Origin of the sequence: Sinorhizobium arboris LMG 14919 (genome assembly GCF_000427465.1) — a bacterium.
GTDB classification, from domain to species: Bacteria; Pseudomonadota; Alphaproteobacteria; order Rhizobiales; family Rhizobiaceae; genus Sinorhizobium; species Sinorhizobium arboris.
This window is the reverse complement of sequence record NZ_ATYB01000014.1, coordinates 2,290,843-2,402,483: the sequence shown is the minus strand read 5'-3', so window position 1 is coordinate 2,402,483 and position 111,641 is coordinate 2,290,843. Positions and strand designations below refer to the sequence as shown.

112 protein-coding genes and 1 pseudogene (2 of these 113 only partly in view) are annotated in these 111,641 nt (G+C 62.7%); 67 read left to right on the top strand and 46 right to left on the bottom strand.

Annotation, left to right across the window (positions count from 1 at the left end):
* The 4 genes from SINAR_RS0122990 to SINAR_RS0122975 form a co-directional block, all read left to right on the top strand.
* Positions 1 to 622, top strand: partial view of an ABC transporter ATP-binding protein gene (locus SINAR_RS0122990; RefSeq protein ID WP_028001262.1) — the 3' portion only. It extends 266 nt beyond the left edge of the window; only the last 622 of its 888 coding nucleotides appear in the window; its start codon lies beyond the left edge, outside the window; the stop codon is at positions 620 to 622.
* Positions 619 to 1,344 carry an ABC transporter ATP-binding protein gene (locus SINAR_RS0122985; RefSeq protein WP_028001261.1) on the top strand — a complete coding sequence of 242 codons (726 nt, stop codon included), beginning with the start codon at positions 619 to 621 and terminating at the stop codon, positions 1,342 to 1,344. The genes SINAR_RS0122990 and SINAR_RS0122985 overlap by 4 nt, the downstream gene beginning before the upstream one ends.
* Positions 1,345 to 1,369: 25 nt before the next feature.
* Positions 1,370 to 1,714, top strand: a complete 345-nt coding sequence (locus tag SINAR_RS0122980; RefSeq protein ID WP_028001260.1) for a DUF6867 family protein — start codon at positions 1,370 to 1,372, stop codon at positions 1,712 to 1,714.
* A gap of 114 nt (positions 1,715 to 1,828) precedes the next feature.
* A complete protein-coding gene (locus SINAR_RS0122975; RefSeq protein ID WP_028001259.1) occupies positions 1,829 to 2,947 on the top strand; it encodes a branched-chain amino acid ABC transporter substrate-binding protein in 1,119 nt (372 codons plus the stop codon).
* Positions 2,948 to 3,053: 106 nt separating this feature from the next.
* Here SINAR_RS0122975 and SINAR_RS0122970 read toward each other — a convergent pair whose 3' ends face one another.
* Positions 3,054 to 3,506 (bottom strand): MarR family winged helix-turn-helix transcriptional regulator, encoded by a 453-nt coding sequence (locus SINAR_RS0122970; RefSeq protein ID WP_028001258.1) that lies wholly within the window; start codon positions 3,504 to 3,506, stop codon positions 3,054 to 3,056.
* Positions 3,507 to 3,687: 181 nt separating this feature from the next.
* Between SINAR_RS0122970 and SINAR_RS0122965 the strand changes: the two genes are divergently transcribed.
* The 14 genes and pseudogenes from SINAR_RS0122965 to ureG all read left to right on the top strand — a co-directional run bounded on the left by SINAR_RS0122965 (position 3,688) and on the right by ureG (position 12,922).
* Positions 3,688 to 4,686: an alpha/beta fold hydrolase gene (locus SINAR_RS0122965; protein ID WP_028001257.1), complete on the top strand. Its 999-nt coding sequence runs from the start codon at positions 3,688 to 3,690 to the stop codon at positions 4,684 to 4,686.
* A 141-nt stretch (positions 4,687 to 4,827) separates the two neighbouring features.
* Positions 4,828 to 5,000 (top strand): annotated as a pseudogene (locus tag SINAR_RS1000000138335) (D-glycerate dehydrogenase); the annotation flags it as partial.
* A 124-nt stretch (positions 5,001 to 5,124) separates the two neighbouring features.
* Positions 5,125 to 5,958 carry an urease accessory protein UreD gene (locus tag SINAR_RS0122960; RefSeq protein ID WP_028001256.1) on the top strand — a complete coding sequence of 278 codons (834 nt, stop codon included), beginning with the start codon at positions 5,125 to 5,127 and terminating at the stop codon, positions 5,956 to 5,958.
* Between the two features lie 27 nt (positions 5,959 to 5,985).
* Positions 5,986 to 6,288 carry an urease subunit gamma gene (locus tag SINAR_RS0122955; protein ID WP_028001255.1) on the top strand — a complete coding sequence of 101 codons (303 nt, stop codon included), beginning with the start codon at positions 5,986 to 5,988 and terminating at the stop codon, positions 6,286 to 6,288.
* A 112-nt stretch (positions 6,289 to 6,400) separates the two neighbouring features.
* Complete coding sequence (locus tag SINAR_RS0122950; protein ID WP_028001254.1) at positions 6,401 to 6,655, top strand: DUF1272 domain-containing protein; 255 nt, start codon at positions 6,401 to 6,403, stop codon at positions 6,653 to 6,655.
* Between the two features lie 10 nt (positions 6,656 to 6,665).
* Positions 6,666 to 6,971 carry an urease subunit beta gene (locus SINAR_RS0122945; RefSeq protein WP_028001253.1) on the top strand — a complete coding sequence of 102 codons (306 nt, stop codon included), beginning with the start codon at positions 6,666 to 6,668 and terminating at the stop codon, positions 6,969 to 6,971.
* Complete coding sequence (locus SINAR_RS0122940; RefSeq protein WP_028001252.1) at positions 6,968 to 7,387, top strand: lysozyme inhibitor LprI family protein; 420 nt, start codon at positions 6,968 to 6,970, stop codon at positions 7,385 to 7,387. The genes SINAR_RS0122945 and SINAR_RS0122940 overlap by 4 nt, the downstream gene beginning before the upstream one ends.
* A 3-nt stretch (positions 7,388 to 7,390) precedes the next feature.
* Positions 7,391 to 8,041, top strand: coding sequence for a hypothetical protein (locus tag SINAR_RS0122935; protein WP_028001251.1), 651 nt, complete (start codon positions 7,391 to 7,393; stop codon positions 8,039 to 8,041).
* 3 nt (positions 8,042 to 8,044) lie between these two features.
* On the top strand, positions 8,045 to 9,757 hold the full coding sequence (gene ureC / locus SINAR_RS0122930; RefSeq protein ID WP_028001250.1) for an urease subunit alpha: 1,713 nt from the start codon (positions 8,045 to 8,047) through the stop codon (positions 9,755 to 9,757).
* A gap of 363 nt (positions 9,758 to 10,120) precedes the next feature.
* Complete coding sequence (locus SINAR_RS0122925) at positions 10,121 to 10,660, top strand: peroxiredoxin (RefSeq protein WP_028001249.1); 540 nt, start codon at positions 10,121 to 10,123, stop codon at positions 10,658 to 10,660.
* A 188-nt stretch (positions 10,661 to 10,848) separates the two neighbouring features.
* Positions 10,849 to 11,145 carry a putative quinol monooxygenase gene (locus SINAR_RS0122920; protein ID WP_028001248.1) on the top strand — a complete coding sequence of 99 codons (297 nt, stop codon included), beginning with the start codon at positions 10,849 to 10,851 and terminating at the stop codon, positions 11,143 to 11,145.
* Between the two features lies 1 nt (position 11,146).
* On the top strand, positions 11,147 to 11,611 hold the full coding sequence (gene ureE, locus SINAR_RS0122915) for an urease accessory protein UreE (RefSeq protein WP_028001247.1): 465 nt from the start codon (positions 11,147 to 11,149) through the stop codon (positions 11,609 to 11,611).
* Complete coding sequence (locus SINAR_RS0122910) at positions 11,604 to 12,275, top strand: urease accessory protein UreF (protein WP_028001246.1); 672 nt, start codon at positions 11,604 to 11,606, stop codon at positions 12,273 to 12,275. Before ureE ends, SINAR_RS0122910 begins: the two co-directional genes overlap by 8 nt.
* A 35-nt stretch (positions 12,276 to 12,310) precedes the next feature.
* Positions 12,311 to 12,922 carry an urease accessory protein UreG gene (gene ureG, locus SINAR_RS0122905; protein WP_028001245.1) on the top strand — a complete coding sequence of 204 codons (612 nt, stop codon included), beginning with the start codon at positions 12,311 to 12,313 and terminating at the stop codon, positions 12,920 to 12,922.
* A 111-nt stretch (positions 12,923 to 13,033) separates the two neighbouring features.
* On the opposite strand, the gene SINAR_RS0122900 is transcribed toward ureG, so the two are convergent.
* From SINAR_RS0122900 to SINAR_RS0122870, 7 genes are all read right to left on the bottom strand, one after another.
* Positions 13,034 to 16,345, bottom strand: coding sequence for an efflux RND transporter permease subunit (locus SINAR_RS0122900; RefSeq protein ID WP_028001244.1), 3,312 nt, complete (start codon positions 16,343 to 16,345; stop codon positions 13,034 to 13,036).
* Between the two features lie 15 nt (positions 16,346 to 16,360).
* Positions 16,361 to 17,548, bottom strand: a complete 1,188-nt coding sequence (locus SINAR_RS0122895) for an efflux RND transporter periplasmic adaptor subunit (protein ID WP_028001243.1) — start codon at positions 17,546 to 17,548, stop codon at positions 16,361 to 16,363.
* Positions 17,549 to 18,133: 585 nt separating this feature from the next.
* On the bottom strand, positions 18,134 to 19,126 hold the full coding sequence (locus SINAR_RS0122890; RefSeq protein WP_028001242.1) for an ABC transporter substrate-binding protein: 993 nt from the start codon (positions 19,124 to 19,126) through the stop codon (positions 18,134 to 18,136).
* A 130-nt stretch (positions 19,127 to 19,256) separates the two neighbouring features.
* Positions 19,257 to 20,126, bottom strand: coding sequence for an ABC transporter permease (locus SINAR_RS0122885; RefSeq protein ID WP_028001241.1), 870 nt, complete (start codon positions 20,124 to 20,126; stop codon positions 19,257 to 19,259).
* A complete protein-coding gene (locus SINAR_RS0122880; protein WP_028001240.1) occupies positions 20,123 to 21,007 on the bottom strand; it encodes an ABC transporter permease in 885 nt (294 codons plus the stop codon). The genes SINAR_RS0122885 and SINAR_RS0122880 overlap by 4 nt, the downstream gene beginning before the upstream one ends.
* Before the next feature lie 2 nt (positions 21,008 to 21,009).
* Positions 21,010 to 21,495: a GNAT family N-acetyltransferase gene (locus SINAR_RS0122875; RefSeq protein ID WP_028001239.1), complete on the bottom strand. Its 486-nt coding sequence runs from the start codon at positions 21,493 to 21,495 to the stop codon at positions 21,010 to 21,012.
* Positions 21,485 to 22,276, bottom strand: a complete 792-nt coding sequence (locus SINAR_RS0122870; RefSeq protein ID WP_028001238.1) for an ABC transporter ATP-binding protein — start codon at positions 22,274 to 22,276, stop codon at positions 21,485 to 21,487. Before SINAR_RS0122870 ends, SINAR_RS0122875 begins: the two co-directional genes overlap by 11 nt.
* Before the next feature lie 121 nt (positions 22,277 to 22,397).
* On the opposite strand from SINAR_RS0122870, the gene SINAR_RS0122865 reads away from it, so the two are divergent.
* Positions 22,398 to 22,811 carry a cupin domain-containing protein gene (locus SINAR_RS0122865; RefSeq protein ID WP_028001237.1) on the top strand — a complete coding sequence of 138 codons (414 nt, stop codon included), beginning with the start codon at positions 22,398 to 22,400 and terminating at the stop codon, positions 22,809 to 22,811.
* A gap of 51 nt (positions 22,812 to 22,862) precedes the next feature.
* On the opposite strand, the gene hydA is transcribed toward SINAR_RS0122865, so the two are convergent.
* A complete protein-coding gene (gene hydA / locus SINAR_RS0122860) occupies positions 22,863 to 24,317 on the bottom strand; it encodes a dihydropyrimidinase (protein WP_028001236.1) in 1,455 nt (484 codons plus the stop codon).
* 179 nt (positions 24,318 to 24,496) lie between these two features.
* A complete protein-coding gene (locus tag SINAR_RS0122855) occupies positions 24,497 to 25,747 on the bottom strand; it encodes a Zn-dependent hydrolase (RefSeq protein ID WP_028001235.1) in 1,251 nt (416 codons plus the stop codon).
* A gap of 277 nt (positions 25,748 to 26,024) precedes the next feature.
* Here SINAR_RS0122855 and rutR point away from each other — a divergent pair, with 277 nt between their 5' ends.
* Entirely contained in the window at positions 26,025 to 26,666 is a 642-nt protein-coding gene (rutR, locus tag SINAR_RS0122850; protein ID WP_028001234.1) for an HTH-type transcriptional regulator RutR, read from the top strand.
* 1 nt (position 26,667) lies between these two features.
* Here the strand turns inward: rutR and cyaC are convergent, their stop codons facing one another.
* Both cyaC and SINAR_RS0122840 read right to left on the bottom strand, forming a co-directional pair.
* Positions 26,668 to 28,341: an adenylate cyclase CyaC gene (cyaC, locus tag SINAR_RS0122845; RefSeq protein ID WP_028001233.1), complete on the bottom strand. Its 1,674-nt coding sequence runs from the start codon at positions 28,339 to 28,341 to the stop codon at positions 26,668 to 26,670.
* Positions 28,342 to 28,487: 146 nt separating this feature from the next.
* The gene (locus tag SINAR_RS0122840; protein ID WP_028001232.1) at positions 28,488 to 29,387 is read right to left on the bottom strand and encodes a LysR substrate-binding domain-containing protein; all 900 of its coding nucleotides are present in this window, start codon (positions 29,385 to 29,387) and stop codon (positions 28,488 to 28,490) included.
* Between the two features lie 102 nt (positions 29,388 to 29,489).
* On the opposite strand from SINAR_RS0122840, the gene SINAR_RS0122835 reads away from it, so the two are divergent.
* Positions 29,490 to 30,512, top strand: coding sequence for a zinc-dependent alcohol dehydrogenase family protein (locus SINAR_RS0122835; RefSeq protein WP_028001231.1), 1,023 nt, complete (start codon positions 29,490 to 29,492; stop codon positions 30,510 to 30,512).
* A gap of 64 nt (positions 30,513 to 30,576) precedes the next feature.
* Here the strand turns inward: SINAR_RS0122835 and preA are convergent, their stop codons facing one another.
* Both preA and SINAR_RS0122825 read right to left on the bottom strand, forming a co-directional pair.
* Complete coding sequence (gene preA, locus SINAR_RS0122830; protein WP_028001230.1) at positions 30,577 to 31,890, bottom strand: NAD-dependent dihydropyrimidine dehydrogenase subunit PreA; 1,314 nt, start codon at positions 31,888 to 31,890, stop codon at positions 30,577 to 30,579.
* 30 nt (positions 31,891 to 31,920) lie between these two features.
* Positions 31,921 to 33,282, bottom strand: a complete 1,362-nt coding sequence (locus SINAR_RS0122825; protein ID WP_028001229.1) for an NAD(P)-dependent oxidoreductase — start codon at positions 33,280 to 33,282, stop codon at positions 31,921 to 31,923.
* Positions 33,283 to 33,493: 211 nt separating this feature from the next.
* Here SINAR_RS0122825 and SINAR_RS0122820 point away from each other — a divergent pair, with 211 nt between their 5' ends.
* The 9 genes from SINAR_RS0122820 (at position 33,494) to SINAR_RS0122780 (ending at position 43,503) form a co-directional block, all read left to right on the top strand.
* Positions 33,494 to 34,447, top strand: coding sequence for a sugar-binding transcriptional regulator (locus tag SINAR_RS0122820; RefSeq protein ID WP_028001228.1), 954 nt, complete (start codon positions 33,494 to 33,496; stop codon positions 34,445 to 34,447).
* Positions 34,448 to 34,640: 193 nt separating this feature from the next.
* Complete coding sequence (locus SINAR_RS0122815) at positions 34,641 to 35,951, top strand: ABC transporter substrate-binding protein (protein ID WP_028001227.1); 1,311 nt, start codon at positions 34,641 to 34,643, stop codon at positions 35,949 to 35,951.
* A 192-nt stretch (positions 35,952 to 36,143) separates the two neighbouring features.
* Positions 36,144 to 37,016 (top strand): carbohydrate ABC transporter permease, encoded by an 873-nt coding sequence (locus tag SINAR_RS0122810; protein ID WP_028001226.1) that lies wholly within the window; start codon positions 36,144 to 36,146, stop codon positions 37,014 to 37,016.
* 4 nt (positions 37,017 to 37,020) lie between these two features.
* A complete protein-coding gene (locus SINAR_RS0122805; RefSeq protein ID WP_028001225.1) occupies positions 37,021 to 37,851 on the top strand; it encodes a carbohydrate ABC transporter permease in 831 nt (276 codons plus the stop codon).
* Positions 37,852 to 37,881: 30 nt separating this feature from the next.
* The gene (locus tag SINAR_RS0122800) at positions 37,882 to 38,883 is read left to right on the top strand and encodes an ABC transporter ATP-binding protein (protein WP_028001224.1); all 1,002 of its coding nucleotides are present in this window, start codon (positions 37,882 to 37,884) and stop codon (positions 38,881 to 38,883) included.
* On the top strand, positions 38,880 to 39,653 hold the full coding sequence (locus SINAR_RS0122795; RefSeq protein WP_028001223.1) for an L-iditol 2-dehydrogenase: 774 nt from the start codon (positions 38,880 to 38,882) through the stop codon (positions 39,651 to 39,653). The genes SINAR_RS0122800 and SINAR_RS0122795 overlap by 4 nt, the downstream gene beginning before the upstream one ends.
* A 26-nt stretch (positions 39,654 to 39,679) precedes the next feature.
* Positions 39,680 to 41,164 carry a mannitol dehydrogenase family protein gene (locus tag SINAR_RS0122790; RefSeq protein WP_028001222.1) on the top strand — a complete coding sequence of 495 codons (1,485 nt, stop codon included), beginning with the start codon at positions 39,680 to 39,682 and terminating at the stop codon, positions 41,162 to 41,164.
* Between the two features lie 2 nt (positions 41,165 to 41,166).
* Positions 41,167 to 41,835 carry an HAD family hydrolase gene (locus SINAR_RS0122785; protein ID WP_028001221.1) on the top strand — a complete coding sequence of 223 codons (669 nt, stop codon included), beginning with the start codon at positions 41,167 to 41,169 and terminating at the stop codon, positions 41,833 to 41,835.
* Positions 41,836 to 41,919: 84 nt separating this feature from the next.
* On the top strand, positions 41,920 to 43,503 hold the full coding sequence (locus SINAR_RS0122780) for an FGGY-family carbohydrate kinase (RefSeq protein ID WP_028001220.1): 1,584 nt from the start codon (positions 41,920 to 41,922) through the stop codon (positions 43,501 to 43,503).
* 328 nt (positions 43,504 to 43,831) lie between these two features.
* Here the strand turns inward: SINAR_RS0122780 and rsiB1 are convergent, their stop codons facing one another.
* Positions 43,832 to 44,626, bottom strand: a complete 795-nt coding sequence (gene rsiB1 / locus SINAR_RS0122775) for a PhyR-type response regulator RsiB1 (RefSeq protein ID WP_028001219.1) — start codon at positions 44,624 to 44,626, stop codon at positions 43,832 to 43,834.
* Positions 44,627 to 44,790: 164 nt separating this feature from the next.
* Between rsiB1 and rsiA1 the strand changes: the two genes are divergently transcribed.
* From rsiA1 to SINAR_RS0122760, 3 genes are all read left to right on the top strand, one after another.
* On the top strand, positions 44,791 to 44,958 hold the full coding sequence (gene rsiA1, locus SINAR_RS1000000135690; RefSeq protein WP_084617603.1) for an anti-sigma factor RsiA1: 168 nt from the start codon (positions 44,791 to 44,793) through the stop codon (positions 44,956 to 44,958).
* Positions 44,959 to 44,965: 7 nt separating this feature from the next.
* A complete protein-coding gene (locus SINAR_RS0122765; protein ID WP_028001218.1) occupies positions 44,966 to 45,520 on the top strand; it encodes an RNA polymerase sigma factor in 555 nt (184 codons plus the stop codon).
* A gap of 311 nt (positions 45,521 to 45,831) precedes the next feature.
* Positions 45,832 to 47,337, top strand: a complete 1,506-nt coding sequence (locus tag SINAR_RS0122760) for a sensor histidine kinase (protein ID WP_028001217.1) — start codon at positions 45,832 to 45,834, stop codon at positions 47,335 to 47,337.
* Between the two features lie 85 nt (positions 47,338 to 47,422).
* Here SINAR_RS0122760 and SINAR_RS0122755 read toward each other — a convergent pair whose 3' ends face one another.
* The 7 genes from SINAR_RS0122755 to hemP all read right to left on the bottom strand — a co-directional run bounded on the left by SINAR_RS0122755 (position 47,423) and on the right by hemP (position 52,591).
* Entirely contained in the window at positions 47,423 to 47,854 is a 432-nt protein-coding gene (locus SINAR_RS0122755; RefSeq protein ID WP_028001216.1) for a hypothetical protein, read from the bottom strand.
* A gap of 47 nt (positions 47,855 to 47,901) precedes the next feature.
* Positions 47,902 to 48,264, bottom strand: coding sequence for an ElaB/YgaM/YqjD family protein (locus tag SINAR_RS0122750; RefSeq protein ID WP_028001215.1), 363 nt, complete (start codon positions 48,262 to 48,264; stop codon positions 47,902 to 47,904).
* Positions 48,265 to 48,479: 215 nt separating this feature from the next.
* Positions 48,480 to 49,268, bottom strand: a complete 789-nt coding sequence (locus tag SINAR_RS0122745) for a heme ABC transporter ATP-binding protein (RefSeq protein ID WP_028001214.1) — start codon at positions 49,266 to 49,268, stop codon at positions 48,480 to 48,482.
* Positions 49,269 to 49,276: 8 nt separating this feature from the next.
* Positions 49,277 to 50,395, bottom strand: a complete 1,119-nt coding sequence (locus tag SINAR_RS0122740) for a FecCD family ABC transporter permease (RefSeq protein ID WP_028001213.1) — start codon at positions 50,393 to 50,395, stop codon at positions 49,277 to 49,279.
* Positions 50,382 to 51,332, bottom strand: coding sequence for a heme/hemin ABC transporter substrate-binding protein (locus tag SINAR_RS0122735; protein ID WP_028001212.1), 951 nt, complete (start codon positions 51,330 to 51,332; stop codon positions 50,382 to 50,384). Before SINAR_RS0122735 ends, SINAR_RS0122740 begins: the two co-directional genes overlap by 14 nt.
* A 58-nt stretch (positions 51,333 to 51,390) precedes the next feature.
* Entirely contained in the window at positions 51,391 to 52,452 is a 1,062-nt protein-coding gene (locus SINAR_RS0122730; RefSeq protein WP_028001211.1) for a hemin-degrading factor, read from the bottom strand.
* A gap of 10 nt (positions 52,453 to 52,462) precedes the next feature.
* Positions 52,463 to 52,591 (bottom strand): hemin uptake protein HemP, encoded by a 129-nt coding sequence (hemP, locus tag SINAR_RS01000000133800; protein ID WP_028001210.1) that lies wholly within the window; start codon positions 52,589 to 52,591, stop codon positions 52,463 to 52,465.
* A 240-nt stretch (positions 52,592 to 52,831) separates the two neighbouring features.
* Between hemP and SINAR_RS0122720 the strand changes: the two genes are divergently transcribed.
* The 5 genes from SINAR_RS0122720 to hmuQ all read left to right on the top strand — a co-directional run bounded on the left by SINAR_RS0122720 (position 52,832) and on the right by hmuQ (position 55,501).
* Positions 52,832 to 53,266, top strand: a complete 435-nt coding sequence (locus SINAR_RS0122720) for a hypothetical protein (RefSeq protein WP_028001209.1) — start codon at positions 52,832 to 52,834, stop codon at positions 53,264 to 53,266.
* Positions 53,267 to 53,304: 38 nt separating this feature from the next.
* The gene (locus tag SINAR_RS0122715) at positions 53,305 to 54,195 is read left to right on the top strand and encodes an energy transducer TonB family protein (RefSeq protein WP_028001208.1); all 891 of its coding nucleotides are present in this window, start codon (positions 53,305 to 53,307) and stop codon (positions 54,193 to 54,195) included.
* 237 nt (positions 54,196 to 54,432) lie between these two features.
* Positions 54,433 to 54,849 (top strand): DUF2325 domain-containing protein, encoded by a 417-nt coding sequence (locus SINAR_RS0122710; RefSeq protein ID WP_028001207.1) that lies wholly within the window; start codon positions 54,433 to 54,435, stop codon positions 54,847 to 54,849.
* Positions 54,850 to 54,906: 57 nt separating this feature from the next.
* Positions 54,907 to 55,182, top strand: coding sequence for a hypothetical protein (locus SINAR_RS0122705; protein ID WP_028001206.1), 276 nt, complete (start codon positions 54,907 to 54,909; stop codon positions 55,180 to 55,182).
* A 4-nt stretch (positions 55,183 to 55,186) separates the two neighbouring features.
* A complete protein-coding gene (hmuQ, locus tag SINAR_RS0122700; protein WP_028001205.1) occupies positions 55,187 to 55,501 on the top strand; it encodes a heme-degrading protein HmuQ in 315 nt (104 codons plus the stop codon).
* Positions 55,502 to 55,711: 210 nt separating this feature from the next.
* Here hmuQ and SINAR_RS1000000137890 read toward each other — a convergent pair whose 3' ends face one another.
* The 4 genes from SINAR_RS1000000137890 to SINAR_RS0122680 form a co-directional block, all read right to left on the bottom strand.
* Complete coding sequence (locus SINAR_RS1000000137890; RefSeq protein ID WP_234710629.1) at positions 55,712 to 55,936, bottom strand: type II toxin-antitoxin system VapC family toxin; 225 nt, start codon at positions 55,934 to 55,936, stop codon at positions 55,712 to 55,714.
* Positions 55,933 to 56,166 (bottom strand): type II toxin-antitoxin system Phd/YefM family antitoxin, encoded by a 234-nt coding sequence (locus SINAR_RS0122690; RefSeq protein WP_028001204.1) that lies wholly within the window; start codon positions 56,164 to 56,166, stop codon positions 55,933 to 55,935. Before SINAR_RS0122690 ends, SINAR_RS1000000137890 begins: the two co-directional genes overlap by 4 nt.
* Positions 56,167 to 56,294: 128 nt before the next feature.
* On the bottom strand, positions 56,295 to 56,672 hold the full coding sequence (locus tag SINAR_RS0122685; protein ID WP_028001203.1) for a DUF423 domain-containing protein: 378 nt from the start codon (positions 56,670 to 56,672) through the stop codon (positions 56,295 to 56,297).
* A gap of 5 nt (positions 56,673 to 56,677) precedes the next feature.
* Positions 56,678 to 57,070: a globin domain-containing protein gene (locus SINAR_RS0122680; RefSeq protein WP_028001202.1), complete on the bottom strand. Its 393-nt coding sequence runs from the start codon at positions 57,068 to 57,070 to the stop codon at positions 56,678 to 56,680.
* A gap of 141 nt (positions 57,071 to 57,211) precedes the next feature.
* Between SINAR_RS0122680 and SINAR_RS0122675 the strand changes: the two genes are divergently transcribed.
* From SINAR_RS0122675 to SINAR_RS0122640, 8 genes are all read left to right on the top strand, one after another.
* The gene (locus SINAR_RS0122675; protein WP_028001201.1) at positions 57,212 to 57,778 is read left to right on the top strand and encodes a TetR/AcrR family transcriptional regulator; all 567 of its coding nucleotides are present in this window, start codon (positions 57,212 to 57,214) and stop codon (positions 57,776 to 57,778) included.
* A 46-nt stretch (positions 57,779 to 57,824) separates the two neighbouring features.
* A complete protein-coding gene (locus tag SINAR_RS0122670) occupies positions 57,825 to 58,166 on the top strand; it encodes a DMT family transporter (protein WP_028001200.1) in 342 nt (113 codons plus the stop codon).
* Positions 58,167 to 58,342: 176 nt separating this feature from the next.
* Positions 58,343 to 59,398: a dipeptidase gene (locus SINAR_RS0122665; RefSeq protein ID WP_028001199.1), complete on the top strand. Its 1,056-nt coding sequence runs from the start codon at positions 58,343 to 58,345 to the stop codon at positions 59,396 to 59,398.
* 50 nt (positions 59,399 to 59,448) lie between these two features.
* Positions 59,449 to 61,089, top strand: coding sequence for an ABC transporter substrate-binding protein (locus SINAR_RS0122660; RefSeq protein WP_028001198.1), 1,641 nt, complete (start codon positions 59,449 to 59,451; stop codon positions 61,087 to 61,089).
* A 23-nt stretch (positions 61,090 to 61,112) separates the two neighbouring features.
* Positions 61,113 to 62,174: an ABC transporter permease gene (locus tag SINAR_RS0122655; RefSeq protein WP_028001197.1), complete on the top strand. Its 1,062-nt coding sequence runs from the start codon at positions 61,113 to 61,115 to the stop codon at positions 62,172 to 62,174.
* Positions 62,171 to 63,103 (top strand): ABC transporter permease, encoded by a 933-nt coding sequence (locus tag SINAR_RS0122650; protein ID WP_028001196.1) that lies wholly within the window; start codon positions 62,171 to 62,173, stop codon positions 63,101 to 63,103. Before SINAR_RS0122655 ends, SINAR_RS0122650 begins: the two co-directional genes overlap by 4 nt.
* Positions 63,100 to 63,933: an ABC transporter ATP-binding protein gene (locus tag SINAR_RS0122645; RefSeq protein ID WP_028001195.1), complete on the top strand. Its 834-nt coding sequence runs from the start codon at positions 63,100 to 63,102 to the stop codon at positions 63,931 to 63,933. The genes SINAR_RS0122650 and SINAR_RS0122645 overlap by 4 nt, the downstream gene beginning before the upstream one ends.
* On the top strand, positions 63,930 to 64,697 hold the full coding sequence (locus SINAR_RS0122640; RefSeq protein WP_028001194.1) for an ABC transporter ATP-binding protein: 768 nt from the start codon (positions 63,930 to 63,932) through the stop codon (positions 64,695 to 64,697). Before SINAR_RS0122645 ends, SINAR_RS0122640 begins: the two co-directional genes overlap by 4 nt.
* 17 nt (positions 64,698 to 64,714) lie before the next feature.
* Here the strand turns inward: SINAR_RS0122640 and SINAR_RS0122635 are convergent, their stop codons facing one another.
* Positions 64,715 to 65,632 (bottom strand): sugar kinase, encoded by a 918-nt coding sequence (locus SINAR_RS0122635; RefSeq protein ID WP_028001193.1) that lies wholly within the window; start codon positions 65,630 to 65,632, stop codon positions 64,715 to 64,717.
* 134 nt (positions 65,633 to 65,766) lie between these two features.
* Between SINAR_RS0122635 and bglA the strand changes: the two genes are divergently transcribed.
* Entirely contained in the window at positions 65,767 to 67,410 is a 1,644-nt protein-coding gene (gene bglA, locus SINAR_RS0122630; RefSeq protein ID WP_028001192.1) for a beta-galactosidase BglA, read from the top strand.
* Between the two features lie 33 nt (positions 67,411 to 67,443).
* Here the strand turns inward: bglA and ade are convergent, their stop codons facing one another.
* The 8 genes from ade to SINAR_RS0122590 form a co-directional block, all read right to left on the bottom strand.
* A complete protein-coding gene (gene ade, locus SINAR_RS0122625) occupies positions 67,444 to 69,141 on the bottom strand; it encodes an adenine deaminase (protein WP_028001191.1) in 1,698 nt (565 codons plus the stop codon).
* An 87-nt stretch (positions 69,142 to 69,228) separates the two neighbouring features.
* On the bottom strand, positions 69,229 to 70,557 hold the full coding sequence (gene aptA / locus SINAR_RS0122620) for an omega-aminotransferase AptA (RefSeq protein WP_028001190.1): 1,329 nt from the start codon (positions 70,555 to 70,557) through the stop codon (positions 69,229 to 69,231).
* A 91-nt stretch (positions 70,558 to 70,648) separates the two neighbouring features.
* Complete coding sequence (locus SINAR_RS0122615; protein WP_028001189.1) at positions 70,649 to 71,182, bottom strand: ATP-binding protein; 534 nt, start codon at positions 71,180 to 71,182, stop codon at positions 70,649 to 70,651.
* A gap of 155 nt (positions 71,183 to 71,337) precedes the next feature.
* The gene (locus tag SINAR_RS0122610) at positions 71,338 to 71,682 is read right to left on the bottom strand and encodes an ArsR/SmtB family transcription factor (RefSeq protein ID WP_028001188.1); all 345 of its coding nucleotides are present in this window, start codon (positions 71,680 to 71,682) and stop codon (positions 71,338 to 71,340) included.
* A gap of 118 nt (positions 71,683 to 71,800) precedes the next feature.
* Positions 71,801 to 72,544 carry a HugZ family pyridoxamine 5'-phosphate oxidase gene (locus tag SINAR_RS0122605; RefSeq protein WP_028001187.1) on the bottom strand — a complete coding sequence of 248 codons (744 nt, stop codon included), beginning with the start codon at positions 72,542 to 72,544 and terminating at the stop codon, positions 71,801 to 71,803.
* Between the two features lie 90 nt (positions 72,545 to 72,634).
* Positions 72,635 to 73,684, bottom strand: a complete 1,050-nt coding sequence (gene choV, locus SINAR_RS0122600; RefSeq protein ID WP_028001186.1) for a choline ABC transporter ATP-binding protein — start codon at positions 73,682 to 73,684, stop codon at positions 72,635 to 72,637.
* Positions 73,681 to 74,526 carry a choline ABC transporter permease subunit gene (choW, locus tag SINAR_RS0122595; protein ID WP_028001185.1) on the bottom strand — a complete coding sequence of 282 codons (846 nt, stop codon included), beginning with the start codon at positions 74,524 to 74,526 and terminating at the stop codon, positions 73,681 to 73,683. The genes choV and choW overlap by 4 nt, the downstream gene beginning before the upstream one ends.
* Positions 74,527 to 74,684: 158 nt before the next feature.
* A complete protein-coding gene (locus SINAR_RS0122590) occupies positions 74,685 to 75,641 on the bottom strand; it encodes a choline ABC transporter substrate-binding protein (protein WP_028001184.1) in 957 nt (318 codons plus the stop codon).
* 283 nt (positions 75,642 to 75,924) lie between these two features.
* Between SINAR_RS0122590 and SINAR_RS0122580 the strand changes: the two genes are divergently transcribed.
* From SINAR_RS0122580 to SINAR_RS0122545, 8 genes are all read left to right on the top strand, one after another.
* Complete coding sequence (locus SINAR_RS0122580) at positions 75,925 to 76,512, top strand: thymidine kinase (RefSeq protein WP_028001182.1); 588 nt, start codon at positions 75,925 to 75,927, stop codon at positions 76,510 to 76,512.
* 198 nt (positions 76,513 to 76,710) lie between these two features.
* Positions 76,711 to 77,799, top strand: a complete 1,089-nt coding sequence (locus SINAR_RS0122575; RefSeq protein ID WP_028001181.1) for a hypothetical protein — start codon at positions 76,711 to 76,713, stop codon at positions 77,797 to 77,799.
* A 61-nt stretch (positions 77,800 to 77,860) separates the two neighbouring features.
* Entirely contained in the window at positions 77,861 to 79,009 is a 1,149-nt protein-coding gene (locus SINAR_RS0122570; protein WP_028001180.1) for a hypothetical protein, read from the top strand.
* Between the two features lie 3 nt (positions 79,010 to 79,012).
* Positions 79,013 to 80,929, top strand: a complete 1,917-nt coding sequence (locus SINAR_RS0122565) for an AAA family ATPase (RefSeq protein ID WP_028001179.1) — start codon at positions 79,013 to 79,015, stop codon at positions 80,927 to 80,929.
* Positions 80,930 to 81,113: 184 nt separating this feature from the next.
* On the top strand, positions 81,114 to 81,518 hold the full coding sequence (locus SINAR_RS0122560) for an endonuclease domain-containing protein (protein WP_028001178.1): 405 nt from the start codon (positions 81,114 to 81,116) through the stop codon (positions 81,516 to 81,518).
* 84 nt (positions 81,519 to 81,602) lie between these two features.
* Positions 81,603 to 82,892 carry a DUF6638 family protein gene (locus SINAR_RS0122555; protein ID WP_028001177.1) on the top strand — a complete coding sequence of 430 codons (1,290 nt, stop codon included), beginning with the start codon at positions 81,603 to 81,605 and terminating at the stop codon, positions 82,890 to 82,892.
* A gap of 3 nt (positions 82,893 to 82,895) precedes the next feature.
* On the top strand, positions 82,896 to 84,116 hold the full coding sequence (locus tag SINAR_RS0122550) for a DUF2333 family protein (protein ID WP_028001176.1): 1,221 nt from the start codon (positions 82,896 to 82,898) through the stop codon (positions 84,114 to 84,116).
* Positions 84,117 to 84,225: 109 nt separating this feature from the next.
* Complete coding sequence (locus SINAR_RS0122545; RefSeq protein WP_209439311.1) at positions 84,226 to 85,932, top strand: formate--tetrahydrofolate ligase; 1,707 nt, start codon at positions 84,226 to 84,228, stop codon at positions 85,930 to 85,932.
* 192 nt (positions 85,933 to 86,124) lie between these two features.
* Here the strand turns inward: SINAR_RS0122545 and SINAR_RS0122540 are convergent, their stop codons facing one another.
* Positions 86,125 to 86,958, bottom strand: a complete 834-nt coding sequence (locus SINAR_RS0122540; RefSeq protein ID WP_028001174.1) for an extensin-like domain-containing protein — start codon at positions 86,956 to 86,958, stop codon at positions 86,125 to 86,127.
* Between the two features lie 281 nt (positions 86,959 to 87,239).
* On the opposite strand from SINAR_RS0122540, the gene SINAR_RS0122535 reads away from it, so the two are divergent.
* From SINAR_RS0122535 to SINAR_RS0122515, 6 genes are all read left to right on the top strand, one after another.
* Positions 87,240 to 89,471 (top strand): TonB-dependent hemoglobin/transferrin/lactoferrin family receptor, encoded by a 2,232-nt coding sequence (locus SINAR_RS0122535; RefSeq protein WP_028001173.1) that lies wholly within the window; start codon positions 87,240 to 87,242, stop codon positions 89,469 to 89,471.
* Positions 89,472 to 89,570: 99 nt separating this feature from the next.
* Complete coding sequence (gene trpLE / locus SINAR_RS1000000137535) at positions 89,571 to 89,615, top strand: trpE operon leader peptide TrpLE (protein WP_178385068.1); 45 nt, start codon at positions 89,571 to 89,573, stop codon at positions 89,613 to 89,615.
* 114 nt (positions 89,616 to 89,729) lie between these two features.
* A complete protein-coding gene (locus SINAR_RS0122530) occupies positions 89,730 to 91,919 on the top strand; it encodes an anthranilate synthase (RefSeq protein ID WP_028001172.1) in 2,190 nt (729 codons plus the stop codon).
* A 169-nt stretch (positions 91,920 to 92,088) separates the two neighbouring features.
* Complete coding sequence (locus SINAR_RS0122525; RefSeq protein ID WP_028001171.1) at positions 92,089 to 93,009, top strand: cation diffusion facilitator family transporter; 921 nt, start codon at positions 92,089 to 92,091, stop codon at positions 93,007 to 93,009.
* A complete protein-coding gene (gene queF, locus SINAR_RS0122520; protein ID WP_028001170.1) occupies positions 93,006 to 93,470 on the top strand; it encodes a preQ(1) synthase in 465 nt (154 codons plus the stop codon). Before SINAR_RS0122525 ends, queF begins: the two co-directional genes overlap by 4 nt.
* Positions 93,471 to 93,528: 58 nt before the next feature.
* A complete protein-coding gene (locus SINAR_RS0122515; protein WP_167333614.1) occupies positions 93,529 to 94,323 on the top strand; it encodes an APH(3'') family aminoglycoside O-phosphotransferase in 795 nt (264 codons plus the stop codon).
* A gap of 27 nt (positions 94,324 to 94,350) precedes the next feature.
* On the opposite strand, the gene SINAR_RS0122510 is transcribed toward SINAR_RS0122515, so the two are convergent.
* Complete coding sequence (locus tag SINAR_RS0122510) at positions 94,351 to 94,839, bottom strand: GNAT family N-acetyltransferase (protein ID WP_028001168.1); 489 nt, start codon at positions 94,837 to 94,839, stop codon at positions 94,351 to 94,353.
* Positions 94,836 to 95,414, bottom strand: coding sequence for a HupE/UreJ family protein (locus SINAR_RS0122505; protein WP_028001167.1), 579 nt, complete (start codon positions 95,412 to 95,414; stop codon positions 94,836 to 94,838). The genes SINAR_RS0122510 and SINAR_RS0122505 overlap by 4 nt, the downstream gene beginning before the upstream one ends.
* Before the next feature lie 197 nt (positions 95,415 to 95,611).
* Between SINAR_RS0122505 and SINAR_RS0122495 the strand changes: the two genes are divergently transcribed.
* Both SINAR_RS0122495 and leuA read left to right on the top strand, forming a co-directional pair.
* The gene (locus SINAR_RS0122495; RefSeq protein WP_028001166.1) at positions 95,612 to 96,199 is read left to right on the top strand and encodes an ATP-dependent Clp protease proteolytic subunit; all 588 of its coding nucleotides are present in this window, start codon (positions 95,612 to 95,614) and stop codon (positions 96,197 to 96,199) included.
* A 426-nt stretch (positions 96,200 to 96,625) separates the two neighbouring features.
* A complete protein-coding gene (gene leuA, locus SINAR_RS0122485) occupies positions 96,626 to 98,335 on the top strand; it encodes a 2-isopropylmalate synthase (RefSeq protein WP_028001165.1) in 1,710 nt (569 codons plus the stop codon).
* Positions 98,336 to 98,653: 318 nt separating this feature from the next.
* On the opposite strand, the gene SINAR_RS0122480 is transcribed toward leuA, so the two are convergent.
* The 3 genes from SINAR_RS0122480 to SINAR_RS0122470 form a co-directional block, all read right to left on the bottom strand.
* The gene (locus SINAR_RS0122480; RefSeq protein WP_028001164.1) at positions 98,654 to 99,481 is read right to left on the bottom strand and encodes an anti-sigma factor family protein; all 828 of its coding nucleotides are present in this window, start codon (positions 99,479 to 99,481) and stop codon (positions 98,654 to 98,656) included.
* A 3-nt stretch (positions 99,482 to 99,484) separates the two neighbouring features.
* The gene (locus tag SINAR_RS0122475; RefSeq protein WP_028001163.1) at positions 99,485 to 100,000 is read right to left on the bottom strand and encodes an RNA polymerase sigma factor; all 516 of its coding nucleotides are present in this window, start codon (positions 99,998 to 100,000) and stop codon (positions 99,485 to 99,487) included.
* A gap of 214 nt (positions 100,001 to 100,214) precedes the next feature.
* Positions 100,215 to 101,117 (bottom strand): metallophosphoesterase family protein, encoded by a 903-nt coding sequence (locus SINAR_RS0122470; protein WP_028001162.1) that lies wholly within the window; start codon positions 101,115 to 101,117, stop codon positions 100,215 to 100,217.
* Between the two features lie 82 nt (positions 101,118 to 101,199).
* Between SINAR_RS0122470 and SINAR_RS0122465 the strand changes: the two genes are divergently transcribed.
* Positions 101,200 to 101,691 (top strand): NUDIX domain-containing protein, encoded by a 492-nt coding sequence (locus SINAR_RS0122465; RefSeq protein WP_028001161.1) that lies wholly within the window; start codon positions 101,200 to 101,202, stop codon positions 101,689 to 101,691.
* 9 nt (positions 101,692 to 101,700) lie between these two features.
* Here the strand turns inward: SINAR_RS0122465 and SINAR_RS0122460 are convergent, their stop codons facing one another.
* A complete protein-coding gene (locus SINAR_RS0122460; protein WP_028001160.1) occupies positions 101,701 to 102,708 on the bottom strand; it encodes a glutathione S-transferase family protein in 1,008 nt (335 codons plus the stop codon).
* Positions 102,709 to 102,963: 255 nt separating this feature from the next.
* On the opposite strand from SINAR_RS0122460, the gene SINAR_RS0122455 reads away from it, so the two are divergent.
* Entirely contained in the window at positions 102,964 to 103,524 is a 561-nt protein-coding gene (locus tag SINAR_RS0122455; RefSeq protein ID WP_028001159.1) for a GNAT family N-acetyltransferase, read from the top strand.
* 58 nt (positions 103,525 to 103,582) lie between these two features.
* Here SINAR_RS0122455 and SINAR_RS0122450 read toward each other — a convergent pair whose 3' ends face one another.
* The 4 genes from SINAR_RS0122450 to SINAR_RS0122435 are packed head-to-tail and all read right to left on the bottom strand — an operon-like array spanning position 103,583 to position 110,410.
* On the bottom strand, positions 103,583 to 105,652 hold the full coding sequence (locus SINAR_RS0122450) for a membrane protein (RefSeq protein WP_028001158.1): 2,070 nt from the start codon (positions 105,650 to 105,652) through the stop codon (positions 103,583 to 103,585).
* A 10-nt stretch (positions 105,653 to 105,662) separates the two neighbouring features.
* Entirely contained in the window at positions 105,663 to 108,476 is a 2,814-nt protein-coding gene (locus SINAR_RS0122445; RefSeq protein ID WP_028001157.1) for a DUF4159 domain-containing protein, read from the bottom strand.
* Complete coding sequence (locus SINAR_RS0122440) at positions 108,473 to 109,393, bottom strand: DUF58 domain-containing protein (protein WP_028001156.1); 921 nt, start codon at positions 109,391 to 109,393, stop codon at positions 108,473 to 108,475. Before SINAR_RS0122440 ends, SINAR_RS0122445 begins: the two co-directional genes overlap by 4 nt.
* A 3-nt stretch (positions 109,394 to 109,396) precedes the next feature.
* Positions 109,397 to 110,410, bottom strand: coding sequence for an AAA family ATPase (locus tag SINAR_RS0122435; RefSeq protein WP_028001155.1), 1,014 nt, complete (start codon positions 110,408 to 110,410; stop codon positions 109,397 to 109,399).
* A gap of 339 nt (positions 110,411 to 110,749) precedes the next feature.
* Between SINAR_RS0122435 and SINAR_RS0122430 the strand changes: the two genes are divergently transcribed.
* Positions 110,750 to 111,370, top strand: coding sequence for a DUF1285 domain-containing protein (locus SINAR_RS0122430; protein ID WP_028001154.1), 621 nt, complete (start codon positions 110,750 to 110,752; stop codon positions 111,368 to 111,370).
* Positions 111,367 to 111,641 carry the beginning of a CoA pyrophosphatase gene (locus tag SINAR_RS0122425; RefSeq protein ID WP_028001153.1) on the top strand. Its footprint extends 358 nt past the window's final position, so 275 of the gene's 633 nt are visible here — the first part of the coding sequence; the start codon lies at positions 111,367 to 111,369; the stop codon falls past the right edge of the window. The genes SINAR_RS0122430 and SINAR_RS0122425 overlap by 4 nt, the downstream gene beginning before the upstream one ends.

Sequence of the window (111,641 nt, the reverse complement as noted above, 5' to 3'; positions counted from 1 at the left end):
GATCACGAAAAAGGCCAAAGTGGCGCGAACCTTCCAGAACATCCGCATGTTCTCGGGTCTGACGGTTCTCGAAAACCTGCTGGTCGCGCAGCACAACAAGCTGATGCGGGCGTCCGGCTATACCATCCTCGGCCTGCTAGGTTTCCCGGCCTATCGGGAGGCATCCAGGGAATCCATCGAACTCGCCAGGCACTGGCTCGACAAGGCATCGCTGATCGAGCGGGCCGACGATCCGGCCGGGGACCTTCCCTATGGTGCTCAGCGGCGTCTCGAGATCGCCCGGGCCATGTGCACCGGACCGGAGCTTCTCTGCCTGGACGAGCCCGCGGCGGGCCTCAACCCGCGCGAGTCGCTCGCCCTCAACGAATTGCTGCAGGAGATTCGCCGCGATACCGGCACGTCGATCCTGTTGATCGAGCACGACATGTCCGTCGTCATGGAAATATCCGATCACGTCGTGGTGCTCGAATACGGTCAGAAGATTTCCGACGGCAACCCGGATTTCGTGAAAAACGATCCGAAGGTCATCGCGGCCTATCTGGGTGTCGAGGATGAAGAGGTTGAAGAGGTGATCGAAGAGATCGAGGAAATCGAAGGCGAGCATGGGGGGGCCAGACAATGACTGCGCCCCTGCTGCATGTAAGAAGCGTCGAGACCTATTACGGCAATATCCGGGCGCTGAACGGCGTCGACATGGAGGTCCATCGCGGGGAGATAGTCGCGCTGATCGGCGCCAACGGCGCCGGGAAATCGACGCTCATGATGACCATCTGCGGCAGCCCGCAGGCGCGCACCGGCTCGGTCCATTTCGACGGCCAGGACATAACGCGCCTGCCGACCCATGAGATCGCGCGCCTCAGGATCGCCCAGTCGCCCGAGGGGCGTCGGATTTTCCCGCGAATGACCGTCCTCGAAAACCTCCAGATGGGCGCGAGCCTCGACAATCTGAAGCACTTCAAGGAGGACGTGGAAAAGGTTTTCGCGCTTTTTCCGCGGCTCAAAGAGCGGCAGGCGCAGCGCGGGGGCACGCTTTCGGGGGGCGAGCAGCAGATGTTGTCGATCGGCCGTGCGCTGATGGCCCGTCCGAAGCTGCTGCTGCTCGACGAGCCGTCGCTCGGGCTGGCGCCGCTGATCGTCAAAGGCATCTTCGAAGCGATCAAGGTGCTCAATAAGAACGAGGGCCTCACCGTGTTCCTCGTCGAACAGAATGCCTTCGGAGCGCTCAAGCTCTCCGATCGAGGCTATGTAATGGTCAACGGCCGTGTGACGATGAGCGGGTCGGGCAAGGACCTCCTGGCCAATCCGGAGGTCCGCGCGGCCTACCTCGAAGGCGGCCGCCATTGATCCGCCGCGTCTGGAGTTGAGTGAGATGCAGGGAATTCTCTACGAAGAAGTGTCAGTCTGGCAGTTTTTGTTCATCACCTGTGTTCTCGGCGGCTGGACCGCGTGGCGGACCGGCAAGAGCGTCGCGGAAAGCTGGGGTGGCGTCCCGCGGCTTGTGCTTTATGTCGCGCTGCTGGGCTGGGCCATTCGCTTCATCCATCATGCGCTCTTCAACGGAACGATGTTCACCCTGCAATACTATATCGTGGACACGCTCGTGCTTTTGTTGTTTGCTACAGCCGGTTTCCGCTACTATCGGACCAAGCAAATGGCCAGCATGTACTATTGGCTTTATGAAAAAACCTCGCCTTTCTCCTGGAGGGCAAAATAAGGGAACAGCGCGTGCCGGTCCCCGCGGCCGGTGCGAAATAACACCGGCGCAATTATAGTGGGCATTGCGCAGGCTTATGAAACGAGACCCGCTCGAATAATTGGGAGTAACAAGATGAGAAAGTCTCTTCTGTCGGCCGTTGCGCTGACAGCAATGCTTGCCTTCAGCGGTACTGCATGGGCTGACATCCTGGTCGGCGTCGGTGGCCCCTTGACTGGTCCGAACGCCGCATTCGGCGCGCAGCTCCAGAAAGGTGCAGAACAGGCAGCCGAGGACATCAATGCTGCAGGCGGCATCAATGGGGAACAGATCAGGGTCGTACTTGGCGACGACGTTTCGGATCCCAAGCAGGGTGTTTCCGTCGCCCAGAAGTTCGTCGCCGACGGCGTGAAGTTCGTTGTCGGTCACTTCAACTCGGGCGTTTCGATTCCCGCATCGGAAATCTATGCCGAAAACGGCATCCTGCAGGTCACTCCGGCCTCGACCAACCCGCAGTTCACCGAACGGGGCCTTTGGAACACCTTCCGCACCTGCGGCCGCGACGACCAGCAGGGTGCCGTTGCGGGCGCCTATATCGCCGCCAACTTCAAAGACGCGAAAGTCGCTGTCATTCACGACAAGACACCCTATGGCCAGGGCCTTGCCGACGAGACCAAGAAGGCGATGAACGAAGCCGGGGCCACCGAGGCTCTTTATGAAGGCATCAACACCGGCGACAAGGACTTCTCCGCACTTATCGCCAAGATGAAGCAGGCTGGCGTTTCGATCGTCTATTACGGCGGTCTGCACACGGAAGCCGGCCTGATCATGCGTCAGATGAAGGACCAGGGTTTGAAGGCGACGATGATGTCGGGCGACGGCATCGTCTCGAATGAGCTGGCCTCGATCGCGGGCGACGCAGTCGACGGGACGCTGATGACCTTCGCGCCGGACCCGCGCAAGAGCCCGGCCGCCAAGGACCTCGTCGAGAAGTTCCGTGCCTCCGGCTTCGAGCCCGAAGCCTACACGCTCTATGCTTATGCGGCCCTTCAGGTGATCGCAGAAGGCGCCAAGGCTGCCGGAAATTCCGACCCGCAGGCGGTCGCCGAAGCCATCAAGGCCAAGGGGCCGTTCAAGACGGCAATCGGCGAGCTCGGCTTTGACGAAAAAGGCGATATCACCCGCCCGGACTACGTCATGTACACCTGGAAAAAGGGCGACGACGGCAAGTTCAGCTACTTCCAGAACGAATAGTTCTTTTCACAGGCACTCTGGAAGGCCCGGCGCAAGCGCCGGGCCTTCTGCTGTTTGGAATCGGCGAGTCCATTCGAGAGCCGACGCCTTTTGTCGATAATGCACTCTATCGCAGCAGCGACGCCCGGAGAGCCGCGATCTCCTGTTTCAGCCGGGCGACCTCTGCCGGCTCCATACCCGTCGCATCGGCAATGCCGATCGGAACGCGGCCTGCTTTTTCCCTCAGGGCTCGCCCTGTCGCGGTCAGTTGCACGCGCACTTGCCGCTCATCGGCCTTATCGCGGGTTCGCAAAACGTAGCCCATGGCTTCCAGCCGCTTCAGCATGGGGGTGAGGGTGCTTGACTCGAGGAAGAGCTTCTCGCCCAGACTGCCGACGGTCTGGTCGTCCTTTTCCCAAAGAGCCACCATCACGAGGTATTGCGGATAGGTCAGGTCGAGCTCGTCGAGGAGCGGCTTGTAGACACGCGTGAAGGCGTGGTTTGCGGAATAGATCGCAAAGCACAGGAAGTTGTCGAGCTTCAAGAGTTCCTCGGAGGAGGAGAGGTCTGCCTTCGCCATGGCTTCGGTCCCGGTTGTCGTTCCCTATAAAATAAATCGCTCGCGATATAATCGCAAGGCATTGACAGCCGATGAATATCGCGATAAATATCGTGCGCGATCTAATCGCGTCATATAGAAATCATGCGAGCGCAGTGGATCGTGAGTTTCATTCGGTTTTCAACGAAACGGAGCATTTCCAATGCCCAAGGCTAAAGCAAAGACAATCGCGAACGACGTCTCCCGCAGAGAAATGCTGGCCGGTGCGATCGCTGCCGCCAGTGCCGCTGCCGCTTTCTCGGCCATCAGCCCGGCCGCAGCAGCCACCGGTACCGAAGTATCCGCTGCTGCAGCGAGCCCGAGGCCGGGCGGCAGCAGGATCATTACGCGGGACGGCGTCGAGATCTACTACAAGGACTGGGGCCCGAAGGAAGGGCCGGTGGTCATCCTCAGTCATGGCTGGCCGCTCTCGTCGGATAGCTGGGAGGCGCAGGCCTTTCACCTCGCCAATAACGGCTTTCGGGTCGTCACCCATGATCGCCGCGGCCACGGCCGCTCGAGCCAGCCCTGGGACGGCAACGACATGGACCATTATGCCGACGATCTCGCGGATCTGATCGAAACGCTGGACCTCAAGGATATCTTCCTGGCGGGCTTTTCGACCGGGGGCGGCGAAATCGCCCGCTATATCGGACGCCACGGCACGAGCCGCGTCGCCAAGGCAGGACTAATCTCGGCAGTGCCGCCCTTGATGGTCAAGAGCGACAGCAACCCCGGGGGACTGCCGAAGGAGGTGTTCGATGGCCTGCAGGCCGCCAGCCTCGCCGACCGCTCGCAGCTTTACAAGGACATCGCTTCGGGCCCGTTCTTCGGTTTCAACCGGCCCGGCGCGACACCCTCGCAGGGCATGATCGACAGTTTCTGGCTGCAGGGTATGACGGCGGGCCACAAGAACACCTATGACTCCATCGTCGCCTTCTCGCAGACGGATTTCACGGATGACTTGAGGAAATTCGACGTGCCGACGCTCATCATCCACGGTGACGATGACCAGGTCGTGCCGATCGATGCTGCCGCGCGTGCCTCCAAGAAGCTGATCCCCCAGGCCGAGCTGAAGGTCTATCCCGGTGCTCCGCATGGTATCACGGACACCCACAAGGACCAGCTCAACAAGGACTTGCTCGACTTCGCAAGGTCCTGAGCCACAGAGATCGCTGCAGCCAAAGCAGCCAAGAAGGGCACCGTCGGGTGCCCTTCTTGCATCCGACCGGCTCCCCATCGGCTCGACTTCAAGCGCTATCCGGAAGGATTCCGGGAGACACATGATGACGCCAAGCGGCGCATTCTTACGACCCGCCGCTGGCCGCGGCCGGTGGAGCAGGTCTGGCCGAAAGGTTCGGCACCGTTCTCAACCGGGAGGACAGGCCGCTCGATGCGAACGCGCTTGCAGATGCGCTGTGCAATTTCGATGCGGTGCTGCCGACCGTCTCCGAGCCGCTACATCCCCCGGCAGATTCAGGCCCTCGATTGCTCTTGTGAAACAACGCATTGACTTTTCCCGTCCGGTTCCGGACGGTGACCGGATAGGGAAGATGACGCGGCGTGCGAACACGCCGTCAGGGAAATTCGGCGAACGTCCATGGAAATGGCACCGTTAATTGCCCCTCAGCGGGCATGGGGAAAGGGGCGGCTCGTCGCCAAGGCTGAAGGTGGACGCACGCGCATCGCCGAGCTCTACCAGGAAGGCTGCGCCAAAATCCGCCTGCCGAGGACCTTCGATGCTTCGATGGAGGCCGTGCTTATCAATTCGTCGGGCGGCGTGACGGGCGGTGACCGCCTTGCCTGGGAATTCGAGGCGGGCGAAAGCACGAAACTCACACTGACGACGCAGGCCTGCGAGAAGGTCTATAAGGCAAGCGCGGGCACGGCCGAGACTGCGACGCGAATATCGGTGGCTGCCGGCGGCCACGTCGACTGGCTGCCGCAGGAGACAATTCTTTTCGATCGGTCCGCCATGTCGCGAAGCCTCGAAGTCGACCTTGCCGTCGATGCATCCTTCCTCGCGGTGGAGGCAGTTCTGATCGGCCGCAAGGCCATGGGCGAGGAGGTGCGCGCCGGCCTGTTCCGCGACCATTGGCGAATTCGAAGCGGCGGCAAACTGATCCACGCAGAAAATCTCGCGCTGGCCGGCGACATCGCGGCGCTTGCGTCTCGGCGAGCGGTGCTCGACGGCGCTGCCGCCTTCGCGACCGTCGTCTATGCCGGACCGGATTGCGAGGCGCAGCTTTCCAAACTGCGCATGGCGCTCACGGAACATGCTCTCTCCGGCGTCAGCCACTTCGGCGTTGGCGGCCGGGACAAGATCGTCGCCCGCGTCGCTGCCGCCGATGGGTTCGCGCTCAGAAAAATCCTGTTCCCGCTCATTTCGCACTTGCGTAAAAATGCTTCTGTGCCGAAAGTCTGGACTCTCTGACCCCGCAATCAATCTGGACGGCGACGCATGAATCTCACCCCGCGCGAAAAAGACAAGCTGTTGATTTCCATGGCGGCGATTGTCGCGCGCCGGCGGCTCGAGCGGGGCGTGAAGCTCAATCATCCCGAGGCGATCGCCCTCATCACGGATTTCGTCGTCGAAGGCGCGCGGGACGGCCGTTCCGTCGCCGAGCTGATGGAGGCCGGCGCCCATGTTCTCACGCGTGACCAGGTGATGGAGGGTATTGCGGAGATGATCCACGACATCCAGATCGAGGCGACTTTTCCGGACGGGACGAAGCTCGTCACCGTCCACGACCCCATTCGCTAGATCGTTGCGCGGTTTCGCTGAGTCGACGAAACGATCCAACTCTTCGAAGCGACGCACTTCCGGACGGAGAATCCGTACACAGTTTCCCGGAATTGCCTTAGGAGCCCGCCATATGCTGAGCCTGCGTCCGAACTGCGAGTGCTGTGATAAAGACCTGCCGCCCCAATGCCGCGATGCGATGATCTGCACATTCGAGTGCACCTTCTGCATCGACTGCGTCGAAACGCGACTTGGCGGGATGTGCCCGAATTGCGGCGGTGAACTGGTCCGCCGCCCGGTGCGGCCTGCAGCAATGCTGAAGAAATATCCGGCATCGAACGAGCGCGTCCTGAAGCCGGAAGGCTGCGCGCCGGACCGAGCCGCTTGAGGGGACGATCATGATACCAGGTGAGATTATTGCCGCCGCCGGTGAAATCGAGCTGAACGCAGGCCTCGAAACCGTCAGCATCGAGGTTGCCAACTCCGGCGACCGGCCGGTACAGGTCGGCAGCCACTACCACTTCGCCGAGACCAACCCGGGCCTGGTCTTCGATCGCGATGCCGCGCGCGGCAGGCGGCTCGACATTCCAGCCGGTACGGCCGTCCGCTTCGAGCCGGGACAGACACGACAGGTGACGCTCATCCCGCTTTCTGGGAAACGCGAAGTTTTCGGCTTTCGCCAGCAGGTCATGGGGAAATTATGAGAGCTGCCGCTCCTGCCCTGGGCCTGTTGTTGTGCTGCACAGGCTCCGCCGTTGCACAACAGCCTGAACCGGATTGCCGGAAGGCGGTAACCCAGATGGATCTCAACATCTGCGCTGATCGGGACTACCGGTCGGCGGATGAGGAGTTGAACAGGACCTACCGCCTTGCGGTCGCGGCCATGCAGGCGGCCGACAAGGAGCTTGGCGGCATCGATGCCGCTTATGTCGGAGCGCTCGCGGCACTGAAAAAGGCCCAGCGGGCCTGGATCGGCTACCGCGACGGCCAATGCGAGCTCGCCGGGTTCGAGGCGAGGGGCGGCTCTATGGAGCCCATGCTGGTCTCCGGCTGCCTCGCAGAGCTGACACGCAAGCGCACGGCCGAACTCAAGAAGCTCGTTGACTCTCAGGAGAATTGATCGTTGCAAAAGGGCCGCGTCATCATGATCGTTGGCAATGGTGACGTGCCCGAGGGCGCTGCCGCGACGATCGACGCAGCCGATCTGGTGATTCGTTTCAACGATTGCCGCTCGGTCGGGAAAGGCGGCAGCAAGACCGATATCGTTGCCGTCTGCAACACCGGCCGCCCGGCACTGTCGATGCTCGGCGGGGGGCGCTGGAAGACGAGTGCGGCGGTCCGGCAGGCCCGCGAGATATGGAGCGTCCGTGCCGGATCCAGGTTCGCTGCGATGCGGGCGGCACTTGCCAGGACGCATCCTGATCTGGACGACTTCTGCGACGACTATACCGCCGGCTTCGAGAGCTTCGCGCGCGCTACGGCACGCAAGCACCGGGTCATTGCGGCCGAGACGCAGGACCGGCTCGAGCGCGACCTCGCCCTTTTCGAACCGTCCTCCTATGTCGCGCCGTCCAGCGGTCTGGTGGTGATCGCCGACGTCGTGTCGAGCCTTGCCGCAGCCGGCGACGATGTCGTGCTTGCCGGCTTCGGCCATATCGGCTGGGAGTGGCACCCGTTTGCCGCCGAGCGCCGCTATGTCGATGCGCTCGCAGCGCAAGGGCGGCTTCGCCGTCTTCATTCATTTGCCTCTACAGATTTGCCCCAGGGAGCCTGAGCCATGTCCTACAAAATGTCGCGCGCCGCCTATGCCAACATGTTCGGTCCGACCGTGGGCGACAAGGTGCGGCTCGCCGACACCGAACTCTTCGTCGAGGTCGAGAAGGATTTCACCACCCACGGCGAGGAAGTGAAATTCGGGGGCGGCAAGGTCATCCGCGACGGCATGGGCCAAAGCCAGGTGACGCGCGAAGGCGGCGCGGTCGACACGGTGATCACCAATGCGTTGATCGTCGATCATTGGGGGATCGTAAAGGCGGATATCGGGCTGAAGGACGGGCGGATATCGGCAATAGGCAAGGCCGGCAATCCGGACATGCAGCCGGGCGTCACCATCATCGTCGGCCCGGGCACGGAGGTTATTGCCGGCGAGGGCAAGATCGTCACCGCCGGCGGCATGGACAGCCATATTCATTTTATCTGCCCGCAGCAGATCGAAGAGGCGCTGATGAGCGGTCTGACCTGTATGCTCGGCGGCGGCACGGGACCGGCACACGGGACGCTCGCCACGACCTGCACGCCCGGACCCTGGCACATTGCCCGCATGATCGAAGCGGCCGATGCATTCCCCATGAATCTCGCCTTCGCAGGCAAGGGCAATGCGTCTCTGCCCGGAGCGCTCGTGGAGATGGTGCTGGGCGGCGCCACCTCACTGAAGCTGCACGAGGACTGGGGCACGACGCCCGCCGCTATCGATTGCTGCCTCTCCGTAGCCGACGAATACGACGTGCAGGTGATGATCCATACCGACACGCTCAACGAAAGCGGCTTCGTCGAGGATACGATCGCCGCGATCAAAGGCCGGACGATCCACGCCTATCACACGGAAGGGGCCGGCGGCGGCCATGCTCCGGATATCATCCGGATCTGCGGCCAGCCGAACGTCATTCCGTCATCGACCAATCCGACGCGGCCCTATACGGTGAACACGCTTGCGGAACATCTCGACATGCTGATGGTCTGCCATCACCTGTCGCCCACCATTCCGGAAGACATCGCCTTCGCCGAAAGCCGTATTCGCAAGGAGACGATCGCGGCGGAGGATATCCTCCACGACATCGGTGCCTTCTCGATCATTTCCTCCGACAGCCAGGCCATGGGCCGCGTCGGCGAGGTGGCCATCCGCACCTGGCAGACCGCCGACAAAATGAAGCGCCAGCGCGGGCGGCTCAAGGAGGAGGCCGGCGACAACGACAATTTCCGCGTCAAGCGCTACATCGCCAAATACACGATCAACCCGGCGATCGCCCATGGCCTCAGCCATGAGATCGGCTCGCTCGAGGTGGGCAAGCGCGCCGATCTCGTCCTCTGGAATCCGGCCTTCTTCGGCGTGAAGCCCGACATGGTCCTCCTCGGAGGGACGATTGCCGCGGCACCGATGGGCGATCCGAACGCCTCCATTCCCACGCCGCAGCCGGTCCATTACCGTCCCATGTTCGGCGCCTATGGCAAGAGCCGGACCAATTCCTCCGTCACATTCGTGTCGCAGGCTTCGCTCGATGCCGGACTCGCCGGCAGGCTCGGCGTCGCCAAGGAACTCGTCGCCGTCCAGAATACCCGCGGCGGCATCGGCAAGGCGTCGATGATCCATAACAGCCTCACGCCGCATATCGAGGTCGACCCGGAAACCTACGAGGTCCGCGCCGACGGCGAACTCCTGACCTGCGAGCCGGCAACGGTGCTGCCGATGGCGCAGCGCTATTTCATGTTCTGACTCCTTATTGGGAGCCGCAGGCGTGAAGCGCGCGCTCAATGCTCTGTTCGGCTGCAATACGTGGACGGCGAGTGCGCTCAGAAGCAGCGGCCTGCGGACAGGCAAGCGGCCTGCGGACAGGCATGTGGAACCCGTTGCCGACTACACTGAGCTTTTCGCTAAGTCTCTGTAACTGAACTCCCGGACGATGGACCTCCGTCGGACAGCCATGCACCCGCCGCATGGCTGCCATGCGGCTGCCCCGGAATGGTCGCTTTGATGCTGCGCTGCAGCGGAAATTTCGTTAGAAAGTGCACTCGCTTTCCGCCGGCGCGCCTTTCCTCCCGAGACTGCGCCGCCGGCAGCCAGTTCTAGGAGATGATAATGCTCGGCAGAAAAGTTCCCGCTGTAACCTTCCGCACCCGCGTCCGCGACGAGTCCGTCGGCGGTTCCAATCCGTTCCGCTGGCAGGATGTTACCTCGGACGACTATTTCGCCGGCAAGCGCGTCGTGCTGTTTTCGCTTCCGGGTGCTTTCACCCCGACCTGCTCGACCTACCAGTTGCCGGATTTCGAAAAGCTCACCTCCGAGTTCCGGGCTCTCGGGATTGACGAGATCTATTGCATCTCCGTCAACGACGCCTTCGTGATGAACGCCTGGGGCAAGTCGCAGGGCCTCGAGAACGTCAAGCTCATTCCGGACGGTTCGGGCGAGTTCACCCGCAAGATGGGCATGCTCGTCGCCAAGGACAATCTCGGTTTCGGCATGCGCTCCTGGCGTTACGCCGCGGTCATCAACAACGGCGTTGTCGAGCAGTGGTTCGAAGAGGAAGGCTACTCCGACAATTGCGACAGCGATCCCTACGGCGTGTCTGCGCCGCAGAACATTCTCGCGGCCCTGAAGTCGAAGAAACTCGCCGCCTGATTCCGATTCACCGACATCTATGAAGCCCTGGCTGCCGCAAGCAGGTTCCTGAAAATCAACGGGATTTTCGCCTTCTTGCTGGTGCCGGGGCTTTTTCTTGCTACAGTGAAGGCTTCCAAGAGAAGCGGATGTGGGGCGGGAATCATGCATGTTTCCTCGTTTCACGGGTGAGGGGAATGCAGAAATCCATGGTTTACATCATCGCATATCTGACGGCGCATGCGGGCAAGGGCGACGAGGTGGTGGCGCTGACGAAGCCGCTGATCGACGCGACCCGAAGCGAGGCGGGCTGCGTCAGCTATGAGCTCTATCGCAAGCCGGCCGACCCCGATGCGCTGGTATTCGTCGAAACCTGGAAGGACAGGGCCGCCATCGACTCGCACTTCGCCGAGCCGCATCTGAAGGCCTTTCAGGCGGCGGCGGCGAGCCTGCTGGCGAGCGCCCGCGTCGAGATCGTGCATCCGGAAAAGATCGAGGTGGTGTGACGTGCCCTATCGCTCGACCGAAATTCGTTCGCCCGGTCCGGCCGAGAGGACGCCGCTGCATCGCGTGATCTTGACGCATGATCAGCGCCATCTGCGCCGGAAGCTTCTGCACCTCGAAAACGACGATGTGGTGATGGTCGACCTCAAGGAGCCCGTGATGCTGGCCGACGGCGATCTTCTGGTGCTCGAAGGCGGCGGCCATATCGAGGTGAAGGCGGCGGAAGAGGCGCTCTACGACATCCGCGCGCGAAACGCGCTGCATCTCATAGAGCTTGCGTGGCACCTCGGTAACCGCCACCTGCCGGCGGCGGTCGAGGAGGGCCGGATTCTGATCGTGCGCGATCCCGTCATTCGAGCGATGCTCGAGGGCCTGGGTGCTACCGTCGACGAGGTGAACGAGCCCTTCCACCCCCTGCGCGGCGCCTATCACCAGCACGGCCACGGCGATCACCACCGTCATGGCTGAGCATGCCGATACGCAGGCGCTCCTGCGTCTCGTTGCCTGGCTCTCGCCCGCCTTTCCCGTCGGCTCCTTTTCCTATTCGGGCGGTCTGGAGCAGGCGGTTCATGACGGGCTCGTCACTGGTGCCGACGACTTGCGGCTCTGGTGCGAAACGCTCCTGGAGCACGGAACGACCTGGAACGACGCGCTGCTTCTGGCGGAAAGTTACCGTGCACATGACGAAGCCGCGCGGTTGATTGCGGCATCGGAACTGGCCGAAGCGCTTGCCGGATCGCGCGAGCGGCATATGGAAACCATGCTCCTCGGCGAGGCGTTCCTGGCTGCCGCCAGCCACTGGCCGAACGCGTCGCTCGAATTCCCTGGAGGGAGGGCCGCCTATCCGGTGGCGGTCGGCGCGGTTGCCGGTGCGCACAGCACCGGCCTCGAAGCGGCGCTCGCCGCCTTTCTCCACGCCACCATATCGAACGCCGTGTCGGTGGCTATCCGCTGCGGCGTTACCGGCCAGCGCGACGGCGTCGACATGCTTGCGCGTATGGAGGAGACGATAGGGGCGGTGGCAGCGCGCGCCTCGCGCGCCTCGCTCGACGATCTTGGCGCCGCGACGTTCATCGCCGACATTGCCTCGTTGAGACACGAGACCTTGCATTCACGGTTGTTCCGCACTTAACGGAAGAGCGGACGGACTTCGAAAGGATAAAGAAAATGCCATCGAAAAACGGTCCTCTGCGCATCGGTATCGGGGGCCCGGTCGGGTCCGGAAAGACGGCACTGACCGAAAAGCTGTGCAAGGCGATGCGGGAGAATTATTCGGTCGCCGTCGTCACGAACGACATCTACACGAAGGAAGACGCAGAGGCGCTGGTGCGTATGCAGGCCCTGCCTTCGGAGCGGATCATCGGGGTCGAGACGGGCGGATGCCCTCACACGGCGATCCGCGAGGATGCCTCGATCAATCTTCAGGCAATCGCCGATCTTAGCCGCCGCATTCCCGACCTGGACGTCGTCTTCATCGAGTCGGGCGGGGACAATCTTGCGGCGACCTTCTCGCCGGATCTCGCCGATCTGACGATCTATGTGATTTCGGTCTGCCAGGGCGAGGAAATTCCGCGTAAGGGCGGGCCGGGGATCACCAGGTCCGATCTCCTGGTGATCAACAAGAAGGATCTCGCTCCTCACGTCGGCGCCGACCTCGAAGTCATGGAACGCGATGCGGCGCGGATGCGAGCCGAGAGGCCCTTCGTGTTTTCGGATATGAAACGCGGCGAGGGGGTAGAGCGGATCGTCGAATTCCTGACGGTCCACGGGGGGCTGTGAGCAGCCCGTATGTGCGGTTTTGCCCGCAAGTGCAGAGCGACAAAGAGATAGATCATCTTCACCGTTTCAATGAAGCGGTGAGAGTGATCTATCGCCCGCGCAACTCTCCTTCTATTCCGCGGCCAGCGCCGGATGGCTGATGACCTTGCCGTCGGACTTGCGGCGCTTCTCTTCCTCAAGCGCCTTGACGCGCTCTTCCAGGCTCTCGATCGTGCTGCCCTGTTCGGCGGCAAGCTTGCTCAAAGTTTCCTGGTCGAGCGGCAGCTCCTCCTCGTCCTTTTTGCCGATGAAGCGGCCGAAAGTCCAGGCTAGGAGACGCGACAGGTCGTCCATGATCAGGAAGAAAGACGGAACGACGACGAGACTCAGGACGGTCGAGACGATAATGCCTCCGATGACGGCGATTGCCATCGGCGCACGGAAGGAACCGCCTTCGCCGACACCGAGCGCCGAGGGCAGCATGCCCGCGGACATGGCGATCGAAGTCATGACGATCGGACGGGCCCGCTTCCTGCCGGCCTCGATCATCGCGAGCGTCCGGTCCATGCCGTGGTGCATCATCTCGATACCGAAGTCGACGAGCAGGATCGCGTTCTTGGTAACGATGCCCATCAGCATCAGGATGCCGATCAGCACAGGCATCGACAGCGCGTTCTGGGTGAGAATCAGGGCCGCAGCAACGCCGCCGATGGCGAGCGGCAGCGAGAACAGAATGGTGAAGGGCTGGATCACATCCTTGAAAAGGAGGATGAGGACGACCAGCACCATCATCAGACCCAGCAGCATGGCGTTGCCGAAGCTCTCCTGCATCTCGGCCTGCACTTCGGCATCGCCGCTTTCGAGGAATTGGACCGTTGCGGGAAGTTCGGCGCCGGCGGCGATTTCCTTGAAGCGCGCCGATGCCGTGTCCAGAGCCACGCCGGCGGGCAGATCGGCACCGAGCTTGACCACGCGGTAGCGGTCGTAGCGTTTGATGGAACTCGGCCCTTCCGCATAGTTGATGTCCGCGACGCTCGACAGCGGCACGGTAGCCCCGGATGCGGTCTGGACCTTGAGATTGCGGATCGCCGCGAGGTCGGTGCGGAAATCGCGGTTGAGCTGCACCCGGATCGGGATCAGGCGCCCGTCGAGCGCGATCTTCGTCAACTGCGCGTCGATGTCGCCGATCGTGGCGATGCGGATCACTTCGGAGATCTGCGCCGTCGTGATGCCCAGACGCGACATCTGTTCGTCGCGCGGCCGGATCTGCAGCTCCGGTCGGGGCAGTGCACCCTCGGGGCTCACATTTGCAAGCAGGGGGTCTCGGCGCAGATCTGCTTCCAGGGTGGCGACGGCCTTGTCGAGGTCCGCCTCGTTGTTGGAAAGCAGGTTGAACGACAGATCGCGTTCGCCGCGGTCATTGAGCTTGGTGACGCGGACGTCGGGAATCGATCGCAGCCGCGCGAAGATTTCCTTCTCGATCTCGGATTGCGGTTTGGTTCGGCCGGCCGCAGGCAGTTTCGGCAGGTACTCGCCGATCAGCGGCGTGCGGCCGATCACGTCGTTGACGACCTTGTTGATCAGCGAATGGTCGAGCTTGTCGAGCAGCACCGTGACGGCGGCGCGCCGCAATTCGAGGTCGCCCTTCGGCGAGGCGCCGCCGAGCACGAAGACGTTTTCCACGCCGTCGACGTCTTTGACGCGATTGTAGATCTCGGTGGTCGTCCGGTCCGTGTCCGCGAGCATTGCATCCGGCGGCAGTTCGATCGACAGGCTGACGCGCGAATTGTCTTCCGGCGGCAGGAAGCTGCCCGGAACGAACACAAGCAGTGCGACCACCGAACCGACCGAGAGCAGGATTGCCACAAGCAGCGTGGAGTAGCGCGTATACCAGCGTTTCGTGGTGAAGCGTACGACGCGCGTGTACTGGCGCATCATGAAGCCTTCGTCGTCATGATGACCGCTGACATCCGTGGGCTTCATCAGATAGGCGGCCATCACCGGTGTGATCAGGCGGGCGACGAGGAGCGAGAAGAACACCGAAACGGCGACCGTCAGGCCGAACTGGATGAAATACTGCCCCGGAATGCCGGGCATGAAGGATACGGGCACGAAGACGGCAATAATGGTGAAGGTGGTGGCAATCACCGCAAGGCCGATCTCGTCCGCCGCTTCGATCGCTGCGCGGTAGGGCGACTTGCCCATCCGGATGTGACGCTCGATATTCTCGATCTCCACGATCGCATCATCGACGAGAATACCCGTCGCGAGCGTCATCGCCAGGAAGCTGACGAGGTTCAGCGAGAAGCCGAGCAGTTCCATTACCCAGAAGGTGGGGATGGCCGAGAGCGGCAGTGCGACCGCCGAAATCAACGTCGCGCGCCAATTGCGCAGGAACAGCATCACGACGATGACGGCGAGCAGCGCGCCTTCCATCAGCGTATGAATCGCCGCCTCGTAGTTGCCGTAGGTGAAGTAGACGGAATCGTCCACCATCTCGATGGATACGTCCGGATGCTTTGCGCGGATCTCATCCAGCGTCTCGGCGACCGTTTCCGCGACCGACACTTCGCTCGCCCCTTTGGCACGGAACACGGCGAAAGTGACGCCGGGCTGTCCGTTGAAACGGGAGAACGACTTCGGCTCTTCATAGGTGTCGATGACCTTGCCGAGCTCCGACAGACGGACGAAACGCCCGTTCGGCAGCGAGATCATCGTTTCGGCCAGCGCTGCAACGTCGCGCGTGTCGCCCAATGTGCGGATCGCCTGTTCGCTGCCGCCGACCTGACCGCGGCCGGAACCGAGGTCCATGTTCATCCGGCGAAGCTGAGCGTTGACGTCGGCGGCGCTGATACCGAAGGAATTCAGGCGGTCCTCATCGAGTTCGACCCGAACCTCGCGGTCGGAGCCGCCGTAGCGGTCGACGCGACCGATGCCGGTCTGTCCCTGAATCGCGCGCTTGATCGTGTCGTCGACGAACCAGGAGAGCTCTTCCAGCGTCATGCCGGGAGACGAGACTGAAAATGTCTGGATCGCCTGGCCTTCCACGTCGACCTTGGAGACGATCGGCTCTTCGATCGAGGTCGGCAGGTCGCTGCGGATGCGGTCGATCGCATCCTTGACGTCCTGCACGGCCTGCGTCGTCGGGACTTCCATGCGGAAGATGACGGCGGTCGTCGAAATGCCGTCGGTGATCGTCGACTCGATATGGTCGACGCCGGAGACGCCGGCGACCGCGTCCTCGATCTCCTTGGTGACCTGGGTTTCCAGTTCGGCGGGCGCAGCACCGCTCTGGGTGACGGCGATCGACACGATCGGCACGTCGATGTTCGGGAAGCGGGTGATGGGCAGCGAATTGAACGACTGCCATCCCAGCACGACGAGCACGAAGAACGCCAGGATGGGCGCGACCGGATTGCGGATGGACCAGGCGGAGAAGTTCATGGTCTCATGTCCCCGTCAGTTGGTTGCCGGTTCGGCGGACTCGACCGGATTGATACGGTCGCCATCGCGCACATAGGCACCGGCTTTCGCCACCGCCTGCTCGCCCGGTTCGATACCGGAGAGTATTTCGATGAATTGTCCGTCCTGGATACCAGTTTTGACAGGTACCAGGCGCACGACGCCGTCCTCTACCTTGCGGACGATGGACTTGCCGTCTTCCGATGTAACGGCCGTTTGCGGCAAAACCACCGTTTCCTTCTGCTCCGCTACGATCACTGCGCTGGCATACATGCCTGCGCGCGCCTTGGATGCGTCGGTCAGGCTGATACGCACCGTGCCGAGCCGCGTCTGCGGGTCGACAGTGGGCGCGATCAACCGGATCTTCCCTTCGATCGTGGTGGTACTGCCGGCAAGCTTGACCGTGGCCGTCTGCCCCACGGCAAGCTTGATGACATCGGATTCGGCGACATCGGCCCACATCTCGATTTCGCCGTCGCGAATGATCGCGAACAGCGGCTCGCCGCTGCCGCTGGCGATCGCACCGATCTTGGCGTTCTTTCGCGAGACGACGCCGCTGACCGGCGCCTTCACGGCGGTCCGTGCGAGACGCAGGTCGACGTCGTCGATCTGGGCCTTCACCACCTTGATATCTGCCGTTGCGACGCTCACCGACTGCTCGGCCGAGCGGACGCGAGCGCGGCCCGCCGCGGCAAGCGCTTTCAAGCGGTCGGCCTCGGCCGTCGACACGGTACCGTTTTCCGAGAGCTGAACCGCACGATTTGCGACACGCGTCGCCTCCTCGGAATTGGCCGTCACTTCGGCGAGCTGGGCGTGCAGCTGGGCAAGCGACGCTTCGGCCTTTGCGAGATTGGCCTCGAGCTGGCTCTTCTGCAGGAGCAGCGCGTCGTCATTGAGTACGGCGAGCGTGCTGCCTTGTTCCACCCGGTCGCCGACGTCGACATTGAGCGACCGGATGGCAAGGCCATCCACCAGCGGAGAGACGTAGATTTCGTCCACCGCCTCGATCGAACCGGTGGCAATGACGCGGTCAGTGATCGCACGCTCTGTCGCCTGGGTCACGACGATGGATGGCGGCGCCTGCTTTTGCTGGGGCTTGGCAGCCTCCTCGGCCGAGGCGCTGACAAGCACGGACATGATCATCGCTGCACAAGCGCCGACGAGAGGCAGGAGTTTTTTAGCCATTGGCCTGTTTTTCCCGAACTGAAACAACACGCCTGATCACGCCACGCAAGGCGAATATCCGGCCGCAATCACTCTATTTCACCTGCAGCGCCGCGTCTTATCGGACGCACTAAGACCGCTGCAGCCTTTTGAATTGCTGCCCGGGGCTGCGGTTTCAAACCACAGGCGCCGGGCCGGGAAGAATATTCCCGGATGGGCAACGCTAAAGAAATAAAGCTTCCTCCATACGCTTGCCCTCCAGTCAAACGTTCCGGCCTATGTAGTCGCCGGAGCAAATGCTTACAAGAGCGGCGAAGCAATGGTGCCTCACTATTTCTACTGTTATGCGTCTCCGGACGCAATACAGATGCAACCTGAAGGTAGTCTTAACAACTACAGCGGGACGGCGGAGTTTTATCGGGGCCTATCGCAAGCCGAGATGCTAAGCCGTTGGCTTTCAAGGCGCTTTCAGGATGCTGCCGCACGGTCCATGCGCATTTTCCGGGATGATGCTGCGACCTTTTGACCACGCGGGCGACCTGGCATGGACCTTCAAGGCGGGAGAGCGCGGCCGAGGGACCGCGCTCTCGCTCTCTGTCCGGCGTGCTACTTGAGCGCCGCGTCCGTGATCTCATGCGTCCAGGCGCCTTCCGGCTCCTTGGAGATGACCGGGTCGGAGCCGCCGGCCAGCAGCGACTGCACTGTGCGCTCGTAATCCGCCTCGTCGAGCGCGCCGCTGGAACCAGCAGTCAGCTTGGCGACTTCGCCCATCATGCGTTTCTGGTGCTTTTCCGTCTGTGCGCCAGTGGAGTCGTTTTCGAGCACGATATCGGCCGCCTCGTCCGGATTCTCCTCGGCATATTTCCAGCCCTTCATCGAGGCGCGGACGAACTTCACCATCTTGTCCTTGAAGGCTTCATCCTTGAGCTTGTCCTCGAGCACGTAGAGCCCGTCTTCGAGCGTGGCGACGCCCTGGTCCTCGTATTTGAAGGTGACCAGATCCTCCGGCTTGATGCCGGCATCGATGACCTGCCAGTATTCGTTGTAGGTCATGGTGGAGATGCAGGCGGCCTGCTTCTGGATCAGCGGATCGACGTTGAACCCCTGCTTCAGCACGGTCACGCCATCCGGTCCGCCATCCGTCGGGATCTTCAAATGCGACATCCAGGAGAGGAATGGATACTCGTTGCCGAAGAACCAGACGCCGAGCGTCTTGCCCTTGAAGTCTTCGGGGCCCTTCACCCCGGATTCCTTCAGACAGGTGAGCATCATGCCCGACGATTTGAACGGCTGGGCGATATTGACGAGCGGCACGCCCTTTTCGCGCGTCGCAAGAGCGGAAGGCATCCAGTCGACGATGACATCGGCGCCGCCGCCGGCGATCACTTGCGCCGGTGCGATATCAGGGCCGCCGGGCTTGATCTCGACGTCGAGGCCCTCTTCCTCGTAAAAGCCCTTGTCTTTGGCCACGTAGTAGCCGGCGAACTGGGCCTGGGTCACCCACTTCAGCTGCAGCGTGACCTTATCGGCGGCATTGGCATGGAAAGCCGCAAGCGAAAAGACGCCCGCTGCCAGCAGAGATGCAAGTTTCCTGTTCATTTCAGTTCCCTCTTATCGTTACTTGACCGCTGGAGCGGTTCACTGTTTCATCCAACAGTGAACCACTCTAACACTTTGAAATTACATACTTCCGCACGGAAAACCGCTACACAATTTTCCTGGAAGCGCCCTAGGCTCGTCCACTGCGGATGGACGGATGCCAGAACGTGACGGCGCGCTCGACGAGCGCGACAACCCCGTAGAATACGGAGCCAGCCACCGCCGCGATGGCGATTTCGGCCCAGACCATGTCGACATTCATGCGGCCCACCTCCGTGGAGATCCGGAAACCCATGCCGACAATGGGCGTTCCGAAGAATTCGGCCACGATCGCACCGATGAGTGCCAGCGTGGAGTTAATCTTGAGAGCGTTGAAAATGAAAGGCCAGGCGGCCGGAAGGCGCAGCTTGACCAGCGTCTGCCACCAGGACGCCGCATAGGTGCGCATCAGGTCGCGTTCCATGTGGCTGGCAGCCGCAAGGCCCGAAACTGTGTTCACCAGCATCGGGAAGAAAGTCATGATCACGACGACCGCCACTTTCGACTGCCAGTCGAAACCGAACCACATGACCATGATCGGCGCGACCCCGATGACCGGGAGGGCGGAGACGAAATTGCCGAGCGGCAGCAGCCCTTTCTGCAGAAAGGGCGAGCGGTCGATGAGGATGGCGACGACGAAGCCGAGGCCGCAGCCGAGCGCGTAGCCGACCAGCACGGATTTCAGGAAGGTCTGCCGGAAATCGGCGGCCAGCGTCGGCAGCGAACTGATCAGGCGCTGCCAGATCATCGACGGCGCCGGCAGCAGCACCGAGGGGATGGCGAAGCCGCGGACGATGCCTTCCCACAGGACGAGTATGGTGATGCCGAAGAGGAGTGGTACGGCAAGACGCGCCGCATTGTTCGCGGCATCGCTTGCGAAGCGCTGTCGGACCAGCCATTCGTTGAATGCCCAGGCAGCGAGCCAGAAGAGGATGGCGCCGGCGAGAGCGGCAAGGTTCATGGTTTTGCCCCCATGCGCTTCAGAACGGCCGTATGCGCCAGACCGACGATCATGACGAGAACCGCGGCGAGTGCCGCGGCCATGAACAACGCCGCCCAGATCTGCACGGTCTGTCCGTAATAGGACCCGGCGAGCAGGCGGGCTCCGAGCCCGGCCACCGCCCCCGTCGGCAGTTCGCCGACGATGGCGCCGACGAGCGAGATTGCGACGGCAACCTTAAGCGAGGTGAAGAGATAGGGCATCGAAGAAGGCCAGCGCAGCTTCCAAAAGGTCTGAGCGGGCGAGGCGTTATAGGTGTGCATCAGGTCGAGCTGGATCGCTTCGGGACTGCGCAGTCCCTTGACCATGCCCACGACCACCGGGAAAAACGAAAGATAGGTGGAAATCAGCGCCTTCGGAAGCAGGCCGGAAATGCCGATGGCATTGAGCACGACGATGATCATCGGCGCGATCGCCAGGATCGGGATGGTCTGACTGGCGATCACCCAGGGCATGAGCGATCGGTCCATTGCGCGGTTGTGGACGATACCGACGGCCAGCAGCACGCCAAGCATTGTGCCGATGCCGAAGCCGAGCAAGGTGGCCGAAAGCGTAATCCAGGCATGATAGACCAGGCTGCGCTTCGACGTGATCGCCTTATTGGCGGTGGTATCCCAGATTTCGGCGATCACCTGATGCGGAGCCGGCAGCACCGGGCGTTCCTGGGCCATGGTGTTGCGGAGGATTTCGGAAAAACCGATCTCAGTGCCGGCGCGGGCGGCGGTATCTCGTTCGAAAGGTGCGTTCAGGAAAACCGCTGCGACGTACCAGCCGGCGATCAACAGGCAAACGACGGCGGAGATGGGAAGCAGTTTGTCTTTCAGGAAGCTTTCCTCGCGCATGATCACGCCTCCCTCTCGCGCCAGGGTTCGGCGCGCCAGTGGTACAGAATGTCCGGCAGACCCTCCTCGTTGTCGCCGCCCGTTCTGCGCACCGGCACGAAGCCCTCACGTTCATAGAAGCGCTGCGCGCCACTGTTGTGTTCAAATGTCCAAAGCTTGAGCTCGGATCTCGCGCGTTTCTTGGCTTCGCGGATGAGAGTGGTTCCGATTCCGACGCCTCTGTGCCGTTCATCCAGATAGAGCGCGGTGACGAGGCCATCCGAGGACAGAGCCAGGAAGCCGGCGATTTCGCCCCGACAGTCGGCCACAATAACGGGTCCGTTTGCAAAGACGCTTTCCCGGTAATGCCGCTGCACATCCTCCTCCGGATGAACGCGCGGCATCCACGGTGTGGTTTCTATCCAGCGATTGAGAATACCGGCGCATGCCGGCATGTCCGCCAAGGTCGCATCGCGGCAGCACACTTGAGCGGCGCGGCTACTCGTCATAGCTGTGCCCCGCTCTCAAGCCCTCGCGCACCCGATGCGCGATCTCGAGGAATTCCGGCGTCTCGCGAATGCCGAGCGGGCGTTCCCTCGGAAGCGTCGATTCGATGACGTCCGTCACGCGGCCGGGGCGGGGGCTCATGACGATGATCTTGGTCGAAAGGTAGACCGCCTCCGGAATCGAGTGCGTGACGAAACAGATGGTCTTGTCGGTGCGCGCCCAGAGCTTGAGGAGCTGCTCGTTCAAATGGTCGCGGACGATTTCGTCGAGCGCCCCGAAGGGCTCGTCCATCAGCAGGAGATCGGCATCGAAGGCGAGCGCCCGGGCGATCGACGCGCGCTGCTGCATGCCGCCGGAAAGCTGCCAGGGATATTTCTTGCCGAAACCCGACAGGTTGACGAGGTCGAGCGTTCGCTCGATCCGCGCCTTCCGGTCCTCGCTGGAGTAACCCATGATCTCCAGCGGCAGCGCGATGTTCTTCTCGATCGTGCGCCAGGGATAGAGGGCGGCCGCCTGGAAGACATAGCCGTAGGCGCGCCGCCGGCGGGCTTCCTCCGGCGTCATGCCGTTGACGGTTATGATGCCGGCGGTCGGCTTTTCGAGGTCTGCGATGACGCGCAGAAACGTCGTCTTGCCGCAGCCGGACGGGCCGATGAAGGAGACGAAGTCGCCCTTGGTCACGTCGAGGTTGACATCGGTCAACGCATTGACGGGACCGTCGCTGGTCTCGAACGTCAGGCCGAGGTTCCGGGCCGAGACCACGGAGGCGGGATTGGATGTCATGGACGGATTCTCATTATCGACTGCCTGTGTCAGACTGCTATCCGGACCGGCAACATGCAATGGCGGATTTGCCGGCGAGGTCGCCTGCTGCTGGTTTTTCAGCGTATTCTGGAGGACGGTCATGTCTCGATCACCCAATCCTGGCTGCCGCGTGGTTCGCCCGGGCGATGCCTTTGCCGGCAAGCAGGGGCTCCACTATTTCGAGGGTATTGCCGCGGAAACGGTCGGCTCCACCGGCATCTGCATGCATCTCGTGACCATGCCGCCCGGTGCGCGCGCCAAGGCTCACCTTCATGAGGACCATGAAACGGCGATCTACGTGCTCTGCGGCGAAGCGCACACCTGGTTCGGCGATCTGCTCGAGGAACACGTGATCACTAGGGCCGGAGACATGCTCTACATTCCCGCGGGCGTGCCGCACCTGCCGGCGAACCTCTCGGACGCCCCTTGCACGGCGGTGATCGCCCGGACGGATCCGAACGGAAACGAGAGCGTCGTTCTGCTGCCCGAACTCGACGGCCTCGTGCCCGCTTGACTGCTCGGCGGCGGTTTTTTCCCGAATGACATAAGGGTACGGCATCTCGGATCAGACGCCGCTTGCGGGGATGCCGCTGCGCTGGACCGCTCGCGGCGCCGTCACTTCCTTCCAGGTCGAAAGCGCGGTGCTGACCGCCGGGAAGGGATCGCGCCGGACGAATTCGCCGTGACCTTCCCGGGTCTTCACGGTTCCTTCCTCGATCGAAACCACGCCGCGCGTCAGCGTGAAGCGCGGAAGGCCGGTGACCGTCTTGCCTTCAAAGACGTTGTAATCGATCGCCGACTGCTGCGTCTTCGCCGAGATCGTCTTCGACCGCTTCGGATCCCATACGACGAGGTCCGCATCGGCGCCGACGAGGATCGCCCCCTTCTTCGGATAGATGTTCAGGATCTTGGCGATGTTGGTGGAGGTCACCGCCACGAATTCGTTCATGGTGATGCGGCCGGTCGCCACGCCATGGGTCCAGAGCATCGGCATCCGGTCTTCGAGGCCGCCGGTGCCGTTCGGGATCTTGGTGAAGTCGCCGACGCCGAATCGCTTCTGTTCGGTCGTGAAGGCGCAATGGTCGGTCGCAACCACCTGGAGCGAACCGGAGGCAAGCCCCGCCCAGAGGCTGTCCTGGTGAAGCTTGTTGCGGAAGGGCGGCGACATCACCCGGCGGGCGGCGTGGTCCCAGTCCTTGTCGAAATACTCGCTCTCATCGAGCGTCAGGTGCTGGATCAGAGGCTCGCCGAAAACGCGTATGCCCTTGGCTCGGGCGCGGCGGATCGCTTCATGGGCCTGTTCGCACGAAGTATGGACGATGTAGACGGGACAGCCGGCCATGTCGGCGATCATGATCGCGCGGTTGGCGGCCTCGCCTTCGACCTCTGCCGGCCGTGAATAGGCATGGGCCTCCGGGCCGTTGTTGCCTTCCGCCAGAAGCTTCGCCTGGAGCTGGGCGACGACGTCGCCGTTCTCGGCATGGACCAGCGGCAGTGCGCCGAGCGCCGCACAGCGCTGGAACGAGGAAAACATCTCGTCGTCGTCCACCATCAGCGCGCCCTTGTAGGCCATGAAGTGCTTGAATGTGTTGATGCCCTTGTCCTTGACGACGGTCTCCATCTCGTTGAAGACCTGCTCGCCCCACCAAGTGATCGCCATGTGGAACGAATAGTCGCAATTGGCGCGGGTGGACTTGTTGTCCCACATGGTGAGCGCTTCGAGCAGCGACTGGCCGGGTGAGGGGAGCGCGAAATCGACGACCATGGTGGTGCCGCCGGCAAGCGCCGCGCGGGTGCCGCTTTCGAAATCGTCCGACGAGTAAGTGCCCATGAAGGGCATTTCGAGATGCGTATGCGGGTCGATGCCACCCGGCATGACGTAGCAGCCGGTGGCATCGAGCGTCTCGGTGCCGGAGAGGTTCGGCCCGATCTCGACGATCTTGCCGCCTTCGACCTTTACATCGGCCTTGTAGGTCAGGTCGGCCGTGACGATGGTTCCACCCTTGATGACAGTGCTCATTGGTTCGTTCCCCTGGATGGTGCTTTCGGCGGCTCGCGCCGCCTCTCAGCGCCGCACGTCTCGGACGCGCAAAGGACGCTGTAGCCTTCGATTCGCTGCATGTTTCGTCCATTGGTCGGCTGCGATCAAAGGAGACATGCAGTAGAAAGAGGGCGGAACCACCGTCCCGCCCGCAAAACTCATTCCACGATTTCTGCCGTCTCGAGTACGGCGTGGAACAGGACGTCCGCACCGGCGGCGGCCCATTCCTTGGAGATATCCTCCGCCTCGTTATGGCTGAGCCCGCCGACGCATGGGCACATGATCATCGTGGTCGGCGCGACCTTTGCGGCCCAGCAGGCATCGTGTCCGGCGCCGGAAACGAGATCCATGTGGCTGTAGCCGAGCATCTCGGCCGCCCCGCGTACCGTCGCGACCAATTTGGGATCGAAGGTGACGGGATCGAAGTGCCCGACCGCCTCGATGGAACAGCCGACGCCGAGTCGCTCGCAGATCTTCGGTACTTCGGCTTCGATCCGGGCGCGCATGCCGTCAAGCTTGGCCTGGTCGGGCGAGCGGATGTCGACGGTGAACACCACCTTGCCCGGCAGGACGTTGCGCGAATTGGGCGAAAAGAACATCTGGCCGACGCCTCCGACGGCGCCCGGCTGGTTTTCCATCGCGACGGTCTGGACCATTTCCAGGATGCGCGCCATGGCGAGGCCCGCATTGACGCGCATGTCCATCGGCGTCGAGCCGGTATGCGCTTCCCTGCCGGTCAGCGTGAACTCCAGCCACCAGAGGCCCTGACAGTGCGTGACGACGCCGATCTGCTTGTTCTCGGCCTCGAGGATCGGGCCCTGTTCGATATGGTACTCGAAATAGGCGTGCATCTTTCGCGCGCCGACCTCTTCATCGCCGAGCCAGCCGATACGCTTCAATTCGTCGCCGAAGCTCTTTCCTTCGGGGTCCTTGCGGGCATAGGCATAGTCGAGCGTATGGACGCCGGCGAAGACGCCGGAGGCGAGCATCGCGGGAGCGAAGCGCGCGCCTTCCTCGTTGGTCCAGTTGGTCACGACGATCGGATGCTTCGTTTTGATCCCGAGGTCGTTCATCGTGCGTACGGCCTCAAGACCGCTCAGGACGCCGAGAACCCCGTCGAACTTGCCGCCGGTCGGCTGCGTGTCGAGATGCGAGCCGATATGGACCGGAAGCGCATCGGGATCGGTACCGGGTCGGGTGAGGAACATGGTGCCCATCTTGTCGACGCCCATGGAGAGCCCCGCCTCTTCGCACCAGGACTGGAAAAGCCGGCGGCCTTCGCCGTCCGCATCCGTCAGGGTCTGACGGTTGTTGCCGCCGGCTACGCCGGGGCCGATCTTCGCCATTTCCATCAACGAATCCCATAGACGGTCGGAATTGACACGCCTATTCTCGCCAGGTGCTGCCATGGCGTTCTCCTCTATTGTCGGCCAGTCCCTCCCCGGGATAGACCTCATGTTCCCGTCGGCCAAATCGGGGCCTTGTTTTGATGCCCTTCGATCAGGCGTTGCCTTTATCGGCAATCTGACTGATAATTTGACCGGTTGGTAAACATTACAACTTCCGTGGCGGCACTCAAGCCGAAAAAAGAAAAAACAGGAGCTGTTGCTCAAAAAGACGGCGCGTCCGAATTTTGGGCAGATCGCGCCGGACGTCGTATGCTTGGGGGTATGGACAGGGGGCGAAATGGTACTTCCGAGAGCGGCCAGGACCCAGAGGCGCACGCGCATCCAGGAGGAGAAGGAGGAGCAGATCCTCGAGGCGGCGCTGGAGGTGTTTTCCGCCAACGGCTTTCGCGGTTCGACCATCGACCAGATCGCTGACGTGGCGGGCATGTCGAAGCCGAACCTGCTCTATTATTTCCGCACCAAGGAGGCGATGCACCGGGCGCTGATAGACCGCGTTCTCGACACGTGGCTCGACCCCTTGCGCGCGTTCGATGCCGAAGGCAACCCGGTCGCCGAGATACGCAGCTATATCCGGCGCAAGCTGGAAATGGCGCGCGATTTCCCGCGCGAAAGCCGCCTGTTCGCCAATGAGGTCCTGCAGGGCGCTCCGCATATCGTGGACGAGCTCAAGGGTCCGCTGAAGCAACTGGTGGACGAAAAGGCCGAGGTCATCCGCAGCTGGGCCAAGGCGGGCAAGATCGCAAAATGCGACCCTTATCACCTGATCTTCGCCATCTGGTCGACGACGCAGCATTATGCCGATTTCGACGTTCAGGTGCGCGCCGTGCTCGGCCAGGAGAATGCCGGCGAGGGGCGCTTCGAGGACGCCGCACGCTTTCTGGAACGGCTGTTCGTCGACGGGCTGCAGGTGCGGGAGTAGGCTATCCGGCTCCCGGCAGGGAACGGGAGAGCTGCGCCGCGTCACCGATGATCCAGGTTTCCAGCGTCGCCTTGCGGCCCCGCAGGCTGATTTCGAGCCGCCTGTGGCCTTCGAAGCTGAGGCCGGCGCGCTCGACCAGTTCGGCGGAAACGGCAAGCTCGACGTCGTGCTCCTTGGCGAGGCCTTCCAGCCGGCTTGCGGTGTTGATCGTGTCGCCGACGACCGTGAGCGAGGTTGCCTGGCCGTAGCCCATTTCGCCGATGATCGCCGGGCCCGCATGCAGTCCGATGGCGAGCCTCAGTGGCTGGTCGAGCTCTCCTTCGAAGGTCTGGTTGAGGGTCCGGATCCCTTGCGACAGCCGGGCGGCGGCCGACAGCGCCTGGCGGCAGGCCTCCGGCAGAGGGGTCTTCAGCCCGAAGATCGCAAGCGCCCCGTCGCCGATGAACTTGTCGACCACACCGCCCGAACTTTCGACGGCTTCGCCGACGACTTCGAAGTAGCGGTTGAGCAGAAAGACCGTGTCGTAGGGCAGCTTGTGCTCGGCGATGCGGGTGAAATCGCGCAGGTCGCAGAAGAGCACGGCGACTCGGCGCTCGCGCCCGCCGGCATTCTGCCGGGCAAGCTGCGCCTTGATTCCGAGGCTATCGGTGTTGAGGATGGGCACGACGCTGACATTGTGCACTGGTCGGAACTGACAGGCGAGGCGCACGTTTTCCGGAGCGCCGATGCGGGCCAGCGTCGCGAGTTCTGCGGCTTCCGGCATGGGCTGACCTTCGAGCCCCTGCGTGATCCGCACGCGACAGGTGGAGCAGCGGCCGCGTCCGCCGCAGACGGAAACATGCGGGATTCCCGCCGCGCGGCTCGCTTCCAGTACGCTGAAGCCCAAGCTGACGGCGGCGACGCGGCCGTCCGGATAACGAATGCGAATACGGCCCCGTGCCGGCAGGGCGCGCAGAACGAGGGTTCCGCCGATCAGGCTTGCAAAGCCGCCATAGAATGCCAGCCTGATACTGTCGAGAAGAGCGGGGTCGACGCGAGGTGCCGGGCTGGCATAGGCGCTGTCGCCATAGCCTCCATGCTCCGCATAGTCTCGCCCAAGCGAACGGGCGCCGTTGACGAAACCGAGCAGGGCGAAGATCGGCACCAGCAGGGCGACGGTATAGAGCAGCGTCTCGTACCTTGGAAACCACGCGCGCCCGCGCATCCAGAACCATGCGCCAAGACAGGCGTGAGCCCACACGACGATGAGCGCAATCGACTGACGAGAGGTGTTGAACGAGCTTGACCAGAGGGTGCGCAGGATTGCGGGGTAATCGGGATAAACACCTGAAATGAGCGGCTCTACCCGGGCGGCGACCACGTGAGGCACGAGCAGAAACGGCAGACTCAGGCCGAAGATGATCTTCAGGGCTTCGCCGACAGGCATCCTGAAGGTTTGCCGCCGGTAGAGACTGTCGAGCGCCATCAGGAAATGCAGAAGAAGCGAGCCGTAGAGAAGGACCGTTCCGGGAATGCTCTGCCAAACCGAGGTGAAGATCCGCCGGCCCGTTTCCATGGCGCCGATCGACACGAGGCCGAGCGCATGGTTCGAGAAATGGAGAAGCACAAAAACGCCGAGCACAGCGCCTGAAATCAGGTGCATCTTCTTGCGCGTGCTGGCGGATAGGATCGTCAAACAAGCTTGCCTGGCCTGGCGGCCTCGAAAGAGGCTCGAGTCAATGTCCTCGTTATTAACCAGATCACCGATGCCGGCAACTTATGTTTTATAAACGAACTGTTTCGCTTTTCGGGTCCGGCGCGGAGTGCGCGTACCCGGACGTCCTACTCCATGATGCGCGGCAATCCTGCTGCGAGTTTGTCGATTACCACCCGCAGTTTCGGCAGCATGTGTTGCGTTCGCGGCCAGACTGCATGGGCCTTGAAGATCAGCCCGGGCCGGTCGGTGAGGACGCGGACAAGCTCGCCTTTCTGCACGCGCTCGCGCACCAGCCAGCAAGGCAGCCAGGCAAGGCCGTGGCCGGCGGCAGCCGCATCGGCGATTGCGGCGAGATCATCGAGCCTCAGCCGCGTTTGCGGCAGCACGATTTCCGCCGCCTTGCCGTCGGACGGAAAGGACCAGGATAGCGGCTCGCCTGCACGGGCATAGACGACACCTTCATGTGCGGCGAGCTCGGCCACCGTTCTCGGCATGCCGTGCGCTTCGAGATAGGAAGGAGAGGCGCAGACGGTCATCCGCTGTTCCGCCACCGTGCGCATCATCAGGCCGGAGCCGTTGCCGAGCGGGCTGTTGCGGATGGCCAGGTCGAAGCCTTCGTCGAGAAGGTCGACGATCCGGTCATTGAAGGAAAGATCGAGTTCCAGACGGGGATGCGCCCGTAACAGGTCGCGAAGCAGCGGCGCCACGCATTGGCGGCCGAAGAGGACCGGCATCGAGATGCGGAGGCGGCCGCGAATTTCCCGCCTCCCGGATTCGAGGAGTCCTTCGGCTGTTTTGATTTCGCCAAGCGCCCTCTGGCAGCTCTCATAGAAGAGCTGCCCCTCTTCGGTAAGGCTCTGCATCCGTGTGGTGCGGTGGAAGAGGCGCACGCCGAGCCGTCGTTCGAGCCGGGAGACCGTCTTGCCCACGGCGGAGCGCGAGAGGTTAAGCCGGGCGGCGGCGGCGGAAAAGCCGCCGGCATCGGCAACTTCCACGAAAACCGAAATGCCGTTGAAGCGCTCCATCAATTGCGTCCTCCAAGGAACCAATGATGGGAAATCTTATCGCAACTGAAGAAGAATGTTCAACAGTATGCTCGCTCTACCGCAGCAATGAAAGGAACGAGCATGTCGAAATGGATGCAGGAATGGAGCACGGAGACGGTAGGCCCCCACAACCTCAAGCTTGCCGAACGGCCTGTGCCGGAGGTCGGCGAGCGCGATATACTCGTACGCACGCTTGCTGTGTCGCTCAACTATCGCGACAAGCTGGTACTCGAAACCGGCATGGGGCTCGATATCGCTTTCCCCTTCGTGCCGGCCTCGGATATGAGCGGAGTGGTCGAAGCCGTCGGCAAAAGCGTGACGCGTTTCCAGCCGGGCGACCGCGTTATCTCCACCTTCGCCCCCGGTTGGCTTGACGGCTTAAGGCCCGGCACCGGCAGAACGCCTGCCTATGAGACGCTCGGAGGCGCGCATCCGGGCGTCCTCTCGGAGTATCTGGCCTTGCCTGAAGGCTGGTTCGCCAGAGCGCCGAAGAGCCTCGACGCGGCGGAGGCGAGCACCTTGCCCTGTGCGGGGCTGACCGCCTGGTTCGCTCTTGTCGAGAAGGGTCATTTGCGGGCGGGCGACCGTGTCGTCGTGCAGGGTACAGGCGGCGTTGCGCTGTTCGGATTGCAGATCGCCAAGGCGTCCGGAGCCGAGGTCATCGTAACCTCGAGCAGCCGCGAAAAGCTCGATCGGGCTTTCGCGCTCGGTGCCGATCACGGTATCAATCGCCTGGAGGAGGACTGGGTGGAGCGCGTCTATGCGCTGACCGGGGACCGCGGCGCCGATCACATTCTGGAGATCGCCGGCGGCGCCGGGCTGAGCCAGTCCCTGAAGGCGGTCGCGCCGGACGGGCGCATCTCGGTGATCGGCGTGCTCGAGGGCTTCGAGGTGTCAGGCCCGGTTGGGCCGCTTCTCCTGAAGTCTCCCGTCGTGCAGGGTATCAGCGTTGGTCACCGCAGAGCACTCGAAGATCTGGTCGGGGCCGTCGATCGCCTTGGACTGAAGCCCGTCATCGACAGGCGTTACAAGTTCACCGAGGTCCCGGAGGCCCTCGCACATCTTGACCGCGGCCCCTTCGGCAAGGTGGTGATAGAGTTTTGACGCGATAGGAACGCGAAAGGCCGCCGGCGATGCCGGCGGCCTTTCGGTCTGACTTGTACGTCCTTCACTCGGCGGCCTGGCGGGCCATCGGGTTGTTCGGATGGGTCGTCCAGTTGGCGTAGTTCGGGTCGACCGGTTTCCCGGTGCGCCGGTCGAGTGTGCCGGCAGTGAGCGGCTCCATGGTGATGCAGTTCTCCACCGGACAGACGTTGACGCACAGGTTGCAGCCCACGCATTCCTCCTCGATCACCTCGAAATGGCGGACGCCGTTGACGAATTGCGTGATCGCCTGATGCGACGTGTCTTCACAGGCGATGTGGCAGCGGCCGCATTTGATGCAGGCGTCCTGATCGATCTTCGCCTTGGTGACGTAGTTGAGGTTGAGGTACTGCCAATCGGTGACGTTCGGGACGGCGCGTCCGCTGATGTCGTCGAGCGTCCGGTGGCCCTTGGCGTCCATCCAATCGGAGAGGCCGGTGATCATCTCCTGGACGATCTTGAAGCCATAGGTCATTGCCGCAGTGCAGACCTGCACGTTGCCGGCGCCGAGCGCCATGAATTCGGCCGCATCCCTCCAGGTGGTCACGCCGCCGATGCCGGAAATCGGCAGGCCGTAGGTCTCCGGATCACGCGCGATCTCGGCCACCATATTGAGCGCGATCGGCTTCACGGCCGGGCCGCAATAGCCGCCATGGCTGCCGCGTCCGTCGATCGAGGGCTCCGGCGAGAAGGTATCGAGGTTGACCCCGGTAATCGAGTTGATCGTGTTGATCAGCGACACCGCATCGGTACCGCCGGCCTTGGCAGCGCGGGCGGGCTTGCGGATGTCGGTAATGTTCGGCGTCAGCTTGGTGATGACCGGCATGCGCGTATATTGCTTGCACCAGCGCACCACCATCTCGATATATTCCGGCACCTGGCCGACCGCCGAGCCCATGCCGCGCTCGGACATGCCATGCGGACAGCCGAAATTGAGCTCGATGCCATCGGCGCCGGTCTCCTCGACCAGCGGCAGGATCGCCTTCCAGGCGTTCTCCTCGCATGGCACCATGATGGACGCGATCAGCGCCCGATCCGGCCAGTTCATCTTCACCTGCTTCATCTCGCGCAGGTTCACATAGAGATCGCGGTCGGTAATGAGCTCGATATTGTTCAGGCCAAGCAGCCGTCGGTCGGCGCCCCAGATCGCGCCGTAGCGCGGGCCATTGACATTGACCACCGGGGGTCCTTCTTCGCCGAGCGTCTTCCAGACGACGCCGCCCCAGCCCGCCTTGAAGGCGCGCTCGACGTTGTAGGCCTTGTCCGTCGGCGGCGCCGAGGCGAGCCAGAACGGGTTCGGGGATTTGATGCCGACAAAATTGTTGCGAAGATCAGCCATTGTTCTCGTCCTCTCGATCTGTTCTGCTTGTCAAGCAACGGCGCTCGCCAGCGGCTGAGCCACGGCGAAAGCCCGGTCGATCGATTCGGCGGCGTCGCGTCCCATCGCGACGGCGGAGACGGTGAGGTCCTCGCCCCCGAGCACGCAGTCACCGCCGGCCCAGACCTTTTCCAGCGAGGTTCGCCCCTCCGCATCGACCACGATGCGTCCGCTTTCCATTCGAAGGGCGCCGAGTCCGGAAGCCTCGAAGGTCTGGCCGATGGCCTTGAAGATCTGGTCGGCGGCAATGATACCCGTCTCGCCGGTCGCCGTCAGCTTGCCGTTCTCCAGCGTGGTGTAGTCGAGTTCGATGCCGGCGACCCTGCCGTCCTTGACGGCGATGCGTTTCGGCTGCAGCCAGTGGCGGATGGTGACGCCTTTGGAAGCCGCGAGATCCTGCTCGAATTCCGAGGCATTCATATGCTCCTTGCCGCGCCGATAGCAGATCGTGACTTCTTCAGCGCCGAGCAGCTTCGCCTGGACGGCCGCGTCAATGGCGGTCATGCCGCCGCCGAGCACCACGACGCGCCGGCCGACCGGAATGTCGGCTTTCGTCTTCGACTGACGAAGTGCGGCAATGAAATCGACGGCATCCTCGACGCCTTCGGCATTCTCGCCTTCGATCCGCAGTGCATTGACGCCGGCAAGACCGAGGCCGAGAAACACGGCGTCGAACTCTTCCGCCAGATCGGCAAGAGAGAAGTTGCGGCCGAGCGCTTTGCCATGACTGACCTCGATGCCGCCGACCGAAAGCACGTATTCGACCTCTCTCTGGGCGAAGTCGTCGACCGCCTTATAGGCGGCGATGCCGTATTCGTTGAGGCCGCCGGATTTTTCGCGCGCGTCGTAGATCACCACGTCATGGCCCTTCACGGCCAGCCGGTGCGCACAGGCAAGCCCCGCGGGTCCGGCCCCGACGACCGCTACCCTCCGGCCCGAATGGGCGGCACGCGTGTAGAATTGCCTGTTTTCCTTCATCGCGATGTCGGTCGCATAGCGCTGCAGACGGCCGATCTCGACCGGCCGCTCCTCGGCCGTGTTGCGTACGCAGGCCTCTTCGCAGAGCGTTTCGGTGGGACAGACGCGGGCGCACATGCCGCCCAGTATGTTCTGGTCGAAGATCGTCTTCGCCGAGCCGATCGGATTGCCCGTCGCGATCTGGCGAATGAAGAGCGGGATGTCGATGGAGGTGGGACAGGCGGTCATGCAGGGCGCGTCATGACAGAAATAACAGCGGTCCGCGGCGACCAGCGCCTCGTGCCTGTCGAGCGGCGGATGAAGGTCGGAGAAATTGGCTTCGTACTCGGCAAGCGGCAAGCGCCCGCCGAGAATCCCAGATTGCGTCGTTCCCATTTTTGGCTCCCAATGTTTTCTCAGGATGAGGGAACGGTAACATGCTTTATTTTTTTATCAAACGGTAAAATTTCCTTCCCGATCGCCGCAAATGCCTGGAAAACCGGACCTTGCCGGCCGCCACAGGGGCCGCGCATCGTCTCCCGTTTGACAGCGCAGGGAAAATAGTGGCAGCAAATCTAGACCCTTAGCCTGGGAAGGGAGGCAATCGATGGCACGCAAGGCGGAAAGCAGCAACAGGCTGGACGATGCAGCCCGCGCAGGCTGGCTTTATTATGTCGCCGGCCGGACGCAGGACGAAATTGCGTCGGTGATGGGAATTTCCCGGCAATCGGCGCAACGCCTCGTGTCGCTCGCCATGGCCGAGCGGCTGATCAAGGTGCGCCTGGACCATCCGATCGCCGCCTGCCTCGAAATGGCGGTGCGTCTCAAGGAGAAATACGATCTCAGGCATGTCGACGTGGTTCCGAGCGACCCCGGTTCCCAATCCACAACTGTCGGCATCGCCGAGGCCGGGGCGGCGGAAATCGAGCGCTGGCTGAAATCGGCCGAGCCCGTGGTGCTGGCGATCGGCACGGGCCGGACGCTGAAAGCGACCATCGACCAGCTGCCATCGATGGAATGCCCGCAGCACCGTATCGTTTCGCTCACCGGCAATATCCGCCTCGACGGGTCGGCAGCCTATTACAACGTCATCTTCAGCATGGCGGACACGATCAAGGCGCGGCATTTTCCCATGCCCTTGCCAGTTCTCGTCTCCTCCCCGGAAGAGCGGGAAGTCCTGCACAAGCAAAGCCTGGTGCAAATCGCCCTGGAACTCGGCGCCGAGGCCGACGCTGCCTTCGTGGGCGTGGGCGAACTCGGGCCCGACGCGCCGCTGTGTGAAGACGGGTTCCTGGCGCGCGATGAAATGGCACGGTTGATGGCAGCGGGCGCTGCCGGCGAGATCTGCGGCTGGATGTTCGACCACGAAGGCGAGCTCCTGCCCGGCAGCATCAACGAACGCGTCGCCTCGGTTCCGCTGCCGCCGCGCGACCGCGCGTCGGTCATCGGCATCGCCAAGGGCAGGCGCAAATACGAGGCACTGCGCGCCGCACTCAAGGGCGGGATCATCAACGGTCTCGTCACCGATGAGGCTACGGCCGACTATCTGCTCCGGGCTTAGATCGCGCGGCCGGCCGCGGGACCGCGTCATCGGCGCTCTTCCCCCGAAATCCCCGTAAAAAATGCGTAGCTAAAACATCTTCTTAGCCGCTCTGCCGCATCGCAGCGACAAATGCGGATTGACATTTCAGTTCAATCGGTGAGTAATTGCTCACGAGCAAGGCAAATGCTCAATTTCTTCTGGGAGGAAGTCGATGAATTTGAGAACTTTCCTGCTGGGCACGTGCTCGGCAGTCGCTCTGGCGGGTCTGGCCCAAGCGGAGACCCTGACCATTGCCACCGTGAACAACGGCGACATGATCCGGATGCAGAAGCTGACGGACGATTTCACGTCGAAGAATCCGGACATCCAGCTTGAGTGGGTCACTCTCGAGGAAAACGTGCTGCGCCAGCGCGTCACGACCGACATCGCAACCAAGGGCGGTCAGTACGACATCATGACGATCGGCACCTATGAAGTGCCGATCTGGGCGAAGCAGGGCTGGCTCCTGCCGCTCGACAATCTCGGTCCCGAATACGACGTCGACGATCTTCTGCCGGCGATCCGCAGCGGCCTGACCATCGACGGCAAGCTCTATGCAGCGCCGTTCTACGGCGAGAGCTCGATGGTCATGTACCGTAAGGACCTGTTCGAGAAGGCCGGGCTCAGCATGCCCGACGCGCCGACCTGGGATTTCATCGCCGATGCGGCTCGCAAGATCACCGACAAGGGCAACGAGATCTACGGTATCTGCCTGCGCGGCAAGGCCGGCTGGGGCGAGAACATGGCCTTCCTGACGGCCACGGCAAACGCCTTCGGCGCGCGCTGGTTCGACGAGAACTGGAAGCCGCAGTTCGATCAGCCGGAATGGAAGAACGCACTCGACTTCTACGTCAAGCTGATGAATGACGCAGGCCCGCCCGGCGCATCGTCCAACGGCTTCAACGAGAATCTGTCGCTGTTCCAGACCGGCAAGTGCGGCATGTGGATCGACGCGACCGTCGCTGCCTCGTTCGTGACCAATCCGAAGGAGTCGACCGTTGCCGACAAGGTCGGTTTCGCGCTCGCTCCCGACACCGGCCTCGGCAAGCGCGGCAACTGGCTCTGGGCCTGGAACCTCGCAATTCCGGCAGGATCGCAGAAGGCCGAGTCGGCGCAGAAGTTCATCGCCTGGGCGACGGGCAAGGATTATCTGAAGCTCGTTGCCGAGAAGGAAGGCTGGGCGAATGTTCCTCCCGGTACCCGCACCTCCCTCTATGAGAATCCGGAGTACCAGAAGGCGGCGCCCTTCGCGAAAATGACCTTGGACTCGATCAATGCCGCCGACCCGAAGAACCCGGCGGTGAAGCCGGTGCCCTATGTCGGCGTCCAGTTCGTGGCAATCCCGGAATTCCAGGGTCTCGGCACGGCGGTCGGGCAGGTGTTCTCGGCGGCGCTGGCCGGTCAGATGAGCGTGGATCAGGCGCTTGCCAGTGCGCAGCAGCTGTCGACCCGTGAAATGACCAAGGCCGGCTACATCAAGTGAGCTCCCAAGGAGCCGGAGCGTCTACTGGAAACGGTGAGCGCTCCGGCGACCTCCAGTGCGGGCCGGGGAAAGGGGCAAACCCGCCTTCGATCCGCGTTCCGCACTGACTTTTCCGATTCATGGGCGCGCGCGTTCGGATGGCGATGCGCTTGCCGTTTTTAAGAACCGCGTCGACTTCACACGGGGGACGCCATGGCGACCTTGCACACCCGCTCCGCTGCGCGACTGATGATCGCGCCCTCGGTGCTCCTGCTGCTGGCCTGGATGATCGTGCCGCTGGCAATGACGATCTATTTCTCGCTGCTGCGCTACAATCTGCTGATGCCGGGAATGGAGGAGTTCGCAGGGCTTACGAACTACACCTATTTCCTCACCGATCCGGCCTTCTTCCAGGCGATCTTCAACACGCTCGCCATCGTTCTCGGCGTGCTCTTCGTCACCGTGGTCGGCGGTATCGGGCTGGCGCTTCTTCTCGACCAGCCGATGTTCGGGCAGGGGATCGTGCGCATCCTGGTGATCGCGCCCTTCCTCATCATGCCGACGGTGGCGGCGCTGGTCTGGAAGAACATGTTCATGAATCCCGTGAACGGGCTGTTCGCCTGGTTGGCCAAACTTCTCGGATTGCAACCCTTCGATTTTCTCGCCAACGCGCCGCTCCTTTCGATCATCCTGATCGTCGCCTGGCAATGGCTGCCTTTCGCCACGCTCATCCTGCTGACGGCGCTGCAGTCGCTCGACGAGGAGCAGAAGGAAGCAGCACAAATGGACGGCGCAGGCGCCGTGAGCCGATTCATCTACCTCGTCGTGCCGCACCTCTCCCGTGCGATCACGGTGGTCATCCTGATCCAGACGATCTTCCTGCTTTCGGTCTTCGCCGAGATACTCGTCACCACCAATGGCGGTCCGGGCACGCAGAGCACGAACCTGACGTTCCTCGTCTACGCCCAGGCTCTTCTGCAGTTCGACGTCGGCGGCGCCTCGGCGGGCGGAATCATCGCGGTCATCCTCGCCAATATCGTCGCATTCTTCCTGATGCGCATGATCGGCAAGACGCTGGAGGCTTGAAACCATGGCACGCAGTGTCTCTACCGGGCGCAAGCTCATCACGACTGTCGTGGCCTGGACGATCGGAATCCTGATCTTCTTTCCGATCCTCTGGACCTTCCTGACGAGCTTCAAGACGGAAGCCCAAGCGATCGCCTCGCCGCCGGTCTTCCTCTTCTTCGACTGGACGACCGAGAACTATTCCGAGGTGCAGAGCCGGTCGAATTATCTGAAACACTTCATGAATTCGGTGGTCGTTTCCTTCGGCTCGACCCTGCTCGGCCTGCTGATTGCGATCCCGTCGGCCTGGGCGATGGCGTTCTCGCCGACGAAGCGCACCAAGGATGTGCTGATGTGGATGCTTTCCACCAAGATGATGCCGCCGGTCGGCGTGCTGGTGCCGATGTATCTGATATTCCGCAACTGGGGCCTGCTCGACACGCGAACGGGGCTGGTGATCGTGCTGACGCTGATCAACCTGCCGATCATCATCTGGATGCTCTACACCTACTTCAAGGAGATCCCGGGCGAAATCCTCGAAGCGGCGCGCATGGACGGCGCATCGCTTTCCAAGGAAATCGTCTATGTGCTGACGCCAATGGCGATCCCCGGCATAGCCTCGACACTGCTGCTCAACATCATTCTTGCCTGGAACGAAGCGTTCTGGACCTTGAACCTGAGCGCTGCGAAAGCCGCGCCTCTCACCGCGTTCATCGCCTCCTATTCGAGCCCGGAGGGCCTCTTCTACGCAAAGCTGTCGGCGGCCTCGACGATGGCGATCGCGCCCATCCTCATTCTCGGCTGGTTCTCGCAAAAACAGCTCGTACGCGGCCTCACTTTCGGCGCAGTCAAATAAGGGCGACGCGGTTCAAATAAGGGTAAGACCATGGGAAGCATCACTCTCAAGAACGTATCGAAGGTCTTCGGCGCCCACGCCGTCATCCCTTCGATAGATCTCGATATCACCGACGGTGAGTTCGTCGTCTTCGTCGGCCCCTCGGGTTGCGGCAAGTCGACGCTTCTGAGGCTGATCGCCGGACTGGAGGATGTCAGCGACGGCGAGATCGTCATCGACGGCCGGAACGCCACCGAACTGCCGCCGGCAAAGCGCGGTCTTTCGATGGTGTTCCAGTCCTACGCGCTCTATCCGCATATGAGCGTGCGCTCCAACATCGCCTTTCCGCTGAAGATGGCGGGCGAGGACAAGGCCACCATCGACAGGAAGGTCGAGGACGCGGCGCGCGTCCTGAACCTCACCGATTATCTTGACCGCAAGCCCCGCCAGCTTTCCGGCGGCCAGCGCCAGCGCGTCGCGATCGGCCGGGCGATCGTCCGCCAGCCGGAAGCCTTCCTTTTCGACGAGCCGTTGTCGAACCTCGACGCCGCGCTGCGGGTCAACATGCGTCTGGAGATCAGCCAGCTTCACCAGCAACTGAAGACGACGATGGTCTACGTGACGCACGATCAGGTGGAGGCCATGACCATGGCCGACAAGATCGTCGTGCTCAACCGCGGCCGCATCGAGCAGGTGGGGTCGCCCCTCGACCTCTACCGCAGGCCGGACAATCTCTTCGTCGCCGGTTTCATCGGTTCGCCCAAGATGAACTTCATCTCCGGCGCGCCGGCCGCGGGCTATCAAGCCCATACGATCGGCATCCGCCCGGAGCATATCGCGCTTTCCAAGGACAAGGGCACGTGGCGGGGCACGGTGGGCGTGGCCGAACATCTCGGTTCGGACACATTCCTGCACGTGAATGCCGACGGCATCGGCACTTTGACGGCACGCGTCGGCGGCGATTTCGCCGTCACCCATGGCGACCAGGTCTATCTGACGCCGGATCCCGAGCGCCTCCACAGGTTCGATGAAAAGGGAATGGCAATTCGATGAAACGTCTCGAAGGAAAGAGCGCGCTGATCACCGGATCGGCGCGGGGTATCGGCCGCGCTTTCGCGGAGGCCTACGTGCGCGAGGGCGCCACAGTCGCGATCGCGGACATCAACATAGAACGTGCGAGGCAGGCGGCGGCCGAGATCGGGTCGGCCGCCTACGCGGTCGAAATGGACGTGACCCGGCAGGACTCCATCGACGCCGCGATCGCCGCGACCGTCGAACATGCGGGCGGGCTCGACATCCTCGTCAACAATGCGGCGCTCTTCGACCTCGCGCCGATCGTAGAGATCACCCGCGAGAGCTATGAAAGACTGTTCTCGATCAATGTCTCCGGCACGCTCTTCACGCTGCAGGCGGCGGCAAGACAGATGATCGCGCAGGGCAGGGGCGGCAAGATCATCAACATGGCGAGCCAGGCCGGCCGGCGGGGAGAGGCTCTGGTGGCGATCTATTGCGCCACCAAGGCCGCAGTCATCAGCCTCACCCAGTCCGCCGGCCTCGATCTCATCAAGCACCGCATCAACGTCAACGCCATTGCTCCCGGTGTCGTTGACGGCGAGCACTGGGACGGTGTCGACGCGCTTTTCGCCAAATACGAAAACCGTCCGCGCGGCGAGAAGAAGCGGTTGGTCGGGGAGGCCGTTCCCTATGGGCGCATGGGCACCGCAGAGGACCTGACCGGCATGGCGATTTTTCTCGCCTCGGCGGAAAGCGACTACATCGTCGCGCAGACCTATAACGTCGACGGCGGCAACTGGATGAGCTGAGGCTCGTGCGCGAAAGGATTGAAAGCATGGCGACCAAACTCTCCCTGGCCACGCTCGATGCAGTCAAAGCCCGGGCCGGCGTTCCGAACTACGGTCGCCATGATCTTCGGGCCGGCATTGTCCACTTCGGCGTCGGCAATTTCCACCGCGCGCATCAGGCGGTCTATCTCGACGATCTTTTCAATCTGGGACGCGACCGCGATTGGGCGATCATCGGCGCGGGTGTCCTGCCATCGGACAAGGTCATGCGCGACAAGCTCGAGGCGCAGGACTTCCTGACCACGGTGGTCGAGCAGGACAACAACCGCACGGGCGCGCATGTCACGGGCGCCATGATCGCCTATCTCGAGCCGGGCGACACGCCGGCGATCGTGGCGCAGCTCGCAAGTCCGCTCATTCGCATCGTGTCGCTGACGATCACGGAAGGCGGTTATTTCATCGATCCGGCGTCCGGCGTCTTCAACCCGGCGCATCCGGCGATCGTGGAGGATGCGCAGAGCCCGACGGAGCCGAAAACCGTCTTCGGTCTGATCCTCGCAGGGCTCGCCGAACGCCGCGCCAAGGGTATTCCGCCGTTCACGATCATGTCCTGCGACAATATTCCTGGAAATGGCGAGGTCACCCACGCTGCTGTATCCGGCCTGGCGCGCCTTTCCGATCCAGGCTTTGCGGATTGGATCGATGCTAATGTCGCTTTTCCCAACGGCATGGTCGACCGCATCACGCCGGCGACCGGCACCCGGGAGATCGGGATCGTCGCCTCGGAATACGGCATCGACGATGCCTGGCCGGTTTTCTGCGAGGAGTTCAAGCAGTGGGTGCTGGAGGACCATTTTCCGCAAGGCCGCCCGGCACTCGAAGAGGTGGGCGTGCAATTCGTGCCCGATGTGGCGCCGTACGAGCACATGAAAATCCGCATTCTCAACGGCGGCCATGCGGCGATCGCCTATCCGGCGGCGCTGCTCGACATCCATTTCGTTCATGAGGCGATGGAAGAGCCGCTGATCCGCGCCTTCCTCGCGAAGCTGGAGCATGACGAGATCATCCCGGTGATCCCACCCGTTCCGAATACCGACCTGAAGGACTATTACAGGCTCATCGAGACGCGTTTCTCCAATCCGAAGATCGGCGACACGGTCGCGCGGCTGGCGCAGGACGGCTCCAACCGGCAGCCAAAATTCATCCTGCCGTCGGCGGCCGACCGCCTGCGCCGCGGCGAGGACGTCGTCGGGCTGTCGCTGGTCTCGGCGCTGTGGTGCCGCTATTTCGCCGGCAAGTCCGACAGCGGCAAGGAGATCGTCTTCAACGACGCGAACGCCGACCGGCTGCATGCCGCCGCGCTTGCGGCAAAGGACGATCCGGCGGCTTTCCTCGCGCTTTCCGACATTTTCGGCGACGTCGCGCAATCCGATCTTTTCCGGCGCCGTTTCGCCCATGCCTTGCACACGCTTTGGGAAAAAGGTACGCGCGCCACGCTCCAGCTTTATCTGGACGGAAACCTCGAGGAATGACGATGGCGGGGCACGCCTCCAGGCTGGTGATTTTCGATTGCGACGGCGTATTGGTGGACAGCGAGCCGATTTCGCTCGGGGTCCTCGTCGACGCGCTCGCGGCTGCAGGCGTTTCGATGACGGCCGAGGAAGCGAGCGAGCGCTTTCTCGGCCGAAGCTTGAAGACCATGTCGGCGATCCTGCATGAAGAACACGGGCTCGCGACCGACGAGGTCTTTCTCGAGGGCATGCGGACCCGGCTCTATGCGCGTTTCCGCGAGGAGCTGAGGCCGGTCGCCGGCATACGCGAGGCGGTGGAACGGCTGGGAACCACCCATTGCGTGGCTTCCTCGAGCCAGCCTGAACGCATCCGCCTTTCGCTGACGGTGACGGGACTCATCGATCTGTTCGAGCCGAATATCTTCAGCGCCAGCATGGTTGCGCGCGGCAAGCCGGCGCCCGACCTGTTTCTGCATGCAAGCGCACAGATGGGTTTCGACCCGTCCGATTGCATCGTCATAGAGGACAGCCCGGCCGGCATCGAAGCGGCAAAGGCCGCGGGCATGCGCGTCTTCGCCTTCGCGGGGGGCAGCCACGCACGAAACGACCGTCACCGGCAGGCGCTCGCCAGGCTCGATCCCGACGTGCTGTTTGACGATATGGCCGAATTGATACAGTTTGTCCGGCAATAGGGACGGCAGGATGGGGCGGTTTTTCGGCCGCGCCGTCTTCGCGGCGAAAATCCATCATTGTTCTCGGGACGGGGGCATCCATTGATGCGCGAATATGTCGTGGCGGTCGATATCGGAACCGGCAGCGCCCGCGCCGGCATTTTCGACCGGCGGGGTGGGCTGCTGGCGCGGGCCGATCGGGCGATTGCGATGAACCGTCCGGAGGAAAATCACGCGGAACACGATTCCGAAGACATCTGGGCTGCCGTCTGCGGCGCGGTCAGGGCGGCGCGCGAAAACGCGGCAGTGCCGGCGGCGAGCATCGCGGCGATCGGTTTCGATGCCACCTGCTCGCTCGTCGTGCGCGATCGCGACGGCGCGCCGCTCTCGGTCAACCGCCAGGGAGAGGCGCGCTGGGACACCATCGTCTGGCTCGACCACAGGGGGTTGGCGGAAGCCGACTTCTGTACGGCGACCAAGCATCCCGTTCTCGACCATTCGGGGCGCGTGATGTCGCCCGAGATGGAAATGCCGAAGCTGATGTGGTTGAAGCGCAACCTTCCGCAGCAATGGGAGCGGGCCGGGTATTTCTTCGATCTCGCGGACTACATGTCGTGGCGGGCGACCGGAAGTACGGCCCGCTCGCGCTGTACGCTAACGGCAAAATGGAACTATCTCGCTCACGAGGAATGCGGCTGGCAGCAGGATTACCTGGAGCAGATCGGCCTCGAGGACCTCCTGGAGCGTGGCGGCCTGCCCGAGAAGACGCAACCGGTGGAGCGCGGCGTCGGGCATCTGACCGCTCGCGCGGCGGAGGAGCTCGGACTCGACACCGAGTGCCAGGTCGCGCCGGGGCTGATCGATGCCTATGCCGGGGCGCTCGGCGTGCTCGGCGGCTTTGCGGACGACCCGGCGAAGCTGGAGCGCCAGCTGGCACTTATCGGCGGAACCTCGAGCTGCATCGTCGCTTTCTCGAAAGACATGAAGCCGGGTTTTGGCATGTGGGGGCCCTATTTCGAGGCCGTGCTGCCCGGGCTTTGGCTCATCGAGGGAGGCCAGTCTGCGACCGGGGCGCTGCTCGACCACATCGTGCGGCTGCATGGAGGCGGATTGCCGCCGACGACCGAAACCCACGCGACGATAATCGCTCGCATACAGGAGATGCGTGCGCTTCATGGGGCTGACTTTGCCCACCGTCTTCACGTGCTGCCGGATTTCCACGGCAATCGTTCGCCGCTTGCCGATCCGCATGCGCTCGGCGTCATCAGCGGACTGGCGCTCGACTCCTCCTTCGATGCGCTGTGCCGGCTGTATTGGCGCACTTGCGTCGCGATCGCGCTCGGAATTCGTCATATCCTGGAGATGATGAAGGAAGCGGGCTACGAACTGGACACGCTGCACGTGACCGGCGGGCATGTTCGCAACCCCCTGCTGATGGAGCTCTATTGCGACGTCAGCGGGTGCCGGGTGATAGCACCCCAGGCGCCCGATGCCGTCCTCCTCGGCACGGCAATGACGGCGGCCGTCGCCGGCAGGCTCTACCCGGACCTCGCCAGCGCCGGACCTGCGATGTCGTCGATTGGAACGGAACGACTCCCCGATCCGGCGCTGCGTCATGTCTACGACCGGGACTACCGGCGGTTTCTCGCGCTCTATCGGCATCGCGAAGAGCTGGAGTCGATGGAGTGAGGTGAGGCGCCCGAAGAGGCGAAGCCGTCCGGCTTGGCATGAATTTTCGGCGGAACCTTTTTTCGACTCGCGCATTATTGGCGATAACCGGACGGTGACGCACATCGCCCCCAATGTGACGTCGGAGGCATACCGCCGGTTGCCAACTCACATCCCCCCTCAGTGAGTTGCGAAAGCTCAGCCAGTGCCCTTCCCTCGGCACTGGCTGTTTTGCTTCGGGAGCATGTCACCGGAATCCGTCGGCCCAAATCCTTGGGCTGAAAGACTCTTCCGCGCCGCAGGCGCGGCGCTGATGGGTCCCCTTGGGGCGAGGGGGCCTGATCTCGACTCAGGCCGCGGCTTTCGTCGTTTCGTTGAAGAACAGCGCCTGGCTGATCAGAGCCTTCACCATTTCCGGGTTGAAAGGCTTGGTGACGAGGAAGGTGGGCTCGGGACGCTCACCCGTCAGGAGACGCTCGGGGAAGGCAGTGATGAAAATCACCGGAACGGCAGCCGTCTGCAGGATTTCGTTGACCGCGTCGATCCCCGAGCTTCCGTCGGCGAGCTGAATATCCGCGAGCACCATGTTCGGCTTTGTCATCTCGTAGAGGGCGACGGCTTCGTCTTTGGTGCGTGCGATCCCGGTCACACGATGGCCGAGGCTTTCGACCATTTGCTCGATGTCGATCGCGATCAGCGGCTCGTCCTCGATGATCATGATATCGGTAGCAACCTGGCGGGAAATTTCCTGGGATGCGCGGTCGAGAAGCGCGGTCAGCCTTGCGGCATCCACATCGAGTACTTCAGCGGCTTCCTGTGGGCTGAACGCTTCGACCGATACGAGCAGGAACGCCTGGCGGGCGAGCGGCGAGACAGCCGCAAGATTGACGGAAGCGCGCTGTTCCCAGGCAAAGGGCGATACCGGCTCCGGTACGAGGACGGAGGAGGAGCCGAACATGGATGTGAAGAGACGGAACAACGCTACCCTGTCGCTGCTTGCTTCCGGAAAGATCGACGTATCCGCGATAAGTGCCTCAAGCACGGCCGCGACATAGGCGTCTCCAGAGGTCTGGGACCCGGTCAGAGCGCGGGAGTAGCGGCGTAGATAGGGAAGAAATGGAGCGATACGGGTGGACAATGTCATGCAGGAACTCCCTCAATCCATAGCGAAAAAAATACCGTTGCAAAAACGTCTCGTCGAAAAAAAGGTTCCGCCCCGGAACATTTCATTTTTTCGCGGCGTTATGGTGCAGGCGAACTTTCAAGGGCGACATTGCAACAATGAGATATACTACAGGGGCAGGGCGGATGATCGGCAAAAAACCGTCCTCCGACGATCCGAATGCGCAGATTGCGGTTAAGCTGAAGGCCCTCTATCAGTCGGTGCAAGAGGAAGCGATACCGGCACGCTTTCTCGATCTGCTTGAAAAGCTGGAAGCTGCGGAACAGCAATCGGCTATGCAGGGCAAGGAGTAAGCGCCGGATGTCATCCGAAAACCAAGAGTTCAAGCGTGAGATGCTTGCCGCGCTGCCGAGCTTGCGCGCCTTCGCGATGTCGCTGATCGGGCGGCACGACCGCGCGGACGATCTCGTCCAGGACACGATCATGAAGGCCTGGGCCAAGCAGGACCATTTCGAAATCGGCACCAATATGAAGGCGTGGCTTTTCACGATCTTGCGCAACGAGCTTTACAGCCAGATGCGCAAGCGTGGGCGCGAAGTACAGGACAGCGACGGCCATTTCACGGAGACGCTTGCCCACCATCCGGAGCAATACGGCTCGCTGGATCTGCAGGATTTCCGCCGGGCGCTCGACCAATTGCCGCCCGACCAACGCGAAGCGATCATTCTTGTGGGGGCCTCGGGTTTTTCTTACGAGGAAGCGGCCACGATCTGCGGCTGCGCGCTCGGCACGATCAAGAGCCGCGTCAACAGGGCGCGTCAGCGGCTGCAGGAAATTCTCCAGGTAAGGGGAGAAAACGACTACGGGCCGGACGAAACCTCCGCACCCATTACGTCGCGTGCGTTTGTTTCCTGATGCTTTGGTGCCCGCGGCCTACCGGAGGCGCAACGATCGCTGTAGCCTTGCTTTGCTGCATGTTTTTGTCCTTGAATCGGTTCCGATTCGAGGACACATGCAGTAGATCGTTGCCGGATTAACGTTCTCGCGGCGGGCGATTGCGGGAGTGGAATCGGTCATTGCGCCGACGCCGCGGCCAATCGGCGGAGCGTGGTCGCCATATTGCTTAAATTTGCTGTATGTTTTTCATCCTTAGACCGGCTCCGGTTGGGGAACATTCAGTGGAACCGGGTTTTCGGGTGCCTGCGCCAGTTTGGAGTTCAGGCCGGATGCGTGAGAAGACAGAGGCGATGCTTCCAGCGGTAGCGCAGGTGCTCGACGCGCCGGAGCGGCTCGGCGTCCTTCAGGCTGCCGTGCCGGACATGTCGATTCCCGACGAGGATTTCGACGGGCTGGCGCGGCTTGCCGCGAGCCTTTTCGACGCGCCTGTCGCTCTCGTCAGCCTGGTCGACCGCGAATGGCAATGGTTCAAGGCATCAATCGGAACGGCGGAAACGCGGTCGCACGTTCGGGAGTCCTTCTGCGTTCATACGATCGCAGGAGGCGATGGCGGCGCCTTTCTCGTGCTCGATGCCTCTCGTCATCCGGCATTCCGCCACCGGCGGGCGGTCGCCGGACCGCCATCCGTACGATTTTATGCGGGCGCGCCGATTGTTCTGGACGGCCAGGCGATCGGAACTGTCGCGGTTCTCGATGTCGTGCCCCGTTCCGAGGTCTCGGTCAAGCAGCAGGGCGAGCTCCAGCGTATCGCGGGTGTCGCCGCCTCGCTGTTCAGGCTGAAGGACGAGGCGCGCCGGCGTGCGCTCAAGGAGGCGGCGCTTTCCCGCGAGGAGCAACGGCTGGCCATGGCGCTCGACGCGGCTAATGTCGGCAGCTGGCTCTGGGACATTCGCGCCGGCACGGTTTCCGGCAACGGCGCAATGATGCGCATGTTCGGCCTACCGCCGGAACGCACGGTGGGTGCCAAGGCGATCTTCTCCGCTATTCATCCTGAGGATCGCATCCCGACGTTCTCGAAGCTCCGTCAGGCGATGGCTGCCAATGAGGAATATGACGGCATGTTCCGGATAGGCACGAACGGGCGGTGGCTGCTCGGCCGCGGCCGCGTGCACGACCGCGACAGCAAGGGCGCTCCCTTGAGCTTCCTCGGCATGACGATCGACGTCTCCGAGCAGCAGGCGTCGGCGAACCGCATGAGGTTGTTGCTGAAGGAGCTGAACCACCGGGTCAAGAACACGCTTGCAATGCTCCAGTCGCTCGCCCGCCAAACGCTTCGCCAGACGAGCGACCCCGCCGAATTCATGACTGCATTTGCCGGCCGGCTCCAGGCGATCTCCGAGGCGCATGGCCTCCTTTCCGATTACGAATGGGGCACGATCCACCTTTCGGAACTGATTTCGAAACAGCTGCTGCCCTATGTCAGCGACTATTCGCAGCAGGTCGAGCTGCACAAGGACGAGATCCTGCTGGGTCCCGACCAGGCGGTCGGGCTTGGACTGGTGCTGCACGAACTGGCGACCAATGCCGTAAAATACGGCGCGCTCTCGGTGCCGTCGGGGAAGATCGTTCTGACCGCGCGCCGCGTGGTCGAGGACGGCGAATCCGTGCTGCATCTGACCTGGACCGAAGTGGGCGGACCTCCCATTCGCGAGCCGCGCCGCCGCGGTTTCGGCTCGATCCTGATCGAACGCAGCCTCGACAAGATCATTGGCAGTTCGGTGAAAGTCGAATATCTGCCGGCCGGCGTCACGGCGCTGATCCGGCTGCCGCTTTGATTAGAGTCTGTGTGAACCGCCTCAACCGCCTGCCGACACCTCCACCCCGCAAGCGGGGCGAAGGGCTATGCTGCCAGTTCCAAGCCTAGCGATCGTCGCCGCGTCTGCGGCCTCGGCCGAGGCCGAGCAGGGCGCCGACCGCGATAGCCGTCGCGACGCCCAGAAGCGGCTGTTTGCGCAGGATGCTCGTCACCGCAACGAGCGCGAGATTCGTCCGCATCGCTGAGCGGCGCCGGCGTTCGTCGGCAAGCCGGCGGTCGCGGGCGTTCAGCCCGGCCATGATGCCGATGACGACCAGGGCGGTCACCACCAGGGCGGCGGTGACCGTCAGCGCGGCGGTGACCGGCGAATAGCGCGCTGAGAGCAGCAGGGCGATTGCGATCAGGGCGAAGACGTAGGCAGTGCCGAGAAGCACGGCGATGATGGCCCAGAGGACCGCATTGCGCTTATAGCGCGACGCCGCAGCGGCGGCGTCGAACGCAAGCAGGGCCGACAGGACAGTCCCGAGTGTCCCCATAAGGTAGCTCCCCTTCATACTCGGTCAACGCGATGCCTGATAGGTCCTCATCGGCGCAGCAAAGCGGCTGCGATGAGGCCGATGACGGCTGCGGTGCCGAGAGTCGCAAGAGGATGCTCGCGTATCGTCCGACGGACCTCCCTTTCGGTATCCGCATAGCGGCCGCGCAAGTCGGAAAGCATCTGCTCGCCGCTCTCCATCAGTGCGTGCAGGTCGGTTTCCGCCTGGTCACGGGCGCCGCGCGCCTTGGCCTTTGCGTCACGCGTAGCCGCAGCGCCTCGGTCGGCAATCAGCGCCATGAGCTGCGCGATGTCTTCGCGTATTTCGTTCAGCTGATCCTCTACCGACGGATCGATTGCGCTGCCGTTGCGCTTGCGGCTGCCCGAGCCTGAGAACATGCCTGTCGCCATTGTCTTCTCCCTCGCTGCTGTGCCGGCGCGAAACGGCCGGCATGTGATCGGTTCATGCGAATCGGCCGGCGAAGGCACACTCCCCGGCTCTTTTGTGCGCCCGATAGGACGCGCGGCATTCCAAGCGGCGCGATGTACACGCCGGCATTGTAGATCAACGCATGAGGGAGGAATTTGTTTCGGTAAATCCTGACGTTGCCGCGGTGAGCCCAGCTTCACATCGTGGCGGACTGCGGCAATACGAACGGGATATCGTGTGCCGGAGCTACGCTCACCCGCATCCGGCAGCCGAAGACCGCTTCCATGGTCTCGTCGGTCAGCACGTCTTTCGGTGCTCCGCGCGCCCGGATGCGGCCGGCTTTCATCATCACGATCTGATCGGCAAACATCGATGTCAGGTTGAGATCGTGCATGACTGCGACGACGCCGCCGCCGCCGGCGCAGAATTGGCGCGCAAGCCGCATGATCGTAAGCTGGTGGCGGATGTCGAGGCTTGATACAGGCTCATCGAGCAGCAGATAGCGCGGCTCGCCGTCCGCGACCGGGGCCGAGATCTGGCAGAGGACGCGTGCGAGCTGGACGCGCTGCTGCTCGCCCCCCGAGAGTTCCTGGTAGAAGCGTCCGGAAAACCCGGCAAGATCGACCGCCTCGAGCGCCTGGTCGGCAATCCGGTCGTGGGCGGAAGCTTTGCCGCCGTTGGCCATGAGGCCGAGGCGCACGATTTCCCTGACGGTGAACGGGAAGGAAATGACGGTCGACTGCGGCAGCACGCCGCGTTTCAGCGCAAGCTCCCATGGTTTCAGGCTGGCGATGTCGAGACCGTTGATGGTGATCTTGCCGGCCGAAGGCGTGAGCTCGCCCGAGATCGCCTTCAAGGTCGTGGTCTTTCCCGATCCGTTCGGGCCGACGATTGCCGTCATGGCTCCGGGGGCCGCATCGAGGGAAATGTTGTGCAGGACCTGCCTTCCGGCAAGGCGGACGGAAATGTCGGATGCTCTGATCATCGCCGTGCTCAAAGCCCCATGTTCGACCGGCCCCTGAGCAGCACCCAGAGAAAGAAGGGCGCACCCACGAAGGCGGTGATGATGCCGATCGGCAGTTCGGCCGGCGAAACGATCGTGCGGGCGAGCATGTCGGCGAAGATCAGCAGCGTGCCGCCGAGCAGGGCGGAGGCCGGCAGCAGGTAGCGATGATCCGGGCCGATGACCAGCCTCAGGAGGTGCGGAACAACGATGCCGACGAAGCCGATGCCGCCGCTGACGGCCACCGACGCGCCGGTGGCTCCGGCGACGCCCAGGATGGCGATGTTTTTCAGGCGCTGCACCGGAATGCCCATGTGGTAGGCGGCGGCTTCGCCGAGCGTGATGGCATTGAGCCCGCGCGCCAGGAAGGGCACGACCGCAAGCGAAGCCAGGATCAGGGGTCCGGCGGCCACGATCTTCGTCCAGTTGGCGCCGGCGAGCGATCCGAGACCCCAGAAGGTGAGATCGCGCAGCTGCTTGTCGTCAGCGATGAAGACGAGAACCCCCGTCACCGCACCGGCGAGCGCGCCCAGCGCAATGCCCGCAAGCAGCATCGTCGCGACCGAGGTCTGGCCGCCACGGGTCGCGATCCGATAGAGCAGCAGCGTGGTGGCAAGGCCTCCGAGGAAGGCGCCGAAGGGGAGGGCATAGAATCCCAGGACAGCGAACAGCGGACCAAAAGCGACGTCACCGAGCACGATCAGCAGCACCGCGCCGAGGCTTGCGCCGGACGAAACGCCGACAAGGCCCGGATCAGCCAGCGGGTTGCGGAAGAGGCCCTGCATCACCACGCCGGAAACGGCGAGCGATGCGCCGACCAGCATCCCGAGCACGGCACGCGGCAGGCGGATATCGAGGATGATGATGCGGTCGCGCGCGCTCATCGCCTGATCGGCATCGCCCGAGAGCCAGCGAAAAATATTGGCAAGCGAGGCATCCGCGGCGCCGGTCGTGATCGAGGCCATGAACGTCGCCGCCGCAAGCACTGCCAGCACGGCGATAAGGCAACGCGCCACTCCCGCCCGGTCTCCGCTGCGCCAGTCCCGGACGATCCGTGCGGCAAATGCGGGCCTGTGCACCCCGCCTTCCATGACCTCACTGCGAGGCATTGGTCTTCTTTCCGTAGATTGCGGCGTTCAGTTCGCGAACGGCGCCTGCCGTGCGGGGACCGAAGCCGAGCAGATGCAGTCCGTCCATGCGGATCAGTGCCTTGTTCTTGGCCGCCGGGGTCAGGCTGAGCGCCGGAAGCGCAAAGAGCTCGTCGGGGCCTGCACCGTGGCTTCCGCCACGGTTCATCATCAGGACCACGTCTGGCTTGGCCTCGATGATCGCTTCCTCCGTCAATGCCTTGTAGCCGGGGAAGGTGCCGACGGCGTTGACCGCTCCGGCAAGCTCGATGATGCCGGCGGCGGCGGTACCGGTGCCGGAAGCGAGAATCTTGCCTCCCTGGGTGCTCAGAATGAAGAGGACGCGCTTGCGCTCGCCTTCCGGGCGGGCGGCACTGTCGCCGACCGCGGCGGCGAGGTCCTTCTCCACGGATTGCGCGAGCGTTTCCGCCTTTTCCTTCACGCCGAGGAAAGCTCCGACCGCGCGGATCTTGTCCACGATGCCCTCCTTGTCATAGGTCTCGGGGACGCTGGTGAAGGGAATGTTGGCCTCCTTGAGCACAGCGAGCGCTTCCGGCGGGCCACTGCCCTCTACGGCCACGATCGCCGTCGGGTTGACGGCGATGATGCCTTCGGGCGCCAATTGCCGCATGTAGCCGACATCCGGCAGCCTGGTTGCCGCTTCCGGATAAGTGCTGGTGGAATCGCGGCCGACGAGGCGGTTCTCCTCGCCGAGCGCATAGATGATTTCGGTGATCGCGCCGCCGACCGAGACGACGCGGGAGACATCCGGCTGCTCGAGCACCTCGGCCATCGCCGGGCGCAGGAAAGGCGGGGCTCCCGGCGCAAGCCAGGGCAGCACGAAGGGCGCCGACAGCGCGAAGGCCGCGAGGGCCATTTCCCAACGCCGAAGACGGCGGATAGCGAAGCCGTTCATCATCACTTCCTTTGAATCTATGCGTGTCGCCCCGAAACCGCCGCCCGGTTGGGCGGCACCATCAGGCCGCGACGACGGCGTTCAGACGGGGCAGCCCCTCGACCAGGCTGCGCCATTCGGCTCTCTCCGAGGAACCTTCCTTACGCTTTCCGCAAAACTGGATGATCATCTCGCCCTTGGCGTCGAGCCCTTCGAGAGAGGTCACGTGTCCGTCCGCGGTCGGCTTGCGCACGGCCCAGAGCTCGGCGATGTGGTCGGTGCGCAGATGCAGATGGAAGGTCTCGTCCATCACGTTCAGCCACGGCCCCATCGTGCCGATCTTGACGACCGGACCGGAGTGAATCTGGATGACGCCGCGATTGCCGACGAAGCACATGATCGGCAGCGCCGTCTCTGCGGCACTGCGCATCATCATCTCGATGCAGGCCGTATCGAGCCGCCAGGCGAAGTCGTCGCCGATCGCGTGCAGCGCCCGGCGCCGTCCGATATTGAGCTTGCGCAACATGCCGGGGAACTGATGCGTGTCGGTGAGTTTCGACCAGCGGTCGCGCAGTTCCGCCGTGTCGACGGCGGCATCGACCGCATCGTCGGCTGCGGGCGCGCCGGCATCGGCGATGAAGTCCTGCGACTGGTCGTCCAGGCGAAGGTCTTCGACGATCTTCCCATAGGCGGCGAGGTTCGACTGGGGACGCAGATGAACCTTGTGGACGGCATTGCCCCACTTGTCGAAGAACTGCAGGCTGCGGCGAACCTCTCCTTTCGCATCCGTCTTGGTCACGGCGAAACCATGTGCCCAGTCGCCGGGAAAGATGCGCAGGTCGATTTCGGAACCGAGCACCAGAGCCGCGGCGTGCCCTTGCTTGATGTTCTCGTAGACGCCGACCTTTTCATGGACGGCGCTCTCGTTGCGCGTAAGCGCAAGGACTTCGCCCAATTCCTCGACGCGCTCGAGGAAGCGGCTGGCGCTGCTTTCGATCCGGACGGCGGTGAGGCCGCATTCGGCAGCGACGAGTGCTGCCTCCGGGATGCCGAGCTTGGCGGCGATGTCGCGTTCGCGCAGCTTCGGATTCTCGGCTCGGTAGGCGCGAATTTCGGCCGGGGTGGGGCGCATGCTCTCAGTCATCGTCATCTCACTATTTGTTCAGAATCAGCTTGCCCTGGCGGGTGATCTTCATCCGGTAGATCGCTCCGTCGTGGGAAATGAGAATCTCGTTGTGACCACGGAAAAGTTCGTGGCTCTCGACGATCCGCTGCGTCCGGATGACAGGCGCCGCCGTCTGCGGGGATCGTTGGCTCTCGGTGTCGTTCGGTGTCACGGTTTTGGCCAATTCGCGAGTCGGAGACGAGGCAATCACCTCGGGCTTTGCCTCGCCTATATTCCATTTAGTATCTTGACTTCATTACTCATATTTCTTTAAGGACGCAATACCGGAATGTTGCGGTCAAGTTAAAGGAGCGCGTGCAGGAACCTACCGGCGCGCCGGACAGCGAGTGGTGCTACGATGATCTATTTGTCCCGTTTTGCCGTTGCGGCCTCCGCCGTTCTCGTCACTGCAGGGGCGGCCGGAGCGCAGGATGCGGCCGAGCCCGCAGGCCTTTCGATCGAGCTCAACGAGATCGCGCCATCGGAAAAGGGCTGCAAGCTGACCTTCGTCGCCGGCAATGCGCTCGCTCAGTCGTTTTCGAAGGTTTCGTTCGAATTCGTCCTCTTCGACGATAAGGGGCTGGTCGAGCGGATGGCGGTGCTCGACTTCAGGGATCTTCCCGCGGGCAAGACGAAGGTCCGGCAGTTCGACCTGCCGGGCACGAAATGCGAGGCGGTGAAGAGCCTGCTGATCAACGATGCGCCGGCCTGCATTGGCGAAGGCATCGACAAGGGTGCATGCATGACGGGGCTGAAGACCGGTTCGAGATCGGCTGTGGAGCTCAAGGGCTGAGGCCCGCATCCTCAAATTGCCGGCGGAAGGCAAATAAGATGAAGCACATGGTGAAATGGGCGGCGGCGATCGGTCTCTCCCTGCTGGCTCATGCCGGCGGGGCGATGCTGCTGGCGCCCGAGCAGGAAAAGGAGGTGGCCCTCGTCGCTGGCGGTAGCACCGTGGAAGTTTCGCTGCTGGGCAACGCCTTCGAAGATACCGTTCAGGCGGGGACCCCTTCCGAGGTGATGGAGCCGACGGAAGAGACGCCCGAAGAATTGCAGCCGACCGAGGTCGAGCCGGCGGAAGAGGTGGTCGAAACGGTCGAAGCGGTGCCGAGCGAGCCGGTCTCGGCTGAATCGACCGAAACGACGCCGACGGAAGCCGACGTCATCGTCCCGTCCGAAGAGATGCCGGTGAGCCAGGCCGCTGAGGCCGAGGTCATCGCAAGCCTCGCTCCCGTCGAGACCGTCATTCCGGAACCGAGGCCGGAACCGAAGAAAGAGCCCCCGAAGAAAAAGGAGAAGGTCGTCCGCAAAAAGGCGGGAGAAGGCGGCACCAACGCGAAATCGCAGAACAAGGGCAAGGCCGACGGTGTGGAGAGTGCCAGGGCGAATGCTGCCAGCGGCGAAAGTCGCGGCGCTTCGCAGGAGATCGGCAACGCCGCCGTGTCGAACTATCCCGGCAAGGTAAGGAGAAAGCTTACCCGTGCCATCCGCTATCCGTCGGAGGCAAAGCGCCAGGGGCTGCGGGGCGTTGCCCATGTCAGTTTCACGGTGACATCAGGTGGCGGGGTTGCAAGGGTCGGCATAACGAAGAGTGCCGGTTCGCCCATCCTGGACCAGGCTGCACTGGATACTGTCCGGCGGGCGGCGCCTTTCCCTGCCATTCCCGCGGGTTCCGGCCGCGACAGATGGGATTTCAACATACCGGTGGCCTTTACGCGCTGAGTCCGGTTCTGCGGCGGCGCAGGCGGCTTGCAGCCGCCCCCCGGCGCCGCGTACAGGCCTGTGATCTGCCGCTGAAGCCGGCTGAGAAAATATGATGAAAACACTCATGTTTATACTTTACTCTTTCAATCAAGTTTTATAGGTTGCCTCCGTCACGCAACCAATCGGTGTGTGCCAGACCTATTCCGTCGCGATCTCCGGCATGGCCGGCATCGCGGAACAAGATGGAGATCATGGATGCGCGGCAAGCGTCACCAGAATGCAGGCAAGGGCGGCAAGGGCAGGGCGAAGGACGCGGCGAGCGCGCCTCAGCCGAGTGACGGCAAGGTGACGCTCGAGGGGCGCAGCTTCCTTTATGTCGGCGGCCGGGACTGCCAGGTGGCGCATCTGCGCGAGATCGCCAGTTCCTACGGTGCGGAACTCATTCATCATGACGGCGGTTTACGGGAGGCGGTATCGCGCATCGACCGTGTCCTGCCCTCGGTCGATTGCGTCTTCTGCCCGATCGACTGCATCAGCCATGACGCATGTCTTCGCGTGAAGACCGGATGCAAGAAGTGGGGCAAGGCCTTCGTGCCGCTGCGGAACGGCTCGAAATCGAGCCTTGAGCGGGCGCTGCAGGATTTGACCGCCGGCAACGGCAGCGAGAATTGAACCTGTTGGACGAAAGCGGAGAACGGCCTGTGCCGGGCCGCTGCATGGAGTATCTCAATGCATGATGAGCGTCCCGATCAGATGACGATGATCGGCCTCCACAAGCTTGCCTCGCAATTCGGCGACGGCCTCGTTCCCGAACTCTACGAGCTCTTGACGCGTCGGGCGCGAATGCTGGAGGAAAGTCCGAATGTGACCGAGTTTCCCGCCTGGCAGGCGCGTCCGCCTGCAAGAGACCCTCTCGGCCTCGCGCCGGCGAGCGAGGGAACCGTGCTGCCGTTTCCTGCGAGGGGCGAGCCGCCGGTTCAGGAAAAGAAAATAAGGGAGAGCTGAGGGCATGTTTTTCGCCATGAACCGTTTTCGTGTCGCGATCGGCCAGGAAGAAGCCTTCGAGGCCGTGTGGAAGGCGCGCGATTCCTCCCTCTCCGAAATGCCGGGATTCATCGGCTTCCATCTGCTGCGCGGAGAAAGCGTGCCCGACGAAGGCTACACGCCTTTCATCTCGAAATCGTCCTGGGAGACCAGGGAAGCCTTCGTCGCCTGGACCAATTCGGAGAATTTCCGGGCAGCGCACCGGAGCGCCGGCAGCAACAAGGCGATGTATGTCGGCCCGCCGAAGTTCGAGGGCTACACCGTGGTGGAAGGTGCCTGATCGGCAGCATGTCGCCGTTGCCCAGGCAAGGTCCGGCGTGAAGTGTCACCACAATCGGTTGATGGTCGAAAGCGTGTCGAAAATCTCGTCCGCTGAAATCACCGGTACGCCTAAATCCAGCGCGCTTACTGCGATGAGACGGTCGAACGGATCGCGATGTTCCCATGCGGAGCGTCGCTCCTTTCAGGCAGGTCTCCGGCGCAAGCGCTGCTATTCTATCACCCTGCTCCACCAACAGGCCCGGCAAATCGTTGACGAATGGTTCCATTCCGGCCACTTCCCGATACGAACCTTCTGGCCGATCTCGAAAAGGCTGATCGGGCTAACGAGAACGCTGTCTGCCTGCGCAAGGAGGGCGGTTGCCTTATTAGGCAAGCGCGCATCGCCGGTCAGCGACCATGCCCAGGCATGGGTGTCGAGAAGAACAGCCGTCACGCTTCCCCTTCCCACACTGCCAACTCATCTTCGCTCATAGGTTCGAAGAAATCCGGGCCATTTCCCGCGACCTTGTCTTTCAGCAGTCCGATGGTGAATTTGTTCTGTGGAATGGCGACGATCCGTGCGACAGGGGTCTTCCCCTTGGCGATGATGACATCTTCGCCAGCCTTCGCCGCCTCGATGAGTTTTGACAGATTCGTCTTGGCGTTATGGATATTGACCTGCATGGCAGCCTCACTTGGCTAACTTGGCTATACCTATGCCTTGTTCGGTAGCAAATCCAGCCGTCCTTCAGGGCGCTCTGCTTACAAAACTGCGCAGCCATGCAAGCGCTTTGTCCGCAACTGCGCTGCTCTCAGGCGCGCTCATCGGGCTCTCGGGCCAGGAATGCGCCGAGCGCGACGGCGAGCCAGCCCAGCATCATTGTCACCCCGCCGAGCGGCGCCGACATGGGAAAGAGGCCGTGACCCGAAAAATGGCGCATGGTGAGGTCCGCGGCAAAGAGTGCCGTGCCCGCCGAGATGAGCAGAGCGGCGAGAGCGGCCGTGCGAAAATGCGCCCATCCGACATGAAGCGCGACGAGCGCCGGCGCATGGGCGAGGCACATGGCCGAGGCTCCGCCGAGAAGACGCGGATCCGCGCCATGCGAAGCGGCGGCGGCGCTCGCGACGCCGAAGAGGCCCATGAGACCGGCGACGAAAAGCATGGTCGAGCGCAGTCCGCTGTTCGGCATCCCGGCTATTCCTTGTTCTGCATGTGATGGGCGAGCCGGGTGATCGGCCCGAGGATAATTTCGCGGAGCTTCGGATGGGGCACCGTTTCCTCCAGCGCACGGGTGAAGCAGAGAAGCCATTCGTCGCGCTCGACAGGCCCGATCCCGGCAATGAAGTGCCGGCGGCGCAGCATGGGATGGCCGCGTTTCTGCACATAGATCGGCGGACCGCCCAGCCAGCCGGTCAGATATTCGTAGAACTTTTCCTCGCTGCCGGTCAGATCCTCCGGGTGGATGGCGCGGCATCGTGCCGCCTCGGGCAGGCTGTCCATCAGTTCGTAGAAGCGTCGCGTCAGGGCGCGCACGGCAGCATCGCCGCCGATCGTCTCGTAAAGCGTCGTGGTTTGCGGTTCGGTCATGGTCCATTCCTCGCCACACTTGGTACAGCGCTCGATGCGGGCGGGCAATGGCTTGCCATTCCTTCGCTTGCGGCTTTTCGGCGCGCCCGATGCCTCCTCAAAACTGCTTGACAAACCGTCTAGACGGTATGTTTATAAGTCATGACAAACGCCCCTTCGAGGAAGAAGCAACCCCAGCGCGTCCGCCGGCAATTGCTGGAGGTTGCGGCACGCCTGTCGCTGGAGCAGGGAATCGCCGCGGTGACCCTCGATGCCGTATCGCAGGCGGCGGGTGTCAGCAAAGGCGGGCTGCTGCACCATTTCCCGAACAAGCCGGCTCTGCTCGACGCCCTCTTCGATGACCTCGTCGCGCGGTTCGACAGGGCTCTCGACGAAGCGATGGCGGGAGACCACGTCGAGAAGGGACGATTTACGCGGGCCTATATTGGCGTCTGTTTCGCACTCGAGGCCGATGCGGAGGCGGAAGTGCAAGGTTGGCAGGCGCTGACCATTGCGCTTCTTGCCGAGCCTCATCTCAAGGAGCGTTGGCGCGAATGGGTAGCGCGCCGCACCGCGGAATTCGCCGCCACGGATAGTTCGCCAAGTTGCCTGCTCGCCCGCTTTGCCGCCGATGGAGTCTGGCTGTCGGATCTGATGCGCAGCCACGACATCGATGCCGCGGCGCGGACGCTCCTGCTTCAGAAGCTCAACGCGCTTTCGCTGGAATAGAGGACCAACCCGTGCCTCGTTCCAAAACTCCGATCGGAGACGTTCCGTGAACCCCGCCACGCTTTACGCCGTCCTGGTGATCGCCATCGTCTTCGAAGTGCTCGGCACGTCCGCCATGCAGGCAGCGCAGCATTTCACGCGGCTCACACCCACCGTGCTTATGGTTCTGTGTTACGCGGTCGCCTTCTTCTTTCTCTCCTATGCGCTCCGATATATCCCGGTCGGCATTGCCTATGCGCTCTGGAGCGGCCTCGGCATCGTACTGATCTCGATTGCCGGCTACGTGGTCTTCGGTCAGAAGCTCGATCTGCCGGCCATTCTAGGGCTGGCCCTCATCATCGCCGGCGTGCTGGTGCTCAATCTGTTCTCGAAGTCTACGTTCCATTGATGGCGCCAAGACGTTGGCGGCTCCCCAGCAAGTTTTCGCTACAGTCTATCCACTGAAATTCCCGGATATTCATTGAAATGCGCGATCCATTTCAATAGCATCGCGCTCGCCTCTGTCCGGACGCGACATGGCGGTGTCCCAATCCGATCCCCCTGATAACGAAGGAATATTTGGGCATGCAGGCGGTTTTCGACGGCCATAACGATGTGCTTTTGCGCCTTTGGCAACATGCACGCGGCGGTGCAGACCCTGTGGCTGAGTTTTCGGAGGGAACCGACAAGGGCCACATCGATGCGGCGCGCGCCAGGGCAGGCGGTCTCGCGGGCGGCCTGTGTGCGATTTACGTGCCGTCCGGCGATCTGGTGCTCAAGACACCGGACGAGAACGGCCATTATAGGACGCCCATGGCCGCGCCGCTTGACCACTTGCCCTCGCTCGCGACCGCCATGGAGCTCGCCGACATTGCGATCAAGCTCGACCGCGCCGGCACCTGGCGGCTTTGCCGCTCGGTTGGCGAGATACGTGCGGCGATGGCGAACGGCGTCTTTGCTGCCGTCCTGCATATGGAGGGCTGCGAAGCCATCGGGCCTGACCTCACGGCGCTCGAGACATTTCACGCCGCTGGACTTCGCTCGCTTGGCCCCGTGTGGAGCCGTCACAACGTGTTCGGGCATGGCGTGCCCTTCGCCTATCCGGCATCGCCCGATACGGGACCGGGTCTTACCGAAGCCGGCTTCGAACTCGTGCGCGCCTGCAATCGGCTCGGCATTCTGATCGATCTCGCGCACATCACGGAAAAGGGCTTCTGGGACGTGGCGAGGACGACCGACCAGCCCCTTGTCGCCAGCCACTCCAATGTTCATGCGCTGACGCCGGTCGCGCGCAATCTGACCGACAAACAACTCGATGCCATAGGCGAGAGCGGTGGCCTCGTTGGCCTCAACTATGCGACGACGATGCTGCGCCCCGACGGGCAGGAGAACGCAGCGACGCCGCTTTCCGACATGGTGCGCCACGTCGACTATCTGGTCGAGCGCATGGGTATCGACTGCGTGGCGCTCGGATCGGATTTCGACGGAGCGACCATCCCCGAGGAAATCGCCGATGCAGCGGGAAATCAGAACCTCGTTGCCGCGCTGGAGGACGCCGGATATGGTGACGCCGAACTGGCGAAAATATGCCGGGAGAACTGGCTGAGAGTTCTGGGGCAGGCATGGCACGAGCCTGCCTGACAATCATGAAGAAGAGCCCGAGAAGGGTTAAAAAAAGAGGGAAGCGCAATATGATGCACAAGCTCAACGGACGTTTTCGAGTTCTTGCCGCCTCGGCGGCCCTCGCCTTGGCGATGGGCGCGGCCCAGCCGGCCTTCGCGGAAACTCCGAAGGATACGCTGGTCGAGGGCTTCGCGTTCGACGACATCATCACCATGGACCCGGGCGAAGCCTTTGAGCTTTCGACCGCCGAGATGACCAGCAATACCTACAGCCTGCTCGTCCGGCTCGATCTCAACGACACGTCCAAAGTCGTCGGCGATCTCGCCGAAAGCTGGACGGTCTCCGATGATGGCCTCACCTATACGTTCAAGCTCAAGTCCGGCATGAAATTCGCCTCCGGCAACCCGATCACTGCCGAGGACGTCTCCTATTCGTTCGAACGCGCCGTCAAGCTCGACAAGAGCCCGGCCTTCATCCTCACGCAGTTCGGCCTTACCGGCGACAATGTCACGGAAAGGGCGAAGGCCGCCGATGCCGAGACCTTCGTCTTCACCGTCGATCAGCCCTATTCGCCGAGCTTCGTCCTGAACTGCCTGACGGCGACGGTTGCTTCGGTCGTAGACAAGAAGCTCGTTCTCGAACACGTGAAATCCGTGACGCCGAGCGAAGAGTACAAATATGACAACGACTTCGGCAACGAGTGGCTGAAGACCGGTTACGCCGGCTCGGGTCCCTTCAAGCTGCGCGAATGGCGCGCGAATGAAGTCGTGGTCCTGGAGCGCAACGAAAACTACTACGGCGAACCGGCAAAACTCGCCCGCGTCATCTACCGCCACATGAAGGAGAGCTCCGGCCAGCGGCTCGCGCTCGAAGCCGGCGATATCGATGTGGCGCGGAACCTGGAGCCGGGCGACTATGAGGCAGTTGGCAAGAATGCCGATCTGGCGACAGCGAGCGCTCCGAAAGGAACGGTCTACTACATCAGCCTCAATCAGAAGAACGAGAAGCTCGCAAAGCCAGAGGTTCAGCAGGCCTTCAAGTATCTCGTCGACTATGACGCGATCGGTTCGACGCTGATCAAGGGCATCGGCGAGATTCATCAGAGCTTCCTGCCGAAGGGCGTCCTCGGCGCCCTCAACGAGAACCCCTATACGTTCGACGTTGCCAAGGCGAAGGAACTGCTGGCGAAGGCCGGCTATCCGGACGGCTTTACGGTCACGATGGATGTGCGCAACACGCAGCCGGTCACAGGCATTGCCGAATCCTTTCAGCAGACGCTGGGGCAGGCGGGCGTGAAGCTCGAAATCATCCCGGGTGACGGCAAGCAGACGCTGACCAAGTACCGCGCCCGCAACCACGATATGTATATCGGTCAGTGGGGCATGGATTATTTCGATCCGCACTCGAATGCCGATACTTTCACCAACAATCCGGACAACTCGGACGAAGGCACGAACAAGACGCTTGCCTGGCGCAACGCCTGGGATGTTCCGGAACTCAGCAAGAAGACCAAGGACGCGCTCCTCGAACGCGACAGCGCCAAGCGCGCGGAAATTTACAAGGAACTGCAGACAACGGTTCTCGAGAATAGTCCGTTCGTCGTCATCTTCCAGCAGACGGAGGTCGCCGGGCTTCGCGGCAACCTCCAGGGCTTCAAGCTCGGACCGAGCTTCGATACCAACTACGTCTGGAACGTTTCCAAGGAATAGTCGAAAGGACCATTCCCTTGAGCATGAGCGGAATTGAACCCATGAGCGGGCGCCGGCGCGCCCGTTCCCGGAAGGCGTTTGTCGCGGTACTGCAGTTTCTCTTCGTCGTGGCAACCACCTATCTCGGCCTTCTCGCCGTTACCTTCTTCATCGGCCGCGTCATCCCGATCGATCCGGTGCTCGCCGTCCTCGGCGACCGGGCCCCGAATCATGTCGTGGAACGCACGCGCGAGGCGATGGGGCTAAACCTGCCGCTCTACCAGCAGTTCTTCATCTACTGCCGGCAAGCATTCACCGGCGATTTCGGTACTTCGGTGCTGACGACCAATCCGGTCATGGCGGATATCCGCCGCGTTTTTCCTGCGACCATGGAACTCGCGACCCTCGGAACGCTGATCGGTGCATTCATCGGCGTGCCGCTCGGCGTCCTCGCCGCGGTCAAGCGCGGCAGCATCGCCGACCAGATCGTCCGCGTCATCGGTCTCGTCGGTTATTCGGTGCCGATCTTCTGGCTGGCACTGCTTGCGCTGCTCGTCTTCTATGCAAGGCTCCAATGGGTCGCCTATCCGGGACGCATCGACATCGTCTATGAATACAGCTTCACGCCGGTCACCGGTTTCTACCTTCTCGATTCGGCCTGGCAGGGCCAGTGGGACGTTTTCCGCGACGTCTTCCGGCACATCATCCTGCCGGCTTCGCTGCTCGGCTATTTCTCGCTCGCCTATATCAGCCGCATGACCCGCAGCTTCATGCTGAACGAGCTGCAGCAGGAATATATCGTTGCGGCGCGAGCCAAGGGACTTTCGGAGGCGCGGATCATATGGACGCACGCGCTGCGCAATGCGGCGGTGCCGCTGGTGACGGTGATCGCGCTTTCCTATGCCGGCCTGCTCGAAGGCTCGGTCCTGACGGAGACCGTATTCGCCTGGCCGGGACTCGGCCTCTACATCACCAATTCGCTGCAGAATGCCGACATGAATGCTGTTCTCGGCGGCACGATCATCATCGGATCGGTCTTCATCGGCATCAATCTCCTGTCCGACCTTCTCTACCGGACGCTTGACCCGAGGACGCGCGCCCGATGAGCCTTGCCACCGAAACACGCCCGATAACGCGCCGCGAATGGCTGCTTTCCGATCGCCCGCAGTCGCGGACCCAGGCCCGGCTCGGCCGCGCCTATATGACCTGGCGGCGTTTCTCCGCCAACCGGCTTGCGGTGCTCGGCCTTTGCATCCTGCTGATGCTCGTATTCGTTGCGATCTTCGCCGATGCGCTGGCGCCTCACTCTCCGGTCATCGGAAACCTTGCCGGCGCGCGGCTTCTGCCGCCCGGCAGCGAAGGCTATCTGCTCGGCACGGACGATCAGGGCCGAGATATTCTCTCCCGGCTGATTCACGGTTCGCGGCTGACGCTCCTCGTCGTTCTCCTCGTCGCGATCATAGCGGCCCCGGTGGGGCTGATCGTCGGCGCTGTCGCGGGTTATGCCGGCGGCTGGATCGACGCGGTCCTCATGCGCATCACCGATATCTTCCTCGCCTTTCCGAAGCTCGTGCTCGCGCTCGCCTTCGTCGCGGCGCTCGGGCCGGGGATCGAAAATGCCGTCATCGCGATCGCTATCACCTCCTGGCCTCCCTATGCCCGCATCGCCCGCGCCGAGACGCTGACGGTGCGCAATTCCGATTATATAGCCGCGGTCAGGCTGATGGGCGCCTCGCCCTTGCGCATCGTCTTCCGCCATGTCATGCCCATGTGCATGTCATCCCTGATCGTGCGCGTGACGCTCGACATGGCCGGCATCATCCTGACGGCGGCAGGTCTCGGCTTCCTCGGGCTCGGCGCGCAGCCGCCGCTGCCGGAATGGGGCGCCATGATCGCCTCCGGCCGCCGCTTCATCCTCGATCAGTGGTGGGTGGCGACCATGCCCGGCATTGCCATCCTGATCGTCAGTCTCGGTTTCAACCTGCTCGGCGACGGCCTGCGCGATGCGCTCGATCCGCGGGAGAGCGGCCAATGAGCGCGCTTCTGACCGTGGACGACCTCCGGGTCCGGTTTCCGACACGCACCGGGGTTGTCGAGGCCGTCCGCGGCGTTTCGTTCACTCTCGGGCGTGAACGTCTCGGCATCGTCGGTGAGAGCGGCTCCGGAAAGTCGCAGACGGGCCGCGCCATCATGGGGCTGACGCCGGCGCACGCGGAAGTGACGGCGAAGACGCTTGCCTTCGACGGAATCGACCTTCTTTCGGCGCCTCCGAAGCTTCGGCGGGACCTGCGCGGAAAGCGCATCGCCATGATCCTGCAGGATCCGAAATATTCCCTGAACCCGGTGATGAGCATCGGGCGGCAGATCGTCGAGACGTTGAGGCGACACGAGAAGGTCGGCCGCGCGGAAGCGCGGGAGAGGGCGCTCGACATGCTCGCGGCAGTGCAGATCCGCGATGCTTCGCGCGTCTTCGATCTTTATCCGCACGAGGTCTCGGGCGGCATGGGGCAGCGGGCGATGATCGCGATGATGCTGGTTGCCGGGCCGGAGCTCCTGATCGCCGACGAACCGACCTCGGCGCTTGACGTAACGGTTCAGCTCGAAGTCCTCTCGATCCTCGACAAGCTGGTGGCTGAGCGCGGCATGGGGCTGATCTTCGTCTCGCACGACCTGCGCCTCGTTTCGTCCTTCTGCGACCGCGTTCTCGTGATGTATGCGGGCAGGATCGTCGAGGAGATCGCCGCGTCGGAACTCGGCAATGCAAAGCATCCTTATACCCAAGGTCTCCTGAACTGCATGCCGGTGATCGGGGCGGATCGCCATCCCTTGCCGGTGCTCGACCGCAAACCGGAGTGGGCGCTATGACCGAGGCCGTATCCGTTGAAAATCTGAGTGTCGCCTTCGACGAGTTCAAGGCGCTCGATGCCGTGAGCGTGGGTGTCGCGGCGGGCGAGTCCTTCGGTCTCGTCGGCGAATCCGGCTCGGGAAAGTCGACGCTGCTGCGCGCAATAGCCGGCCTCGCTCAGGCAAGCGGCGGAACGATCCGGATAGCGGGCCGAGAGGTTCGAGGCACGCGTCGCGACAAGGCTTTTTACCGTGCGGTGCAAATGGTGTTCCAGGACCCCTACGGTTCGCTCCATCCGCGCCAGACGGTCGACCGGCAGCTGATGGAGCCTCTGGCGGTCCACGGCATCGGCGACGGCGAACGCCGTATCCTGAAGGCGCTGGACGAAGTGGGCCTCGGTTCCGGTTTCCGCTTCCGCTACCCGCATCAGCTCTCCGGTGGTCAGCGCCAGCGCATCGCCATCGCACGCGCCCTTATCCTGGAGCCCTCGATCCTGTTGCTCGACGAGCCGACCTCGGCACTCGACGCGTCGGTGCAGGCGGAAGTGCTGAACCTCCTCGAAGAGGTGCGGCGCGACCGCAAGCTGACCTTCATCATGGTGAGCCACGACCTTGGCGTCGTCACCCATATGTGTGATCGGCTCGCGGTCATGCAGAACGGCCGCGTGGTGGAGCGGCTGAGCTCGGCCGACCTGGTGGCCGGCCGCATCGCGGAGGATTATACGCGCAACCTGATGGTCGCGAGCAAGGGATTCCGGCGGGAAGCAGTGCCACAAAGCGCATAGGGAACCCGCTTCGCGCCTCAACCCCGGGGCAGCTTGTCCCGTCCGATCAGCGCCCCATGGTGCCCGATCACGGCGGCCGCGATACGGGCGGCGAAGGCCGCGGCATCGGTGGGGCTGTCGCCGCTGGCAAGCCGGGCGAGGAAGGAGCCATTGAAGCTGTCACCGGCGCTGGTCGTGTCGACGACCCTGTCAACCCGCGAGGCGGGAACGTGAACACGCTCCTTGCCGGCAATGCAGAGCGTCACGCCGTTCGCGCCGTCCTTGACCGCAACGCTTTGGGCGCCCAGTGCCCGATAGCGCTCGATCGTCGCTTCCACGGATGCATCACCGAAATGCGTCGCCTCGTCATCGAAGCTCGGCATCACCATGGTTGCCGCCCGCGCACCGGCTTCGATCGTCGCGCGCATCCGTGCGGCGTCGTCCCAAAGCCGCGGCCGGATGTTCGGGTCGAAGACGACCTGCTGCCCGCCCGCTTTCGCCCTCCGAAGCTCCGCAAGCAACGTCTCTGCCGCGTCCGGCGACAGGATCGCCAGGGTGATCCCCGAGAAGAACACGATATTCGCGGCCTCGATCGCCGCCCGGAGCCGATCGGGATCGTCGGCGAGCAGCTTCGCCGCGGAAGCTGAGCGCCAGTAGGAGAAGCTGCGCTCGCCGTTCTTGAGGTGGATCATATAGAGGCCCGGCGTCCGGCCTTCGATCTTGCGGATGTGCGCCGTGCCGACGCCGGTGCTCTCGATGAAGGCCAGCAATTCGCCCGAAACGGTGTCGGTTCCAACGGCCGTGAAATAATCGACCGTCCAGTCCGCGGGTAGGAAGAGCCGGGCGTAGTAGGCGGTGTTGAAGGTGTCTCCGGCATAGCCCTTGCGCAGCATGTCACCCTCCGCCTGCATGAGCTCAACCATGCATTCGCCGATCGAAAGCAGTTTCCCCGCCATTCAGTCCTCCCTTTCCGCTGATCCGAATTAAGCGCATGTCGCCGCACGAGCAAGCGAATGTTGACGGCGGCGTTTACTCGAAGAGGAGGTGAAGATAAATCTGGCATTGCTAAACCAATCGTGGAGAACTGCGCATGCCGGCCGCATCGGGATTGAACGAAAACTGGTGGCGCGGGGCGGTGATCTATCAGATCTATCCGCGATCCTTCCAGGACACGGATGGCGACGGCATGGGCGACCTTCGCGGCGTCACCCGGCGGCTTGCTCACATCGCCTCGCTCGGGGCCGATGCCATCTGGCTTTCGCCCTTCTTCACATCGCCCCAAGCGGACATGGGTTACGACGTTTCGGATTATTGCGACGTCGACCCGATGTTCGGCACGCTCGCCGATTTCGACGAGATGCTGGCTGAGGCTCATCGGCTGGGACTCAAGGTGATCATCGACCAGGTGATCTCGCATACATCGGACCGGCACCCCTGGTTCGTCGAGAGCCGTTCGAGCAGAACCAATGCCAAGGCGGACTGGTATGTGTGGGCCGACCCGAAGCCGGACGGCACGGCGCCGAACAATTGGCTTTCGATCTTCGGCGGTCCGGGCTGGGAATGGGATGGGGTGCGCCGGCAATATTACCTGCACAATTTCCTGTCGTCGCAGCCGGACCTCAATTTCCACAATCCGGAGGTTCAGGAGGCGGTGCTCGCGACAGTCCGCTTCTGGCTCGACCGCGGCGTCGACGGGTTCAGGCTCGATACGGCGAATTTCTATTTCCATGACCGGCTTTTGCGGGACAATCCCCCGCTCGTGCCGGATCCGGATGCGACGAGCCGTGACGCGCCGGAGGTCAATCCCTACGGCATGCAGGACCATCTCTATGACAAGACGCAGCCGGAGAACCTCGGTTTTCTGCGCCGTTTTCGAGCGGTGCTCGATGAATATGGCGGCCGCGCGACAGTGGGGGAGGTTGGCGACGGGTCACGCTCGCTGCAGACGGTTGCCGCCTATACGAGCGGCGGCGACAAGCTGCATATGTGCTACACCTTCGACCTGCTCGGGCCGGAATTCACCGCGCGTCACTTCCGCCGCTGCATCGAGAATTTCCAGTCTACGGTAACGGACGGCTGGGTCTGCTGGGCATTCTCCAATCACGACGTCATGCGCCATGTCAGTCGCTTCGCGCCGCGCGCGGCCGACCGGGAGCGCGTGGCGAAGCTTGCCATGTCGTTGCTCGCCAGCCTGCGCGGTTCGATCTGCCTTTATCAGGGGGAGGAACTCGGCCTGCCGGAGGCGGAGCTTGCCTTCGAAGAACTGCGCGATCCGTATGGCATCCGCTTCTGGCCCGCCTTTGCCGGACGCGACGGGTGCCGGACGCCGATGGTCTGGGAAAGAGAGCTGATGAATGCCGGCTTTTCAGCCGGGCTCCCCTGGCTGCCGGTGCGCGACGCTCACCGGATGCTGGCGGTGGACGCGCAGGAGGGCGTGGCAGGCTCCGTGCTCGAGCATTATCGCCAGACCCTCGCATTCCGCCGGGCTCAAGCCGCGCTGCTCGACGGAGACATGGTCTTCCTCGGCACCAACCAGGACCTTCTGGTCTTCACCAGAGAAAAGGAAGGCGAGCGGCTGCTGTTCGTCTTCAACCTGACCCAGGAGCCGCAGACGTTTCACCTCCCGACGACGCTCGTCGCCGAGCCGCTTCCGATGCCCGGCTTTGCACCGGCTTTCGCTGATAATGCGATCAAGCTCGCCGCCCTCGACGTTTTCTGCGGGAGGTTGCGTTGATGGGAACTGCGCCTGCGCCTCGCACTCTGGTCGTCACCCGATCAGCATAAACCTGTCCACGTCGACGAGCCCGCGGTCGGAAATCTTCAAATGCGGGATCACCGGTAGCGGCAGGAACGCGAGTTGCAGGAAGGGTTCTTCCAGCGTGGCGCCGAGGGCGAAGGCGGCCTGACGCAGATGGTGCAGGGTGTCGCGCACGCGCTCGTAAGGCTCGAGGCTCATGAGGCCGGCGACAGGCAGGGCGATCTCGCCGGTGACCTTGCCGTCATGGACGACGACGAAGCCGCCCTTGATCTCGCCGAGACGATTGACGGCAAGCGCCATGTCGTCGTCGTTTACGCCGACGACGCAGATGTTATGGCTGTCATGCCCGACGGTGGACGCGATCGCACCCTTCTTCAGGCCGAAACCCTGGACGAAGCCATTGGCATGATTGCCATTGACCCCGTGGCGCTCGATCACGGCTACCTTGATGATGTCGCGGTCGAGATCGATGCCGGTCCGGTTGCCTTCGGCGGGCAGGCGATACCGGCGGTGTTCGGTGATGATCTTGCCGGGCAGGACGCCGAGCACCGAAGTCTCGCCTTCATCGTAGGGAAGGCCGAAGTCCGCGGCCTTGACCTCGCGTGCCTTGACGCTATCGAGTCCCACCGGCGCGACCGCCCTGCGCCCGGCGAAGAGAGCATCCGTAACGCGCCGTCCGGCGGAGAGGACGAATTCGGCCCTACAGTTTTCCAGGCTGTCGACGACGACGAGGTCGGCGCGCCAGCCAGGCGCTACGAGGCCGCGATCGCGCAGGCCGAAGGCGCGCGCGGCGGAAATCGTAGCGGCGCGATAGATGGCGAGCGGCTCGACGCCGGCGGCGATAGCCGTGCGGATCATGTGGTCGAGATGGCCCTGCTCGGCGATATCGAGCGGATTGCGGTCGTCGGTGCAGAGGGCCAGATAGGGCGACAACCGCTCGGTGAGGATCGGCATGAGGGCCTGCAGGTCCTTGGATACGGAGCCTTCGCGTACGAGGATGTGCATGCCTTTGCGTATCTTTTCCAGCGCTTCCTCCGCGCTCGTGCATTCGTGATCGGTGCGGATCCCCGCCGCGAGATAGCCGTTCAGTTCCTTGCCGCGGAGCAGGGGCGCATGCCCGTCGATATGCCCGTCCTGGAAGGCATCGAGCTTGGCAAGGCAAGTCGGATCCTTGTTGACCACACCCGGGAAGTTCATGAACTCCGCAAGGCCGATCACCTTCGGATGGTGGCGGAAGGGCGTAAGGCGGCCGATCGGCAGATCGGCTCCGGACGTTTCCAGGTGGGTCGCCGGCACGCAGGAGGAGAGCTGGACACGTATGTCCATGACCGTCTCCATCGCCGAGTCGAGGAAATACTGGATCCCTTCGGTGCCGAGCACATTTGCGATCTCATGCGGGTCGCAGATTGCGGTGGTGATCCCGAGCGGCAGCACGCAGCGGTCGAATTCGTGCGGGGTAACGAGCGACGATTCGATGTGGAGATGCGTATCGATGAAGCCCGGAACGACGACGCGGCCGGTAACGTCGATCTCCTCGCGGCCCCGGTAGTCGCCGCAGGTGCCGACGATCCGCTCGCCCGAGATGGCGATGTCGGAGGCGACGAGTTCGCCGGTGACGAGATCGAAGAATCGCCCGCCCTTGAGCACGATGTCCGCCGGCTCACGGCCGACGCCCTGATCGATGAAACGCTCCAACGCTTCGGACATGCGTGCACCTCGCCCTTGATATTGATTCACAACAATAACCCTCTCCCCCGACCGGGGGAAAGGGCTTCGCAGTTGGTGAGGAACGCGTCAGATATTGTTTTTCAGCACGTCGCGCAGCTTGTCGAAAAGCTCGTCGATCTGTTGCTTTTCGATGATCAGTGGCGGCGACAATGCAATGATGTCGCCCGTGGTGCGGATCAGGAGGCCTTTCTCATAGGCTTTCAAGAAGGCCGAGAAGGCGCGTTTCGTCGGCTCTCCGGCGATCGGCTCGAGCTCGACCGCGCCGATCAGCCCGATATTGCGGATGTCGATGACATGCGGGCAATCCTTCAGCGAGTGCAGAGCCTCCTCCCAATAGGGGGCAAGCTCGGCGGCGCGAGTCAGCAGTCCCTCTTCCCTATAGGTATCCAGCGTTCCGAGTGCTGCGGCCGAGGCGATCGGATTGCCCGAATAGGTGTAGCCGTGGAAGAACTCGATCAGGTGTTCCGGTCCGGTCATGAAGGCATCGTGGATCTCCGATGTCACGAGGACCGCGCCCATCGGAATGACGCCGTTGGTCAGCCCCTTGGCCGTGGTGATTATATCGGGCTTGACGTCGAAATATTGAGCGGCAAAAGGCGTTCCGAGGCGGCCGTAGCCGGTGATTACCTCGTCGAAGATCAACAGGATGCCGTGTTTGGTGCAGATTTCGCGCAGCTTCTGGAGATAGCCCTTCGGCGGGATGAGAACACCGGTCGAGCCGGCCACGGGCTCGACGATGACTGCGGCGACCGTCGAGGCATCGTGCAGGGTGACGATGCGCTCGAGTTCGGTGGCGAGATCGGCACCGTGCTCGGGCTCGCCGCGGGTAAAGGCGTTCTCGGCAGGCAAATGCGTGTGCGGAAGGTGATCGACGCCCGTCAGCAGCGTGCCGAACATCTTGCGGTTGGCGACGATGCCGCCGACCGAAATGCCGCCGAAATTGACGCCGTGATAGCCGCGCTCGCGCCCGATGAGGCGGAAGCGTGAGCCGTTGCCTTTGGCGCGATGGTAGGCGAGCGCCACCTTCAAGGCGGTATCGACCGATTCCGACCCCGAGTTGGTATAAAGGACGTGGTTCATGCCTTCAGGCGCGATGTCGACGAGCCGGTTCGCGAGCTCGAAGGCCTTGGGGTGGCCGAGCTGGAAAGCCGGAGCATAGTCGAGCTCGCCCGCCTGCTCGCGGATCGCTTCGGTGATCTTCGGCCGACAATGGCCTGCGTTGACGCACCAGAGTCCCGCCGTGCCATCGAGAACCGTCCGCCCGTCATGGGTAGTGTAGTACATGTCCTTGGCACCGACGAAGAGCCGCGGCTCCTTCTTGAACTGCCGGTTGGCAGTGAAGGGCATCCAGAAGGCGCTGAGATCGTTGGGTGTTGTGTTCAGGCGGTTGGACATGTCTGTTCTCCTCGAAGAGTCTCGCCGATGCGGCCTTGCCTCGGGCCGGATTCTTTACCCGTTGGTCAAACTATCAGCCCGCCAATGGGCGTCAAGCGAGGCGAAACGAACCGCCTTCTACAGCCTGGATCACGGCGCTCAGCGTGTCTTCCCGAGTGTGCCCTTCGGTCGAGAGAGCATGCCGCTCAAGTGGGCCGAGCGACGAGAGCTGTTGATGAAGCGCCGCGATGGGTCCGGGGTCGGTCAGCGTGTCCCCGCCGCGCTGCTGGCAGCGCCGGATGGCGATATCGAGCGGCGGACGCAGAACGACGTAGTGGAGCGGTGCCGCGCTTTTCGTGAATGGCTCTAGGAACCACGGTCCGACGATGCCGTCTACGATGACGAAATAACCGCCATTGGCGTAGGCTGCGGCCACCCTCGTCAACACATCGACGACGACGGTGTTTTGGTCGTGAGCCTCAGGCAGATAGGGCGGTATCGCCCCGTTCTTGATGAAATGCCAGAAGTCGTCGCAATGGAGATGGACCTTCGATGATCCGGGCTCTGCGGCAAGCGCCTGCGCTGTCGTGGTTTTTCCGGAGCCGGGCGGCCCGGTTAGAATGAGAATTTCGCCCGCATGGTTCATAGCGCGATCATGTAGCACGGAGTTGCGGGGCAGTCAGCAATACGCCGGGACGTCGAGGACAGGCTTCTTCGCATCCTGAAAAGCGAAGCCCCGCGATGAGATCGGCGGGGCTTGGTGAGGCAGTGCTGTTCGGTCGAAGGACGCGTTCTGGGAGACTACGCCGATTTGCGAACGAGAGGTTTGTCTTCCACGGCATCGGTATCTTCGCCGTAGATGTCGGCCAATGCGCCCAAAATCTTCAAGACGGCGTCGGAAGAGCTCGAATAATAGATCGTTTGTGCATCACGACGGGTGCTGACCAGATTCTGGGCACGAAGCTTCGAAAGGTGCTGAGAAAGAGCCGACTGGCTCAAGCCGACCTTGTGAGCCAAGGCGCCGACGGCCATTTCTTCCTTGACGAGAGAGTCGAGGATGAGCAGGCGTTTCGGATTTGCCATGGCCGAGAGAAAACCGGCTGCTATCTCGGCTTCCTCGTGTTTTTCAGGCGGAAGAGGCTGCATCGTGTGCTCCATGCGAAAATTCATCACACGTAGTTATAATTGACGAAGCACGATAATTAGCCGTGATGCATAAAAGGGCAACCACCCCCTGCAAGAAATGGGGGTAGCTAAATTGCGATTAACGGTAAAGTTTTTTTAGAATTGCCCGTAATTCGGCAGCGTCTGCAAGGGGCGTCTCGAATTCGAGACGGCGCAGACGGTCGCCGTCGGACAGGTCGAGCCCTGACGCGTCGATGCCGACCAGCTTCCAGTCGCCTTCGGGCGCGCGGCAATGCGTGGTTGCATAGTACCTCACCGCTTCGGCGTGATCGGCATTCATGTGGTCGATCGCGCCGCCTTCCATTTCCGCGAGGGCGGTGGCGGCCGGTGAGGCGATGGCGAGATCCTCTGCCGTCAGTAAATAGGCGCGGCCGAAGCCGCCATTGAGGCTCGCCCGCAGCGGATTGAGACGGAAGAAACCGAAATCGGGAAAATCGACATAGAGCTTGGATTTCGGGTGCCGGCGAAGGAATCGTTCGCGAAGACGCGGGTGGAGCGCGCCGTCGCGCGGGACCGCCTCCGCCTCGCACTGGACGGTCAGTCGAGGATGGGCGAGCGGGTCCCCTTTGCCCGGCTCGCCGGTCAACAACGAAGCGCGCGGGTCCGCAGCGAGCGCTTGGGTATGGGTCGAAAGCCGCGACACGAGAATGACCGGCGTTCCATCGATGTCGATTCCGACGAGCACTCGGCTGACGAAGGGAAAGCCGCCGCTCCCCGGCTCTATCGCGGCGAGCGCGCCGCTTCTCGCCGAACGAAGAAGAACCCGGGCGAGCTTGCGCGCTTCCTCGTCCGTTTCGCGCAGCACATTTGGTTTCTCGCTCATGATTCGCATCCTTCCGCGTCGATGCGGCCAGCCGCTCAAAATCGGGCCCGGAGCATTCGCTCCAGGCTTTATTGGCGGAGGCGCGCCGCGTCAACTTTTGTTGCGGTGGCGCGTCAATCCTTCGACGATGTTTTGCGCGTCGATGGTCCCGACGACGGAGCCGTTGTCGACGACACCGATGCTGCCGGGCTGGCGCGACAGGGCGTCGAGAATGTCGACAAGCGGCGTGGTGGGCTTGGCGGTCGCCGTAACGCCGGCATTGGCGGCGGCTCGCTCGACGCCGGTCTGCATCACATCCTTCGCCGTCAGCATGGTGATCGGGTTCATGTGTTGGACGAAGTCGGCCACGTACTGATTTGCCGGCTTCTTTACGATCTCCTGCGGCGTCCCGCACTGGATGATCCTGCCGCCTTCCATGATGGCGATGCGGTTGCCGATGCGGAAGGCCTCGTCGAGATCGTGACTCACGAAGATGATCGTCTTCTTCAGCCGCCGCTGGAATTCGAGGAGTTCGTCCTGGAGGCGCGTGCGGATCAGCGGGTCGAGCGCCGAGAACGGCTCGTCCATCAGGAGGATCGGGGCTCCGGTGGCGAAGGCGCGCGCAAGGCCGACGCGTTGCTGCATGCCGCCCGAGAGCTCGTTGACCTTGCGGTCCGACCACTTGGTCAGATTGACGAGTTCAAGCTGCTCGCCGACGCGCTTCCTTCGTTCGGAGTCGGCAACGCCGGCCAGTTCGAGCCCAAACCCGACATTGTCCGCCACGGTTCGCCACGGCAGAAGCGCAAACTGCTGGAACACCATCGAGACCGTATGCATGCGGAAGTCGCGCAGGGACTTCGCGTTGCAGCGATAGGGGTTCAGCGATCCGTTCGCGGTCTTGACTTCGACCTCGCCGCGCACCACCGGTGCGAGGCCGTTGACGGCTCTGAGCAGCGTCGATTTGCCGGAGCCGGACAGACCCATCAAAACGAGGATTTCGCCCTCGTTGATGGTCAGCGAAGCTCCGGCGACGCCCAGAACCAGGCCCGTGGCCGCACCGATCTCGTCGCGCGTCTTGCCCTGATCGACCATCTGCACGGCGACCTGCGGGTTCTTGCCGAAGATGATGTCGACATTCTTGAAAACGACGGCGTCGGTCATGCGCCTTCTCCTTCATCGGACGAGCGGAAAAGGCGGTCGAGGACGATCGCAAGAATGACGATGCAGAGACCGGACTCGAATCCCCTGGCGATGTTCACGGTGTTCAGCGCCCTGAGGACGGGCACGCCGAGGCCGTCGGCGCCGACGAGGGCAGCGATGACCACCATCGACAGCGACAGCATGATGGTCTGGGTCAGACCCGCCATGATCTGCGGCATGGCAAAGGGCAGTTCGACCTTGCGCAGCACCTGCCAAGGCGTGGCGCCGAAGGATTCTGCAGCCTCGACCAGCGCAGGCGGCGTCGAGATGATACCTAGCCGCGTCAGGCGGATCGGTGCGGGAATGGCGAAAATGACCGTGGCGATCAGCCCGGGCACCATGCCGAGACCAAAAAGAATCAATGCCGGAATGAGGTAGACGAAGGTGGGGATCGTCTGCATCAGGTCAAGGATCGGCCGCATGATCGAGTAGATCCAGGCGCGTCGCGCAGCAGCTATGCCGAGAGGCACGCCGACGGCCATGCTGACGAAGGTTGCCGCAAGGACGAGGGCCAGCGTTTCCGTGGTCTCCTGCCAATAGCCCTGATTGACGATCAGGAGCAGCCCGAGACAGGTGAAAACGGCAATGCCGATCGAGCGGCGGAACCACCAGGCGAGCGCCGTCACGAGCGCGATGACGATGAGCGGATGCGGCGTCTGGAGGACATAGAGCAGGGCGGAGATGATCGCCGAAAGCACATTGGCGAGCTGATCGAAGAACAGATCGAAATTCGTCGTCAGCCAGTCGACAAAGGCCTTTGCCCAGGCGCCGATCGGGATTGGGTTTTCAGTCAGGAATTCCACGAAACAGGGTCCCTCTTGCCAGGGTCAACACTCAGGTCGGAAGACCGGTGGAAAAAAGGCGGGGTATTTTCCCCGCCTCACTGCATGCTTCCCGTATCGGAGCGATTGGAGCATGGAACATGCAGCAATTCAGAATGCCACGCGTGATCTGTCGCCGATCAGAGGCCGAGGGAGGCCTTGACCGCGGCCAGTCCGTCGCCGCCATCCTTGGTCGTAACCCCTGCAAGCCAGGGCTCGATGGCCTGCGGATTATCCTTCAGCCATGAGGCCGCAGCCTTCTCCGGATCCTCACCGTCGTTCAGGATCTTGCCCATGATCTCGTTCTCCATCTGGAGGGAGAACGAGAGATTCTGGAGAAGCTTGCCGACGTTCGGGCATTCGCTCGTGTAGCCGGCGCGCACGTTCGTATGCACCGTGGCGCCGCCGTAATTCGGACCGAATATGTCATCGCCGCCGGAAAGATAGGTAAGATTGAAATTTGCGTTCATCGGATGCGGTTCCCATCCGAGGAACACGATCGGCTTATCGGACTTTTCGGCACGGGCGACCTGCGCCAGCATCCCCTGCTCGGAGGATTCGACGACTTCGAAACCCTTGAGATCGAAGGTGCCTTTTTCGACCATGTCGATGATCAGGCGGTTGCCGTCATTGCCTGGCTCGATGCCGTAGATCTTGCCGCCGAGCTCGTCCTTATGGGCGGCGATATCCTTGAAATCCTTGATCCCGAGCTCCGCGCCTTTGGCATTGGTGGCAAGGGTGTATTTCGCACCGGCGAGGTTTTCGCGCACCGTCTCGACGGACTTGTCCTCGCGGTAGGGGGCGATATCCGCTTCCATGGTCGGCATCCAATTGCCGAGGAAGACGTCGATGTCCTTGTTCTTCAGGGAGGTGTAGGTAACTGGCACCGACAGGACCTTCACATCCGTCTCGTAGCCGAGCGCCTTGAGGATGGTCGTCGCGGTCGCCGTCGTCGCTGTGATATCCGTCCAGCCGACGTCGGAGAAGCGGACCGTGCTACAGCTTTCCGGATCGGCCGCAAGAGCGTTTCCGGCGGTCAGGGTTGCCATGCAAACGGCTCCCGCCAACATGAATTTGAGAGAAAGTGTCCTGATCATCGTTGTCGTTCCCCTGCCTTGTGTTCTTTTTAGCCAAACATCAATGAAGCGCGAATTCAAGCGCCCCGGCGTTTAAAGAAGTGTATTGCCTCAGTACATTAACGGGATGCATAAAGCGACGTCGAATGTCGCAATGCCCGCGAAATGCCGGCCGCCGAGGCTATCGGTACCTGCGGGACATCGGACGCGCGCCTCGCCGAAATCTGTGAGTCGCCGCGAGAGGCTCTGGCCATCGGACGCCTGCCCGGTCATGTAGCGGGCACGATGTCCGGAGCCGGAGGCCATGTCCAAACTTTATTTCAGTTATGCGACGATGAACGCGGGCAAGAGCACGCTGCTCCTGCAGGCCGCCTACAACTATCAGGAGCGCGGCATGCGAGTCGTTATGCTGATAGCAGCGTTCGACGACCGCGCAGGGGAGGGGCGCATCGCATCTCGCATCGGGTTGGAATCGGACGCCATCCCCTTCCGCGGAGAGGACGACCTCTACGGGCTGATCGAGCGTCTGAATGGTGATGGCTCCGGTGAGATCGCCTGCGTCTTCGTAGACGAGGCGCAGTTCCTCGGTGAAGAACAGGTCTGGCAGTTGGCGCGGGTGGCGGACCGCCTCGGCATTCCGGTCATGGCCTATGGCCTGCGGACGGACTTCCAAGGCAAGCTTTTTCCCGGTTCCATGGCTTTGCTCGCGATTGCCGACGAACTGCGCGAAGTCAGAACCATCTGCCATTGCGGGCGCAAGGCAACGATGGTCGTTCGGCTCGACGGTCGCGGCAAGGTCATGCGCGAGGGGGCGCAGGTTGATGTCGGCGGCAATGAGAAATACGTATCCTATTGCCGTCGCCATTGGGAAGACCGGATGCGCGAAGGCTGACGCGCGAGCGATCGGATCGCCGGCGGCGCGATCGCCAAGGACACCGGCCTCCCGATAAAGCCCCCGCCGGCAGGCTGCCGTGCGTTCGAAAAAGCGGCGGCGCCCTTGTCGTTCCGTGCTAAACATCCTTTATATAAGTGCAATCAAGGGCTGAAACAGTCCGGTGCGCACTGCTGGGCGGCTTGAGGGGAGAAGGCAATGGCGACGCTTCAGAATTTTGATGCCGAGATCGAGAAGACCAGGACCGTGGTCAAGGACATGCGCAGCAAGCTCGAGCAGTCCGGCGTCGTCCTCGAGCAATTCGCCAAGGCGGACACAAAGCTCGGCGACGTCGATTTCGACATCGAGAACGCCCGCATCCAGGACGTCGTCAATCAGCAGAAGGTGATGGAAGCCAATATCGCCGATCTGATCATTGGCCTCGAAGATGCGACCAATGTTTTCGGCGCCGAGTTCGAGAGCATGAAGAGCTACACCGGCTACGAGAAGTTCATCGGCATCTTTTCCAGGCAAAAGATGCAGCGTTTGCGCACCGATCGCGTGCGCAACATGTCGCTTGCCGGCAATTTGCAGGAACTGCTTTCTAAATCGGATACCATCGTCGGCATTCTCAAGGACCAGAAGGCCATCCTCGACCAGCGCTACAAGACCTCCGAGCAGAGCCTCATCCAGGTGATCGAGCGCCGCAAGGGCACGATGGCGGCGTTGGAACAGACTCAGAAGCGGATCGAGGAACTCAACCCTCTGCTGCTCGACATCGAGAACAGGATCGCGGCCTCGACCGACCAGAAGACCCGCACCGACCTCGAGGCAGAGCGTTCGCAGCTTGCGACCGAGTACAACGAAAGGCAGGCGAAGGAGCAGGAGCTTCTGGCCGAGAGCCAGACGCTCGAACGCTATACGGCGATGTTCCAGACCTTTGTCGACTCGCTCAACAACCAGATCGCCGCGCAGAACACGCTGATCAACAAGCTGACCATCGACACCGAGCAGCGCATCGTTCTCTACAAGGCGCTGGAGGACTCGCTGAAGACGGCTGCGCAGCAGGACGTGGCGCACAAGATCAACACGCTCGGCAGCCAGGTGGACACGGCCGCCGAGGAGACCATGGCCGGTATCGGCGCGGCCGCACAGCGCCACATCGGCGACTTGCTCGAGATGCATGAAAAGAACATGCTTGCGACCCAGGATATCCAGCGGCGCAAGAAACTCGCCGACGACGCCTTCGCGCGCCGCTTCCAGACGGTGATGGACAAGCACAATGCCGCAAATTATGTGAAGCAGTGATCGGCAAGGCGGCAATGACCCGATCTCCGACCGCCTTTCGGCATTTGCCGGGAGAGCTGCCATGAATACCGCCATTTCTCCGGCCGTCAGGCAATATTTCGGCTCCATCCGCGCAGCGCTCGCAGGCCTTGAGCTGTTCCTCGGAGACCGCAACTCGCCGCTCTACCGCAATACGGTCGTCGGCGAGGTCATCGTTCCCTATCTTGCCCGGCTGAAAGCTTCGATCGCCTGCTGGGAAAACCGGATCGGTTTCGTCGAGCAGTTTCGTATCTCCCGCGCCGAAAGCGGCTTCCCCGTTTTCCAGAACGTGCTGGAACTCGAAAACGACCGGCAGAATGCGGAGAAGCGGCTTGCGAGCATCCCGTCCGCCGATGCGCTGCGCGAGGAAATGGTCGATTTCATCCTGAGGCAAAAAGCGTTTCCCGAGGCGCTTCAGGCTCGCATGGCCGAAAGGCTCTATCTGGAACAGATCGGCAAGGGAGATATCTTCTCGCCCTTCGTTTTGCCGGAGACGATCCGGGTCGCGGTCAATCCGAAGACGATGCGACCCTTCTACGTCGTGTCCTGGGGCGCGTTCGACGGCAGCCAGACGCTGCCCATGATCTATATGGCGACGATCGAGGATTCCTCGAAAAACATCGTCGAGATGCTGGTTACCGGGGACGGCAAGCTCAATCCAGGAGTCGAGATTCCTCTGCCGGTCGGCGGTCTGCTCAATCCGGAGCTCGCAAGCCGCTTCGACGATTTCGCCTCCAAGAACAGCGCCTATTCGCTGACGCCGGTGACGATCGCCACCAATCTCGACAGGGATTTTTCGGAACTGCATCCCAAGCAGCTTCGGCGGATCGTGCTCGGCCCCTTCTATTCGGCCGGCATCACCGAGAACAATGCGAGGATCAACGACATTCTCTCCAGGGTGCGCAAGACGGAAAATGCGTGGCTGCTCACCTGGACGGTGCAAGAGGTCTTCTCGAAGGCAGAGCGGCCGGCGACGCGTGGCTTCTGGTCTTCCACGCCGGCGCAGGAGGAGTTTCACATCGATACCGCCAATCTCGAGGCGGCGCGGATGGGGGTCAGCGCATACGAGAAGCATGCTCTGGTGCCGCACGATGCCTATCAGGCGCTCTACGCGTCCGGCGAGGCCACCCAGGTCTTCGGCGATTACAAGGTGCATGTCATATCCGGCAACCAGGTGGTGAGCGAGGTTTAAGCCATGGCTTTGAACACAGGGCTGACGACGCTGCATGAAGACGAGATCGCCAGACATCAGGCGGTGGCTCAGAGCCTGGTCACCAAGCTCGCCATTCTCGAGCGGGACGAGGGTGCGTCCGGCGCACCTCTGGCAGGAACGGGGCGACGCTTCGTCTCGACGGTCTCGACCGGCGGTCAGCGGCGCAGCCGCGAGGTCGAACTTGCGCGTACCATCCAGGCGGTGCGCGGCGCCGATCCGCTCCTGTCACCGGTGCAGCATTCGGTGCTCTATCGTACCCGCCGCGGCATCCAGGTGGCGCTGGCCGTTGCCGATGTCTTCGCTCGTCAGACGAGCCTTGAGCAGTTGCAGGCGCGTAACGCCACCGCGCCGCTCGCCGGCGAAGATGCGGCTCATTTCAAGGCGCTGCTCTCGGCTTCGGCTTATATCGCCGCCTTCACACTTGCCGCCTATCTCGGCGCGACGCTGCAGGGAGAGGGAGAGCCGGTGGACGATGCCGCGGAGCCGGATTTCCTTTTCGATACGCCCCAGGACGCGGTGAAATACATGGTCGCCGGTCTCGATCGCAGCATCGCCGGTGCGCCGGACGAGCTTGCGCTGATCGCGCGGGCCCGCGCCTTTTCCCGCATCGCGATCGAGGGTCTGATCGCGCGCAAGGCGCGTTTCACCGGGCTGCAGAATTTCGAGAGCGTGCATATCCGGCTCGACCAGGACGATTTCACGCTCGACGGTTTCGACGTCGCGCCGGGGCAGAAGCGCAAGCCGCTGATTATGACCTTCAAAAAGCCCGAAGAGATCATCGGCAACCACATCGCCAAATACCAGGCGCTGAAGCTCGCCAAGATGCTGATGGCCTATGACTTCGACCGGCAGATGAATCCCTTCGTCGAACTCGGCGGCTTTCTCTTCACCTTCATCGGCGACGGCATGCCGGGTACCGGCAAGACGATCCTGATCCAGATGCTCGCCGGCATGCTGCATGAATATTGCGGCATTGCAGGCTACCCGTTTCATTACGAGAATTTCGGAGTCGACCAGATTTCCTCCTATCAGGGCAAATCGGGCCAGAACTGCAAGGAATTCGTCAACAACGTCATGAACCCGCGGGCGATCGGCTTCGGCACGATCGACGATGTCGATCAGGTGGCGGCCAAGCGCTCGGACGATCGCGCCTCGGCCGGACAGCACGAGGTGACGGCGGTGCTGATGGAGAGCTTCGCCGGCGCCTCGACGGTGGTGCGCGGCAATTGTACCTTCGGCATGTTCTCGAACCATCCGGAAAATGTCGACGACGCGCTGCGCCAGCGCGCCGGCGCGCGCTGGCTGGTCGACGGACCGCAGACCGAGGACGACTACATCGATATCTTCGCCCTGCTCGTCGGCAAGAACCATCAGATTCCGCTCGGGGAGCATGAGCTCTTTGCGGGTCAGGAGATCAAGCGCGCAGTCTCGCAATCCTACGCTGCGCATGCGCGGCCGCAGGAGGAGGGGCTTGCCGCCGTCTGGGAGCGATATCAGAAGGAGAAGGGCAAGATTGCCACGCTTGCCGATGTCGGCGCCTATCTGCACATGATCAAGCAGGCGGAACCCCGCTTTACCGGACGTGCAATCAGGAACATCACCGATGCCGTCAAGCTGAGGGCCATGGACGTGGAAGTGCCCGACGACTGGTTCAAGGACGCGGGCTCGTTCATGCATAAGCCCTACGACGAGAAGAAAGCCATGATCGAGGAACTGCGCGGCCCGATCACCATCGACATGGTGCTGCAGGAAATCAACCGCTATGCCGATAGCGAGTTCCGCTACACCGACAAGTCCGACGATGCGGCCGTCGGCGAGATCATCCGCCGCGAGCGCCAGCGCGAGAGGGCGGTCCGAGAGATCGAGACGATGAAGCGCGAGGGCAGGTGGCAGGGGTGAAGGTTGTGTTTGCGAGGTTTGCGCTTGGGTCTGCCCCTCACCCTAACCCTCTCCCCGCAGGCGGGGCGAGGGGACGAGTTCGACCTTGTCTGTGGAGGCTGAGGCAGAACGCAACGGTGTCCCCTCTCCCCGCAAGCGGGGAGAGGGTTAGGGTGAGGGGCAGACCCCAGGGCAGAGCGCAATCATGAGAGGAGCGAACGAACGCCGGACGGAACGCGCGAGGAGTCTGCGGCAGGCCGACAACGACGCGGAATCGATCCTCTGGTCGGAACTGCGAGACCGGCGTCTCAACGGCTTCAAATTCGTCCGGCAGGTCCCCATCGGTCCTTATTTTGCTGATTTCGCCTGCCGTGACGTGAGGCTGGTTATCGAGGTCGACGGCAGCCAGCATCAGATCGGCGGCGGCGACGAGAGGCGCGACAGGTACATGGTCGGGAACGGCTGGAGTGTGCTCCGCTTCTGGAATACCGACATCTTCAATGACCGCACGGCGGTGCTGGAGACGATCGTGGCGGTGCTCGAAAAGCGGTTGGCGCGGGAAGTGAGGAGTGCGGATTTGACCTTCGTTCCGGGGGAGAAGAAGAGATGACTCGGGTGTTGAACTTGGCGTCTCGGTCTGCCCCTCTCTTCATCCGGGTTGAACAGGGGGCGGGCCGATGAGGAACATGGCCGCATGAAGCGTCTTCTGGAAGCGGAGCTCATCTATGGACGGCTGCTCGACATTTCCGAGCCGCATCTCGTTGCGCGCTATAACAAGGCCCTCAAAGGCTTCGGGCTGAAACCGACAGAGCTTCAGCGGTTCAGCATCGACATGACCGGCTTCTCGCCCGAGATAGCCGAGGAAATCGGCGATCGCGACTATCTGGATCCGAACCGGGTCAACCGGCGCTTCATTATCCTGACGCCGGCGCAGGCGGAACTGCCGGTCGTCCACACGAGCTTCTCCAACACGGCGGCGCTGATGCACGAGTTCTTCAACGCCAATGGCCGCGCGATCAATGCGATAACGCTCAAGGATGCGCTTTATGGCGAGATCGAGGACTCGGTCTCGGTCGTCGAAGACATAGACGATCTGCTTTCCATCAACGAAGTCCGCTTCCGGGTGCTTTCGGCGGAAGACATGCTCGGCAAGGCGACCGAACTGCGCGAGCTTGTGGACCGGCTGAAGAAGGTGCCGAACGCGTGGGCGGACGACGCGATGCTCGGCCGGATGGTGGAGCTCGCCAGGACGACCGGCGACATAAGGCAGAACGTGCTCGTGCCGGACGAGCTCGTCTTCCGCCATGAGGCCTTCTGGGCCAATCACTTCGGCGGCGTCTACGTCTTTCTCGACGCGAAGACGACCACCGTCATCTGTGATCCTTCGGTGCCCGGCTTCCGCCGGTCGCGGCCCTGGCAGGTGAGCTACATCGCCATAACCGACCATGCCCGCATTTACGATTTCCTGGCGACGACGAACCGGCTGCAATTGCCGCAGGCTTCCTGGGTGCAGGAGTCCGGCCTATTCCAGCATCGGGCGGATATGGTGATCCGCGGGCTCGTCAACGCCGCCGATCCGAATGCGGACCTGATGCATGTCGACAGAATATGGCTGCAGACCTGGATCCACCGCAATGCGGCGCTCGTGGCGCGCGACGGGACTTATCCTTTCATTCAGGAAATGACACGGGCGATCGCCGCGACGGGTACGATCAGGATGCAGGACGTCGCGCCCGAGAATCGCTTCCTGCTTGTCCGCGCCGCCCCGCAGCATCAGGATCAATGGCTCGTCAACCGGCTGGTCTCCGAGCTCGTTCCGCGCGACTTTGTCTCGCGGTTCGTGTTCGACAAGCAAGGCTTCTACAAAGCCTATGAGGGCTACAGCGAAAACTTCCGCGAATATGTTGTTGCGACACTGACCGGCACATATCTCAGGGACAAGGCCGCCTTCCGTCACAAGCTCTACGGTCTCAAAGAGGAATAAAACATGTTCGATCCGATCGTTGCGTTCTTTCAGCGTGTTTTTACGGCGATCGGCCGTGGCATCGGGTTGGCGGTGGCGTGGCTTCTCTGGCCGTTCGTCGCGCTCGGCAACTGGTATCGGGAACGAAGCTGGATCATCAAGGGCCCGATCGCCCTGATCCTGTTCTGCCTGGTCCTGTTCTACGGCTACTTTGTCTGGCAGACGCAAGCCTGGACGAATTTCGACCCTGATTATGTCGATCGTTACAAACTCGCCGAGCGCAAGCTGCCGGCCGGTTCGCCCGTCAGCGGCCCCGGAACGACGACGGGACAGTCCGGCGCCGCGGCCGACGCAAGCCGGGCCGCGGTCGCTCCCTCCGGTGCCGACAGTACGACCGAGGCCCTTGCCGTGGCGCAGCTTCCGGCCGGGACGGTCTGCCAGACCTCGGCCATCGTCGACGTGGCGGCCGATCTCATCGACCTCAATGTCAATCAGAATGCCTGGATATCGTCCATGCTGGGCTACAAGCTCGGGTTTTTCGGGCTCGACTGGGACGATACGCCGTGGCTGGACAACAAGGCGTCCTTCCAGCGCGGCATCAACCAGGCGGTGCGCCGCACGGCGGTGGAACTCGTCGATTCGCTCGGACGCGTGCGCGGCACATCGGGCGTCAATGCCGACCTGCAGAGCGCGCGCGGCAATATCCAGTTCGACGAGGAGACCTGGTATTTCGGGCTCAACCCCTTCGGCCCCAAGACGCCGACCCCGAGCTTCTATCGCTCGGCCATGCGCGATCTCAGGAAATTCAACGTTTCTCTCGGCAAGTGCGAGGCGATCTTCGACGGCCGTTCCGACAACATGGTCGAGTTCCTCGACCGGGTCGCGAACGATCTCGGCAATACCTCGGCCATCATCCGCGAGCGCTCGGAGTTCCACAATGGCGGCTGGTTCGACACCCGGGCGGACGACCGCTTCTGGTTCGCCTTCGGACAGCTCTACGGCTATTACGGCATCCTCTCGGCCGCCGGCGGCGATTTCGAGAATGTCGTCAGCCAGCGCGGTCTGGCGCCGATCTATACCGAAACGATGAAGCAGCTTCGCGCTGCGCTCAGAATTCAGCCGCTGATCATCTCGAACGGCCGCGAGGACGGCTGGATCATGCCGACGCATCTCGCGACGATGGGCTTCTACATCCTCCGGGTTCGATCGAACCTCGTGGAGATGCGCGATATTCTTGCCCGTTGACGCGCGGCGTGCGAGCCTACAGCGCCGCGCGTGCCAGTGGAGGCGCTAAGGTCGCTGCAGCAGCAGGCACAGGAAACGGAACTTGCGTATTTTCCGCGGAGGAGGCGGGATGCGTGAGGCAAGCTTGGGGGGAGCCGTGGGAGAGGTAAAGTCGGACATCGAAATTGCGCGCGCCGCGCGCAAACAGCCGATCATGGAGATCGGCGCCAAGCTCGGCATTCCGCCGGAACATCTGCTTCCCTACGGCCATGACAAGGCCAAGGTGAGTGCCGAATTCATTGTGGCGCAAAAGGAGAAAAGGAACGGCCGGCTCATTCTGGTGACGGCGATCAACCCGACGCCGGCGGGCGAGGGCAAGACGACGACGACGGTCGGGCTCGGCGACGGCCTGAACCGCATCGGGAAGAAGACGATCGTCTGCATCCGCGAGGCATCGCTCGGACCCTGCTTCGGCATCAAGGGCGGGGCGGCCGGCGGCGGTTACGCCCAGGTGGTGCCCATGGAGGATATCAACCTTCATTTCACCGGCGATTTCCACGCGATCACTTCGGCGCATAATCTGCTCTCCGCCTTGATCGACAACCATATCTATTGGGGCAACGAGCAGGCGATCGACATTCGCCGCATAGCCTGGCGGCGGGTCATGGACATGAACGACCGGGCGCTTCGCCAGATCGTCGGCTCGCTCGGCGGTGTCGCCAACGGTTATCCGCGGGAGACCGGCTTCGACATCACCGTGGCGTCCGAAGTCATGGCGATCCTGTGCCTTGCAATGGACGTCAAGGATCTCGAGAAGCGGCTCGGCAACATCATCATCGGTTACCGTCGCGACAAGAGCCCGGTCTTCGCGCGAGACATCAAGGCGGACGGGGCGATGGCGGTCCTGCTCAAGGACGCGATGCAGCCGAACCTTGTGCAGACGCTCGAGAACAATCCCGCCTTCGTCCATGGCGGCCCCTTCGCCAATATCGCGCACGGCTGCAATTCGGTCGTGGCCACTGCCACGGCGCTGAAGCTTGCCGATTATGTGGTAACCGAGGCCGGCTTCGGCGCCGATCTCGGTGCCGAGAAATTCTTCGACATCAAATGCCGCAAGGCCGGGCTCACGCCGGATGCCGCCGTCATCGTCGCGACCGTCCGCGCCATCAAGATGAACGGCGGCGTGAAGAGGGAGGACCTCGGGCGCGAGAGCGTCGAGGCAGTCGCGAAAGGGTGCGCCAATCTCGGCCGCCATATCCAGAACGTCAAGAAGTTCGGCGTTCCGGTGCTCGTCGCGATCAACCACTTCACTTCGGATACCGAAGCCGAGGTCCGCGCGATCAAGGATTATGTCAGAACCCTCGGTTCCGAAGCGGTTCTCTGCAAGCATTGGGCCGAGGGCTCGGCGGGCATCGAGGAGCTCGCTTACAAGGTCGTGGACCTCGCCAATGCCGGCCATTCGCAGTTTTCGCCGCTCTATCCCGACGAGATGCCGCTGTTCCAGAAAATCGAGACGATCGCCAAGGACATCTATCATGCAAGCGAGGTGATTGCCGACAAGCTGGTGCGCGATCAGCTGCGGACCTGGGAAGACCAGGGCTACGGTCAGCTGCCGATCTGCATGGCCAAGACGCAATATTCGTTCTCCACGGACCCGAACCTGCGCGGAGCGCCGACCGGCCACACCGTGCCGATCCGCGAGGTCCGGCTGGCTGCCGGTGCCGGCTTCATCGTCGTCATAACAGGTGAAATCATGACGATGCCTGGCCTGCCCAAGGCGCCTTCTTCGGAGCGGATAAGGCTGAACGAGCAGGGGTATATAGAGGGGTTGTTCTGAGGCGGCTCGGCCAGGGCTGCCCCTCAACCGGCTGCCGCCACCTTCTCCCCGCAGGCGGGGAGAAGGGATATGCCGCGCCCGCTCGCTCCCTCGAGCGGGCAGTGAATGCGGGGTTCAGTTGGCGCCGCTTGTCCCTTCTCCCCGTGAACGGGGAGAAGGTCGCGGCAGCGGGATGAGGGGCAATCCCACCCCTCAACGGCAATAGCGGTATCCGTTTTTCCGCTCGATGACATCCAGATGCAGGTGATCTTCATGTGCCGCATCGCTGCCCGGGTCCAGCACGGTCGTGAAATAAAGACAGGCCGACGCCGTGACCGCGCGCTGGAACGCGCCGGTAAGGGTGCCGTCCTCGTCGCGGGGCTGAATCTCGATGGTCTTGCCGTCGCTGAGAGTGAACGAGGCGATGTCGACCGCATTGCCGCGCGCGTGCTCCGAGATCTTGCCCGTATCCGCATTGTTTCTCAGGCGGCAGACATAGGTCGAGGCCTGGTTCAGAGCGGTGATGCGCGCCTCCGCTCCGAATGCACGCATGGCGGCACTGGCGGCCGTCTCCTTCGCCCAGCGGGCGAGGGCGAGCGCGGTCTCGCATCGCATCACGCCCTCGGGCTTCAGGCTCACGCCCGGCAGGATCGCGCTGACCTCAATCGGCTTGTCGATGCCGCACCCGTTGCCGTCGTCCATGCGGGCGGCCTCGGTAAATGCTGCGCCGAGCGATCGGAGTTCGGAGAGACAGGACGCATATTCCTGCGGGTTTTCCTTTTCGATCACCAGGACCGGCACGGCGTCGAGGGCGTCGTCCTTCCAATCAGGGGGTAGCTCCCGGTCAGCGCGAGCATCACTCCCGACCCGTCCGCTGGGCTTTTCCTCTGCATCGGCACCATTCGCCGGCGGCGCAGCGGGCTTGGGCGTCGGCGTCGGCTGATCGCCGCCGCTCGAGGGCCGTGCTACGGGCATCGGACCCCGTTCCGGCAGCGTCGCTCCCGAAACGAGGAATGCGACGATCAAAATTACCCCGGCGTGGCGCATGCAGGCCCTCTCCATCTCCTCTGCGGCCCCAGTCGGCGAAACGTACGAGAAACGATCCTGTTTCAAATTGTGCCCAAACTGAGGACGAGGACGGCTCGCAGGCGATGGAGAGAAAGATCGGACCCCTAGATTTATATTGACAATCACACTCATGTTTTCTTATGTGACGAAAATGAGGCAGGAACGAGTTTCGCCCTTGCCCGATTTCAGAACCTGCCCAGCCAGCCCTTGAGTTTGCCGCTCAACAGCAAGCCCGGCCAACACTTTCATAGGACTGGTCCATGCTTAACCGGCATCATCGCCTGGCGCTTTTGGCTTGCACGGCGGCAATATTCGCGCTCCCAATCCCCCCGGTACTGGCGCAGAGCGCGCCAACCGAAACGGCGGCGGAAGGCAATGCCAACACGACCGTGCTGAAGAAAATCGTTGCGAAAGGCGACCGTCTCGCAGGGGCGCAGCGCGGCGGCATCGCGGATACGCCGCTTGCGAGCGAAATCGACGAGAAGACGCTGGAGGAGAAGCAGGTCACCGATCTGGATGATCTGGGCCGCAGCGTCGATGCGGGGATAAATGCATCGCGCGCCGACTTCGGCGTCAATCTTCGCGGTCTTTCCGGTCCTCGTATCGTGACCACGATCGATGGCGTTCCGATCCCCTACATTTCGAACAGCGCCCGTCAGGATGCCTTTGCTTCGATCAATGCGAACGGTGGCGGGGACATGTTCGATTTCAATTCGCTCTCGGTGGTGGATATCGTGCGCGGCGCGGATTCGAGCCGTGGCGGTTCCGGCATGCTGGGAGGTGCCGTAGTGTTGCGCACGCTCGAGCCCGAAGATGTCATTTCCGATGGCAAGGATTGGGGCGCGATCTTCAGATCGGTCTATGACAGCGAAGACGACAGCATTGCCGGCTCCGTTGCCGGAGCCCGCAGCTTCGGCGAGACCTCCGTTCTCTTTCAGGGAAGCTATCGCAAGGGGAACGAGCGGGACAATGGGGGAACGGTCGGAGGCTACGGAAGCGCCCGGACGGAGCCCAACCCTTCCGATTTCGACCAGAACAATCTGCTCTTCAAAATTCGGCATGAACTCGAAGGTGGCCACAGAATCGGCCTAACGGCGGAAAGCTTCCGCCGCGATGCCGATAATGATCTTAGAGCGGAACAAGGGCGCAGGTTCAAGATCGGCGACTACACCGGATTTGAAGACCGCGACCGCAAGCGCGTCTCGCTCGACTATGATTTCGATGCCGCTTCATCGGACGACTTTTTCAGCTTTGCCAGGGCATCGCTCTACTGGCAGGACCTGGAACGCTCCTCCGGCTCGAACGGCCGGACGATTGCCGATGAGCCCTACGGTCGCGACAATTCGATCAGCAACGAGAGCGTGGGCTTCAACGGGCGTGCCGGCAAGGACTTCGAAGCCGGCGGTTTCGATCATTCGCTGACCTTCGGGCTCGATGTCGCCCGTTCCGATTGGAGTCAGTATACATCGGCGGTTTGCCCGACGCCGGCGACATGCCCGTCCCTCAACAACCAGTCTGAAATCCCCGACGTGAAGAGCACGACGATCGGTGCAATATTGGAGGACCGCATTTCTGTCGGCGAGAGCGCGTTTGCGCTGACGCCGGGATTGCGCTTCGACTGGTTCCAATATGACCCCGAGCTCAATGCAGGCTTCCAATCAAATCCGGGATCGGGCGTTTTCGGGGATCTGAAGGAAAGGGACGGGGTTCGCCTATCGCCGAAGCTCCTTGGGACCTATGACATCGCGCCGGACGTCGAGCTGTTTGCACAATGGTCGATGGCCTTCCGCGCTCCCACCGTGGACGAACTTTATAGCCGGTTCTACAATCCATTCGGGAGGTATGCACAGCTCGGTAATCCGGATCTCAAGCCGGAAACGGGCAACGGATTCGAGGTCGGCGCCAATTTCGACACTGGTGAACTGACTGGCCGGGTTGCGGTGTTTCACAACATCTATGACAACTTCATTGAGACCGTCACCACCCAGAATCCGGTCACGGGAATCACGGAATTCAACTACACTAACGTAAACAAGGCGCGAATCTCGGGCATCGAGTTGAGTGCGTTGAAAACTTTCGACAACGGCTTCAATCTTCACGCGTCTCTCGCCTATTCCTACGGCAAGAACCAGGACAATGACACGCGGCTGCGGACGGTCGCGCCTTTTAAGGCTATCATCGGCGGCGGCTACAGCCAGGAGACTTTCGGCGTGGATCTCTCGACGACCGTCTCGGCCGCCATGCCGGATGATGGCAAAAGCAATACCTTCGATGCCCCCGGTTACGGTCTCGTGGATATGACTGGCTGGTGGACGCCCGAGAGCTTCAAGGGCTTGAGGGTAGAGGCTGGAGTCTACAACATCTTCGACAAGAAGTATTTCAATGCTCTTGGCGTACGTGGCGTCAATCTTAACTCAACGTCTGCTCAGCCTCGCGATTTCTATTCCGAGCCGGGACGCACGTTCAAGGTCTCCCTGACCCAACGCTTCTGATCGGGCAGCGACGCGGGCTTGTGCGAAGGCGGCTCCTGACGGCCGCCTTTCCACTTTCCCGCTTGCGCGCCACCGCAAGCCGCGCTAACACTTCCGCCCATGGCAAACACGCAGAACATTTCGATCTGGTGGTGGGCTCGCTGAGGCGGCCTTGACCAGTCATGCGTGATTGAGAGATGGAGCCGCCCGGAGATTTCGAGGCGGCTTTTTTCGTATTCGGGCCGCGTGGAAAAACCGGGCTTTTACGGAGCAAGACGAATGGCAGCGGTAATTCTGGAAGACGGCGCGGAGCGTTATACCACGAAGGGTGGCATCGTCGTCACCCGCAGGCGGCGTGAGGCATCCTACAGCGACGCGATCGCTGGTTATGTAGACAGGCTGGACGAACGCCGCGGCGCGGTCTTTTCCTCGAACTACGAATATCCCGGCCGATATACCCGCTGGGACACTGCGGTGGTCGACCCGCCGCTTGCCATCTCCTCCTTCGGTCGCTCGCTCTGGATCGAAGCCTATAACGAACGCGGCGAAGTGCTGCTGGCGCTGATCGCCGAGGATCTGAAGTCCGTTGCCGACATCACGCTCGGCTCGCTTGCCGCCCGCCGTCTCGACCTTACCATCAACGCGCCCGATCGGGTCTTCACCGAGGAAGAGCGGTCGAAGATGCCGACGGTCTTTACGGTTCTTCGCGCGGTGACGAATCTCTTCCATTCGGAGGAGGATTCGAGCCTCGGCCTCTATGGGGCCTTCGGCTACGACCTCGCCTTCCAGTTCGATGCGATCGAACTGAAGCTTTCGCGTCCGGACGACCAGCGCGACATGGTTCTCTTCCTGCCGGACGAGATTCTGGTCGTCGATCACTATGCGGCAAAGGCCTGGATCGACCGCTACGATTTCGCCAGGGATGACCTTTCGACCGAGGGCAAGGCGGCCGACATCGCTCCCGAGCCGTTCCGCAGCGTCGACAGCATCCCGCCGCACGGCGACCACCGTCCGGGCGAATATGCCGAACTCGTCGTCAAGGCCAAGGAAAGCTTCCGCCGCGGCGATCTCTTCGAAGTGGTGCCGGGCCAGAAGTTCTACGAACGCTGCGAAAGCCGCCCCTCCGAGATTTCCAACCGGCTGAAGGCGATCAACCCGTCTCCCTATTCCTTCTTCATCAATCTCGGCAATCAGGAATACCTCGTCGGCGCTTCCCCGGAGATGTTCGTGCGCGTTTCCGGGCGGCGGATCGAAACCTGCCCGATCTCCGGCACGATCAAGCGGGGCGACGATCCGATCGCCGACAGTGAGCAGATCCTGAAGCTCTTGAATTCGAAGAAGGACGAGTCCGAGCTCACCATGTGCTCGGACGTGGACCGCAACGACAAGAGCCGCGTCTGCGTGCCGGGCTCGGTCAAGGTGATCGGCCGCCGCCAGATCGAGATGTATTCGCGGCTGATCCATACGGTCGACCATATCGAGGGTCGTCTGCGCGACGATATGGACGCCTTCGACGGGTTCCTCAGCCATGCCTGGGCGGTGACCGTTACCGGCGCGCCGAAGCTCTGGGCGATGCGCTTCATCGAGAGTCACGAGAAGAGCCCGCGGGCATGGTACGGCGGAGCGATCGGCATGGTCGGATTTAACGGCGACATGAACACCGGGCTGACCCTGCGCACGATCCGCATCAAGGACGGGATTGCCGAGGTGAGGGCGGGCGCGACGCTGCTCTATGATTCCAATCCGGAAGAAGAAGAAGCCGAAACCGAACTGAAGGCCTCTGCCATGATTGCAGCCATTCGTGACGCGAAATCCGCTAACAGCGCCAAGGCGGCGCGCGATGTCGCCCCTGTCGGCGCCGGCGTCAGCATCCTGCTGGTCGATCACGAGGACAGCTTCGTCCATACCTTGGCGAACTATTTCCGCCAGACGGGCGCGAGTGTCACCACCGTGCGCACACCGGTGGCCGAGGAGATCTTCGACCGGGTCAAGCCGGACCTCGTCGTGCTTTCGCCCGGCCCCGGCAGCCCGAAGGACTTCGATTGCAAGGCCACGATCAAGAAAGCCCGGGCGCGCGACCTGCCGATCTTCGGCGTCTGCCTCGGTCTGCAGGCCCTTGCGGAAGCCTATGGCGGTAATTTGCGGCAACTGGCGGTCCCGATGCATGGGAAGCCCTCGCGCATCCGCGTACTGGAACCCGGCATTGTCTTTTCGGGCCTCGGCAAGGAGGTGACGGTCGGGCGCTATCATTCGATTTTCGCCGACCCATCCAGCCTTCCGCTCGAATTCATGATCACGGCGGAAAGCGAAGATGGTACGATCATGGGCATAGAGCACAGCAAGGAGCCGGTGGCGGCCGTGCAGTTCCATCCGGAGTCGATCATGACGCTCGGCGGCGACGCCGGCATGCGGATGATCGAGAACGTGGTGGCCCATCTTGCCAAGCGGGCGAAGATCAAGGCGGCCTGACCTCTTTCGCGGTCGGCTGTATCGACATGAGGCATTCGACCGTTTGACAAGCGGTCCGTTATCGCCCATATGGCGCTCACGATCCGCCTGCGCGAAAATCCGCGCGGGCGGTTTTGCGTTTGAATGGCCTTGCATTTGCAACTCGTTTGCATCTGCAGGAGGAATGACGATGACCGGATCCGACAATAGAACCATCCTGCGGCTGGCCTTTTGGGGCATACCTCTGTCGCTGGCGGTGATGGGCCTGAAGATGCTGGCCTGGTGGGTGACAGGTTCGGTGGCGCTCCTGTCCGACGGACTGGAATCCTCCGTCAATGTGGTCGCCGCGGTGATCGCCTATGCGATGATCGGCTATGCGGCGAAACCGGCGGATGCGGACCATCCTTTCGGGCATCACAAGGCCGAATACTTCTCCGCGGTCATCGAGGGCGTGCTGATCGTTCTCGCGGCGCTGCTGATCATCTGGGAAGCCATTCCCGAAATGATGGCGCCGGTGCTTCTGGATGCTCCGGCGCTCGGTCTCGCCGTCAATTTTGCTGCCGGAGTCGTTAATGCCATCTGGGCCTATGTGCTTATCCGCGCAGGCAGCCGACACCGTTCGCCGGCCTTGAGTGCGGACGGTCACCACATTCTCTCGGATGTGGTGACCTCCGTGGGCGTGCTCGTCGGCCTTCTTCTTGCCATCGCCACCGGCTACGCGATCCTCGATCCGCTGCTCGCCGTTATCGTGGCGGGCAACATCCTCTTCCAGGGCTGGAAGGTCATTTCGCGCTCCGTCGACGGGCTGATGGACAAGGCGGTCCCGGCGGACGAAGAGGAAGCGATCAAGGCGGCGATCGCGGCCAATGCCGGCGGGTCTCTCGGCGTGCACGATCTGAAGACACGGCAGGCGGGCCCGGCGATCTTCGTGGACTTTCATATGGTCGTGCCGGAGGCGATGCCGGTCGGTGACGCGCATGATATCTGCGACCGGATCGAGGATGCGATTCGCGCCGTGCATTCGGGCGCGGAGATCGCCATTCACGTCGAACCGGAAGGCGAAAAGGCGCACGGGGTGCGCGTTAAAGTGAGTGGAGCATCACGGAAATGACAAAGACTGACGTATCGGGACTTTCACAATTGGGGACGAAAGTCGATCTGCCCCAAAGCCCGGAAGAGGCGGTGCTGGAGAAAGTACCGAGCGGGCATGGCGGCACGGATTTCGTCGTCCGCTTTACGGCGCCGGAATTCACCTCGCTCTGCCCGATGACCGGGCAGCCCGACTTCGCGCACATCGTCATCGACTATGTGCCGGACGGGTGGCTGGTCGAGTCGAAATCGCTCAAGCTGTTCCTGCATTCCTTCCGCAACCACGGCGCCTTTCACGAGGATTGCACGATAGAGATCGCGCAGCGGCTCGTTTCGCTGCTTTCGCCGAAGTGGCTCAGGATCGGCGCCTACTGGTATCCTCGCGGCGGCATCCCGATCGACGTCTTCTGGCAGACGGGAAACCCGCCGGAGGGCGTCTGGCTGCCCGATCAGGGCGTCCCGACCTATCGCGGACGGGGATGATGGCGCTTGCGGACTTGCGATGGCGGGTTTCATGAGCAGGCGCTACGTCGGTGACGAAATGCTGCTCCCGAAATTGCCTGCGGGTCGGGAATGGACGCCGGTTCGTCACGGCGAATCCGGTGACCGCGTCTATCGTCGCAGCGACGGTGGCGCCTATGCGAAGATTGCGGACGGCAAGTCCGTAGCACTGCTCGAAGGCGAGCGCGATCGTGTCGCGTGGCTGGCGCCGTTCCGCCTGGGCTCGCCCTCCGTCTGCGAGTGGATCGCAGCAGAGACTGAAGCATGCCTCGTCATCAGTGCGCTGCCGGGGGTGCCGGCCAGCGAGCTCTCCGCGGTCGGCCTCAGGAAAGCATGGCCGTCGATCGTGCGGCAATTGAAGCTGCTGCACGAATTGCCGACGGAAGCCTGTCCCTTCGAGCGGCGGCTCGCCTCGATGTTCGACCGGGCCGCGGATGTTGTCCGGCGCGATGCCGTCAATCCGGATTTCCTGACCCCGGACGATCAGAACACTCCGCCGGTGGACCTGTTGGATGCTCTGCGGGCCGAACTGCCGAGGCACCTGATCGACGAGCCTTCCGGGCTCGTAGTCTGCCATGGCGACGCATGTCTGCCGAACTTCATGGTCGATCCGGATACACACCGCTGCACGGGCGTGATCGACCTGGGCCGGCTCGGAACGGCGGATCGATACGTCGATTTTTCGCTTCTCCTTGGTAACGCTCGCGAAAGCTGGACTGGACAGGAAGATGCGGAGACCGCGCGGGAATGCCTCTTCGACATTCACGGGATCTCGGCACCGGACGAGGACCGTCTCGCTTTCTATCTTCGGCTGGACCCGCTGACCTGGGGATAAGCCGCCCGCCGGTTCAGTCGGTTTGACCTATTGATCGAGCCTAAGTGCTTTTGACAGGCCGACCTTTTCCAGTTCAGTCTGGAGTATCGGGTCGAAAGCGACCTTCCTCCAAAGCACCCGGTAACCGAGATGCCGATAGAGCTGAAGCGCCCGCTCGTTCCGAGCCGCTACCTGAATTGCGGCTTGCCCGTACCCACGCTCGGCGATTTGCGCTTCGAGCGCCTTTATGAGGGCCGATCCGGCGCCCCGTCCTTCGAAGGCGGGAGCCACCCAGATATCGCTGATGACGTCGTCATCGTGCTCGCGGGCGCCGAGACCGGCAGGTTCTCCATCGACTTCAGCGACCAGAATCCGAGGCCCCAGTTCCCGCACGAACGGCAGGAACGGGTTCTTCTGTTCGGTGGCCGCCGCAACATGTGCCGGTACAAGCGGCTTTATGCCTTTGCGCCAGGCTGCAAGGCCGATTTGAGCGAGAGCGTCCGCCTCCTGCGGCAGCGCGGCGCGAACCAGCATCATCCGACGATCAAGGCTGCGCCGACGATGGCCATTATTCCGCCGGCAACACGAGTGACGACGCCGCGGTCCGCAAGCCGCGCGAGCCCCATGCCGAGACCGACGCCGGCAATGTGAAGGAGAACGGTCGAGATCACGAAGCCTGCTGCAAACGACCAGGCGCCGGCCATTCCCAACTCCCCGCCGTGGGCATGGCCATGGAAGAGCGCGAAGACGGAGACGACGGCAGCGGCCGTTGCCGCGTCGAGCCGGACAGCCACTGCGACGACCAGGCCGAGCGCGACGACCGAGGCGAGGATGGCCGGTTCGACAAAGGGCAGGGGCGCGCCCGCCAGGGCGAGAAAGAATCCGAGCATCATCGTCGCGACGAAGGCGGCCGGCACGATCCACAGCGCCCTGCCGCCGATCTGAGCCGCCCAAAGGCCGACAGCGATCATCGCAAGAATGTGGTCGGCTCCGAACAGCGGATGGGAAAGGCCCGCCATTACCGACCCGTGTTCGGCTGGATCGAGATGGGCGAAGGCCGGCGCGGAGGAGGCGGCGAAGAGCGCGGCTGCGAGAAGGACGGATTTCTTCATTCTGGGCCCCAATACGGACATTGATGACCCGCTGATCTTATTGGGCTTCGACCGGCTGTCCATACGTCATTTGGCGGGCCCTGTTTACCATCGTGCCGAGGCCGGCGGTTCGAACCGTGTTAACGCCGCCGTTTGCATTGTTTTCGCCGTCGAGTCGCATTATCTGGTTGGAAGACATTTCATGAGGAGTCCGAAGAATGCGGAACGACGACGACCAGGAAGAAAAGAAGACCGAATTGCCCTTGGGCAAGGAGACGGAGGCGAACCTTTTCAAGTCGCGTTCGATTTTCATTTACGGAACGATTACCCAGGAACTGGCGCAGAAGGTCTGCTCGCAGCTCGTGGCGCTTGCCGCGGCCAGCGACGACGATATCCGCCTCTTCGTCAACTCGCCCGGTGGCCATGTCGAATCCGGCGACAGCATCCACGACATGATCAAGTTCGTGAAGCCGAAGGTCTGGACGATCGGCACCGGCTGGGTTGCGTCCGCCGGCGCACTCATCTATGTCGCCGCGCCCAAGGAGCAGCGCCTGTGCCTGCCGAACACCCGCTTCCTGCTGCACCAACCCTCGGGCGGCACACGCGGCATGGCTTCCGATATCGAGATCCAGGCACGCGAAATCATCAAGATGAACGAGCGTCTGAACCGTATCTTCTCCGAAGCGACCGGACAGCCTGTCGAGAAGATCGCCAAGGACACGGATCGCGACTACTGGCTCGGTGCGGAAGAGGCGAAAGCCTACGGGCTCGTCTCGCGGATCATCACCTCCATTGCGGAGATTTAGAGCAGGCGGCAAGTGTCCGCCCCTCATCCGCCTGCCGGCGCCTTCTCCCCCGCGCGGGGAGAGGGCTAGTCCCCGGGTTAAGCCCGAGGAGAGGGGCACTCTTGCTCAGCTTTACCAAGCCGTGTATAGGCTTTTTCCATGACTCAGGCGAACGCACATAAGATCGCAGCGATCTTTTCCGGACACGATGCCCATCGTGCTCCTTCGCGCGCCTTCGCCTCGCTTCTTCTTCTCGGCCTTATCCGCGGTTGCCGGGTTCGCTGAGGAGCGCCCGGCGGCCGAAAAGCCTTGCCGGCGCCTGCTCCTCGAAAATCCAGAAAAGCTGAACCAAATCGCGCGGCCCCCGCGGCATCGCCATCGCAATGTCCCGAATGATCGGTTATTGCATGCGGCAGGCTACGCTCCAGTGACGAAGAGAAGCTGCACATGATTTTGAAATCGCATCCCATCAAGACCGGCATGCCCGAAGCGGCTGTGAAATATCAGCCCTATCCGCAGATCGCGCTGCCGGACCGCACGTGGCCGTCAAAGGCGATCACCGAGGCGCCTATCTGGTGTTCCGTGGATCTGCGCGACGGCAACCAGGCGCTCGTCGACCCGATGGGTCACGACCGGAAGGCGCGCATGTTCCACCTCCTGCTGGACATGGGCTTCAAGGAGATCGAAATCGGCTTCCCCTCCGCGTCGCAGACGGATTTCGATTTCGCTCGCTGGTGCGTCGAGGAAGGCAACGTCTCCGAGGACGTGTCCCTGCAGGTGCTGGTACAGTGCCGGCCGGAACTGATCTCGCGCACCTTCGAGGCGCTGGAGGGTGCGCATCGCCCGATCGTGCACTTCTATAATTCGACGAGCGAACTGCAGCGCCGCGTCGTCTTCGCCAAGGACGTCGCCGGCATCAAGCGGATCGCGACCGACGCCGCAAAGATGATCACCGACATGGCTGCGAAGGCCGGCGGCGGCTATCGTTTCGAATATTCGCCGGAGAGCTTCACGGGCACCGAACTCGAAGTTGCATTGGAGATCTGCAACGCCGTCATCGAGATCGTCCGGCCGACGGCGGACAACAAGCTCATCGTCAATCTGCCCTCGACCGTCGAGATGGCGACGCCGAACGTCTATGCCGACCAGATCGAGTGGATGTGCCGCAATCTCGACAATCGCGAGAACCTGATCGTCTCGCTGCATCCGCATAATGATCGCGGTACCGGCATTGCCGCTACCGAATTGGGCCTGATGGCGGGCGCCGACCGTGTCGAAGGGACGCTCTTCGGCAATGGCGAGCGCACCGGCAATGTCGACGTGGTGACGCTGGCGCTCAACATGTTCACGCAGGGTGTCGATCCGAAGCTCGACTGCTCGGACATCGAGCGGATCAAGGAAGTCTACGAATATTCCAACCAGATGGTCATTCCGGAACGCCACCCCTATGTCGGCGAACTGGTCTACACGGCCTTCTCCGGCTCGCATCAGGACGCCATCAACAAGGGCATGAAGGCGATCAAACAGGCGAACAAGCCGATCTGGGAGGTACCCTACCTGCCGATCGATCCGCGGGACGTCGGCCGCAGCTACGAGGCGATCATCCGCATCAATTCGCAGTCGGGCAAGGGCGGCATCGCCTATATTCTGCAGGAGGATTACGGTATCAATCTGCCGCGCAATCTGCAGATCGAGTTCCGTGAGGAAGTTCAGCGCATCACGGACGAGGAGGGCAAGGAACTGCCCTCGAAGCGCATTCATCAGCGTTTCATCGAAAGCTATGTCGAGCAGCCGGGCGCACGCATCAAGTTCGTCGACCATCACACCTACCCGGCAGGCCAGCACAAGGGTTTGCGTGTCGTTGCCGCCGAGATTACGGACGGTGGCGAGTCGAGGCAGATCGAGGGCAAGGGCACGGGTCCGATCGACGGTTTCATCAATGCGCTGTCGATTTATCTCGGCATCGAACTCTCGGTGGCGGATTATTCGGAGCATTCGCTGCAGCACGGCTCGAACGCCGCTGCGATCGCCTATGTGGAAGTCGAATATCCGGGCGGGAAGCTCTTCGGTGCCGGCATCAACACCAATATCGTTGCCGCTTCGCTGGAGGCGATCGTCTCGGCTGCCAACCGTGTGCTGGACGCGATGCGGAAGTGAGGCGTTTGCCTCTTGCCCTGACTCTCTCTCCGTGCGGCCTGCCCGCGGGGAGAGAGAGAGGGATCAGGCGGGCTGCCTGCAAAGCCGGTTCAACTGTTGTCGTATTGCGGCAGGAGTACAGGTGGCGAAGTTTTCGCGCAGCCACGCCGAAGCCCGCGTTTGATTCGGCGCCCGAGTTTCGCTGCGCGAAAAGCTGGTCGTTGCGGCAACAGGTGCACGGGTGGCTCGGCTCGCCCGTTCACGGGGGGTGATATGAAAAGCTCCTGGATTGGGAGAAGGTCGGCGGCGCGATGAACGACGGGCGCCAGGCCACAAGCCTCAGATATTCGCCGCCACCGTTTCGGCAAGATCCTGCAGAGCGGGGTCGGAAGACGGGCCGATCATCACGAATGAGACGCCTTCCCGTTGCCACGAGATCAAGCCGAGGTCGCCGCGGATGGTCTCGCTGAATTCGTCGGATTGGCGTCCATCGACTTGCTTCAGAAAGCAGATGGTGAAAACCTCTGCCTCGCGGTCGCGGTAGACGAGCTGGGCGACCGGCCTGCCGTTGGCGGCGAGGAGTCTCGCACCTTCGAAGGACAACCCCTTGCGGTCGAGGTTGGGGATGGTGAACTTCACGCCGACGCTTCCGGCCAGCCATGTCTCGATCTCTGCCGTCTGCGATGCCGGCACCTCGACCAGATGCTCCTTCTGGCGCGAAAAGATGCGGTGGGAGCCGACGATATCGTCCATCCAGGGGCGTTCATCGGTCTGAATCAACGGTTCTGCGAAATCCGTGGCGCTGCCGAGAATGAAACCGGCGGCGCCGCCGAGCAGGAAGAGGGCGGTGGAAGCGGCGAGAATGCGCGGCCAGATGCGAGCGCTTCGCCTTGGGAGACTGGCCGTCGTTACCCGCTCCGACCTCGGATTGATGCCGGGGCCCTGCTTTATCTGCCGTACCAGCGCCAGCGGCACCGGATCATGGAGGAAATTTTCGAAAGCCCCGTTGCCGAAGGCGCTGCCCGCCTTGAGCTTGTCGAGCAATGCCCTTGCCTCGTCGTCGCGTGCGAGAAGAGCGTCAAGTTCGGATTTTTCGCTCTCTGCGAGTTCGCCGTCGATATAGGCGGACAACCGCACCTCGAGCGCTAGCCCCTTCGTTTGCAGCAACGGTCAGGCCCTCCTTTCCGTATTCTCGGCCAACATGGCTGCGAGCCTGATCCGCGCCGTCGACAGTCTGCTCATCACCGTGCCGACCGGAATGCCGAGGATCTCGGCCGTTTCCCGGTAACTATGACCTTCGACATTGACAAGGAGGAAGGCGCTGGCCAGTCCCTCCGGCATCGAGAGGATCATCTTCTGCACCTGATTGGCATAGACGGCCTTTTCGGCCGTTGCTTCGGCGTTCAATTCGTCCTGCTCGAACATGTCGAGCGCGCCGCCGCCGCGCACCTTGCGTTTCCGGATTTCGTCCACCCAGAGGTTGCGCGCCATCGCATAGACCCAGCTCTCCAGCCGGCCCTCGCCGTTCCAAAGATGACTGCGCGCGATAGCTCGCTCGCAAACCTCCTGGACAAGGTCGTCGGCGTCGTTTGCATTGCGGGCCAGCGTCATGGCGAAACGGCGCAGTTTGGGCAGCAGGCTGACCAAATCCCGTCTGAAATCCTTCGTTTCTGCCGCTGGGCGCATTGCTCTTCCAGTGAGACATGCCGGATCGCGCGTCCCTTCGCTATCGGACGCATCGCCCATGATATGGAACATTTGGTCCTAAGTCTGCAAGGGAAGAGCCGGAGCTGAACGAGGTTTTTGCGGTTCTGCAGCCGTTTTTCCCACAGCGCCGCGCGTCCTTGAAACGGCCGGATCGAGAGGCTGCCGCCGCGTGGGCCGTGCAGCTTCCGGTGTTTCAGAAATAGGTCGTTTCGGCGAGCACCACGCCGGTCGCGTCCGGGTTGATCGCGTAGCGCTCCCGGGTCAACCGCCAGTCACCTGGCTGCCCGTCAACGGAAAAGAGATTGTAGGCGGCGACCGGCTTGCTGCCGCCGGGACCCTGCGAGGCGGATGCGATGCCGACGACCGGCACGGGCCTCGTTTGTCCCTTGAGCCAGTACAGCGTATTGAGATGCGTATGGCCGTGCAGAACGAGCTCGGCTCCGCCGGCGGAGATGGTCGCGGCGAAACGGCGGATGCCGATCATGCGCTTGTGCATCGAGGTCGCGCCGCGGATCGGCGGGTGATGGATCATCACGATGCGGAACAATCCGGCCTCGCCGGCCCGGCGAAGCAGGTTGACCGTCGCGCGTGCCTGGCGCGGCCCGAAGTAGCCGCTTGCGGCAAAGGGGGGAGTGGCCACAGCCGTCGAGCAGCCGATCAGCGCCACGCTGCCGCGTACTCGCATATAGGGAAAGCAGGCATGCTTTTTCACCCAGCCGCTGGGACCGTCATCGCCGCGCATGAAGGGATACCACGCATGCGTGATCTTCTCGTATGCGCCGGGCACATAGGCGTCGTGGTTGCCCGGAACGACCGAGATATCATTAGGGTCGCCCGCCTCCGCGAGCCATTCGGTGACCGCTTCGACCTCAAGGGACGAGGCGAGATTGACGAGATCTCCGGTAATCGCCAGGTGATCCGGGTCGCGCAGTTCGATGTCCTTCATCAGACAGTCGAGTGTCCCGGGGAAGAGATGGCGCACCCGGTTCCTGTGCCAGTTGACGAATCCCGTGATCCGCTTCGAGGCGAGTTCGCGGAGGGACAGGTCGGGCAGCGGCCCCAGGTGGACGTCGGATATATGCGCAAGTTTGAACATCGATCCCGTCTAGCGCATATTCCGCGGAAGGGGAATCAGTAATGGACTATTCCCGGAGACGGCGAATGTGAGGAGAAGGCGTATGGACGAGAGCCGCGGTCCGCAGATGCCCTCCTGGCGGCTCCGCTTTCTGGCACGGTTTGCCCATCTTTACTTCGCCCTGACACGCGGCATGACGCTCGGTGTACGGGCCGCCTGTTTCGACGACGAGGGGCGGATCTTTCTCGTAAGGCATTCCTATCTGCCGGGCTGGCATCTGCCCGGCGGCGGACTCGACCGCAACGAGACGGCGGTAGAGGGCCTTGTCCGCGAGCTCAGGGAGGAGGGGAACCTCGTGCTGACGACGGCACCGCTGCTCTTTGAGATCTACTACAACCGGCGCACCAGCAAACGCGATCACGTCGTCTTCTTCCGCTGCGATAACGTCCGCCAGGAGCGGCCGAAGCGTGCGGATCTCGAAATTGCTGCGGCGGGCTTCTTCCCGCTTGACGATCTTCCGGCGGACACGACGCCTGCGACCAGGCGTCGGCTCACGGAACTCGCGGGAAGCGCGCCGCCGGACAGGTTCTGGTAGCCTTCAGCTCTATAGCCGATCCCGCCCGTGCGGCGCTTCAAGGTCGAGCGTCGGCCCCACCGGCACGATGCCCGTGGGATTGATCGTCGTATGGCTGCGGTAATAGTGCTGCTTGATGTGATGCAGATTCACCGTCTCGGCGACGCCCGGCACCTGGTAGAGCTCGCATAGATAGCCGTAGAGGTTCGGATAGTCCGCGATGCGGCGGATGTTGCATTTGAAATGGCCGACATAGACGGGATCGAAACGGACGAGCGTGGTGAACAGCCGCCAATCGGCTTCGGTCAGGCGGTCTCCCGTGAGATAGCGCTTCGAGGCGAGGCGGTTTTCCAGTTCGTCCAGCATGGCGAAGAGGGCGGTGACGCTCTCCTCATGGGCCGTCTGGCTGGTGGCGAAGCCGGCCTTGTAGACGCCGTTGTTGACTGCGTCGTAGATGCGCGCATTGAGCGCGTCGATTTCCGTGCGCAGTTCTTCCGGGCAAAAGTCTGCCGTCGAACCCGTAAGACGATCGAAGGCCGAGTTGAACATGCGGATGATTTCGGCTGATTCGTTCGAAACGATCGTGTTCTTCCGCTTGTCCCAGAGAACCGGAACCGTCACCCGGCCGGAATAGACCGGGTCGGCGCGCAGATAGACCTCCCAGAGCATGCGCGAGCCGAAGAGGTGATCGACGGTACCGCCGTTCCCGCGCCCAGCTTGATCGTCCTCACGTTCCTCGCTCTTGAATTCCCAGCCGTTGGAAAGCATCAGCGGGTCGACGATGGAAAGCGAAATAATGTCCTCGAGCTTTTTGAGCTTGCGGAAGATCAGCGTGCGATGGGCCCAGGGGCAGGCGAGGGATACATAGAGATGATAGCGGCCCGCTTCCGCTTCGAAGCCGCCATCGCCGGAAGGGCCTGGCGATCCATCGGCGGTAATCCAGTTGCGGAACTGCGATTCGCTGCGCTTGAAATGGCCGTTCGTTGCACGCGTATCGTACCAGACGTCCTGCCACACGCCTTTCACCAGCCTGCCCATGGGCGAACTCCTTTCGATTGTCTGCTGATCCCATAGTTAGTGCGGAGATGCGCCGCCGATAGATGCGAAATTCCGAACAGTGCGTTTTACTCTTTGACTGGCGACGATTTTCTGCTATCGGCGAAACGAAGTTCTTTCATCTGGAAACGATCACAACCATGATCCAGTCGGGAAGCCTGCGACGACGCTGATGCTGCAAGCGCCCATTCGGGGCGAGCCATCCTCCATGTCTGTTCGCATGCCGGTTCTCGACACATGAAAAAGCACGATTTCGTCTATCTGACCGAAGACGCATCCCACGACGCAGCCATCGAAATCATCAATGAAGAAGCCTTCGGGCCGGGTCGCTTCACCCGCGCTGCCGCGCGGATCCGCGAGCAGGGACCGCATGACCGTTCGCTTTCGTTCATCTGCGCCGATAACGGGGAAACGATCGCGTCAGTGCGGATGACACCGATATCCGCCGGCTCGGTTAAAGGACATCTGCTCGGGCCGCTTGCCGTCCGACCCTCGCACAAGAACCGGGGCATCGGCCGGGAACTCGTCCGCATTGCAGTAGAAGCGGCGCGGCGCAAGGGCTCCGAAGCGGTTATCCTCGTCGGCGATCCGCCCTATTACCAGCCGCTCGGTTTCGAGAAAGTACGTCACAGTGCGCTTGAATTTCCCGGTCCCGTCGATCCGGCGAGGGTCCTCGTCGTGCCGATCGCGCCGGACGTTCACGCCCGGCTCGAAGGCGTGATCGCCTGGCGGGACGACGGTGCAACGTCCGGCGCCGGTTCCGCCGCGCGGCCCGAGGCGCACGGGGCGGCTGCCTGATTCCTCGAAATTACAGGCCGTTCCTGCCCTGCAAAGTGGGAGCTCCTGGTGCGCGCGCTCACCGGCCCTCGCGGTACCAGGTGGCGGAGATCAGGAAGAGCAGTGCCGCCAGGCCGAAGAGGCCCGCGAAAAGCGACAGGGAATCGATGCCCTTCAGCACGGTCTCGTCGGTCATGCGCAGCGACAGGCGCTGATCGTCGGCGACGCGAACAGCGCCGCGAACCGGAAGGATCGACGGGAGGTCGACGGGGCCGTCTGCGCTCGCCAGACGGCGGACGAGGCCCTTCGTCTTCTCGGCCCACGGCCTGATCTTCTCCTCCGTGGAAATCGCTGCCTTGAACTCGGGCGCATCGACATTGCCGACATGGACGAGCGTCGTCAATTCGTCGTTGGCCACCTCGAAGAGCCCGATTTCATCGGTCTCGACCTCGGCCTTATAGAGGCCCGGCTCGCTTTCGGCGAGCGTCACTTCCCGGGTCCGACCGGAGGGATAGGTGACGGTCGCCTGGCCGGGATCCCCTTCGATCGTCTGGCGTGTGATCTCGAGCGTTCGGCCCAGCGCACGGGCGGTGAGCGCCTCCTCTTCGAGAGCCGGTTCCTGCATCAGCCAATGCGCCGTGCGGCGATAGAGCGAAACATGCGGTCCACCCCCTTCGAAGCCGCGCGCCCACAGCCAGCCCTGATCGGAAAGCAGCATGGCGACACGGCCCTTGCCGACGCGGTTGAGGACCAGCAGCGGCTTTCCGTCTGCCGCCTGCATCACCGTCTGGCCGAGCGGCCTGTCGACATCGACCGTACGGAACCAGCGGCCCCAGGCCGGCGGCTCGTTCGCCGCCCCTTCGAGCCCGCGGGTGACCGGATGCTTCTTTCCCTCTTCCGAAAGCCGGGGGAAAAACGCCTTCTCGTTCATGATACCGGTCGGGGTTGCCGGCAGCACCGCAGCAAGCGGGGTGGCGGCAATCGAATCGTCGCCGGCATGCTCCGGCCCTGCCGCAATCAGCAGCGCCCCACCGTTCTCCACATATTGGGCGATATTGTCGTAATAGAGGATTGGCAGTACGCCGCGGTGTTGGTAGCGATCGAAGATGATGAGGTCGAACTCGCTGATCTTGTCGACGAAAAGCTCCCGCGTCGGGAAGGCGATGAGCGAGAGCTCGTTGATCGGAGTGCCGTCCTGTTTCTCCGGCGGCCGCAGAATGGTGAAGTGGACGAGATCGACGGCCGCATCGGATTTCAGGAGGTTGCGCCAGGCGCGCTCGCCCGCATGCGGCTCTCCGGAAACAAGCAGCACGCGAAGATTTTCGCGGATGCCGTCGAGCACGTGGACGGCGCGGTTGTTCGTCTCCGTCACTTCGCCGGCGACCGGGTTGACGGCGAATTCGAGGATGTTGTTGCCGCCGCGCGGAACGGTGAAGCTGAACGGAACGTCCGTGCCTGGCTCGGCCTGCTCGGTGGCGATCTCGTTGCCGTTCAGGCGGATCGTCACCTCGGCACCGCCACCGGGAGCCGCGCCGTCGTCAACCACCCGGAAGGTCATCTTCTGCTGCTCGCCGACAATGCCGAAGCGGGGGGCGCTGACGATTTCGATGCGCCGATCGAACTCGTCCGGCTTGCCGCTGATCAGCGCGTGGACGGGCGCATCGAAACCCAGCTTCTGGTTGACATCCGGCACGTCGTGGATCTGGCCGTCGGAGATGAAGACGGCGCCGCCGACACGGGCGGGCGGCACGTCTGCAAGCGCCGCTGCCAGGGCGCCGAAGAGCTTGGTCGAGGGCGCCTCGGTCTCCTCGCCGTCGGCGGCCTCGACAATGCGCGCCTCGATCTGAGGGAAACGGGAAAGGCGCTCCTTGAGACCTTCGAGCGCCTGGTCCGTCTGGGAGCGGCGGGCGCCGTTCTCCTGGCTCTGGCTGCGGTCGACAACGACGGCGACAATGGTGGAGAGGGGTTCGCGCTCTTCCTGGAAAAGAACGGGATTGGCAAGCGCGAGGCAGAATGCGCCAAGCGCCGCCGTCCTGGTCCAGGCTCCTCGAACGCCGCGCCAGATACCGAGTGCCGCCAGAACGGCTGCGACAAGCGTCAGTGCCGCGAGATAGGGCCAGGCAAGAAGTGGCGAGAAATCGACTGTCATCGCCCGGTCCTCATTGTCCGAGCCGCTCGAGCAGGGCGGGCACGTGCACCTGGTCGGCCTTGTAGTTGCCGGTCAGCATATACATCATGATATTGACGCCGGAGCGAAAGGCGTATTCGCGCTGCATTTCGTCCGGCGGCACGGTCGGCAGCAAGGCTACTCCATTCGAATCCACCGCCCATGCGCCGGCAAAGTCGTTGCCGGTGATCATGATCGGCGTCACACCGTCGCCCGGCCGCGCCGGCCGGTTGCTCGGCTCCTCGCGGTTGTCGAGTTGGGCCTCGATCCAAAGCGGACTGCCGGTATAGCGACCGGGAAAATTCGTCAGCAGATAGAAGGCCTTGGTAAGCACATGGTCGGTCGGAACCGGCTCCAGCGGCGGTATGTCGAGGTTGCCGAGGATCGCCTGGAGGCGCTCGGTGTTCGCGCTGGTGCCGTTCGATGAAGAGCCGAGCGAAGAAAACTGATCTCGCGTGTCGAACAGGACCGTGCCGCCCGCACGCATGTAGGCATCGATGCGGCTGACGGCCTGCGGGCTCGGCATGGGCGCGCTGGCGGAAATCGGCCAATAGATGATCGGATAGAGGCTCAATTCGTCCTTGGAGATATCGAGGCCGACGGGGGCGCCGGGTTCGAGCGTGGTGCGATAGGTCAGGAAATCGGTGAGGCCTCTCAGCCCGTCTTCGGAAAGGCGGTCCACCTCCTCCTCGCCCGTGACGACATAGGCGAGGTGCGTGGTGTCGAGCCGCTCGAGAATACGCTGATCGTCCGGGCGCGCGTCGTCGGCAAAGGCCTGCGGCGGGGCGAGGACGAAGGTTGCGGCGAGGACTACGATGATTGCCGAAGTGGCCCTCGCCATTCGGGCGCGTGAAAAGACGCCGCCCATGAAGAGAACGATCAGGGCGTCTGCGAGCAGCAGCAGGAGCGCGAGCGTCATCAGCGCCGGCTTCAGCGACCAGCTTTCCGCACCGGCCAGCTGCTCGGCGGTGTGGGGTCCGGCGGTGGTCATGTCGATCCGCTTGAGCTCGGCGTCGCGCGGCAAGAGGTTCAGCGCCGTGAAGCCGTCCTCAGAGCCGTAGAGCCCCGGAGGATTGTCGGCCGTCGCGACCGGTGTCTTGCCCGGCACGATGTCGAGGGGCCGGGCATTGCCCGACTCGGTGACAAGCACGCCATCGGCGTTCAGCAGCCGGTAGGGCGGCAGGGTCTGTGCTTTCACGGCCTTGCCGTCGCTGGCGATGCCGCCGCCACGCGAAAGCTGGACGCTGCGGCGGAGCATTTCGACGAAATGGCCCGAAATCGGCAGGTTGGACCACGTGGCCTCGGCGCTGACGTGAAAGAGCACGATGCGGCCCGTGCCACGCGTCGCAGTCGTGACCAGCGGTGTGCCATCGGCGAGGCTTGCCCATGTGCGCTCGGCCAGATCGGCGGTCGGCTCCGCCAGAACCTGTCGCTTGACGAGAATGTCGGTCGGGCGGGGCATGCCGGCGAAGGGGCTGTTGCCGGGGTAATCGGCGAGCGGCTGCGGTTCCGACCAGGAGAGCGCGCCGCCCAGCGCCCGTTCGCCTTGCCGAAGCGTGACCGGAACGAGCGGATCGTCGGCAGGCGCGGCGGCAAGCCGGGGCCCGGCGAAGCGGATCAGCGTGCCGCCGTTTTCGATCCATTTCGCAAGCAGGGGATAGGCTTCTTCCGGCAGCCGGCCGATGTCGGCCATGATCAGAACCGAGGGGCGCTGCTCCAGAAGCTCAGGGATCGCAACGGCAAGATCGCTCTGGCGGGGCTCGACGAGATCGGCATAGGGGGCGAGCGCCCGGTTGATATAGTAGAGCGGCGAGAGAAGCGGCTGCGACAGGTCACGTGCCTCGCCGCTCAACAGAGCCACGCGGCGGCGGCGGAAGCCGTCGTCGAGGAGATGCTGGGCGCCGGCTGTTGCGGCTCCCTCGATGCCGATCCGGGCGAAGTCGTTGCGCAGTTCGAACGGGGCCTCGATCATCCCCTTTGCGGTCGCTGCGCCGGGCGCGAAGTCGATAGCCCCGCTGGCAATTGCACGGCCGCGGGTGTCGAAGGCGACGATGGGCAGAGACCGGCCGTCGTCAGTCTTCAGCCGGCTCGCCGTGACCGACAAGCCGTCGGACTCGTTGCCCGTCGCCGTGAGCGCTACGGCTTCGCTGCCGTCCGCTTCGATCACCTTGAGACCGGCTGCGCCGATCCCCGTCAGTGCTTCCATCGTCTTGCCGTCGGCCCCTTCGATGCCGTCGGTGATGAAGGCAATCGTTCCGGGAGGGGCGTCCTTGAAGGTCGCCTGCAAGGCCGCGATTGCGGTACCCCGGTCCGCCGGCAACGGTTCCGGCCTCGCCGCCGCCAGCCGGTTGCGCGCAGTGCCCGCCGAACCCGGCGTCGCGTCGTGCTGCCGCTCTCCGGTGAAGACGATCGAAATCGCAACGTCCTTCGCCTCGGCGTCGTCGATCAGCGCCGAGGCCGCTTCGACGCGCCGCTCCCAGTCGGGCGCCGTTGCCCAACTGTTGTCGATCAGCAGCGCCAGCGGTCCGGAGGTCGCGAGCGTATTGCTGCGCGGGTTGAAGACAGGGTCGGCAATCGCGAAAATGACGGCCGCGGCCATCATCATTCTGAGAAGCGTCAGCCACCAGGGGCTTTTCGAGGGTGTCTCCTCGCGCTTCATCACGGAGGCAAGAATGCGCAGCGGCGGGAAGACCTCGGCCGCCGGCCTTGGCGGCGTCATGCGCAACAGCCACCAGATTACCGGCAGCGTGACGAGTGCCGCCAACATGGCGGGGTTGGCAAAGATGAAGGAGAGGCCGCCGATCATGAGAGCCCCCCATGCGTCGCTCGGCCCGGCATGCCTGACAGATACATATGCACCGCGACGAGAGCTTCCGATGCCGGCCGATCGGTCCTGTGCGGAATGAAGGTCCAGCCGAGATGGCGAAGACCCGTGCCAAGGCTGTCGCGGCGGGCGCGATAGGCACGCTGGTAATCCTCGCGCAGGATTTCGGCGCGCCCCGCCGTCAGCTTCTCGCCGGTTTCGGGGTCGGTGAATTCGGTTCTGCCGGCATAGGGAAAGACTTCTTCCGCCGGGTCGGCGATCTCCACGACATGGCCGCGCAGGCCCCGGCGGGCGAGCGGCCCAAGTCGCTCCATCACCCTGTCGGCAGGATCGAGAAAGTCGCCGATCAGGACCAGGTCGCTGGCGCCCCGGATCATTCCGGTAGCGGGCAGGCCCTCCGAGAGCGGACTATGGATGATTGCCGTCGCCAGCCGCTCGGCCGCATTGCGCGCCGAAACCGGTTCCATCACGCCCGGGCAGCCGATCCGCTCGCCGGAACGGGCGAGAATTTCGGCAAGCGCCAGCATGAGCACCAGAGCGCGGCTCTCTTTCGAAACGGCGCCGAGCGACGATTTGTACATCATCGAGGGCGAAAGATCGGCCCAGAGCCAGATCGTATGGGCAGCTTCCCATTCGCGGTCGCGGACATAGGTGTGGTCGTCCTTGGCGGAGCGGCGCCAGTCGATACGCGAGAGGCTCTCCCCGTCACTGTAGGGGCGGAACTGCCAGAAGTTCTCGCCGATACCGCGCTTGCGCCGGCCGTGCCAGCCGGTGATTACCGTGTTGGCGATCCTGCGCGCTTCGACAAGACAGTCGGGTACGAGCATCGCGCGCTGCTGCGCGCGCGACAGGACCTCACCGGACGGGGTACGCGCGACAATGTGCCCGATCGAGGCCATGCGTCAGCCCTTAGCCCGCTTCACCAGGTCGGCGATGACGTCGCGCACCGACATGCCCTCGGCGCGGGCGGCGAAGGTCAGCGCCATGCGGTGCTGGAGGACCGGCTCGGCGAGCGCAAGGACGTCGTCGATCGAAGGGGCGAGCCGCCCGTCGTAGAGCGCGCGGGCGCGGGCGCAGAGCATGAGCGCCTGTCCGGCGCGCGGACCGGGTCCCCAGGCGACGTTCTTGTCGGTAGCGGCATTGCCGTTGCCGGGACGTGCGGAACGGACGAGCGCCAGAATAGCGTCGACCACCTTCTCGCCGACGGGCATCTGGCGGATCAGCCCCTGGACCTGCTGCAGGCGTTCTGCATTGATCACCGGCCGCGCCTCGGCTTCGGCGAGGCCGGTCGTCTCGAGCAGAATCTGTCTTTCGGCGGCAAGCTCGGGATAGCCGACATCGACCTGCATCAGGAACCGGTCGAGCTGGGCTTCGGGCAGCGGATAGGTGCCTTCCTGCTCGAGCGGGTTTTGGGTTGCGAGCACATGAAAGGGCTGGGGCAGGTCCTTGCGTTCGCCCGCGACGGTGATGTGATACTCCTGCATCGCCTGCAGCAGGGCCGACTGCGTGCGAGGGGAGGCGCGGTTGATCTCGTCGGCCATCAGGAGCTGCGTGAAGATCGGGCCCGGAATGAAGCGGAAGGAGCGATGACCGGCCACGTCCTGGTCCATCACCTCCGAGCCCAGAATATCGGAGGGCATCAGGTCGGGCGTGAACTGGATGCGGCTGTTGTCTAGCCCGAGAACGGTGCCGAGCGTGGCGACAAGCTTGGTCTTGGCAAGCCCCGGCACGCCGACAAGCAGCGCGTGTCCGCCGGAAAGGACCGCAAGCAGCGTCTGTTCCACGACGCTTTCCTGACCGAAAATGACCTTGCCGATCTCGGCGCGGACGAGCGCGATCTCCCCGAGCGCCGCCTCGGCTGCGGCGACGATCGCCTTTTCGTCGGCCAATTCGGTTGCGCCTCTCATTACACTCATTGCAAGTCTCCCGGTCGTCCGCTCTGGATGAATCGCCGTCTCCGGCTCTCCCGTTCCTGTTTTTCAATTTAGACCCCGCCAGACGGCTGACAAGCCGCCGCCGACGCACTATCTCGTGAAGCGTTGCGTTCGGTGCGCGAATGCGGACATATGCGCCGAAGCGAGCTTGTGGTGCATACCCCAGGCCACAGCGCCGCGTCTTATCAGATGCGCAAAATTTGCTGTAGCACTTTTAACCGCTGCATATTTTTGTCCTCAATCGGCTACGATTAATGACATATGCAGTAGGCGAAGGCGCCATGCTTCAGATGCAAGATCGGGACCAAACGGGACAGAACGATGGCAGAAGCCAAGATTCAGCAAACGGGAGACGCGGCCGGCCTCGCTGCGCTGATCGCGCGCGCTGCCGGGCAGACCGGCGAGGCGAGGGGACTACCGCCGGTCGACCGCTGGAATCCGCCATTCTGCGGCGACATCGACATGGAAATCCGTGGCGATGGTACCTGGTTCTACATGGGCACGCCGATCGGGCGCCAGCCGCTCGTGAGGCTGTTTTCGACCGTGCTTCGCAAGGACAGCGACGGAAAGACCTATCTCGTCACGCCTGTGGAAAAGGTAGGCATCCGTGTCGCCGACGCGCCGTTCATTGCCGTCGAGATGAGCGTGACGCAGAAGGACGGTGAGCAGGTACTGACCTTCCGCACCAATGTCGGCGACGTGGTCGAGGCAGGCCCGGAACACCCTTTGCGCTTCGTCATCCATGGCGACAATCTCGAACTCAAGCCCTATCTCCATGTGCGCGGCCGGCTGGAAGCGCTCGTCTCGCGACCGGTGATGTACGACATCGCCGAACTCGGCGAGACCGTCGCGGTGGATGGGGTGGAGATCTTCTGCGTCAAATCGGCAGGTGCGGTCTTCCCGATCATGCCCTCAGCCGAGCTGGAAGCATTGTCTCGATGAGCAGTCATCCATACTCCGCCGACGAATTCCGTCGCCGTGCGCTGCAGCAGGCAGGGGGGCCGATCGAGACTGCCTGGCGCGATCACGGCGACTTCCTGTTGAATCCGGGCATCGTGCCCTACCTCGAATCCCTGCATCTGAAGGACGCCGCGGTCCTCGTTCCCGTTGTCGACGATGGCGAAGACGCCAGCGTCATCTTCACCCAGCGGACCTCGAATTTGCGCAAGCATTCCGGCCAGGTCGCCTTTCCGGGGGGCGCCGTGGATCCGGA

Bases quoted from the DNA above. Each gene is read 5' to 3' on its own strand.
- SINAR_RS0122445 (WP_028001157.1), bottom strand. From the start codon at position 108,476: ATGATCGGCGGCCTCTCCTTCATCTTTGCCAACCCCGCCATGTTGGCG.
- SINAR_RS0122785 (WP_028001221.1), top strand. From the start codon at position 41,167: ATGGCGGGGCACGCCTCCAGGCTGGTGATTTTCGATTGCGACGGCGTA.
- SINAR_RS0122885 (WP_028001241.1), bottom strand. From the start codon at position 20,126: ATGAACCTTGCCGCTCTCGCCGGCGCCATCCTCTTCTGGCTCGCTGCC.
- SINAR_RS0122495 (WP_028001166.1), top strand. From the start codon at position 95,612: ATGCGGAACGACGACGACCAGGAAGAAAAGAAGACCGAATTGCCCTTG.
- SINAR_RS0122540 (WP_028001174.1), bottom strand. From the start codon at position 86,958: ATGCGCCACGCCGGGGTAATTTTGATCGTCGCATTCCTCGTTTCGGGA.
- SINAR_RS0122680 (WP_028001202.1), bottom strand. From the start codon at position 57,070: ATGACCGAACCGCAAACCACGACGCTTTACGAGACGATCGGCGGCGAT.
- leuA (WP_028001165.1), top strand. From the start codon at position 96,626: ATGATTTTGAAATCGCATCCCATCAAGACCGGCATGCCCGAAGCGGCT.
- SINAR_RS0122560 (WP_028001178.1), top strand. From the start codon at position 81,114: ATGAGAGGAGCGAACGAACGCCGGACGGAACGCGCGAGGAGTCTGCGG.
- SINAR_RS0122570 (WP_028001180.1), top strand. From the start codon at position 77,861: ATGAATACCGCCATTTCTCCGGCCGTCAGGCAATATTTCGGCTCCATC.
- SINAR_RS0122550 (WP_028001176.1), top strand. From the start codon at position 82,896: ATGTTCGATCCGATCGTTGCGTTCTTTCAGCGTGTTTTTACGGCGATC.
- SINAR_RS0122740 (WP_028001213.1), bottom strand. From the start codon at position 50,395: ATGCCTCGCAGTGAGGTCATGGAAGGCGGGGTGCACAGGCCCGCATTT.
- SINAR_RS0122655 (WP_028001197.1), top strand. From the start codon at position 61,113: ATGAGCGGAATTGAACCCATGAGCGGGCGCCGGCGCGCCCGTTCCCGG.
- SINAR_RS0122960 (WP_028001256.1), top strand. From the start codon at position 5,125: ATGGAAATGGCACCGTTAATTGCCCCTCAGCGGGCATGGGGAAAGGGG.
- SINAR_RS0122735 (WP_028001212.1), bottom strand. From the start codon at position 51,332: ATGATGAACGGCTTCGCTATCCGCCGTCTTCGGCGTTGGGAAATGGCC.
- SINAR_RS0122665 (WP_028001199.1), top strand. From the start codon at position 58,343: ATGCAGGCGGTTTTCGACGGCCATAACGATGTGCTTTTGCGCCTTTGG.
- preA (WP_028001230.1), bottom strand. From the start codon at position 31,890: ATGGCTGATCTTCGCAACAATTTTGTCGGCATCAAATCCCCGAACCCG.
- SINAR_RS0122865 (WP_028001237.1), top strand. From the start codon at position 22,398: ATGTCTCGATCACCCAATCCTGGCTGCCGCGTGGTTCGCCCGGGCGAT.
- SINAR_RS0122505 (WP_028001167.1), bottom strand. From the start codon at position 95,414: ATGAAGAAATCCGTCCTTCTCGCAGCCGCGCTCTTCGCCGCCTCCTCC.
- SINAR_RS0122640 (WP_028001194.1), top strand. From the start codon at position 63,930: ATGACCGAGGCCGTATCCGTTGAAAATCTGAGTGTCGCCTTCGACGAG.
- SINAR_RS0122790 (WP_028001222.1), top strand. From the start codon at position 39,680: ATGGCGACCAAACTCTCCCTGGCCACGCTCGATGCAGTCAAAGCCCGG.
- SINAR_RS0122965 (WP_028001257.1), top strand. From the start codon at position 3,688: ATGCCCAAGGCTAAAGCAAAGACAATCGCGAACGACGTCTCCCGCAGA.
- SINAR_RS0122835 (WP_028001231.1), top strand. From the start codon at position 29,490: ATGTCGAAATGGATGCAGGAATGGAGCACGGAGACGGTAGGCCCCCAC.
- SINAR_RS0122980 (WP_028001260.1), top strand. From the start codon at position 1,370: ATGCAGGGAATTCTCTACGAAGAAGTGTCAGTCTGGCAGTTTTTGTTC.
- queF (WP_028001170.1), top strand. From the start codon at position 93,006: ATGACAAAGACTGACGTATCGGGACTTTCACAATTGGGGACGAAAGTC.
- SINAR_RS0122720 (WP_028001209.1), top strand. From the start codon at position 52,832: ATGATCTATTTGTCCCGTTTTGCCGTTGCGGCCTCCGCCGTTCTCGTC.
- SINAR_RS0122890 (WP_028001242.1), bottom strand. From the start codon at position 19,126: ATGAACAGGAAACTTGCATCTCTGCTGGCAGCGGGCGTCTTTTCGCTT.
- SINAR_RS0122715 (WP_028001208.1), top strand. From the start codon at position 53,305: ATGAAGCACATGGTGAAATGGGCGGCGGCGATCGGTCTCTCCCTGCTG.
- SINAR_RS0122565 (WP_028001179.1), top strand. From the start codon at position 79,013: ATGGCTTTGAACACAGGGCTGACGACGCTGCATGAAGACGAGATCGCC.
- SINAR_RS0122575 (WP_028001181.1), top strand. From the start codon at position 76,711: ATGGCGACGCTTCAGAATTTTGATGCCGAGATCGAGAAGACCAGGACC.
- SINAR_RS0122800 (WP_028001224.1), top strand. From the start codon at position 37,882: ATGGGAAGCATCACTCTCAAGAACGTATCGAAGGTCTTCGGCGCCCAC.
- SINAR_RS0122545 (WP_209439311.1), top strand. From the start codon at position 84,226: ATGCGTGAGGCAAGCTTGGGGGGAGCCGTGGGAGAGGTAAAGTCGGAC.
- SINAR_RS0122440 (WP_028001156.1), bottom strand. From the start codon at position 109,393: ATGGCCTCGATCGGGCACATTGTCGCGCGTACCCCGTCCGGTGAGGTC.
- SINAR_RS0122940 (WP_028001252.1), top strand. From the start codon at position 6,968: ATGAGAGCTGCCGCTCCTGCCCTGGGCCTGTTGTTGTGCTGCACAGGC.
- SINAR_RS0122950 (WP_028001254.1), top strand. From the start codon at position 6,401: ATGCTGAGCCTGCGTCCGAACTGCGAGTGCTGTGATAAAGACCTGCCG.
- rsiA1 (WP_084617603.1), top strand. From the start codon at position 44,791: ATGATCGGCAAAAAACCGTCCTCCGACGATCCGAATGCGCAGATTGCG.
- SINAR_RS0122745 (WP_028001214.1), bottom strand. From the start codon at position 49,268: ATGATCAGAGCATCCGACATTTCCGTCCGCCTTGCCGGAAGGCAGGTC.
- SINAR_RS0122985 (WP_028001261.1), top strand. From the start codon at position 619: ATGACTGCGCCCCTGCTGCATGTAAGAAGCGTCGAGACCTATTACGGC.
- SINAR_RS0122610 (WP_028001188.1), bottom strand. From the start codon at position 71,682: ATGCAGCCTCTTCCGCCTGAAAAACACGAGGAAGCCGAGATAGCAGCC.
- SINAR_RS0122815 (WP_028001227.1), top strand. From the start codon at position 34,641: ATGAATTTGAGAACTTTCCTGCTGGGCACGTGCTCGGCAGTCGCTCTG.
- SINAR_RS0122975 (WP_028001259.1), top strand. From the start codon at position 1,829: ATGAGAAAGTCTCTTCTGTCGGCCGTTGCGCTGACAGCAATGCTTGCC.
- SINAR_RS0122645 (WP_028001195.1), top strand. From the start codon at position 63,100: ATGAGCGCGCTTCTGACCGTGGACGACCTCCGGGTCCGGTTTCCGACA.
- SINAR_RS0122475 (WP_028001163.1), bottom strand. From the start codon at position 100,000: ATGCGCCCAGCGGCAGAAACGAAGGATTTCAGACGGGATTTGGTCAGC.
- SINAR_RS0122510 (WP_028001168.1), bottom strand. From the start codon at position 94,839: ATGATGCTGGTTCGCGCCGCGCTGCCGCAGGAGGCGGACGCTCTCGCT.
- SINAR_RS0122730 (WP_028001211.1), bottom strand. From the start codon at position 52,452: ATGACTGAGAGCATGCGCCCCACCCCGGCCGAAATTCGCGCCTACCGA.
- SINAR_RS0122875 (WP_028001239.1), bottom strand. From the start codon at position 21,495: ATGACGAGTAGCCGCGCCGCTCAAGTGTGCTGCCGCGATGCGACCTTG.
- SINAR_RS0122460 (WP_028001160.1), bottom strand. From the start codon at position 102,708: ATGGGCAGGCTGGTGAAAGGCGTGTGGCAGGACGTCTGGTACGATACG.
- choV (WP_028001186.1), bottom strand. From the start codon at position 73,684: ATGACCGACGCCGTCGTTTTCAAGAATGTCGACATCATCTTCGGCAAG.
- SINAR_RS0122675 (WP_028001201.1), top strand. From the start codon at position 57,212: ATGACAAACGCCCCTTCGAGGAAGAAGCAACCCCAGCGCGTCCGCCGG.
- SINAR_RS0122455 (WP_028001159.1), top strand. From the start codon at position 102,964: ATGAAAAAGCACGATTTCGTCTATCTGACCGAAGACGCATCCCACGAC.
- SINAR_RS0122755 (WP_028001216.1), bottom strand. From the start codon at position 47,854: ATGGGGACACTCGGGACTGTCCTGTCGGCCCTGCTTGCGTTCGACGCC.
- SINAR_RS0122525 (WP_028001171.1), top strand. From the start codon at position 92,089: ATGACCGGATCCGACAATAGAACCATCCTGCGGCTGGCCTTTTGGGGC.
- SINAR_RS0122465 (WP_028001161.1), top strand. From the start codon at position 101,200: ATGGACGAGAGCCGCGGTCCGCAGATGCCCTCCTGGCGGCTCCGCTTT.
- SINAR_RS0122470 (WP_028001162.1), bottom strand. From the start codon at position 101,117: ATGTTCAAACTTGCGCATATATCCGACGTCCACCTGGGGCCGCTGCCC.
- ureG (WP_028001245.1), top strand. From the start codon at position 12,311: ATGCCATCGAAAAACGGTCCTCTGCGCATCGGTATCGGGGGCCCGGTC.
- SINAR_RS0122780 (WP_028001220.1), top strand. From the start codon at position 41,920: ATGCGCGAATATGTCGTGGCGGTCGATATCGGAACCGGCAGCGCCCGC.
- SINAR_RS0122555 (WP_028001177.1), top strand. From the start codon at position 81,603: ATGAAGCGTCTTCTGGAAGCGGAGCTCATCTATGGACGGCTGCTCGAC.
- SINAR_RS0122840 (WP_028001232.1), bottom strand. From the start codon at position 29,387: ATGGAGCGCTTCAACGGCATTTCGGTTTTCGTGGAAGTTGCCGATGCC.
- rsiB1 (WP_028001219.1), bottom strand. From the start codon at position 44,626: ATGACATTGTCCACCCGTATCGCTCCATTTCTTCCCTATCTACGCCGC.
- SINAR_RS0122690 (WP_028001204.1), bottom strand. From the start codon at position 56,166: ATGCAGGTCAATATCCATAACGCCAAGACGAATCTGTCAAAACTCATC.
- SINAR_RS0122750 (WP_028001215.1), bottom strand. From the start codon at position 48,264: ATGGCGACAGGCATGTTCTCAGGCTCGGGCAGCCGCAAGCGCAACGGC.
- SINAR_RS0122880 (WP_028001240.1), bottom strand. From the start codon at position 21,007: ATGCGCGAGGAAAGCTTCCTGAAAGACAAACTGCTTCCCATCTCCGCC.
- SINAR_RS0122805 (WP_028001225.1), top strand. From the start codon at position 37,021: ATGGCACGCAGTGTCTCTACCGGGCGCAAGCTCATCACGACTGTCGTG.
- SINAR_RS0122580 (WP_028001182.1), top strand. From the start codon at position 75,925: ATGTCCAAACTTTATTTCAGTTATGCGACGATGAACGCGGGCAAGAGC.
- SINAR_RS0122450 (WP_028001158.1), bottom strand. From the start codon at position 105,652: ATGACAGTCGATTTCTCGCCACTTCTTGCCTGGCCCTATCTCGCGGCA.
- aptA (WP_028001190.1), bottom strand. From the start codon at position 70,557: ATGTCCAACCGCCTGAACACAACACCCAACGATCTCAGCGCCTTCTGG.
- rutR (WP_028001234.1), top strand. From the start codon at position 26,025: ATGGTACTTCCGAGAGCGGCCAGGACCCAGAGGCGCACGCGCATCCAG.
- SINAR_RS0122590 (WP_028001184.1), bottom strand. From the start codon at position 75,641: ATGATCAGGACACTTTCTCTCAAATTCATGTTGGCGGGAGCCGTTTGC.
- ureC (WP_028001250.1), top strand. From the start codon at position 8,045: ATGTCCTACAAAATGTCGCGCGCCGCCTATGCCAACATGTTCGGTCCG.
- SINAR_RS0122955 (WP_028001255.1), top strand. From the start codon at position 5,986: ATGAATCTCACCCCGCGCGAAAAAGACAAGCTGTTGATTTCCATGGCG.
- SINAR_RS0122660 (WP_028001198.1), top strand. From the start codon at position 59,449: ATGATGCACAAGCTCAACGGACGTTTTCGAGTTCTTGCCGCCTCGGCG.
- SINAR_RS0122825 (WP_028001229.1), bottom strand. From the start codon at position 33,282: ATGGGAACGACGCAATCTGGGATTCTCGGCGGGCGCTTGCCGCTTGCC.
- SINAR_RS0122910 (WP_028001246.1), top strand. From the start codon at position 11,604: ATGGCTGAGCATGCCGATACGCAGGCGCTCCTGCGTCTCGTTGCCTGG.
- SINAR_RS0122635 (WP_028001193.1), bottom strand. From the start codon at position 65,632: ATGGCGGGGAAACTGCTTTCGATCGGCGAATGCATGGTTGAGCTCATG.
- SINAR_RS0122810 (WP_028001226.1), top strand. From the start codon at position 36,144: ATGGCGACCTTGCACACCCGCTCCGCTGCGCGACTGATGATCGCGCCC.
- SINAR_RS0122855 (WP_028001235.1), bottom strand. From the start codon at position 25,747: ATGGCAGCACCTGGCGAGAATAGGCGTGTCAATTCCGACCGTCTATGG.
- SINAR_RS0122760 (WP_028001217.1), top strand. From the start codon at position 45,832: ATGCGTGAGAAGACAGAGGCGATGCTTCCAGCGGTAGCGCAGGTGCTC.
- SINAR_RS0122705 (WP_028001206.1), top strand. From the start codon at position 54,907: ATGCATGATGAGCGTCCCGATCAGATGACGATGATCGGCCTCCACAAG.
- SINAR_RS0122765 (WP_028001218.1), top strand. From the start codon at position 44,966: ATGTCATCCGAAAACCAAGAGTTCAAGCGTGAGATGCTTGCCGCGCTG.
- SINAR_RS0122535 (WP_028001173.1), top strand. From the start codon at position 87,240: ATGCTTAACCGGCATCATCGCCTGGCGCTTTTGGCTTGCACGGCGGCA.
- hydA (WP_028001236.1), bottom strand. From the start codon at position 24,317: ATGAGCACTGTCATCAAGGGTGGAACCATCGTCACGGCCGACCTGACC.
- SINAR_RS0122900 (WP_028001244.1), bottom strand. From the start codon at position 16,345: ATGAACTTCTCCGCCTGGTCCATCCGCAATCCGGTCGCGCCCATCCTG.
- SINAR_RS0122615 (WP_028001189.1), bottom strand. From the start codon at position 71,182: ATGAACCATGCGGGCGAAATTCTCATTCTAACCGGGCCGCCCGGCTCC.
- SINAR_RS0122435 (WP_028001155.1), bottom strand. From the start codon at position 110,410: ATGAGTGTAATGAGAGGCGCAACCGAATTGGCCGACGAAAAGGCGATC.
- ade (WP_028001191.1), bottom strand. From the start codon at position 69,141: ATGTCCGAAGCGTTGGAGCGTTTCATCGATCAGGGCGTCGGCCGTGAG.
- bglA (WP_028001192.1), top strand. From the start codon at position 65,767: ATGCCGGCCGCATCGGGATTGAACGAAAACTGGTGGCGCGGGGCGGTG.
- SINAR_RS0122820 (WP_028001228.1), top strand. From the start codon at position 33,494: ATGGCACGCAAGGCGGAAAGCAGCAACAGGCTGGACGATGCAGCCCGC.
- SINAR_RS0122795 (WP_028001223.1), top strand. From the start codon at position 38,880: ATGAAACGTCTCGAAGGAAAGAGCGCGCTGATCACCGGATCGGCGCGG.
- SINAR_RS0122920 (WP_028001248.1), top strand. From the start codon at position 10,849: ATGGTTTACATCATCGCATATCTGACGGCGCATGCGGGCAAGGGCGAC.
- SINAR_RS0122650 (WP_028001196.1), top strand. From the start codon at position 62,171: ATGAGCCTTGCCACCGAAACACGCCCGATAACGCGCCGCGAATGGCTG.
- SINAR_RS0122685 (WP_028001203.1), bottom strand. From the start codon at position 56,672: ATGCCGAACAGCGGACTGCGCTCGACCATGCTTTTCGTCGCCGGTCTC.
- SINAR_RS0122530 (WP_028001172.1), top strand. From the start codon at position 89,730: ATGGCAGCGGTAATTCTGGAAGACGGCGCGGAGCGTTATACCACGAAG.
- SINAR_RS0122945 (WP_028001253.1), top strand. From the start codon at position 6,666: ATGATACCAGGTGAGATTATTGCCGCCGCCGGTGAAATCGAGCTGAAC.
- SINAR_RS0122895 (WP_028001243.1), bottom strand. From the start codon at position 17,548: ATGGCTAAAAAACTCCTGCCTCTCGTCGGCGCTTGTGCAGCGATGATC.
- hmuQ (WP_028001205.1), top strand. From the start codon at position 55,187: ATGTTTTTCGCCATGAACCGTTTTCGTGTCGCGATCGGCCAGGAAGAA.
- SINAR_RS0122710 (WP_028001207.1), top strand. From the start codon at position 54,433: ATGCGCGGCAAGCGTCACCAGAATGCAGGCAAGGGCGGCAAGGGCAGG.
- SINAR_RS0122970 (WP_028001258.1), bottom strand. From the start codon at position 3,506: ATGGCGAAGGCAGACCTCTCCTCCTCCGAGGAACTCTTGAAGCTCGAC.
- SINAR_RS0122870 (WP_028001238.1), bottom strand. From the start codon at position 22,276: ATGACATCCAATCCCGCCTCCGTGGTCTCGGCCCGGAACCTCGGCCTG.
- SINAR_RS0122925 (WP_028001249.1), top strand. From the start codon at position 10,121: ATGCTCGGCAGAAAAGTTCCCGCTGTAACCTTCCGCACCCGCGTCCGC.
- SINAR_RS0122605 (WP_028001187.1), bottom strand. From the start codon at position 72,544: ATGAGCGAGAAACCAAATGTGCTGCGCGAAACGGACGAGGAAGCGCGC.
- SINAR_RS0122515 (WP_167333614.1), top strand. From the start codon at position 93,529: ATGCTGCTCCCGAAATTGCCTGCGGGTCGGGAATGGACGCCGGTTCGT.
- SINAR_RS0122430 (WP_028001154.1), top strand. From the start codon at position 110,750: ATGGCAGAAGCCAAGATTCAGCAAACGGGAGACGCGGCCGGCCTCGCT.